The 113,202-nt window shown below is 63.3% G+C and carries 102 protein-coding genes and 1 riboswitch (1 of these 103 only partly in view); of the genes, 57 read left to right on the top strand and 45 right to left on the bottom strand.

Going from position 1 to position 113,202, the window contains the following annotated elements:
- The 3 genes from H145_RS0110870 to H145_RS20915 all read right to left on the bottom strand — a co-directional run.
- Positions 1 to 249: transposase (locus H145_RS0110870; RefSeq protein ID WP_019948175.1), on the bottom strand; the 249-nt coding region annotated here is incomplete at its 3' end.
- Between the two features lie 78 nt (positions 250 to 327).
- Positions 328 to 1,134 (bottom strand): PPK2 family polyphosphate kinase, encoded by an 807-nt coding sequence (locus H145_RS0110875; protein ID WP_205619313.1) that lies wholly within the window; start codon positions 1,132 to 1,134, stop codon positions 328 to 330.
- Between the two features lie 113 nt (positions 1,135 to 1,247).
- Positions 1,248 to 1,895, bottom strand: a complete 648-nt coding sequence (locus H145_RS20915; protein ID WP_019948177.1) for a hypothetical protein — start codon at positions 1,893 to 1,895, stop codon at positions 1,248 to 1,250.
- 232 nt (positions 1,896 to 2,127) lie between these two features.
- Here H145_RS20915 and H145_RS0110885 point away from each other — a divergent pair, with 232 nt between their 5' ends.
- The gene (locus tag H145_RS0110885) at positions 2,128 to 2,508 is read left to right on the top strand and encodes an Hsp20/alpha crystallin family protein (protein ID WP_019948178.1); all 381 of its coding nucleotides are present in this window, start codon (positions 2,128 to 2,130) and stop codon (positions 2,506 to 2,508) included.
- Between the two features lie 127 nt (positions 2,509 to 2,635).
- Here H145_RS0110885 and H145_RS0110890 read toward each other — a convergent pair whose 3' ends face one another.
- The gene (locus H145_RS0110890; RefSeq protein WP_019948179.1) at positions 2,636 to 2,959 is read right to left on the bottom strand and encodes a hypothetical protein; all 324 of its coding nucleotides are present in this window, start codon (positions 2,957 to 2,959) and stop codon (positions 2,636 to 2,638) included.
- Positions 2,960 to 3,165: 206 nt separating this feature from the next.
- Positions 3,166 to 3,435: a VF530 family protein gene (locus H145_RS0110895; RefSeq protein ID WP_019948180.1), complete on the bottom strand. Its 270-nt coding sequence runs from the start codon at positions 3,433 to 3,435 to the stop codon at positions 3,166 to 3,168.
- A 132-nt stretch (positions 3,436 to 3,567) separates the two neighbouring features.
- On the opposite strand from H145_RS0110895, the gene H145_RS20920 reads away from it, so the two are divergent.
- From H145_RS20920 to H145_RS0110910, 3 genes are read left to right on the top strand one after another with little or no spacing between them, the layout of a single operon-like run.
- The gene (locus H145_RS20920) at positions 3,568 to 4,416 is read left to right on the top strand and encodes a glycoside hydrolase family 25 protein (protein WP_019948181.1); all 849 of its coding nucleotides are present in this window, start codon (positions 3,568 to 3,570) and stop codon (positions 4,414 to 4,416) included.
- Positions 4,417 to 4,458: 42 nt separating this feature from the next.
- Entirely contained in the window at positions 4,459 to 4,833 is a 375-nt protein-coding gene (locus H145_RS0110905; RefSeq protein WP_019948182.1) for a septal ring lytic transglycosylase RlpA family protein, read from the top strand.
- Positions 4,834 to 4,860: 27 nt separating this feature from the next.
- Positions 4,861 to 5,058 (top strand): hypothetical protein, encoded by a 198-nt coding sequence (locus tag H145_RS0110910; protein ID WP_019948183.1) that lies wholly within the window; start codon positions 4,861 to 4,863, stop codon positions 5,056 to 5,058.
- Positions 5,059 to 5,228: 170 nt separating this feature from the next.
- Here the strand turns inward: H145_RS0110910 and H145_RS0110915 are convergent, their stop codons facing one another.
- Positions 5,229 to 5,630 (bottom strand): DUF6799 domain-containing protein, encoded by a 402-nt coding sequence (locus tag H145_RS0110915; RefSeq protein WP_019948184.1) that lies wholly within the window; start codon positions 5,628 to 5,630, stop codon positions 5,229 to 5,231.
- Between the two features lie 156 nt (positions 5,631 to 5,786).
- Here H145_RS0110915 and H145_RS0110920 point away from each other — a divergent pair, with 156 nt between their 5' ends.
- The 10 genes from H145_RS0110920 (at position 5,787) to H145_RS0110965 (ending at position 13,738) form a co-directional block, all read left to right on the top strand.
- Entirely contained in the window at positions 5,787 to 6,716 is a 930-nt protein-coding gene (locus H145_RS0110920; RefSeq protein ID WP_019948185.1) for a DnaJ C-terminal domain-containing protein, read from the top strand.
- Between the two features lie 116 nt (positions 6,717 to 6,832).
- On the top strand, positions 6,833 to 7,162 hold the full coding sequence (locus H145_RS20925) for a chaperone modulator CbpM (RefSeq protein WP_019948186.1): 330 nt from the start codon (positions 6,833 to 6,835) through the stop codon (positions 7,160 to 7,162).
- Positions 7,163 to 7,349: 187 nt separating this feature from the next.
- The gene (locus H145_RS24955) at positions 7,350 to 8,936 is read left to right on the top strand and encodes an OmpA family protein (protein ID WP_019948187.1); all 1,587 of its coding nucleotides are present in this window, start codon (positions 7,350 to 7,352) and stop codon (positions 8,934 to 8,936) included.
- A 99-nt stretch (positions 8,937 to 9,035) separates the two neighbouring features.
- A complete protein-coding gene (locus tag H145_RS0110935) occupies positions 9,036 to 9,422 on the top strand; it encodes a hypothetical protein (RefSeq protein WP_019948188.1) in 387 nt (128 codons plus the stop codon).
- 101 nt (positions 9,423 to 9,523) lie between these two features.
- Positions 9,524 to 9,907 (top strand): hypothetical protein, encoded by a 384-nt coding sequence (locus H145_RS0110940; protein WP_019948189.1) that lies wholly within the window; start codon positions 9,524 to 9,526, stop codon positions 9,905 to 9,907.
- Positions 9,908 to 10,003: 96 nt separating this feature from the next.
- Positions 10,004 to 10,312, top strand: coding sequence for a hypothetical protein (locus H145_RS0110945; RefSeq protein WP_019948190.1), 309 nt, complete (start codon positions 10,004 to 10,006; stop codon positions 10,310 to 10,312).
- Positions 10,313 to 10,396: 84 nt separating this feature from the next.
- Positions 10,397 to 10,816: a hypothetical protein gene (locus H145_RS0110950; RefSeq protein ID WP_019948191.1), complete on the top strand. Its 420-nt coding sequence runs from the start codon at positions 10,397 to 10,399 to the stop codon at positions 10,814 to 10,816.
- A 223-nt stretch (positions 10,817 to 11,039) separates the two neighbouring features.
- Positions 11,040 to 11,375, top strand: coding sequence for a hypothetical protein (locus H145_RS0110955; protein WP_019948192.1), 336 nt, complete (start codon positions 11,040 to 11,042; stop codon positions 11,373 to 11,375).
- 258 nt (positions 11,376 to 11,633) lie between these two features.
- Positions 11,634 to 13,166 carry a bifunctional GNAT family N-acetyltransferase/carbon-nitrogen hydrolase family protein gene (locus tag H145_RS0110960; RefSeq protein WP_019948193.1) on the top strand — a complete coding sequence of 511 codons (1,533 nt, stop codon included), beginning with the start codon at positions 11,634 to 11,636 and terminating at the stop codon, positions 13,164 to 13,166.
- 233 nt (positions 13,167 to 13,399) lie between these two features.
- Positions 13,400 to 13,738, top strand: a complete 339-nt coding sequence (locus H145_RS0110965; RefSeq protein ID WP_019948194.1) for a hypothetical protein — start codon at positions 13,400 to 13,402, stop codon at positions 13,736 to 13,738.
- Positions 13,739 to 13,859: 121 nt separating this feature from the next.
- On the opposite strand, the gene H145_RS0110970 is transcribed toward H145_RS0110965, so the two are convergent.
- Complete coding sequence (locus H145_RS0110970) at positions 13,860 to 14,114, bottom strand: hypothetical protein (protein WP_019948195.1); 255 nt, start codon at positions 14,112 to 14,114, stop codon at positions 13,860 to 13,862.
- Positions 14,115 to 14,280: 166 nt separating this feature from the next.
- Here H145_RS0110970 and H145_RS0110975 point away from each other — a divergent pair, with 166 nt between their 5' ends.
- From H145_RS0110975 to H145_RS0110985, 3 genes are all read left to right on the top strand, one after another.
- Entirely contained in the window at positions 14,281 to 14,688 is a 408-nt protein-coding gene (locus H145_RS0110975; protein WP_019948196.1) for a hypothetical protein, read from the top strand.
- A gap of 104 nt (positions 14,689 to 14,792) precedes the next feature.
- A complete protein-coding gene (gene moeB / locus H145_RS0110980; protein ID WP_019948197.1) occupies positions 14,793 to 15,881 on the top strand; it encodes a HesA/MoeB/ThiF family protein in 1,089 nt (362 codons plus the stop codon).
- Between the two features lie 335 nt (positions 15,882 to 16,216).
- The gene (locus H145_RS0110985) at positions 16,217 to 17,401 is read left to right on the top strand and encodes a putative sulfate/molybdate transporter (protein WP_019948198.1); all 1,185 of its coding nucleotides are present in this window, start codon (positions 16,217 to 16,219) and stop codon (positions 17,399 to 17,401) included.
- A 141-nt stretch (positions 17,402 to 17,542) separates the two neighbouring features.
- Here the strand turns inward: H145_RS0110985 and H145_RS0110990 are convergent, their stop codons facing one another.
- Together H145_RS0110990 and moaA are read right to left on the bottom strand one after the other, a co-directional pair.
- Positions 17,543 to 18,367: a DUF2490 domain-containing protein gene (locus H145_RS0110990; protein ID WP_019948199.1), complete on the bottom strand. Its 825-nt coding sequence runs from the start codon at positions 18,365 to 18,367 to the stop codon at positions 17,543 to 17,545.
- A gap of 129 nt (positions 18,368 to 18,496) precedes the next feature.
- Complete coding sequence (gene moaA, locus H145_RS0110995) at positions 18,497 to 19,492, bottom strand: GTP 3',8-cyclase MoaA (RefSeq protein WP_019948200.1); 996 nt, start codon at positions 19,490 to 19,492, stop codon at positions 18,497 to 18,499.
- A 168-nt stretch (positions 19,493 to 19,660) separates the two neighbouring features.
- On the opposite strand from moaA, the gene moaD reads away from it, so the two are divergent.
- Both moaD and H145_RS0111005 read left to right on the top strand, forming a co-directional pair.
- Positions 19,661 to 19,903, top strand: a complete 243-nt coding sequence (gene moaD / locus H145_RS0111000; protein ID WP_019948201.1) for a molybdopterin converting factor subunit 1 — start codon at positions 19,661 to 19,663, stop codon at positions 19,901 to 19,903.
- A gap of 149 nt (positions 19,904 to 20,052) precedes the next feature.
- Complete coding sequence (locus H145_RS0111005; RefSeq protein WP_019948202.1) at positions 20,053 to 20,472, top strand: molybdenum cofactor biosynthesis protein MoaE; 420 nt, start codon at positions 20,053 to 20,055, stop codon at positions 20,470 to 20,472.
- An 88-nt stretch (positions 20,473 to 20,560) separates the two neighbouring features.
- Here H145_RS0111005 and H145_RS23725 read toward each other — a convergent pair whose 3' ends face one another.
- Both H145_RS23725 and moaC read right to left on the bottom strand, forming a co-directional pair.
- A complete protein-coding gene (locus tag H145_RS23725) occupies positions 20,561 to 21,799 on the bottom strand; it encodes an NTP transferase domain-containing protein (protein WP_019948203.1) in 1,239 nt (412 codons plus the stop codon).
- Positions 21,789 to 22,277: a cyclic pyranopterin monophosphate synthase MoaC gene (gene moaC / locus H145_RS0111015; protein ID WP_019948204.1), complete on the bottom strand. Its 489-nt coding sequence runs from the start codon at positions 22,275 to 22,277 to the stop codon at positions 21,789 to 21,791. Before moaC ends, H145_RS23725 begins: the two co-directional genes overlap by 11 nt.
- 215 nt (positions 22,278 to 22,492) lie before the next feature.
- Between moaC and H145_RS0111020 the strand changes: the two genes are divergently transcribed.
- Positions 22,493 to 23,719, top strand: coding sequence for a molybdopterin molybdotransferase MoeA (locus tag H145_RS0111020; RefSeq protein WP_019948205.1), 1,227 nt, complete (start codon positions 22,493 to 22,495; stop codon positions 23,717 to 23,719).
- A 140-nt stretch (positions 23,720 to 23,859) separates the two neighbouring features.
- Here the strand turns inward: H145_RS0111020 and H145_RS0111025 are convergent, their stop codons facing one another.
- From H145_RS0111025 to metH, 9 genes are all read right to left on the bottom strand, one after another.
- Entirely contained in the window at positions 23,860 to 24,318 is a 459-nt protein-coding gene (locus H145_RS0111025) for a putative signal transducing protein (protein ID WP_019948206.1), read from the bottom strand.
- Between the two features lie 90 nt (positions 24,319 to 24,408).
- A complete protein-coding gene (locus tag H145_RS24495) occupies positions 24,409 to 24,552 on the bottom strand; it encodes an MFS transporter small subunit (protein ID WP_169513182.1) in 144 nt (47 codons plus the stop codon).
- Between the two features lie 191 nt (positions 24,553 to 24,743).
- Positions 24,744 to 26,153: an L-lactate MFS transporter gene (locus tag H145_RS0111035; RefSeq protein ID WP_019948207.1), complete on the bottom strand. Its 1,410-nt coding sequence runs from the start codon at positions 26,151 to 26,153 to the stop codon at positions 24,744 to 24,746.
- 182 nt (positions 26,154 to 26,335) lie between these two features.
- The gene (locus tag H145_RS20935; protein ID WP_169513183.1) at positions 26,336 to 27,877 is read right to left on the bottom strand and encodes an N-acetylmuramoyl-L-alanine amidase; all 1,542 of its coding nucleotides are present in this window, start codon (positions 27,875 to 27,877) and stop codon (positions 26,336 to 26,338) included.
- Between the two features lie 44 nt (positions 27,878 to 27,921).
- Positions 27,922 to 28,449: a hypothetical protein gene (locus H145_RS22785; protein ID WP_019948209.1), complete on the bottom strand. Its 528-nt coding sequence runs from the start codon at positions 28,447 to 28,449 to the stop codon at positions 27,922 to 27,924.
- 54 nt (positions 28,450 to 28,503) lie between these two features.
- Positions 28,504 to 29,082, bottom strand: coding sequence for an energy transducer TonB (locus H145_RS22790; protein ID WP_019948210.1), 579 nt, complete (start codon positions 29,080 to 29,082; stop codon positions 28,504 to 28,506).
- A gap of 228 nt (positions 29,083 to 29,310) precedes the next feature.
- A complete protein-coding gene (locus H145_RS20950; RefSeq protein ID WP_019948211.1) occupies positions 29,311 to 29,772 on the bottom strand; it encodes a tetratricopeptide repeat protein in 462 nt (153 codons plus the stop codon).
- 196 nt (positions 29,773 to 29,968) lie between these two features.
- On the bottom strand, positions 29,969 to 30,925 hold the full coding sequence (metF, locus tag H145_RS0111060) for a methylenetetrahydrofolate reductase [NAD(P)H] (RefSeq protein ID WP_019948212.1): 957 nt from the start codon (positions 30,923 to 30,925) through the stop codon (positions 29,969 to 29,971).
- Positions 30,926 to 31,034: 109 nt separating this feature from the next.
- Complete coding sequence (metH, locus tag H145_RS0111065) at positions 31,035 to 35,318, bottom strand: methionine synthase (protein ID WP_019948213.1); 4,284 nt, start codon at positions 35,316 to 35,318, stop codon at positions 31,035 to 31,037.
- 67 nt (positions 35,319 to 35,385) lie between these two features.
- Positions 35,386 to 35,497, bottom strand: a riboswitch (SAM riboswitch).
- Positions 35,498 to 35,659: 162 nt separating this feature from the next.
- Here metH and H145_RS22795 point away from each other — a divergent pair.
- From H145_RS22795 to H145_RS20965, 7 genes are all read left to right on the top strand, one after another.
- On the top strand, positions 35,660 to 37,411 hold the full coding sequence (locus tag H145_RS22795; protein ID WP_083937765.1) for a PA14 domain-containing protein: 1,752 nt from the start codon (positions 35,660 to 35,662) through the stop codon (positions 37,409 to 37,411).
- Positions 37,412 to 37,513: 102 nt separating this feature from the next.
- Positions 37,514 to 38,509, top strand: a complete 996-nt coding sequence (locus H145_RS0111075) for an SDR family oxidoreductase (RefSeq protein ID WP_019948215.1) — start codon at positions 37,514 to 37,516, stop codon at positions 38,507 to 38,509.
- Between the two features lie 257 nt (positions 38,510 to 38,766).
- Positions 38,767 to 39,360 carry a gluconate 2-dehydrogenase subunit 3 family protein gene (locus tag H145_RS0111080; RefSeq protein WP_019948216.1) on the top strand — a complete coding sequence of 198 codons (594 nt, stop codon included), beginning with the start codon at positions 38,767 to 38,769 and terminating at the stop codon, positions 39,358 to 39,360.
- A gap of 119 nt (positions 39,361 to 39,479) precedes the next feature.
- Positions 39,480 to 41,162, top strand: a complete 1,683-nt coding sequence (locus H145_RS0111085) for a GMC family oxidoreductase (protein WP_019948217.1) — start codon at positions 39,480 to 39,482, stop codon at positions 41,160 to 41,162.
- 1,395 nt (positions 41,163 to 42,557) lie between these two features.
- On the top strand, positions 42,558 to 44,015 hold the full coding sequence (locus H145_RS24500) for a T9SS type A sorting domain-containing protein (protein WP_169513184.1): 1,458 nt from the start codon (positions 42,558 to 42,560) through the stop codon (positions 44,013 to 44,015).
- A 103-nt stretch (positions 44,016 to 44,118) separates the two neighbouring features.
- The gene (locus H145_RS0111095) at positions 44,119 to 44,883 is read left to right on the top strand and encodes an alpha/beta fold hydrolase (RefSeq protein ID WP_019948219.1); all 765 of its coding nucleotides are present in this window, start codon (positions 44,119 to 44,121) and stop codon (positions 44,881 to 44,883) included.
- An 85-nt stretch (positions 44,884 to 44,968) separates the two neighbouring features.
- Positions 44,969 to 45,808 carry an aquaporin gene (locus H145_RS20965; protein ID WP_019948220.1) on the top strand — a complete coding sequence of 280 codons (840 nt, stop codon included), beginning with the start codon at positions 44,969 to 44,971 and terminating at the stop codon, positions 45,806 to 45,808.
- Between the two features lie 209 nt (positions 45,809 to 46,017).
- Here the strand turns inward: H145_RS20965 and H145_RS0111105 are convergent, their stop codons facing one another.
- The 4 genes from H145_RS0111105 to H145_RS0111120 all read right to left on the bottom strand — a co-directional run bounded on the left by H145_RS0111105 (position 46,018) and on the right by H145_RS0111120 (position 50,363).
- A complete protein-coding gene (locus H145_RS0111105; protein ID WP_019948221.1) occupies positions 46,018 to 48,366 on the bottom strand; it encodes a patatin-like phospholipase family protein in 2,349 nt (782 codons plus the stop codon).
- A gap of 298 nt (positions 48,367 to 48,664) precedes the next feature.
- The gene (locus H145_RS0111110) at positions 48,665 to 49,633 is read right to left on the bottom strand and encodes a zinc dependent phospholipase C family protein (protein WP_019948222.1); all 969 of its coding nucleotides are present in this window, start codon (positions 49,631 to 49,633) and stop codon (positions 48,665 to 48,667) included.
- A 156-nt stretch (positions 49,634 to 49,789) separates the two neighbouring features.
- Entirely contained in the window at positions 49,790 to 50,032 is a 243-nt protein-coding gene (locus H145_RS0111115; RefSeq protein ID WP_019948223.1) for a DUF6952 family protein, read from the bottom strand.
- A gap of 13 nt (positions 50,033 to 50,045) precedes the next feature.
- Positions 50,046 to 50,363: a thioredoxin family protein gene (locus H145_RS0111120; RefSeq protein ID WP_019948224.1), complete on the bottom strand. Its 318-nt coding sequence runs from the start codon at positions 50,361 to 50,363 to the stop codon at positions 50,046 to 50,048.
- A 223-nt stretch (positions 50,364 to 50,586) separates the two neighbouring features.
- Between H145_RS0111120 and H145_RS0111125 the strand changes: the two genes are divergently transcribed.
- The 3 genes from H145_RS0111125 (at position 50,587) to H145_RS0111135 (ending at position 53,305) form a co-directional block, all read left to right on the top strand.
- Positions 50,587 to 51,180, top strand: a complete 594-nt coding sequence (locus H145_RS0111125; RefSeq protein ID WP_019948225.1) for an arylesterase — start codon at positions 50,587 to 50,589, stop codon at positions 51,178 to 51,180.
- 74 nt (positions 51,181 to 51,254) lie between these two features.
- The gene (locus H145_RS20970; protein WP_019948226.1) at positions 51,255 to 51,944 is read left to right on the top strand and encodes a hypothetical protein; all 690 of its coding nucleotides are present in this window, start codon (positions 51,255 to 51,257) and stop codon (positions 51,942 to 51,944) included.
- Between the two features lie 185 nt (positions 51,945 to 52,129).
- A complete protein-coding gene (locus H145_RS0111135; protein WP_019948227.1) occupies positions 52,130 to 53,305 on the top strand; it encodes a glutathionylspermidine synthase family protein in 1,176 nt (391 codons plus the stop codon).
- Between the two features lie 221 nt (positions 53,306 to 53,526).
- Here H145_RS0111135 and glgP read toward each other — a convergent pair whose 3' ends face one another.
- Positions 53,527 to 55,182, bottom strand: coding sequence for an alpha-glucan family phosphorylase (gene glgP / locus H145_RS0111140; protein ID WP_019948228.1), 1,656 nt, complete (start codon positions 55,180 to 55,182; stop codon positions 53,527 to 53,529).
- A 412-nt stretch (positions 55,183 to 55,594) separates the two neighbouring features.
- Here glgP and H145_RS0111145 point away from each other — a divergent pair, with 412 nt between their 5' ends.
- The 4 genes from H145_RS0111145 (at position 55,595) to H145_RS0111160 (ending at position 61,411) form a co-directional block, all read left to right on the top strand.
- Complete coding sequence (locus H145_RS0111145) at positions 55,595 to 57,487, top strand: alpha-amylase family glycosyl hydrolase (protein WP_019948229.1); 1,893 nt, start codon at positions 55,595 to 55,597, stop codon at positions 57,485 to 57,487.
- A gap of 69 nt (positions 57,488 to 57,556) precedes the next feature.
- Complete coding sequence (locus H145_RS0111150) at positions 57,557 to 57,934, top strand: GxxExxY protein (protein WP_026351439.1); 378 nt, start codon at positions 57,557 to 57,559, stop codon at positions 57,932 to 57,934.
- Positions 57,935 to 57,992: 58 nt separating this feature from the next.
- A complete protein-coding gene (locus tag H145_RS20975) occupies positions 57,993 to 59,792 on the top strand; it encodes an alpha-amylase family glycosyl hydrolase (protein ID WP_019948231.1) in 1,800 nt (599 codons plus the stop codon).
- A gap of 200 nt (positions 59,793 to 59,992) precedes the next feature.
- Positions 59,993 to 61,411, top strand: a complete 1,419-nt coding sequence (locus H145_RS0111160; protein ID WP_019948232.1) for an MFS transporter — start codon at positions 59,993 to 59,995, stop codon at positions 61,409 to 61,411.
- A 246-nt stretch (positions 61,412 to 61,657) separates the two neighbouring features.
- On the opposite strand, the gene H145_RS0111165 is transcribed toward H145_RS0111160, so the two are convergent.
- Positions 61,658 to 62,050 carry a hypothetical protein gene (locus tag H145_RS0111165; protein ID WP_019948233.1) on the bottom strand — a complete coding sequence of 131 codons (393 nt, stop codon included), beginning with the start codon at positions 62,048 to 62,050 and terminating at the stop codon, positions 61,658 to 61,660.
- Between the two features lie 182 nt (positions 62,051 to 62,232).
- On the opposite strand from H145_RS0111165, the gene H145_RS0111170 reads away from it, so the two are divergent.
- Positions 62,233 to 65,256 carry a M16 family metallopeptidase gene (locus H145_RS0111170; RefSeq protein ID WP_019948234.1) on the top strand — a complete coding sequence of 1,008 codons (3,024 nt, stop codon included), beginning with the start codon at positions 62,233 to 62,235 and terminating at the stop codon, positions 65,254 to 65,256.
- 175 nt (positions 65,257 to 65,431) lie between these two features.
- Here H145_RS0111170 and rpoN read toward each other — a convergent pair whose 3' ends face one another.
- On the bottom strand, positions 65,432 to 67,024 hold the full coding sequence (rpoN, locus tag H145_RS0111175) for an RNA polymerase factor sigma-54 (RefSeq protein ID WP_026351440.1): 1,593 nt from the start codon (positions 67,022 to 67,024) through the stop codon (positions 65,432 to 65,434).
- Positions 67,025 to 67,271: 247 nt separating this feature from the next.
- On the opposite strand from rpoN, the gene asnS reads away from it, so the two are divergent.
- From asnS to H145_RS0111190, 3 genes are all read left to right on the top strand, one after another.
- Complete coding sequence (gene asnS / locus H145_RS0111180) at positions 67,272 to 68,678, top strand: asparagine--tRNA ligase (protein ID WP_019948236.1); 1,407 nt, start codon at positions 67,272 to 67,274, stop codon at positions 68,676 to 68,678.
- A gap of 78 nt (positions 68,679 to 68,756) precedes the next feature.
- Entirely contained in the window at positions 68,757 to 69,425 is a 669-nt protein-coding gene (locus H145_RS24160; protein WP_157541466.1) for a hypothetical protein, read from the top strand.
- A gap of 182 nt (positions 69,426 to 69,607) precedes the next feature.
- A complete protein-coding gene (locus tag H145_RS0111190; protein ID WP_019948238.1) occupies positions 69,608 to 71,365 on the top strand; it encodes an LIC_10190 family membrane protein in 1,758 nt (585 codons plus the stop codon).
- Here H145_RS0111190 and H145_RS0111195 read toward each other — a convergent pair.
- Positions 71,356 to 71,604, bottom strand: a complete 249-nt coding sequence (locus H145_RS0111195) for a hypothetical protein (RefSeq protein ID WP_019948239.1) — start codon at positions 71,602 to 71,604, stop codon at positions 71,356 to 71,358. The genes H145_RS0111190 and H145_RS0111195 overlap by 10 nt on opposite strands.
- Before the next feature lie 136 nt (positions 71,605 to 71,740).
- Here H145_RS0111195 and H145_RS0111200 point away from each other — a divergent pair, with 136 nt between their 5' ends.
- Both H145_RS0111200 and uvrA read left to right on the top strand, forming a co-directional pair.
- Complete coding sequence (locus H145_RS0111200) at positions 71,741 to 73,381, top strand: FAD-dependent oxidoreductase (protein ID WP_019948240.1); 1,641 nt, start codon at positions 71,741 to 71,743, stop codon at positions 73,379 to 73,381.
- 203 nt (positions 73,382 to 73,584) lie between these two features.
- Positions 73,585 to 76,749: an excinuclease ABC subunit UvrA gene (uvrA, locus tag H145_RS0111205; protein WP_019948241.1), complete on the top strand. Its 3,165-nt coding sequence runs from the start codon at positions 73,585 to 73,587 to the stop codon at positions 76,747 to 76,749.
- A gap of 569 nt (positions 76,750 to 77,318) precedes the next feature.
- Here uvrA and H145_RS20980 read toward each other — a convergent pair.
- The 3 genes from H145_RS20980 to H145_RS0111220 form a co-directional block, all read right to left on the bottom strand.
- Positions 77,319 to 77,921 carry a DUF4142 domain-containing protein gene (locus H145_RS20980; protein WP_019948242.1) on the bottom strand — a complete coding sequence of 201 codons (603 nt, stop codon included), beginning with the start codon at positions 77,919 to 77,921 and terminating at the stop codon, positions 77,319 to 77,321.
- Positions 77,922 to 77,986: 65 nt separating this feature from the next.
- Positions 77,987 to 78,220 carry a hypothetical protein gene (locus tag H145_RS0111215; protein ID WP_019948243.1) on the bottom strand — a complete coding sequence of 78 codons (234 nt, stop codon included), beginning with the start codon at positions 78,218 to 78,220 and terminating at the stop codon, positions 77,987 to 77,989.
- Between the two features lie 40 nt (positions 78,221 to 78,260).
- Positions 78,261 to 78,839 (bottom strand): DUF4142 domain-containing protein, encoded by a 579-nt coding sequence (locus tag H145_RS0111220; RefSeq protein WP_019948244.1) that lies wholly within the window; start codon positions 78,837 to 78,839, stop codon positions 78,261 to 78,263.
- A gap of 179 nt (positions 78,840 to 79,018) precedes the next feature.
- On the opposite strand from H145_RS0111220, the gene H145_RS0111225 reads away from it, so the two are divergent.
- Complete coding sequence (locus H145_RS0111225) at positions 79,019 to 79,879, top strand: hypothetical protein (protein ID WP_019948245.1); 861 nt, start codon at positions 79,019 to 79,021, stop codon at positions 79,877 to 79,879.
- Between the two features lie 686 nt (positions 79,880 to 80,565).
- On the opposite strand, the gene H145_RS0111230 is transcribed toward H145_RS0111225, so the two are convergent.
- From H145_RS0111230 to queA, 3 genes are all read right to left on the bottom strand, one after another.
- Positions 80,566 to 81,357 carry an enoyl-CoA hydratase-related protein gene (locus tag H145_RS0111230; protein WP_019948246.1) on the bottom strand — a complete coding sequence of 264 codons (792 nt, stop codon included), beginning with the start codon at positions 81,355 to 81,357 and terminating at the stop codon, positions 80,566 to 80,568.
- A 144-nt stretch (positions 81,358 to 81,501) separates the two neighbouring features.
- Positions 81,502 to 82,215 (bottom strand): 2-C-methyl-D-erythritol 4-phosphate cytidylyltransferase, encoded by a 714-nt coding sequence (locus H145_RS0111235; protein WP_157541474.1) that lies wholly within the window; start codon positions 82,213 to 82,215, stop codon positions 81,502 to 81,504.
- Positions 82,216 to 82,350: 135 nt separating this feature from the next.
- On the bottom strand, positions 82,351 to 83,400 hold the full coding sequence (queA, locus tag H145_RS0111240) for a tRNA preQ1(34) S-adenosylmethionine ribosyltransferase-isomerase QueA (RefSeq protein ID WP_019948248.1): 1,050 nt from the start codon (positions 83,398 to 83,400) through the stop codon (positions 82,351 to 82,353).
- A 227-nt stretch (positions 83,401 to 83,627) separates the two neighbouring features.
- Between queA and H145_RS0111245 the strand changes: the two genes are divergently transcribed.
- The 9 genes from H145_RS0111245 to H145_RS0111285 all read left to right on the top strand — a co-directional run bounded on the left by H145_RS0111245 (position 83,628) and on the right by H145_RS0111285 (position 91,210).
- The gene (locus H145_RS0111245) at positions 83,628 to 84,887 is read left to right on the top strand and encodes an ABC transporter permease (protein ID WP_019948249.1); all 1,260 of its coding nucleotides are present in this window, start codon (positions 83,628 to 83,630) and stop codon (positions 84,885 to 84,887) included.
- 341 nt (positions 84,888 to 85,228) lie between these two features.
- Positions 85,229 to 86,092 carry an LOG family protein gene (locus tag H145_RS0111250; RefSeq protein WP_019948250.1) on the top strand — a complete coding sequence of 288 codons (864 nt, stop codon included), beginning with the start codon at positions 85,229 to 85,231 and terminating at the stop codon, positions 86,090 to 86,092.
- A gap of 205 nt (positions 86,093 to 86,297) precedes the next feature.
- A complete protein-coding gene (locus H145_RS0111255) occupies positions 86,298 to 87,512 on the top strand; it encodes a lycopene cyclase family protein (protein ID WP_019948251.1) in 1,215 nt (404 codons plus the stop codon).
- A 339-nt stretch (positions 87,513 to 87,851) separates the two neighbouring features.
- The gene (locus H145_RS20985; RefSeq protein ID WP_019948252.1) at positions 87,852 to 88,247 is read left to right on the top strand and encodes a cytochrome c; all 396 of its coding nucleotides are present in this window, start codon (positions 87,852 to 87,854) and stop codon (positions 88,245 to 88,247) included.
- Between the two features lie 9 nt (positions 88,248 to 88,256).
- Complete coding sequence (locus H145_RS0111265) at positions 88,257 to 88,907, top strand: YceI family protein (RefSeq protein ID WP_240471694.1); 651 nt, start codon at positions 88,257 to 88,259, stop codon at positions 88,905 to 88,907.
- Between the two features lie 25 nt (positions 88,908 to 88,932).
- The gene (locus tag H145_RS0111270) at positions 88,933 to 89,841 is read left to right on the top strand and encodes a DUF5777 family beta-barrel protein (protein ID WP_019948254.1); all 909 of its coding nucleotides are present in this window, start codon (positions 88,933 to 88,935) and stop codon (positions 89,839 to 89,841) included.
- Positions 89,842 to 89,852: 11 nt separating this feature from the next.
- A complete protein-coding gene (locus tag H145_RS0111275; RefSeq protein ID WP_019948255.1) occupies positions 89,853 to 90,290 on the top strand; it encodes a hypothetical protein in 438 nt (145 codons plus the stop codon).
- Between the two features lie 71 nt (positions 90,291 to 90,361).
- Entirely contained in the window at positions 90,362 to 90,862 is a 501-nt protein-coding gene (locus H145_RS0111280) for a group I truncated hemoglobin (protein ID WP_019948256.1), read from the top strand.
- A gap of 57 nt (positions 90,863 to 90,919) precedes the next feature.
- On the top strand, positions 90,920 to 91,210 hold the full coding sequence (locus H145_RS0111285) for a hypothetical protein (RefSeq protein ID WP_019948257.1): 291 nt from the start codon (positions 90,920 to 90,922) through the stop codon (positions 91,208 to 91,210).
- A 78-nt stretch (positions 91,211 to 91,288) separates the two neighbouring features.
- Here the strand turns inward: H145_RS0111285 and H145_RS0111290 are convergent, their stop codons facing one another.
- From H145_RS0111290 to H145_RS0111300, 3 genes are all read right to left on the bottom strand, one after another.
- On the bottom strand, positions 91,289 to 92,038 hold the full coding sequence (locus H145_RS0111290) for an ABC transporter ATP-binding protein (protein ID WP_033426144.1): 750 nt from the start codon (positions 92,036 to 92,038) through the stop codon (positions 91,289 to 91,291).
- A gap of 85 nt (positions 92,039 to 92,123) precedes the next feature.
- Entirely contained in the window at positions 92,124 to 92,345 is a 222-nt protein-coding gene (locus H145_RS0111295) for a DUF2795 domain-containing protein (protein WP_019948259.1), read from the bottom strand.
- Positions 92,346 to 92,539: 194 nt separating this feature from the next.
- Complete coding sequence (locus H145_RS0111300; RefSeq protein WP_019948260.1) at positions 92,540 to 93,886, bottom strand: DUF349 domain-containing protein; 1,347 nt, start codon at positions 93,884 to 93,886, stop codon at positions 92,540 to 92,542.
- A gap of 213 nt (positions 93,887 to 94,099) precedes the next feature.
- Here H145_RS0111300 and ettA point away from each other — a divergent pair, with 213 nt between their 5' ends.
- The 4 genes from ettA (at position 94,100) to H145_RS0111315 (ending at position 98,973) form a co-directional block, all read left to right on the top strand.
- The gene (ettA, locus tag H145_RS0111305; protein ID WP_019948261.1) at positions 94,100 to 95,767 is read left to right on the top strand and encodes an energy-dependent translational throttle protein EttA; all 1,668 of its coding nucleotides are present in this window, start codon (positions 94,100 to 94,102) and stop codon (positions 95,765 to 95,767) included.
- Positions 95,768 to 95,911: 144 nt separating this feature from the next.
- Positions 95,912 to 96,796: an amidase gene (locus H145_RS24960; protein WP_019948262.1), complete on the top strand. Its 885-nt coding sequence runs from the start codon at positions 95,912 to 95,914 to the stop codon at positions 96,794 to 96,796.
- 45 nt (positions 96,797 to 96,841) lie between these two features.
- The gene (locus H145_RS24965; RefSeq protein WP_019948263.1) at positions 96,842 to 97,399 is read left to right on the top strand and encodes an amidase family protein; all 558 of its coding nucleotides are present in this window, start codon (positions 96,842 to 96,844) and stop codon (positions 97,397 to 97,399) included.
- A 581-nt stretch (positions 97,400 to 97,980) separates the two neighbouring features.
- Complete coding sequence (locus H145_RS0111315; RefSeq protein ID WP_019948264.1) at positions 97,981 to 98,973, top strand: cation diffusion facilitator family transporter; 993 nt, start codon at positions 97,981 to 97,983, stop codon at positions 98,971 to 98,973.
- Positions 98,974 to 99,081: 108 nt separating this feature from the next.
- On the opposite strand, the gene H145_RS24970 is transcribed toward H145_RS0111315, so the two are convergent.
- The 5 genes from H145_RS24970 to H145_RS20995 all read right to left on the bottom strand — a co-directional run bounded on the left by H145_RS24970 (position 99,082) and on the right by H145_RS20995 (position 106,394).
- Positions 99,082 to 103,104, bottom strand: coding sequence for an SNF2-related protein (locus H145_RS24970; RefSeq protein WP_019948265.1), 4,023 nt, complete (start codon positions 103,102 to 103,104; stop codon positions 99,082 to 99,084).
- 161 nt (positions 103,105 to 103,265) lie between these two features.
- On the bottom strand, positions 103,266 to 104,492 hold the full coding sequence (locus H145_RS0111325) for an FtsX-like permease family protein (RefSeq protein ID WP_019948266.1): 1,227 nt from the start codon (positions 104,490 to 104,492) through the stop codon (positions 103,266 to 103,268).
- A 99-nt stretch (positions 104,493 to 104,591) separates the two neighbouring features.
- Positions 104,592 to 104,927, bottom strand: a complete 336-nt coding sequence (locus tag H145_RS0111330) for a hypothetical protein (protein ID WP_019948267.1) — start codon at positions 104,925 to 104,927, stop codon at positions 104,592 to 104,594.
- A 55-nt stretch (positions 104,928 to 104,982) separates the two neighbouring features.
- Positions 104,983 to 105,792, bottom strand: coding sequence for a class I SAM-dependent methyltransferase (locus H145_RS0111335; protein ID WP_019948268.1), 810 nt, complete (start codon positions 105,790 to 105,792; stop codon positions 104,983 to 104,985).
- 137 nt (positions 105,793 to 105,929) lie between these two features.
- Positions 105,930 to 106,394 (bottom strand): ribosome-binding factor A, encoded by a 465-nt coding sequence (locus tag H145_RS20995; RefSeq protein ID WP_019948269.1) that lies wholly within the window; start codon positions 106,392 to 106,394, stop codon positions 105,930 to 105,932.
- A 246-nt stretch (positions 106,395 to 106,640) separates the two neighbouring features.
- Here H145_RS20995 and H145_RS0111345 point away from each other — a divergent pair, with 246 nt between their 5' ends.
- Positions 106,641 to 108,056: a hypothetical protein gene (locus H145_RS0111345; protein ID WP_019948270.1), complete on the top strand. Its 1,416-nt coding sequence runs from the start codon at positions 106,641 to 106,643 to the stop codon at positions 108,054 to 108,056.
- A 191-nt stretch (positions 108,057 to 108,247) separates the two neighbouring features.
- Here the strand turns inward: H145_RS0111345 and def are convergent, their stop codons facing one another.
- Both def and ruvX read right to left on the bottom strand, forming a co-directional pair.
- On the bottom strand, positions 108,248 to 108,853 hold the full coding sequence (def, locus tag H145_RS0111350) for a peptide deformylase (RefSeq protein ID WP_019948271.1): 606 nt from the start codon (positions 108,851 to 108,853) through the stop codon (positions 108,248 to 108,250).
- Positions 108,850 to 109,260 (bottom strand): Holliday junction resolvase RuvX, encoded by a 411-nt coding sequence (gene ruvX / locus H145_RS0111355; RefSeq protein WP_019948272.1) that lies wholly within the window; start codon positions 109,258 to 109,260, stop codon positions 108,850 to 108,852. The genes def and ruvX overlap by 4 nt, the downstream gene beginning before the upstream one ends.
- 402 nt (positions 109,261 to 109,662) lie before the next feature.
- Between ruvX and H145_RS0111360 the strand changes: the two genes are divergently transcribed.
- The gene (locus H145_RS0111360; RefSeq protein ID WP_019948273.1) at positions 109,663 to 111,345 is read left to right on the top strand and encodes a S41 family peptidase; all 1,683 of its coding nucleotides are present in this window, start codon (positions 109,663 to 109,665) and stop codon (positions 111,343 to 111,345) included.
- Positions 111,346 to 111,435: 90 nt separating this feature from the next.
- On the opposite strand, the gene H145_RS0111365 is transcribed toward H145_RS0111360, so the two are convergent.
- On the bottom strand, positions 111,436 to 112,410 hold the full coding sequence (locus H145_RS0111365; protein WP_019948274.1) for a transglutaminase-like domain-containing protein: 975 nt from the start codon (positions 112,408 to 112,410) through the stop codon (positions 111,436 to 111,438).
- A gap of 256 nt (positions 112,411 to 112,666) precedes the next feature.
- On the opposite strand from H145_RS0111365, the gene H145_RS0111370 reads away from it, so the two are divergent.
- A protein-coding gene (locus H145_RS0111370) for a homogentisate 1,2-dioxygenase (RefSeq protein WP_019948275.1) crosses the window boundary here: on the top strand, positions 112,667 to 113,202 show its 5' end (the start). Its footprint extends 670 nt past the window's final position; 536 of the gene's 1,206 nt are visible here — the first part of the coding sequence; it begins with the start codon at positions 112,667 to 112,669; the stop codon falls past the right edge of the window.

A 113,202-nucleotide genomic window follows, 5' to 3' on the forward strand; every position in this document is an offset into this window, starting at 1 on the left:
CCAAGCCGTTGCCTTTTCCCACACGCCCTTGTCGCGCCAGCGGGCAAAGCGCACGTACACCCGGTGCCAGTGGCCAAACTGCGCCGGCAGGTCCCGCCAGGGAGCTCCCGTGCGGCCCAGCCAAAGCACCGCTTCGACAAATCCGCGCGTGTCGGCAGCGGTGACCCCGCAACTCCCGGCTTGCCCCGGTAACAAAGGAGATAACTCGGCCCACATCTTGTCCGTCAATAGCGTGCGGTCTGCATTCATAGTCGATCAACAACTCCGTAATTGAGAACAGTTCCTAGCACGCGGGATTCTTCGCTCTGCTCAGAATGAGACTGCGTTCTACCGCTTCACCTTGCTCGTCGGGTACTGCATATCGAGGCCGACGAGAGTATCGCGCAGCGTTTGGGCGACGACGTGGGCCTTGTACCAGTTCTGGTCGGCGGGCACGATGTGCCAGGGGCAGCTGGCGGGGCTGCAGTGGCGGAAAACGTCTTCGTAAGCGGCCCGATAGGCGGGCCGTTGACTGGCTTTCTTCTCGTCGCCGGCCTCGTATTTCCACTGCTTGGCGGGGTCGGTGATGCGCTCCTGCAGCCGCTCGCGCTGCTCCTCCTCCGATACGTGCAGGTAGAACTTGAGCACCGTGGTGCCGGCCTGCTGGAGCAGCTTCTCGAAGTTGTTGATGGCCGTAAAGCGCCGCCGGGCTTCGGCATCGTCGATCAGCCCATTGACCCGCGTAATGAGCACGTCTTCGTACTGCGAGCGGTTGAACACCTGAATCATACCCCGGGCGGGTGTCTGCTGATGGATGCGCCACAGAAAATCGTGGGCCAGCTCGGTTTCGGTGGGCTCCTTGAACGAGTACACCCGCACGCCCTGGGGGTTGATGCCGCTGAACACGCGCCGGATCAGACCGTCTTTGCCGCTGGCGTCCATGCCCTGCAGAATGACGAGCACGCTGTGGCGGCCCTCGGCGTACAGGCGGTCCTGCAGCTCAACCAGCTCCTGCCGGAGCTTTTTGTTGGCGCGCTTACCCGCCGCTTTGCGAATACTGGAGGGCGCGCGGGTGGGCAGTTGGGTGAGGTCGATGTCGATGTCGGCCATGAGTTTAGTATGGTGGAAGTGGTGTAATGCGGATTCGTCTGTCATCCTGAGCGGAGCGAAGGACCTATACAGAAGCTATTCTCTTTTGATATTACTCTCTGTATAGGTCCTTCGCTCCGCTCAGGATGACAGACGAATCCACATTTCCCCAATTAATACTATTTCCCCACCGTGCCCAGGGCGGCCAGCGTGAGCGGGCCTTCCGACACGTAGCGGTGCTGGGCGCTCAGGCCCACGTCCTGCAAATCCTGGAGCAGGCCGGCCCCCACGGCCTCGGTGGTAAAGGCTTCGGTGGTGGTTGAAATGAGGGTAACGGGCCGCTCGGGCAGGCCCACGAGCGTGGCGCGCCGGTCGATGTTGGGCGGGAAAACGGGCGCGTAGAGCAGCAACCGGTCGTAGCGGGTGCGGCCGCCGGCCAGCCAGCGGCAGGCGGCCGCCGCGCCGTGGCCGTAGCCGAGCACCGTTACGGGCACGTCGGGCGGACACTGGGCCAGCACGGCTTCCGATAGCTCGTCGAGGTAAGTGGTCAGGTCGGCCAGGTCGGGCAGCAGCGAATCGGGGGCAAACCAGGCGGCAACCGTGGCGGGCGTTTCGGTGGGGCCGGCCGGCAGGGCGTAGCGCGAAAGGCCTTCGGGCAACACCAGCAGCCGTTCGGGCGTATCAAAATTAACGAGCTGAGCCGCAAAATCGGCCAGCGGCTGGCTTTCGCCGTGCAGGCAGAACCACACGTGCTGGATATCGGCGCCCGGCTCGCCGAGGCTGATGTAGCGGGCCGTGCGGGCCGTAGAAATGGTTTGAAGCTCCATAGCGCGAAGGGGCTGAAGGTATCTGTTTGCCCCGTGTACGCAACTGCCGGGCTTTCCGCTGCCTGCGGGCGGGCACCCCTCCCGGAGGTGCCACCCGACACTATGGCCGGAACCCCGTAAAACAGCCTCTTCAACCGGACTTTATGGCACCCGCAGCGCCGTAGGGCGTTGCTTCGGAGCTTGGTACAGCTTTTGAATTAGCATCAGTACATCAATCGAAAGGACCCAATCCATGAACCTTATCAGCAAAGAATTTATCCGCAACATCGCGCCCCAGCTCGACCTGCTCAACACCCTGGGTGGCGGCATCGCGCAGGCTCGCCTGCGGGTTGATAAGCGCGAGAAGGGCGTCATAATCCGCGTGGCCCTTCCCTCGGTCAAACCGCAGAACTTCCACGTAGTGCTCAACGAAAACACGCTGACGGTGTACGCCGAGTTCCGGCACACGCCCGACGATAAGCTGGCCGCGCCGCTGTTCAGCCGCACGCTCAGCCTCCCCGGCGGCCTCAACGCCAGCCGCATCGACGCCGTGTTCGAGGGCGAGGAGTTGCTCGTGCGCATTCCGTACGCCGCCAACGACGAGCCGCGCGAAATCGACATCAGACAGCGCTAAGCCGCGCACTTTTCCATATCGCCGGGACCGACCGGCCCATGTCTCACCTGGCCACTGCCTTCGCAGTGGCTTTTTTCATGGCCTTTGTTTTCGGTTTTCGTTGAAGAACTGAAGCCTGAGAACCGAATCAGGAGAACAGCGGAACCAGCAGCACGAAGCTCACCAGCAGCGAGAGATAGAACCAGCCCATGAGCTGGCCGCGCAGGCGGCGCGGCAGCCGGTTGCTGAGCACTAGCACGGCCACCACCACCAGCGCCAGGTGGCCCAGCAGAAACACCACCGTTTTCACCCAGTTGCTCACAATCGTGTTTTCGGGCTGCAGCTGGTCGGCCATGCCCAGGCCCGAGGTGGCGTAGCGCAGCAGGTAATAGGCAGCCATTTCAAAAACCACGAACAGCGCCGCCCCCGCCAAAAACGCCAGCGGCCCGGATTTCTGCCTGATTTCTGCCATGCGGTGAGATGGTGAGATGGTGATATAGTGAGTTGGTGAGTTGATGTTCGGGAGCGGCCTGTCATCCTGAGCCTGCGAAGGACCTTATCTCGTGAAGGCGAATCGTTTTGCAATGGTGTGAGTGGAATAAGGTCCTTCGCAGGCTCAGGATGACAGCGCCAACAGGGGTCCCGAACAGCAACTCACTACCTCACCAAATCACCACCTCACCGCAGCTCCGCGGTGCGGGTTTCGATATAGAGCTCCTCGACTTTGGCGCGGGCCCAGGGCGTGCGGCGCAGGAAGGTGAGGCTGGATTTGATGCTCGGGTTCACGGCAAAGCAGTTGATGCGGATGCGGCGGTCCAGTTCGGGCCAGCCATAGGCCGCTACCAAATACTCCAGAATCTGGGCCAGCGTGATGCCGTGCAGCTCCCGAATCAGGTGGCCCGATTCGTCGCGGGCATCGTGGGCGGAGGGGCGGGGTGGCTGGGGCATGGGCAGGAGCGGTTGGGAAGCCGAAGGTGCGAAAAAACCGCCGTTTCTGCCCGGTTTGCGGGGCCTTTTCGGGGCTGGGGGCACCAACCAGCCGGGGGCGGGCGTTATCTTTGCTCACCTGCCGCCGGTTCTATGCCCCTTTCGCCCTCCTCATCGGCCCGCCCCCGCCCGCCGGCCCGCGCACCCCGCCCGGCCCGGCCGCGCAAGCCCGGGCGGCGGTGGCTGGGCTGGGCGCTGGCCGGGGTGTTGCTGCTGGGTCTGGTGGTTTATGGGCGCTACTCGGCGCAGTTCAACCGCTACGCCCGCCGGGCCTACGCCTCGCTGCGGGCCAACTCGCTCACGGGCCACGAAAAAACCCCTTTTCGCTCGGGCTACGCGGTGCATGGCATCGATGTATCGGCCTACCAGGGCCGCATCGACTGGCCGCTGGTGGCGCAAAACCAGGTGCGGTTTGCTTTCATTAAGGCCACCGAGGGCGGCACGCTGCGCGACCCACGCTTTAGCCGCAACTGGCGCGAGGCGCGGGCGGCGGGCGTGTTCCGCGGGGCCTACCACTACTTCCACCCCAACTCCGACGTCACCCGGCAGGCCGACCTGTTTACGCGCACCGTGCCGCTGGGCCCCGGCGACCTGCCCCCGGTGCTCGACGTGGAGCACGCCAACTTCCACGATGTGGCCCAGATGCGGCGCAACGTGGCGCTGTGGCTGCGGCTGGTGGAGCGGCACTACGGCGTGCGGCCCATTTTGTACTCGAACTACGGGTTTTACAAGCGCCATCTGGCGGGCCACTTTGATAAGTACCCGCTGTGGCTGGCGCACTACGAGGTGGATCAGCCGCGGCTGCCCGCCAGCCGCTGGATTATCTGGCAGCACTCCGACGAGTCGTACGTGCCGGGCATCCGCGGGCCGGTCGATTTCAACGTGTTTCAGGGTAGCTTTGAGCGGCTGCGGGCCCTGCGGATTCCGCCCAAACGGCCATAATGCGCTGGTTGCCGTATGCCGGAGCCACTAACCTGAACTGCTATGCGCTACTTTTTCCGACTTGCGGGCTGTTGCGGGGCCGGGCTGCTGCTGGCCGGTTGCGCGGGCAGCGGGGCCTTCACCGAATCGGGCAAGGCCTCGTACTACGCCGATAAATTCAACGGCCGGCGCACGGCCAGCGGCACGGTGTACCGACCCGGCCAGCTCACGGCGGCCCACAACACGCTGCCCTTCGGCACGCGGGTGCGCGTGACCAACCCGCGCAACCACCGCTCGGTGAAAGTGGTGGTAACCGACCGGGGCCCGCACGCCAAGGGCCGCATCATCGACCTGTCGAAGAAAGCGGCCCGCAAGATTGATATCATCGACGTCGGCGTGGCCCCGGTAACGCTCAAAGTTATTCGCAAAGCCCGCTAGCCAGGCGCGGCGCTACTCTCTACTCCTATGCGCATCCGTAAAAAAATCCGCTGGACGGCCCCCGCCGAAGCCGACCGTTTCACCCAGCTCAGCTCCTTTATCCGGGCCGCCGAAGACGAGGGCTGGAGCGAAGACGAAGTGCAGTTCGTCATCAACGAAATCGTGGAGGCGCCCAACGACGCCGAAGTAGCCCTCATTTTCCAGGACTACAGCCAACGAATTTGAGCTATTGGCTGATAGCTGTTAGCTGATAGCTTTGTTTATAGAATAAGGCAGGGCAGGTTCGGGTTTATCACCTGAACCTGCCCTGCCTTTCTTTTGCTTTCGGCTGACTTTCTAAAGATACCGACAGCACAGAAGCTAACAGCCAGCAGCTAAAGGCTAGAAGCTGAAAACTACCGCTTCTTCTTAGCCTTGGCTTTCTGCACCTGCAGCTGCAGGAGGCTGTCCTGCTCGGCCTTCATGGCGCGGGTGGTCATGCGGCCCGTCAGCGACATGTAGTCGCCTTCCTGCAGCCGGACGGTGGTGCCGTCGGCCATCATGATGGTGCCATCGGGCTGCACCTTGGTGCCGTTTACCAGGGCCGATTCGGCGCTGAGCGCGCCGGTGTGGGCGTTGCGGGTTTCGAGCACCTTGCCGTCCTTCATCAGGAAGCCGTCCTTCATGGTTTCGCCCTTGGATACCACGCGGGCTTTGGGCTGGGCACCGCGCCGAACGGGCGGAGTTTTGGTCTGGGCCTGGGCGGCCACGGTGCCGCCCAACAGCAGGGCGGCCACAAGGGTAATGAGAAGTTTCATAAGCGCAATGAACTGCTGAAGTGAAAAAAGCACCGGCCAAGGCCGGCAATGCCCCGGTAACCCGTAACGGCCCGGGTTCGTTCTAAAGTATTGTCCGGCCGGCTACCCACCAAATTCGGGCCGGCTTTTCTTTCGTCCTTCCACCCTACCCTTCCCGTGGATTACAAAGACTACTACAAGACGCTGGGCGTCGAAAAAACGGCCACGCAGGACCAGATAAAAAAGGCCTACCGCAAGCTGGCCCGCCAGTACCACCCCGACGTGAACCCCGATAACGCCGAGGCCGAGCAGAAGTTCAAGGAAGCCAACGAGGCCCACGAAGTGCTCAGCGACCCGGAGAAACGCCAGAAATACGACCAGCTCGGCGCCGACTACCAGCGCTACCAGCAAACCGGCGGCCGCCCCGGCGGTGGCGGCGGGGGCGGCTTCGACTGGTCGCAGTACGCGCAGGGTGGTGGCGGCGGCTTCGGCGGCGCGGGCGGCGGCGACCCGTTTGGCGGGGCCGATTTCTCCGACTTCTTCAGCTCGATGTTTGGGGGCATGGGTGGCGGCGGCGGTGGCGGCAGCCGCCCGCGGGCCGGCCAGGATTATCAGGCCGAGCTGGAGCTGACGCTGGAAGACGCCTACCGCGGCGGCCCGCGCACGCTCACCGTCAATGGCAAAAACCTGCGCATCACTATTCAGCCGGGCGTTGAGGACGGGCAGGTTATCCGGCTGCGCGACCAGGGGGGGCCGGGGCGCAGCGGCGGGCCGGCGGGTTCGCTCTACATCACGCTCCGCATTCAGCCCGACCCGCGCTACGCCCGCACCGGCAACGACCTGACGATGGACGTGCCCGTGGACCTGTACACGGCCCTGCTGGGCGGCGAGCAGACGGTGGAAACGCTGTCGGGCGCCGTCAAAATCAACATCAAGCCCGAAACCAAGAACGGCACCCGCCTGCGCCTGCGCGGCAAGGGCTTTCCGGTGTACCGCCAGAAAGACCAGTTCGGCGACCTGTACCTGCGCCTGTCCGTGAGCCTGCCCCAGCACCTGACGGAGCAGGAAAAAGAACTGTTCCGGCAGCTGGCCGACCTGCGCAACTAGCTTCGCCTAAGCTATTGGCTGCCAGCATTTAGCTGATAGCTTTTTGATCGAGAAACCAACCAGAACGAGAGCTGACAGCCAACTGCCAGTAGCTAACAGCTTACAAATTGAAACCTATGGAAGCGGCTATTATAACGATTACTTTCCGCGAGTGCGGGGTGCGCTATGGGCTGAGCGAGGCCCAGATGCGCGAGTTTGTGCAATTAGGGCTGTTGCACCCCGCCCCCGACGTGCCCGACGCCCTGCGCGAGGAGCCCGAGCACGTGGCCCGGGTGGCTCGCCTGCACCAGGAGCTGGGCCTAAACTCCGACAGCCTCGATGTGGTGCTGAATATGCACCGGCAGCTGGAGCAGCTGCAACAGGAGGTGCGCCGGCAGCGCGCCCGGGTGCGGCAGCTGGAAAACTTCCTGGGCGGCCGCGGTCCGCTGCTCGACCTGAACTGGTAAGCGCCTGTCCTGCTGGCTTATCGGGCGGCTCGTAGGCGGCGGGCCGACCGCTGGCTGCCAGCCGGCTAATAATCTCCAATAAATACAAACCAGTCCGCCATACCGGCAACTTTTTCCGGTTTGCCTAGTATAGAAACCCATTCTGCGTCCTTCCAGAATGTTCTCCCGTCACTTTTCCCCTCTCTATATGCTTCCACGCATCCCCCTTTCCAAGGTGCTGGCGTTGGGTATAACGGCCTGCACGCTGGCCCCCCAACTTTCCCAGGCCCAGACATCTGAACGCAAGACCAACCTGAGCGTGTACTACAACTGGCTGCAGTACCACGGCGACCTGGGGTCGGAGTGGTTCAAGCACGACAAGGTGGAGTACGGCATTGGTCTGACCGTGAGCCGCTACATCGCGCCCGGCCTCGACATCGGCCTCGACCTGAGCTACGGCGACATGAAGTTCTCGGCCGACTACCCCAAGAACAAGCAGTACCAGTACCGCCGCTTCGATGCCAACGTGGTGAACGTGGGCATTCCGATCAAGCTGAAGCTCAACAACGGCTGGGCCATCAAGGAGGACGCGTTCATCGCACCTTATCTGGTGGTGCAGCCCGGCGTGTTCTTCGCCAGCCCCGACCTGTATGATATCAACGACAGGGTGGTAAAGAACTCGGACGTGTACGCGTTCGATATTGCTGCCGCGGCCGGTATCAAGTTCAACTTCTCGCCCGCCGTGGGTCTGTTCATCCAGACCGGCCAGCACTACCCGCTCACCGACCGGGTGGACGGTATTGCGCAGAAGGGCAACATCAACGACCGGTACCTGCAGCATAAGCTGGGCCTGAGCTTCAACCTTGGCAAGATGGCCGATGAGGATGGCGACGGTGTATCGGACAAGAAGGATAAGTGCCCCGGCACCCCGGCCGGCGTGGCCGTGGACCTGAACGGCTGCCCGCTTGACGGCGACAAGGACGGCGTTCCGGATTACCTCGACAAGTGCCCGACCGAAGCTGGCGTAGCCGCCCTCGAAGGCTGCCCCGACCGCGACGGTGACGGCGTGCGCGACAGCGAAGACAAGTGCCCCGACACGCCCGGCAAAGCGGCCCTGCAGGGTTGCCCCGATGCCGACAACGACGGTGTAATTGATAGCGAAGACAAGTGCCCCGACACGCCGAGCGGCGTGCAGGTAGACGCCACGGGTTGCCCGCTTGATGGCGATGGTGACGGTGTGCCGGATTACCTCGACCGTTGCCCAACCCGTCCGGGCCCGGCCTCGAACAAAGGCTGCCCCGAGATGAAGGTGGAGGAGAAGAAGCGTCTGGAGGAAGCCACCAAGTTCATCCAGTTCGAGTTCAACAAGGCGGCCCTGAAGCCTTCGTCGTACCCAACGCTCGATGCCCTGTCGAAAATCATGCAGGACTACCCCGACTACTCCCTGAGCATTTCGGCCCACGCCGACAGCAAGGGTGCCGACGACTACAACCTGCGCCTGTCGGATGAGCGCGCCGCTTCGGCCCGTGCCTACATGCTCAGCAAAGGCGTATCGGCCGACCGGATCGTGTCGAAAGGCTACGGCGAGTCGAAGCCGATTGCCAGCAACAGCACCGATGCCGGCCGTGCCCTCAACCGTCGCGTCGAGTTCGATGTGTACCTGCCCGGCGACCCGAACCCCGCCGTTGAGAAGTATGGCCCGGCCCCCGAAATGACCGAGGCCCCGGCCGTAGCCCCCAAGGCTGCCCCGGTAAAGAAAGCCCCGGTTCGGAAGCCGGCCCCGCGCCGCAAGTAATTCCGGTTCCGGTAGATTGAAAAGCAGCCCGCTCGTCTGAGCGGGCTGCTTTTTTTATGGCCTTTGGTGAAGAATCCAGGGGCTGGTAGAAAATAAGATATGGAAGCCCTGCGCCGGGATTTCGGCAGCAAGGCGGATGATGGTATTGCTTTGATTATCAGCGCCGGCAGCGAGCAGAAACCCGCCGTGCAGGACTTTCTGCGCAAGTACAGCATCTCGCTGGCCAGCGCGGCCACCGTCACGGCTGATCAAACCATCAACCGCGACTATTACCGCAAGCTGGTGGATGGCCAGGGGCTGACCGACGCCGAAATCGGGGGCCGGCTGCTGATGATTGACAAGGTGGAGGTGACGGCCGAACAGTTGCGGGCGCTGCCGGCCGGCGCGGTGTCGGCGCTGTCGATTAGCAACTCGCCCATCCCTAAATATGGCGAGCGTGGCCGAAAGGGTATGATTTTCGTAATGACCAAGGACCGCGCAAAATAAACCGTCGTTTCCGGAGTTTATCCAGCGCCGCGGAGCCTTGTGCAACCGCGGCGCTGGCGTTGGTATCGTTGCGGTATATCCCTCATTTTTAGCCTTTCGTTATGTCTTTTTCGTTGTTAGTTGGCGCGGTGCTCGTAACGGCCGCCCTGAGTGTGGCCAATGTGGCCCGGGGCCAGGGCCAGCCGGCCGATGCGGCCGAAGCCCGCGTGGCTGCCGCGCCCAGCCTGTATTTTCTGGATGGGCAGCCCACCACCAAAAAGGCCATTGATGAGCTCAACCGCCGCACCATTGCCTCGGTGAACGTAGTGAAGGGCACCGAGGCCGTCCGGATTTTTGGGGAGGAGGCCACCGAGGGCGTGATGATTGTGGTAACCAAGCGCAACGTAAGCTCGGCGGCCGTGGCCGAGTTCAACCGCCGCTACGATATCCGACCCGTAGAAACGCCGGCCGTCTCGACGCCGCCAACGCCGCCCGTGCAGCACTAGCCGGGCAGCGGGCAGCCCGCGGCAGGTTGCGCCCCGAATTACCGTTCAGCGGAAAAGTCTCGTATAGAGAGCTTTCACCTTTTGAACGCCTATCTTATGTTCCGCTATCTTACGTTGGCCGCGCTGCTCACCGCCGGGGCCACCACGGCCGCTACGGCCCAGTCCACTCAACCCACTCAACCCACTCAAACTACTCCCCAGGTGGAAACCCGCTTGGCGCCCGCTGACACCACCAACCGCGTAGAAGGCATTTATGTGGCGCCCGGCATGACCGGCGCCCCCAAGCAGCAGGTAATGACCGATTACGACAACAACCCGCTGAAAAAGGCCACGCCCGCCAAGCGCAAATCATCGACGCTTTCGGCCGATGAGCCGCGCAAAACCACGCCCGCGCGCCGGCCTTAAACGGGCCACCGGCCAACGCCGGGCCCGCTAGGCGCGTATGGCAGCGGACCACCCGGTGTGCCGGGCCCACCAGACCCTGCCCGCATGACGACTGCCTCTGCCTCGCTCGCCGACTTCCTCGACCTCACCCACCGGCCTGATCTGGGCATTATTGCCGCCCGCTGGCTGCGGCCCACCACTTCGGGCGAGCTGCGGGCGGGCTACCAGCTGCTGCTGCGCCACGCCGGCAGCTGCAGCGCCTGCCACTGCTGGCTGATTGACGCCCGCCGCCGCGTGCGGGTTGATGCGGGCGACGTGCACTGGCTGACCGAGCAGTTCTACCCCACGCTGCGCCAGCACCTGGGCCACCACGTCTTCCTGGCTTTCCTGGTGGCCCCCTACCAACTCGACGACGTGCACGACGACACGCTGCCGCCCCTGCCCCACACCCACGGCGACTACTGCTCGGTGCACCAGTTCACCGATGAAGGTGAAGCTGTGCGCTGGCTTTGCTCGCGCCGCTAGGTGGCTGAAGCCCATTTTTGTATTATGAGAGGAATAGCAGATGTTATTACCTGCTATAGAACAATTTTTCGCCGGTTTTTCTGACCGTGCAAAAGATTCGTGGAAAGATGAATTTTTATAGTGCCTGCGTTTCGTTTACCTTCATTGTGAGTTAGCTACACTCTGATCGAGTTAGCTTAATCACTTTCCGCAGGCCCTTTCTTCCATCCTTTCCTTCTTCTCTATGTTCAAAACCCTACTTTTCCTGCTGCTGGCTTTTGCCATGATGCTGCAACCCGGCGCGGCCCGCGCCACCACGGTTGTAAGGGCCACGGCAACTAACGGTGCGGCGCTGCTGGCCCCGGCCGCCGATGCCGCCGCGACCGAAGCCGGTTTTTTCCGGCGCACACCCCGCAAGGGCCGCCCCAACTACATGCGCTATAAGGGCGACGCCCGCAAGAAGATGAAGAAGCTCGGGCCGGTGCGCCGCTGGAAGCTCCGCCGCAAGGCCCAGGCCAAGCGCCGCGCTCATGGTCCGAGCGTGAAGGCCGGGGCCCCAACCCGGGTTATAAAAAAATAGCTGGTCCGGCCAGTCTGCAAAAGCCGCTTCCTGAACAGGGAGCGGCTTTTTTGGCTTTTAGCCGCCCGCCGTATCGGCCAACCAAACCCGGTGGAGCGCGTTTAGCCAGCAGCGGCCGCCCCGAAACCAGCGGTGGCCCGCACCTGCTACGCCCGGCTCCGGGGCCCGGTAACGCTCTGGTCTGATGGACGCTTTGGGTGTTGCAGCCCGTGTTGCAGCCCGGACGGGGCAGGCCTTATATTAACTCTTCTTGATTGCATGACTGAAGTAATTGAAATCCGCCATTTGCGGGCCGACGACTATGAATCCTTTAACGCGGCCATGCGGCGCGCCTACCCCGAAATGGGCAGCTACTGGCCCGCCGAGTCGCTGGCGCGGCTGCGGGAGCTGTTTCCGGAGGGTCAGCTGGTGGTGACGCTGAACGGGGCCGTGGTGGCGGCAGCGCTGGCCATTATTGTAGTGCGCGCCAAGTACTCCGACGAGCACACCTACCGTCAGATTACCGGCGACTACACCTTCAGCACCCACGACCCCAACGGCGACACGCTCTACGGCATCGAGGTGTTTGTGGACCCCGAATACCGCGGGCGGCGGCTGGCGCGGCGGCTGTATGAGGCCCGCAAGGAGCTGTGCGAGCGGCTCAATTTGCAGGCCATTGCGTTTGGGGCCCGCATTGCCGGCTACCGCGAGTACAAGGAAACCATGACGCCCCGCGAGTACGTGCAGCAGGTAAAGCAGCGCGCCATCGTCGACCCGGCCCTCAACTTTCAGCTGGCCAACGACTTTCACCCGGTGCGCGTGATCCGGGGTTACCTGCCCGGCGACGAGGCCTCGGGCAACTACGCGCTGCTGATGCAGTGGGACAACATGCTGTACCACGAGCGGCCGGCCAGCGCCGTGGCGCCTAAAACGCAGGTGCGCCTGGGCCTGGTGCAGTGGCAGATGCGCCTCTACGATGGCCTCGAAGACCTGTTTCAGCAGGTGGAGTACTTTGTGGATGCGCTGGCCGCGTACCGGGCCGACTTCGCGCTGTTTCCGGAGCTGTTTCATGGGCCGCTGATGGCTGAAACCAACGAGCTGGCCGAAATCGACGCCATTCGCAAGCTCAGCCAGTTCTCGCCCGAAATCCTGCGCCGCTTTACGCAGCTGGCCGTGAAGTACCACATCAACATCATTACCGGCTCGATGCCCGAGCTGGGCGACGACGGGCAGCTGCTGAACGTGGGCTACCTGTGCCGCCGCAACGGCACGACCGAGCGCTACGAGAAAATCCATGTAACGCCCAACGAGGCCAAATACTGGGCCCTGAAGGGTGGCAACCGCCTCCAGACTTTCGATACCGACAGCGGCCGGGTGGGCGTGCTCATCTGCTACGATTCGGAGTTTCCGGAGCTGGCCCGCCTGCTGGCCGACCAGGGCATGGACATCCTGTTCGTACCCTTCCTGACCGACACCCAGACGGCCTACTCGCGGGTGCGGCACTGCGCTCAGGCGCGGGCCATCGAAAACGAGTGCTACGTGGCCATTGCCGGCTCGGTGGGCAACCTGCCCCGCGTGAAAAACATGGACATTCAGTACGCCCAGTCGGCCGTGCTCACGCCCTGCGACTTCTCGTTTCCCAACACCGGCGTCAAGAGCGAGGCCACGCCCAACACCGAAATGATTCTGGTAACCGACGTCGACCTGTCGATTCTCGATAAGCTGCGCCAGCAGGGCAGCGTGCAGAACCTGCGCAACCGCCGCCACGACGTGTACTCGCTCAGTTCGGCCGAGCTCATGCCCAAACACTAGGCAAGGACTCGGCCGGAAAGCGTCTGTCATCCTGAGCGTAGCGAAGGACCTATACAGAAGGTAACATCTAAAATTAGTATTGCTGTACAGGTCCTTCGCTCCGCTCAGGATGACAGCACTTCCTTCAGTTCCAAGCTCCTCACATCAACCGCCAATGCCCAACGCCACCGGCCCGGCGGCCGTAACAACCAGCGTGGGCGCTGTGCCCATCCTCACCTTAGCTCCTTCTTGCCATGTTTCGTTTCCTGACTGCCGCCGCTGTTCTATTGCTGGCCGGCCTGAGTGCCCCGCTCGCCACCCGCGCCCAGAACCGCCCGCTTACCACGCCCACCCGCTACCAGCCCACCGAGCGCATCAGCCCGGTGCCGGGGGTGGTGCTGCCCACGGGAGCGGGCCAGGGCAGCGCCCAGCCGCTGCCGGTGCCGGCCGTTGAGCCCAACGCCAAGCTGCCCATGCCCCAGGTGCAGTTCGGCCAGGTAAGCGCCGATTCGGTGCAGATGCAGCCGGCGCCAACTGTCCCCGAAAAACCTATACGCAAGCGGAAGCGCAGTTCGCGCATCCCCCGCCCGTAAGCGCGCCCAGCGCCAGCCCGGCGTAGCTTAAAAAAGGCGGCGCCCCGTCAGCCCCAAACCAGTGGAAAACCACTGCCCGGGGTTGTGGGGGCGCCGCCTGATCGTTTGGGGTGGTGGCCGGTTACTTTACTTTCACGGTACCATCGTCGGCATCCTGCTTTACTTTGTTGCCATCGGCGTCCTTTATCTTGATGTCGCCATCGGCCTGCTTCTTGATTTTGCTGCCGTCGTCGGCTTTGATGGTGGTGCCGGCCGGCAGGTCGGCGGCCTGTTCCATGGGGGTTTCGGGGGCGGGCGTGCTGGCGGGCGTTTCGGTGGTTTGCGAGCAGGCGCCGAGCAGCAGGGCAGTACTCAGCAGAAGCGACAGTCGTTGCATAACTAAAGGGAACGGGGAGAGAAAAGCCGGCAGCCCCGCGCGGGCGGCCCGGCTCCTGCATACGGAGCGGGCGGGCGCCATGTTGGCTTCGGGCCGGCGGGCGGCGTGGCGCCCCCGATTTGCCGGGTCGCCGCTTTCCGTAACTTTGTTTCCTAGCTCACTTACAATGCCCTCCGCTACCCCCGCCGAACTGCTCCAGCTTGCCTACCGCGCCGACCTCGACCTGCTGGTGGGCCGTTGGACCCACGAGCCCGACACGTCGCTGCTGCCCGCTGCTTACCAGCACCTGACCCGCGAGGCCCTGGCCAGCAACTGCCGCTACTGGCTGCAGGACATCCGTCGCCGCGTGGTGAACGACCCGCCCACCACCCGCTGGCTGCTGGCCGACTATTTCCCCGACATGGCCCGCCGCCTTGGTGGCCTGCGCGTGGCCTACCTCACCAGCCCCGCCCTGCTGGCTCACGTCATGGCCGACCCCGGCTTCAAGCCCCTGGAATACTACGCCGACAAACCCTACCAGGTGCATTTCTTCGGCGACGAGGGCGCGGCGGTCAGTTGGTTGAAAGAGGTGTAGAGACGCGACCCTTCGCGTCTCGGCGTTGCTGACGTTGTTTAGGTGAGCTGTTCAACCCCAAGACGCGATGGGTCGCGTCTCTACATCGTTCAAAATCAACTGATATGCTCACCCCCGAAGAAACCCGCCGCTACCGCCGCCACCTGCAGCTACCCGAAATCGGCGAGGCGGGCCAGTTACTGCTGAAGGCGGCGCGGGTGCTGGTGGTGGGCGCGGGCGGATTGGGCTGCCCGGTACTGCAGTACCTGGCCGCCGCCGGCGTGGGCACGCTGGGCATCATCGATGCCGATGTGGTGGAGGAGAGCAACCTGCACCGCCAGATCCTGTTCGGGCCCACCGACGTGGGGCGCCCCAAGGCCGCAGTGGCCGCCGAGGTGCTGGCGCGGCTGAACCCGCTGGTGGCAACCGAGGTGCACGCGCTGCGGCTCGATGTGGGCAACGTGCGGGCGCTGGTAGACGCCTACGACGTGGTGGTGGACGGCACCGACAACTTCGCCACCCGCTACCTGCTCAACGACGCCTGCGTGCTGCTGGGTAAGCCGCTCGTGTCTGGGGCCATCTACAAGTTCGAGGGGCAGGTGAGCGTGTTCAACTACCGGGGCGGGCCCACCTACCGCTGCCTGTTTCCGGTGCCGCCGGGGGTGGAGGAGTCCCCCAACTGCTCGGCTACCGGCGTGCTGGGGGTGCTGCCCGGCGTGGTGGGCACGGCCCAGGCCACCGAAACGCTCAAGGTGCTGCTGAACCTGGGCGAGGTGCTGAGTGGCCGGCTCTGGCTGTTCGACGCCCTCACGTTTGCCACGCGCACCCTGCGCTTTGCCCGCCGCCCCGAGCAGGCGGTCCTGCACCTGGGCACCGCCGACCCCGCCGCCTACGCCGAGCTGTGCCAGCCGGCCCTGCCCACCATCACGGCCGCCGAGCTGCGCCACGCCCTGGCCGGCCCCACCGCCCCGCTACTGCTCGACGTGCGCGAACCCCACGAGTACGGCGCCGGCCACCTGCCCAATGCCGTGTCGCTGCCCCTGAGCCAGCTGGAGGCCCGCGCCGCCGAGGTGCCTGCCACCGGCCCCGTGGTGGTATACTGCCAGGCCGGCACCCGCAGCGCCCAGGCCGTGGCCCGCCTGCAAGCCGGCCTGGGGTTGATGAACCTGCAAAGCCTCGAAGGCGGGATACAGGGATACGGGGAGGAGTTTTGAATTGGGCGGCGGGCAACGGCGCGTAAGCCCCAGCGGGGCGACATATCGGTAGTAAAACCCGGGAAGAAAGGTTGTAAAGCCCCAGCGGGGCGACACAACTGCCTCAACGATGGGTGTCGCCCCGCTGGGGCTTTAGCTCCGGTATCTCGGTTTCCTTCTACCGATATGCCGCCCCGCTGGGGCTTTGCTACCTTTCTTGCCGGGTTTTACTACCGATATGTCGCCCCGTTGGGGCTCATGCCGGGCGCCCCTGCTCCACCGGCATCCGGCCTGCGGCGAGGCTGGGGCCGGGGGTGCCCGGTGCCGCTGTATCTTGCGGCCCTTACGCCGTCCTTATGCCCCTCACGCCCACCCAACCCGAGCCAACCGCCCCGCTCGCCGCCCGCCCGCCCATCCGCTTCGACCGCAACGAGCTGGCCGGGGCTTTCGGCGACCTGGGCACCGACCTGCCCCTGCTCATCGGCGTAATTGCCGCCTCGGGCCTCGACAGCGCCGGGGTGCTCATCATGTTCGGGCTGATGCAGCTGTTTTCGGGCCTCTGGTACGGCATGCCCATGCCGGTGCAGCCCCTCAAGGCCTTCGCGGCGCTGGTTATTGCCCAGAAAATCCCCGGCCGCATCATCTTCGGGGGCGGGCTGGCGGTGGGCGTGGGCATGCTGCTGCTCTCGGTTACGGGCCTCATTGATGGGCTGGCCCGCCTCGTGCCCAAACCCGTTATCCGCGGCATCCAGTTCGGGCTGGCCTTGCAGCTTTCCACTCTCGCCCTCAAGCAGTACGTGCCCGCCGACGGCCTGGGGGGCTACGCGCTGGCCGCCGCGGCCTTTTTAGTGACGGTGGTGCTGCTGGGCAACCGCCGCTGGCCCGCCGCGCTGGTGGTGGTCAGCCTGGGCGTGCTTTACGGGCTGGTTTTCAAGCTCGATTTCAGCGCGGCCCAGCAAGCCCTGGGACTACGCCTGCCCACCTGGCACGTGCCGCAGATGGCCGACATCCTCACCGGCGCCGTGCTGCTGGCCCTGCCCCAGATTCCGCTGTCGCTCGGCAACTCGGTGCTGGCCACCCGCCAGGTGGTGCAGGACTACTTCCCCGAGCGGCCCGTTACGGTGCGCAAAATTAGCTTCACCTACTCGCTCATGAACCTGGTGAACCCGTTTCTGGGCGGTTTCCCGGTCTGCCACGGCTCGGGCGGCATGGTGGGCCACTACACCTTCGGGGGCCGCACCGGCGGTTCGGTGGTGATTTACGGCGGGTTGTTTCTGGTGCTGGGTTTGTTCTTCAGCCAAGGCTTTCAGCAGCTCGTGCAGGTGTTCCCGCTGCCCATTCTGGGGGTGCTGCTGTTCTTTGAGGCCCTCAGCCTGGCCGCCCTGCTCCGCGACATCAGCGCCGAGCGCGCCCACCTGCTGCTGGCTTTGCTCACCGGCATCCTCTGCGCCGGCCTGCCCTACGGCTATCTCGTCGGCCTCACCATCGGCACCACCTTGTACTACGCCATGCAGCGCGGCTGGGTAGGGCTGGGGAAGTAGGTTTGTTGAGTGGCAACGTCCACCCCACCCCCCGGCCCCCTCCCCTCCGGGAGAGGGGGTGCGTTCTGAGAGAACAGTTCTTGCGTCAGGCTCCCCCTCTCCCGGAGGGGAGGGGGCCGGGGGGTGGGGTGAACACACGAACTAATCCAGCTGGTGCGGGATGTGCTGGCGCTCGGGGTCGGTGGCGGGGCGGCCGAGGCGGTAGCTGACCGAGAGGACGAGGTTGTTTTTGGCGGCGGTACTCTGGGGGGTGAAGGTGCCGTTGCGGTTGTTGGCGGCGGTGTAGTTGGCCTGGTTCACCCAGCCCGCCTGCAGCGTCCAGTGCTCGTCGAGCTGGTAGCCGGCGCCGGCGTACACCCGGTTGCGCTCGAAGAACGGCCCGCGCGGATTGAAGAACACCTCGTCGTAGGCGCTCAGATACAGCGTGCGGGGCCCGATGCTGGGCTGGTTGAGCGGCAGCACGGCGTTGAAACGGTAGCGCATGCGGGTGCGGTAGTCGCGCTGGCCGGGGGGCGTGATGTCGTCGCGGAAGTGGTACCAGCGCTGCTCGAAACGGTAGCGGTGCTCCAGCTTGAGGCGGGCGGTAAACTGCGTGAGGGTGAGCTGCTGCCACAGCCGCCCCTCGGTGTTGAGCGGGCCGGCCTTCAGGTCGCGGTAGTCGGAAGTGGCGTAGCGGCCGCCGCCCAGCAGCGCCGAGAAATTCTTGGCCACCTCGTAGCTCACGCCGGCCTTCAGCTCGGAATAAAAGAAGCGACGCAGCATAGCGTCGGAGCGGGTTTGTACCTCGGCGTAGCCACCCCAGCCGCGGGGCCCGGCGGGCAGCACCACGGTGCCCACCAGCCAGGAGCCCCAGCGCCGGTCGGGCACGGCGTTGGTCTGGGCCCTGGCGGCAGTGCCGGTCAGCAGCGCACCAGCCAGCAGGGTGCGGGTAGTGGCTTTGGCAGAAAGAAGGGAAAGCCGGTTCATGCCCCGAAGGTAGCGGGCGGCGGCTACTTGCGAGACTATGGGGCCGGCCGCCGGGCGGTGGTCCGCTGCGCTGCGGGCTCACACACCCACGCTTCCGGCAACCGCACGGCCCCGCCCAGCCAAACTGGCCTACCCCCCAATCGTGCTCATCGACTCGAAATTGAGCTGGTGCAGGGGGCGCTGGCTTTCGGCCTCGAAGCCGTTGGCGGCGCGGTGGCGGAAGGCGTGGCTGAGGGCGGCCGTCAGCTCGTCGTCGGGGGCACCGTTGCGCAGCAGGGCCCGCAGGTCGAGCACGCCCTGGTCGTAGAGGCAGGTTTTGAGGCCGCCCTCGGCCGTGAGGCGCAGGCGGTTGCAGGTGCCGCAGAAGGTGCGCGAGTAGGCCGCAATAATGCCCAGCCGGCCCTGGTGGCCGGCCACGGTGTAGTGGCTGGCCGTGTCGCCGGGGCGGGTGGGCACGGGCACCAGCTCGCCCAGATTCAGGGCTAGATGCTGCCGGATGCGGTGGTGGTTCCAGGGCAGCGTGGCGGGCGTGGCCTCGTGGCTGCCGCCATTAAAGGGCATCTCCTCGATAAAGCGCACCTCCACGGGCAGCTCGCGGGTCAGCTTGGCCAGCGGCAGCAGGTCTTCGATGTTCTGCCCGTCCATCACCACGGCGTTTATCTTCACCCGAATATCAGCCGCCAACAGCGCGTACAGCGTGTCGAGCACCCGCGGCAGCTCGTCGCGGCGGGTGATGGCGGCGAAGCGGGCCCGGTCGAGCGTGTCGAGGCTGAGGTTGACGGTGCGCACGCCCAGGCGGGCCAGCGCGGGTACGTGGGGAGCCGTGAGTACGCCGTTGGTGGTCAGGCTGATTTCTTCGATGCCGGGCAGCTGACTCAGGCGCTCCATGAACGGCACCAGGTCGCGCCGCACGAACGGCTCGCCGCCGGTCAGGCGCACTTTGCGCACGCCCAGGCCGGCCAGCAGGCCCGTCAGGCGCAGCATTTCCTCGTAGCTGAGCAGCTCCTGCTTGGGCAGGTACTTGATGCCTTCTTCGGGCATGCAGTAGAAGCAGCGCAGGTTGCAACGGTCCGTCACAGCCAGGCGCAGGTACTCCAGGGGCCGGCCGTGGTTGTCGTAGAGCACCGGCCGCGGGGCCGCCGCACCAGCCGCGGGCAGATTAGAAGAGGCAGATGGAGCGGCGGTAACGGCCATGAGGAAGCGAAAAAAGGCGCGGGTATCAGAACAAACGTAACACCGGCGCCGTGGTTTGGGTTTGCTCTACGTACTATTGCCCCATCAGCCCGAAACGTTATGCACTTAAATATAGCCCTGTTTGGCATAGCCCGCGAAATTGTGGGCCAGCCAACGCTCGAAATAGATGTTGCCGCCGGACAGTCGGCCCGCGGCCTGCTGGCCGAGCTGCACGCCCGCTACCCCGCCCTGGCGAGTCTGAGCAGCCTGGCCGTGGCCGTCAACAACGAGTACGCCGCCGATGATGCACCCCTGCACGAGCGCGACGAAATAGCCCTGATTCCGCCCGTCAGCGGCGGGTGAGCCTTCAGCTGTGAGTTTTCAGTAAGCAGCACGTCATTCAGAGCGAAGCGAAGAATCTCGCGTGCTGACATTGAGCAGCTAGCTCAGCGACTTCACGCGAGATTCTTCGCTTCGCTCTGAATGACGTGCTTTTCCCCAGTCGTCCTATTATGATTCACATTGACCTCACCGACCAGCCCATTGACGTAGCCGCTGCCTTGCGCAGCGTGGAAGCCGATGGGGCCGGGGCCATCAACACGTTTATCGGCACGGTGCGCAACCAGAGCACCGGCCGCGCCGTGGTGCGCCTGGAGTACGAGGCCTACGACAGCATGGCGCTGCACCAGCTGCGCAAAGTAGCCGAACAGGCCCAGGAGAAATGGCCCATGCTGCAGGCCGTCACCGTCATTCACCGCAAAGGCACCCTGCACATCGGCGACGTGGCCGTGGTGGTGGCCGTGTCGACGCCGCACCGCGCCGAAAGCTTCGCCGCCTGCCAGTACATCATCGACACGCTCAAGCAAGTCGTCACCATCTGGAAAAAGGAATTCTACCTCGACGGCGACGTATGGGTGGCGGCGCATCCGTAGGACTCTGCGAGTCAATTATGGATTTTGAATTGGCCGTTAAACGGTGCTCTTACGGGACATTCAACGGCCAATTCAAAATCCATAATTCTTAATTCAAAATTGATTTCATCACCTGCTCCGCCTCCTCCGGGGTGTTCACGTTGCGCAGCTCGGCGGGGGCGGGCGGGGTCAGCAGCTCGATGTCGGAGTTGATGAGCGTTTTGCGCGGGCAGCTGTAGCCCAGGGCCAGAAAGCGCAGCAGCTGGCCGTAGCTGGCGGGCTCCCAGATGGTGATGAGCGGTTCGGGCCACTCGTTCTCGGGGCTCTGAAAGGTGGTGGCGAGGCGCCCGGGCTGACGGTTTTCCACGAGGTAGCCCAGCGTGGTTTCGGACAGCAGCGGCAGGTCGCAGGCTACTACCAGCCAGGCGGCGTTGGGGTCGAGGCGAAAGGCGGAGAGCAGGCCGCCGAGCGGGCCCAGGTCGAGGAACGAGTCGGGCAGCGGGCGCAGGCCGGCGTAGTCGAGCTCCTGAACCTGGTCGGGGCGGCAGGAAACGTGCACGTCGTGGCAGAAAGGCGCCAGCAGCTCGGCGGCGTAGGCGCGCTGCTGCTGCTGGCCGTGATAGGCGAGCTGGCCTTTGTCGTGGCCCATGCGCTGGCTGCGGCCGCCGGCCAGCACCAGGCCCCGCAGCGGCGGCGCGGCGGCGTGCCACTCGCGTAGCACCAGTTCGGCCAGCGCGACCGTATCGGCCAGCGGCAGCACCGGCACGGCGTTTCCGGCGGCTTCGGCTTGGGCGAGGTGGGCGCGCAGGTAGGCGGGCACTTCGGTTACGCCTTCGGGCAGCAGCAGGGCGCGCACGTCGGTCAGGCGGTCGAGCTTTTTGTCCAGCGGCTTGGCCTGGTCGAGGATGACCAGCTGCTGGCGGGCGCGGAAGTGGTTGCCGTTCACCAGCGCCAGGCTCTGGTGGGCCAGCAGCTCGGGCTGGCTGAACTTATCAAGCGGCCGGCGCACATCGAGGCGGGCGAAACTGATGTTGTCGGTCAGCTCGGCACTGGCGCCGGCGGCCAGCATGCCGGTTTCGGGAGCGGTACCGTTGCGTGCGGCGTCGGCCGCGGCGTGGTCGGCATCCACGTAGGCCACCCGCAGCGTGGAGGCCAGCAGCGGCAGCAGCCGGGCCGCCAGCTCCTTGATACGGCCGCAGGGCGCGCCCAGAATGGCCAGCTCGTGGCGGCCGAACTCGCCGAAATCGGGCCGGGCCAGCGCGGCGTGCTTGCGGCGCGAGGCCGCGCCTGCGGGGGCGGCCGGGTTGATAGCGGGGCCGGTGGCCGGGGTTGTTGGGTTAGGCTTCATGCTGAAAGTCGCTTTTGCCGCCGGTTTTGCTGAGCAGGCGGGTTTGCTCAATAACGATGTCGTGCGAGAGGGCCTTGCACATGTCGTAGATGGTGAGGGCCGCTACCGAGGCGCCGGTCAGGGCCTCCATTTCGACGCCGGTTTTGCCCGTTACGGTGGCCGTGCACTCAATCAGCACGGCCGTGGGGCCGTCGGGCTCAATGGTTACCCGGCAGTTGTCGAGGCCCAGCGGGTGGCACAGCGGAATCAGCTCGGAAGTGCGCTTGGCCCCCATGATGCCGGCCAGAATGGCGGTCTGGAACACGGGGCCCTTGCGCGTCGGCAGGTCGCCTTCCTTCACCAGGGCCATAATTTCGAGGCCGAGCACCACCCGGCTGCGGGCCACGGCCACGCGGCGGGTGGGCGTTTTGGCTCCCACGTCAACCATAGCGGGCTGGCCGGAAGCATCGAGGTGGGTGAGTTTAGCGGAATCGGGCATAGCGAAGGCTGGCAGGTGGAAACGAATAAACCGATAAGTTCGGTACTTGGCGGTTATAATTGCCACCGCCCCCCTGTCATCCTGAGTATTCCGCGAATTGAGCGGCGACGAAGGACCTATACAGAAGGTAATCTAAGGTTAGCATTGCTGTAAAGGTCCTTCGCAAGCTCAGGATGACAGCCTCTTTACGCCGGTCCCTGTCATCCCATCCGCCCATGATTTCCGTTGCTGAAGCCACCCGCCTCGTTGCCGCCACCACGCGCCCGCTGGGCACCGAGCTGCTGAATTTGCCGCTGGCCGCCGGCCGCATCCTGCGCGAAGATTTGCGGGCCGACCGCGACTTTCCGCCCTTCAACCGGGTGGCGATGGATGGCGTGGCGCTGCGCTACGATGCCCTGGCCGCCGGGCAGCGCGAGTTCTTCGTTGAAGCCACCCAGTTTGCCGGCCAGCCCCCGGTCGCTACTCCCGACCCGGCAGCGGCCGTTGAAATCATGACCGGCGCGGTGCTGCCCGCAGGCCTCGACACGGTGATTCGCTACGAGGACCTCACCTTCCGAACCGATGCGGCTGGCCACCGCCACGCCACCGTACAGGCCCTGCCGCCCCGCGCCGGCCACAACGTGCACACCCGCGCCGCCGACCGCCGGCAGGGCGACCTGCTGCTGCCCGCCGGCACCCGCCTGGAGCCCGCCGAAATGGCCGTGGCCGCCACCATCGGGGCCGCCACGGTGGCAGTGGCTCGCCGGCCGCGGCTGGCCGTCGTCAGCACCGGCGACGAGCTGGTGCCCATCAGCGAGCAGCCCGCCGCCCACCAAATCCGGCGCTCCAACGGCCTGATGCTGCAGGCCGCCGCCTGGCAGGCCGGCGCCGAGGCCGACAGTTTCCACTTCGACGACGACCCGGCCGCGCTGCGCGGGGGCCTGCCCGCGCTGCTGGCCGGTTACGATGCCGTGGTGATGAGCGGCGGCGTGTCGATGGGCAAGGCCGATTTTCTGCCCGAAATATTGCAGGAACTGGGCGTGACGCAGCTTTTCCACGGCGTGGCCCAGCGGCCGGGCAAGCCGTTCTGGTTCGGGGCGCAGGCCGGCGGGGCAGTGGTGTTCGCGCTGCCCGGCAACCCGGTGTCCACGTTCGTGAATTTCTACCGCTACGTGCAGCCCTGGCTGCGGGCCGGGCAGCAGCCCGCCGGCGCGGCTGGGGCCGTCGGTGGCCCGGTGCCGGCCGTGCTCACCGCGCCCGTCGAGTTCAAACCCACTCTCACCCATTTTCTGCTCGTAAGCCTGGAATCCGGCCCCGACGGCCGCTTGCTGGCCACGCCCGAGCGGGCTGGCGGCTCCGGCGATATGGCCAGCCTGCTCACCTCCAGTGGCTTTCTGGAGCTGCTCCCGGAGCTCAGCCAATTCCCCGAAGGCAGCGTGCTACCCGCGTGGCGGTTTCGGTGAGGTGGCGCATTGCCGTTCATTGTCATCCTGAGCTTGCGAAGGACCCATACAGAGGCTATTATCTGATGTTAGCTTTTGTATAGGTCCTTCGCAAGCTCAGGATGACAGCGAACGGGAAACTCACACATTTCACCACTTCTCTACTGCACCACCTCGAAATCGTGGCCGCAGTGGAAGCAGTGGCACTGGGGGTTGTCGGGGGCCATCAGCCAGAAGCGGAGCTTGACGAACAGGTTGTCGGCGGGGCCGGGCTCGTGGCGGCACACTACGTCGTGGTGGTGGCAGCGGGGGCAGCGGGTGGCGGCTGCGTCGGGGGCATCCGGGGCCGTTTCAGCCGCGGGGGCGTCATCGTCGGGGGCCACGGCGTACATGCGGGTTTGCTGGGGGTGCAGGGCTTCGCGGGCCGCTTCTACGTCGGGGGCGCGCACATAGAGGCCTACCTTGCCGAAGGCCGGGCCATAAGGGCGGCTCTCGTTGCTCAGAAAACACGGAATCCCGGCCGCATCGAGCCGGGTGCGGGCCAGGTGAGCGGCAATGGAATCGGTGAACGAGTCGAGCAGCACAATGGCCGCCGCTTCGGAAGGAACATCTGCCGACATAAAGCAAGGCGCGAAACAGGGAACCCACTAAACAACCGCGGCACCCGTTTGGGTGCCGCGAAAGGTACGAATTAGGAGCCGGCGGCCGGCTTACTTGAACAGGTCGAGGGCCTTGATAAACGTCTGCGACACGCCCCACAGCAGCGGGATGCCCACAAAGGCCCAGGCCAGGAACACAGACCCACCCGAACTCGGGGTTTCGGGCGCGGCGGAAGAAACAGGAGGCTGATTCATATGGATGGGAAGTGAAGTGGCGAAAGGTGAGAAAAGAACGTGTCATGCTGAGCGCAGCCGAAGCATCTCGCATGCTGACTCTGCCAAAGTGGCCCTTACGTCAGGGTTAGCGTTGCACGCGAGATGCTTCGACTTCGCTTTGCTGCGCTCAGCATGACACGTTCTTTCAGTAACAACTGGCAACCGGCAACTTAATGCCCGCCGGGCTCGGCGTCAACGGGGCCTTTTTCGTTGTACTTCTCGTTTACGGCCGTCACAGCGAAGTTGGCCAGCAGGCCCACTACCAGCAGGCCGGCCATGGTGTAGAACACCGTTTGGTAAGCGGCGGCGCCGGTAAAGCCCTCGGCCTTGCGGCTCTCGTGCAGGAAGTTGACGATGAGCGGCCCCAGCACCCCGGCCGTGCTCCAGGCCGTGAGCAGGCGGCCGTGGATGGCGCCCACCTGGTACTTGCCGAACAAATCAGAGAGGTAGGCCGGAGCCGTGGAGAAGCTGCCGCCGTACATGCTGATGATTACGCAGGCCGCGGCCACGTACAGCGCCAGCTGCAGGTTGTGGCCCAGCGTGGGAATAAGGGCATACAGCACGATGCCCAGCAGGAAATAGATGGCGTAGGTGGTTTTGCGGCCCATTTTGTCCGAAGCCGACGACCAGAAGAAGCGGCCCAGCAGGTTGAACAAACTCAGCAAACCCACAAAGCCCGCCGCCGCTGCCGCCGTTACGCCCCGGCCCGCGCCCAGGTATTTGTCCGAAAACGTGTCCTGAATCAAGGGAGAAGCCGTTTCGAGCACCCCGATGCCGGCCGTTACGTTGGTGAGCAGCACAATCCAGAGCAGCCAGAACTGCGGCGTTTTCAGGGCGTTGTCGGCCGACACGTTGCCGCTGGTAATCAGGGCGCTGTGCTGAGGGTTGGGCACGTAGTTTTCCGGCGCCCAGTCGTCGGCCGGCACCCGAATAGTCCAGACGCCGAACTGCATGAACAGCAGGTACACCACGCCCAGCGTGAGGAAGGTAGCCGCCACGCCCAGCGAGCCGGTGCCGCTGGCCTTGAAGTGGTCCATGAGGGCCACCGACAGCGGCGAGGCAATCATGGCGCCGCCCCCAAAGCCCATAATGGCCATGCCCGTGGCCACGCCCCGGCGGTCGGGGAACCACTTAATCAGCGTACTCACCGGCGAAATGTAGCCGATGCCCAGCCCGATTCCGCCCACTACGCCGTAGCCGAAATACACAATCCAGAGGTTGTGCAGATGCACGCCCAGGGCCGCAATAAAAAAGCCGCCGCTAAAGCACAGCGCCGAGGCCATCATGGCCTTGCGCGGCCCCACGCGCTCCAGCCACTTGCCAAATATGGCCGCCGAGAGGCCCAGCAGTACAATGGCAATCGAAAAAATAACGCCCAGCTGCGCGGGCGTCCAGTCGGCGGGGGCGGGGGCCGCGGGGTCGCCGCTGATGAGGGCGCCCAGCGGCTTCTTGAACACGCTGAAGGCGTAGGCCTGCCCGATGGCCAGGTGAATTGCCAGGGCGGCGGGCGGAATCAGCCAGCGGTTGTAGCCCGGCCCGGCCACAGTGCGGCTGCGGTCCAGTAACGATGCTTCTGCCATAAAAGAGGTGGTTTGGGAGTGGGAAGAACGAACGGTACCCTGCCTCTACGCCGACGCCCCCGGCGGGGTGCTACCAGCGTAGAGGTCAATAAGGTAGACGTCTGCTACGGGGTTTAGACCACTCCGGGCCAACTATTTTTTGGAAAATTGCTATAGCCGGCCACCAGCGCAGGTCCTGCCGCCTACTGTTCAGCGGGCCGCCGGCCCAGCCAGCCGCGCACACCTCTTGCCCGCGCCGACTTCAAAAAGTCCTGGATGCCGTCGGCTATGCGCCGGGCCATCTGCTGCTGTTGGGCGGGGTCGGAGAGGATTTTTTCGTCCTCGGGATTGGAAATAAAGGCCGTTTCCACCAGCGCGTTGGGGTAGTCGGTGGGGCCGTTGAGGGCGAAGTTGAAGTTGCCCACCAGCCCCCAGCCCGGCAGCCCGGTTTGCTGCATGCGGCCGTAGAGCGCCGCGGCCAGCGGCCGGAACGCCACGTAGCGGTAAAAGGCGCTGGTGCCGCGGGCCGCCGCGCTGCCCGCCGAGTTCACGTGCACGCTCACCAGCAGCGCCGGCCGCTGCCGCTGCAACAGTGCCACCCGCTGGGCCATATCCAGGCTTTCGTCGGCGGTGCGCGTGAGCACCACTTGGGCGCCCCGCCGCTCCAGTTCCTGCTGCAGCTGGCGCACAATGGCCAGGGTGAGGTCTTTTTCGCGGGCCCCGCCGGCGCCCACCGCCCCCACGTTGCTGCCGCCGTGGCCAGCATCGAGGGCCACGCGCAGGCCGCGTAGCTGCAGCCGGGCCGGCGGCCGGGACACCCGCACAACCAGCGTGTTCTGCTCGTAGCCGAGGTGGTAGCCCCAGCTCTGGCGGTGGCGCAGCGGCAGCACCAGCCGGAAAATATCGGCCTGCGGCTGCTCGTAGTACACGGCGCCCAGGGCCTGCAGGCCGGTTCGCTGGGTTATCCAGTTGGTGTTGGAAGTAGCCCCGAACACGTCAATCACCAGCCGGGTGGGGTTTTCCAGGATTTGCGAGCGGTAGGGCAGGCGCTGGCTGAGCGGTACGCGCACGTAATCGTAGGCCGAGTCGCCCTGCACGCTCCACGAGCCGGTGAGCGAGGCGGGCACGAAGCCGCCGGGCGGCAGCAGGCGGGCCCGCTCCAGCGGCAGCCAGGCGTAGTGGCCCTCGGCCAGCCGCACCCGGTACTGGCCCGCCACCCGGCCCACCACGTGCAGCACCACCAGCGAATCGAGGTAGCCCAGCTTGGCCCCGCCCAGCCGGTCGTCGCCGAGGCCGTAGTTGAGGTGGGCCAGCGTGGTGCGCGTAACGGCCAGCAGCGGCTGGTCGGGGCTGAGCAGGCGCACGGGCGCGGGCGTGGGCAGCGAGTCGCGGCGGCCGTCGGGCAGGCGCAGGTGTAGCCACAGCGGCCGGCCGGCGGCCCCGCCCAGCGTGTCGGCGGGCTGCACAACGTACGTTGCCTGGTACACGCCCCGCTTCCCGCCGGCCTGCGCAGGCGGCAGTTCTATAAGAGGGCGGCCGTTAAGAAAAGTGGCCCGGCCACCCGGCGCGCCCGTCAGGCGCACCTGCAGCGCATCGCCGGGGCTCAGCCACAACTCGCCGGCCGGCACCGTTTCGGCTTTCTGAATTAGGCGCTGGGCCCGGGCAGGGGCAGCCGGCAACTGCAGGGCGCAAATCAGCAGGGCCGCCCACCGGAGGGCCGCCGAGAAAGGTATGGTCTGCCGCATCATCACGAAGAAAAGAGGGTTCCGTGCGCCGCCCTGACAGGTGGCTACTTGTTCTTCACGGCCTGGCCCAGGTCTTTCACGTCGCGGCCGGTTTCGAGGGCCGTAAACTCGGTTTGCAGGGCCCGGATGTGCAGCTCGTCGCGCCCCTTGATATCGAGGCGCACGGCCCGGAATTGGGCGTTGAGGCGGCGGCTGACGGCCGTGGCGTAGTCCCAGTCGCGCTGGCTCCACTGCTTGCGGCGGGCGCGCACCTGCTGCATAAAGTGCACAAAGGCCGGCTCGATGGTGGCGGGTGTGAGGCTGCTGATGGTGGCGTAGGGCCCCAGCAGCTCGCCGGTGAGGGCCAGCTCGGCGGCGGGGTCGAGGGGCTGGCGGTTGCGGACGCGCGAAACGGAATCGAAGCGGGCGGCGCGGCGGCCGGCCACGCGCAGCTTGTCGGCGGCGCGCTCGGCCAGCGTGTCGAGCTTCTGGGTTTCGCGCTCCACCACCTCCTGCCGCTCGCGCGGAGTCGAGTCGCAGGCAGCAAGCAGGCCGGCGCAGGCCAGCAGCGAAAGCAAAACGGGCGTTTTCATGCCCCAAGGTAAAACCTATCGGGCAGACTGCGGCCCGGCTCTAGACCGGCAGGCCTACCGGCCGGCCAGGCGGAAGGTGAAGGGCACGTCGATTTTCGACACCACGGCGCGGCTGCCCAGGCGGGCCGGAATCCACTGGTCGGGGATGCTGCGGGCCACGCGCAGGGCTTCCTCGTCGCAGCCGGCGCCAATGCCGAGCAGCACCTGCTGGCTGAGCGCGCGCCCAAGCGTGTCAACGGTAATTGTGACGATGACGCGGCCCTGCACGTTTTTGGCTTCGGCGGTGGCCGGGTAGTTCAGGCGGCCCGTGTAAGTGGCCAGCTCGGCATCGCCGCCCACAAAGAAAATGGGGTGGCTCAGCCGCTCGCGGCCCCACTCCCCGCTGGCGGCGCGCACCGGATACAGCACGTCATCAAAGGGCCGAAAAAACACCAGCCGGCCGGCCGAGTGGTCGTATTTCTGGGTGATGACCTGCGAGCCGTCGCGGGTGGTGGCGTAGTATTCCCACACGCCCGTTTTCTCGCCCTTTTCCATCAGGCCGCTGCCGGTGGCCGTTTTGCGCAGCTTCTGGGCCGGGGCCGAAATCGACAGCAACAGGCCACAGGCCAGGCTGAAAAGGAACGCGTGTTTCATAGCAGAAGCGCTGGGCAGAACGGGAAGCCGAAAGGCGGTGGAGCCAGGAAAGCCCACCATTTCTTTAGTGCAAATTTAGACACCTTCAGCCGCCAGCCCAAGCCACGACCTGAAATACAGCACGAATCCTACTCAATAGCCTCTCCATCCAAGACGGGCCGCCTTGAACCAGCTGCTTCGCTCTTGGCTGCGCAGCCTATTTTTCACCGAATAGCACAAAGAAACGAACTACTCCAACTCCTCGCGCAACGTGCGCAACTGCGCCTGCAAACCGGGCCAGGCGGGGCACAACTGCTCGATGCGCTGCAGCACCCGCAATGCGCCGCGGGCGTCGCCGAGGGCCCGTAGCATGAGTGCCTGCCCCGAGAGGGCGCCGAAGTGGCGCGGCTCGCGGCGCAGCGTTTCGCGCACATCACGCAGGGCGGCCTTGTATTCGCCGCGCACAAAGTAAGCCGTGGCCCGCTTGTTCCAGCCCTCGGCATAGTCGGGGGCCGTTTCGATCAGGAAGGTGAACTCCTGAATGGCCAAACCGTAGTCGCCGGCCGAAAGGGCGCGGATGCCGGTTTCGAGGCGCTTGTCGAGCAACGGGTGGCCGGCCGCCAGCCAGATCTGCCAGATGCCATCCTGCAACGTCTCAATTTCGGCCGGCGCCGTGGCCTCGCGCAGGCGGCTGAACAGGTCGTCGAGCATGCGGTGATTTGGTGAAATGGTGAGTTGACGGTCAGGCCGCCTTGTTGGCGGCAAGTATAAAGAACGTCATTCAGAGCGAAGCGAAGAATCTCGCGTGCATTCGTTGAGCTACTACTACAACATCAGCCCGCGAGATTCTTCGCTTCGCTCTGAATGACGTTCAACTCCCTATTTCACCACTCACCAGTTCACCTTCCTAAAACAGCGCCGCGGCCACCTGGCGGATGCTGTCGGACTTGCCCATGCTGTAGTAGTGCAGGCAGGGCACGCCGTGGGCCATCAGCTCGCGGCTCTGGTTGATGCACCATTCCAGCCCGATCTGGCGGGCGGCGGCATTGTCGGGGGCCAGGTGCACGGCGTCGGCCAGGGCTTCGGGCAGGCTCAGGTAGAAGGAGCGCGGCAGCATGGTGAGCTGACTTTTGGTGGTGAGCGGCTTGAGGCCGGGGATGATGGGCACCGTAATGCCGGCTTCGCGGCAGCGCCGCTCGAAGGCAAAAAACTGCTCGTTGTCGAAGAACATCTGGGTCACGATGTACTCGGCGCCGCGGTCGACTTTGTGCTTGAGGTAGCGCAAATCGGCGCCACTGTTGGGCGACTCGAAGTGCTTTTCGGGGTAGCCGGCCGTGCCGATGCAGAAGCTGGTGGCCGAGGTATCATCCTGCTCCTGGTCGAGGTAGGCGCCCTTGTTGAGGTCGGCTACCTGCCCTATCAGGTCGCAGGCGTAGGAGTGGCCATCGGCCTCGGGCACGAAGCGGCCTTCGCTCTTGATGGGGTCGCCGCGCAAAGCCAGCACGTTGTCGATGCCCAGAAAGTGCAGGTCGATGAGGGCGTTTTCGGTTTCCTCCTTCGTGAAGCCCCCGCAAATCAGGTGGGGCACGGTATCGACGTCGAAGCGGTTTTTGATGGCCGCGCAGATGCCCACCGTGCCGGGCCGGCGGCGCACGGTTTTCTTTTCGAGCAGGCCGTTGGGATGCTGGTGGTACACGTACTCCTCGCGGTGGTACGTCACATCAATAAACGGCGGCCTGAACTCCAGCAGCGGCTCGATATTGGTGAAAAGCGTCTGGATGTTCTCGCCCTTTTTGGGCGGCAGCACCTCGAAGGAAAACAGGGTTTTGCCTTCGGCGCGGGACAGGTGTTCGGTTACTTTCATTGGGCTTGTGTTGTCGTGCTGGCGTGGCGCCTCACCCCCCGGCCCCCTCTCCGAAAAAGGAGAGGGGGAGCCTGACGAAGGTATTTTCACTGTTCAGGCTTGGGCAGGGCTAGTTGAGGGCGGCTTTGATTTCGCTCACCACGGATTCCAGTTGCTCGATGACTTGCTCATTGGGAAAGCGCAGAACCCGATAGCCAAGTTCTTCCAGCAAAGCCGTTCGGCCGGTATCGTAGTCCTGCTGGTCGGGTTCGTAGTGTCCTTTGCCGTCAACTTCCACAATCAGCTTGGCAGCGATGCTCACAAAATCAACGATGTAGCGGTCAATGCTATGCTGGCGACGGAACTTCGCTCCGGCTTGCCCACCACGTAAAGCCTGCCACAATAGCCGTTCGGCTTCCGTCGGTTCCTGTCGCATAGCGCGGCTCCTACCCTTCAGATTCAGCTTGCCATACTGCCGCTTGTCCGCCGTCAACGCCGAATCCTGCAAAGCCGCCTGCCCTCTGGAACCAGACGCTTGGCTCCCCCTCTCCTTTTTCGGAGAGGGGGCCGGGGGGTGAGGCGCCACGTTGCCCGGTGCAACAGGCGCCGGCTCGTAATTTAAATTCGGCATCAGCCAGCGCTCCAGCTCCGGCAGCGGCATGCCTTTGCGGTTGGCCAGGTCAGCCACTTGGTCTTGCCCCACCCGGCCGAGGCCGAAGTAGCGGGAGTCGGGGTGGGCGTAGTAGAGGCCGCTGACCGAAGAGGCGGGGTACATGGCCAGGTTTTCGGTGAGCTTGATGCCGGTGGTGTTCTCGGCGTCGAGCAGGTTGAAAAGGGTGATTTTCTCGGTGTGGTCGGGGCAGCCGGGGTAGCCGGGGGCGGGGCGCACGCCCTGGTATTTCTCCTGGATTAAGTCGTCGTTGGAGAGGCGCTCGGCCGGCGCGTAGCCCCAGAACTCCTCGCGCACCCGCTGGTGCAGCCGCTCGGCAAAGGCCTCGGCCAGGCGGTCGGCCAGGGCTTTGAGCAGGATGCTGCTGTAGTCGTCGTGCTCGGCGGCGTACTGTTCCAGCAGCTTCTCGATGCCGAAGCCGGCCGTTACCGCAAAGCCGCCGATGTAGTCGGCCCGGCCGGTTTGCTTGGGGGCCAGGAAGTCGGAAAAGGCCAGGTTGGGCACGCCGGCGGCCTTTTCGCTCTGCTGGCGCAGGGTGAAGAACTCGGCCTGCACCTGCTGGCGCGCGTCGTCCTGGTACACCTCAATCGTGTCGTAATCCACGGTGTTGGCGGGCCAGAAGCCGATGACGGCGCGGGCCGTGAGCAGCTTCTCGTCGATGATGCGGCGCAGCATCCGCTGGGCGTCCTGGAAAAGCTGGGTGGCGGCCTCGCCTACGGTGGGGTCGTCGAGCAGGCGCGGGTAGCGGCCCTTCAGCTCCCAGGTCTGGAAGAAGGGCGTCCAGTCGATGTATTCAGCCAGCTCGGCGAGGTCGTAGTCTTCCAGCACCTTGGTGCCCAAAAAGCTGGGCTTGGTGATGGGCGTGGTTTGCCAATCGGCTTTAAAGCCGTTTTCGCGGGCGGCTTCAATCGGGAGGTAGGTCTTTTCGCGCTGGCGGCCGGCGTAGTCGTGGCGGAGCTGGCGGTACTCGTCGTGGATGGCGCGGGCGTAGGTTTCGTGGGCCGAGCCGAGCAGGCTGGCGGCCACACCCACCGAGCGCGAGGCGTCGTTGACGTGCACGATGGGCCCGGAGTACTGGGGGGCGATTTTCACGGCCGCGTGCAGCCGCGAGGTGGTGGCGCCACCGATGAGCAGGGGCGTTTTCAGGCCGCGCTTTTCCATGGCCTGGGCCACGTACACCATCTCGTCGAGGCTGGGCGTAATCAGCCCGCTCAGACCAATCATATCGGCGCCCTGCCGCTGGGCTTCGTCTAAGATTCGTTCCAGCGGCACCATCACGCCCAAATCCACGATGTCGAAGTTGTTGCAGGCCAGCACCACACCCACGATGTTCTTGCCGATGTCGTGCACGTCGCCCTTCACGGTGGCGAGCAGGATTTTGCCGGCCGTCTGCCGGTCGCCCTGCTGCTTGTCGGCCAGCAGGTAGGGCTCCAGGTAGGCCACGGCCTTTTTCATCACCCGCGCCGATTTCACGACCTGGGGCAGGAACATCTTGCCGGCCCCAAACAGGTCGCCGACCACGCCCATGCCGGCCATCAGCGGCCCCTCAATCACCTCCAGCGGCCGGGCCAGTTCCTGCCGGGCGGCCTCCGTGTCCTCATCGATAAAGTCGGTAATACCCTTGATAAGGGCGTGGGCCAGCCGTTCCTGCACCGGCAAGTCGCGCCATTCGAGGCTGTTAGTTGTCAGTTGTTGGCTGTTAGCTTTCTGGCCCTTCACGGTTTCGGCGAATTCCAGCAGCCGCTCGGTGGCGTCGGGGCGACGGTTGAGCAGCACGTCTTCCACCAGATCCAGCAGTTCCTTGGGCACCTCGTCGTACACGGCCAGTTGGTTGGGGTTGACGATGCCCATATCCAGGCCGGCGCGGATGGCGTGGTAGAGGAAGGCGGCGTGCATGGCCTCGCGCACCACGTCGTTGCCCCTAAACGAGAAGCTGATGTTGCTGACGCCCCCGCTGGTGAGCGCACCCGGTAGGTGGGTTTTTATCCAGCGTACGGCCTCAATGAACTCCACGCCGTAGTTGCGGTGCTCCTCCAGGCCGGTGCCCACGATGAGGATGTTGGGGTCGAAAATGATGTCCTCAGCCGGAAAACCTATGCGCATGAGCAGGTCGTAGCTGCGCTGGCAGATGGCAATGCGCCGCTCCAGTGTGTCGGCCTGGCCATCCTCATCAAAGGCCATCACCACCATGGCGGCCCCGTACTGGCGCACGGTGCGGGCGCGTTGCAAGAATACCTCCTCGCCTTCTTTCAGGGATATTGAGTTGACGATGCTCTTACCCTGCACGCACTTGAGGCCGGCTTCCAGCACGCTCCACTTCGAAGAATCCAGCATCACCGGCACCCGCGAAATATCGGGCTCCGAGGCAATCAGGTTCAGAAACGAGGTCATGGCCAGCTCCGAATCGAGCATGCCCTCGTCCATGTTGATGTCGAGCACCTGAGCGCCACCTTCCACCTGCTCGCGGGCCACGGCCAGCGCCGCGTCGTAGTCGCCGGTGCGGATGAGGCGGGCGAAGGCGCGGCTGCCCGTCACGTTGCACCGCTCGCCCACGTTCACGAACAGGCTGTTTTTATCAATGTTGAACGGTTCGAGGCCGGCGAGGCGGGTGACCCCACCCCCCGGCCCCCTCCCCTCCGGGAGAGGGGGAGCCGAACGTGAACCCGTTGAACGCCCCCCCTCTCCCGGAGGGGAGGGGGCCGGGGGGTGGGGTGCACGGCGCGGCCCGTACCGCTCCGCCAGCTCGCTCAGCGCCGCGATGTGCTCGGGCGTGGTGCCGCAACAGCCGCCCACGATGGTTACCAGACCTTCCTTGAGGTAGTTTTCCACCACGTCGGCAAATTCGCGGGCCGACTCGTCGTAGCCGCCGAAAGCGTTGGGCAGGCCGGCGTTGGGGTAGGCCGAGATGTGGACGTCGGCCAGGCGGGCCAGCTCCTGCACGTAGGTCTGGAGCTGGTCGGCGCCGAGGGCGCAGTTGAGGCCCACGCTTAGCAGCGGCAGGTGGCGAATGGAGTTCCAGAAGGCCTCCACGGTCTGGCCGCTCAGGGTGCGGCCCGAGGCGTCGGTTATCGTGCCCGAAATCATAACGGGCACCACCCGGCCTCCCTCGTCAAAGAACTGCTGCACCGCGTACAGGGCGGCCTTGGCGTTGAGCGTATCGAAGATGGTTTCAATCAGCAACGCATCCACGCCCCCATCCACGAGGCCGCGCACCTGCTCGTGGTAGGCGGCGGCCAACTCGTCAAACGTCACGGCCCGGAAGCCGGGGCGGTTCACGTCGGGCGAGAGGGAGGCGGTGCGGTTGGTGGGCCCCACGGCCCCGGCCACGAAACGGGGCTTGTCGGGCGTGCGGGCCGAGTACTCGTCGGCGGCTTCGCGGGCCAGCCGCGCCGACTCGTAGTTGAGCTCGTACACTACGTGCTCCAGCCCGTAGTCGGCCTGGGCGATGGTGGTGCCCGAGAAGGTGTTGGTTTCCACCATGTCGGCCCCGGCGGCGAAGTACTCGGCGTGGATGCCTCGGATGATATCGGGGCGGGTGAGGCTGAGCAGGTCGTTGTTGCCGCGCAGGGGTTTGGGGTGGTCGGCGAAACGGGCTCCGCGGAAATCCTCCTCGGTCAGCGGGTGGCGCTGAATCATGGTGCCCATGGCCCCATCGAGCACGAGCACGCGCTGGCGCAGAATATCGTGGAGGGGCGAAGTAGCGGCGGAAACGGCGGCGGCGGGGACGGCAGCAATGGTCGGCATGGGCTCGGCTGGAAAAAGCGGCGGTACAAAGCCTATCCAGAAAGAGCCGGGCACGAGGCCGGTTCCGCACTTATCTTCTTCCAGACCGCCAGGCGGCTTGAAAAGGGAATTAGCACCTTGTTTGTGGCAGGTTGCTAAGACGTCATCGGGCCCAATCCCTCGGTCTTTCTGGATAAGTAACGGGGCGAAGATAGCGCCGAATGCCGGAAACGCCAAGGTAGGCGCGTGGCCTTTTGAGGCAAGTGGGTGTTCGCCGGGCCGGCGGGCTGCCGGGTCTGAGGATTTATGAACATTTTGCCGGGGCCTTTCGGTCTTTCTTTATCACTTGCTACCCGCCACCCATGCGCCTTGCTATCCGCCTTCTCCATTGGCTGCGGCCGGTCGCTTTGCTGCTGACCCTGCCAGCTGCGGCGCAGCAGCAGGCCGCCACACCCGGCACCGGGCTGCGGGGCCAGTATTTCGCCGGTCCGCGCTTCGAGCAGTTGGTTCTCACCCGCCAGGATGCGCAAATCGATTTCAACTGGACTAAAGATGAGCGAGGCAATTACTTTGTAGCTCCGGGGCCGGGCGTGCCGGGCGAGGGTTTCTCGGTGCGCTGGACGGGTTGGCTCTACGCGCCCATTACTGGTTTCTACCTGCTGCAAACTACCGCCGACGATGGCATGCGGGTATGGGTGGGCGGCCGGTCGGTCATCAATTCTTGGCGCGACCAAGCGGCCACCGCCGCTACCGGCCGGGTGCGGCTCGAAGCCGGCCGCTACTATCCGTTGCGCGTCGAATACTACCAGAAAGAGCGTGACTCGCGGGCCCGGCTGGCCTGGGTGCCGGCTGATGCTGCCACCGGCTCGCAGCCCATCCCGACCCGCTACCTGTACGCGGTGCTGCCGCCCACGGCCCGGCCCCTGCCACCCGCCCCGGTAGCAGCTAGGCCGGCCCGCGCCTCCCCTACCGGCGGCACCATTCGCGTAGTCAGGGGCGCGGCAACGGGGCCCGATATGGCGGTGCCACTGGCCCAAGGCACAGCCGTAAGCGGCCCAGTACCTGCCGGTTCGGGGCTGCGCGCCAGCTACTACGCCGGCCAGCCGGACGGCGCGGTGATACACCACCGCATCGAGCCGACAGTAAACGCCACTTGGCGCGGCGGTCCGCCCGCGCCGGGCGTACCGCCGCAGGGCTTTTCGGTGCGCTACACGGGCTATGTGCGGGCCCCGGAGACAGGCATTTATATTCTGCACGCCGAATGGGATGATGCCCACGATGTCAACCTAGCCAGCGCCGATATTCTGCGCATGACCAAGTACGAGCCTGAATACTTCGGCGTGGAAAAAGGCACCCCGATTCCGGTAGACGTAACGCAACGCTACGAGGCGGGCAAGTTTTACGCCGTGGATCTGGCGTATAAGGATGTGCGGGGCCGGGTGTCGCGGGCCGTTTTTTCGTGGCTTCGGCCCGATGAGCTAGGGCAGCCGGCCACCTATAACCGGGCCCGGGCGGCAGCCAAAAGCCGGAAGCCCGGGGTGGTGCCTCAGCAGTACCTATACCCCGAACTGCCCCCGCCGCCACCAATCGTAGCCGCCGCGCCGAAACCCACCCCACCGCCCCAGCCGGTTCCGAAACCCACGCCAAAGACAGCGGTGGTGGCCCGACGCTCGGGTCCGCGGCCCGCTACAACTCCCGTTTCCCGGCCCACGCCGCCAGATGCCGACCGCGGCGCCCGCCCGGTGCTGACCGAACTGGCCACGTTGCGCCGGGGTGCGGCCCTCACGCTGCCCAATCTGTACTTCAGCCAGAGCACCGCCGAGTTGCTGCCCGCCTCGCGGCCCGTGCTCGACGAGCTGGCCCAAACCCTGCGCCGGCAGCCCGCGCTGCGCCTGCAGGTGGTCGGCCACACCGATAACGTGGGCGACGCGGCCCGCAACCGGCTTTTGTCGCAGCAGCGGGCGCGGGTGGTGCGCCGCTACCTGGTGCAGCAGGGCATCGACTCGCTGCGCCTGACGGCCGTGGGCTACGGCGGGGCCTACCCGGTGGCCGATAATCGCAACCCCGAGCTGCGGCCCCGCAACCGCCGGGTGGAAGTGGTGGTGGTGCGGTAGCAACGGCAGCGGCAGTTGAGGGGTCAATTTGGGGTTTACCAAACGTGTCGGCCGGTTTCGCGTAAGATTCAGCACCACGCTGTTCCTTTCCACTCTACTTCTATGGCTACCAAAAAGACCTCCGCCCCCGCCCAGACATCTGCTTCCGCCGCCCAGCCCGCCAGCGACTCGGCCGCTACACCCGCCGCTAAAAAAGCCGCCCAGGCGGCCGATAAAGCGCCCAAGCCCGTGGACCACCCCACGGCCAAGGACATGAAAAAGCATGCCCAGAAGCTGCCCTATCCGGCCAAGCAGGCTGATATGGAGCTGCAGCCGGGCATGGCCTTCAGCACCTACCGGCCCGCCGGCAAGCTCCAGGATAAAGTGGCGCTGGTAACCGGCGCCGACTCGGGTATCGGGCGGGCCGTGGCCGTGGCCTTTGCCATGGAAGGCGCCCACGTGGCGGTGCTCTACAACGAAAACACCCAGGACGCCGAGGAAACCAAGCGTCTCGTGGAAGCCCAGAACCGCCAGTGCATCCTGCTGAAGCACGATGTGCGCCAGCCCGAGCAGTGCAAAGAGGCGGTGCGCCGCACCCGCGCCGAGCTGGGCGGCCTCAATATTCTGGTCAACAACGCCGCCTTCCAGATGGCGCAGCAGAAGTTCGAGGACATCCCGGAGGAGCAGATTCGCCGCTCCTTCGATACCAATATTCTGGGCTACATCTGGATGGCGCAGGCCGCCGTGCCGCACCTGCAAAAGCACGACTGCATCATCAACACCGGCAGCATTGTGGGCCTCACGGGTATTCCGATTCTGATTGACTACGCCAGCACCAAGGGCGCCATCCACGCCTTCACCAAGAGCCTGGCCCTGAGCCTGGGCGAGCGGGGCATTCGGGTGAATTGCGTGGTGCCGGGGCCGGTCTGGACGCCCAACATTCCGGGCACCATGCCCAAGGATGAAATCGAGAAGTTCGGCCACGAAGTCGCTCTGGCCCGTCCCGGCCAGCCCGAAGAACTGGCGCCCGCCTACGTGCTGCTGGCCTCGCAGGACGGCTCGTTCATGACCGGCTCGCTGGTGCAGGTAACCGGCGGCAAGCTCAGCACCGACGCGTAAGGTGAGGTGGTGAAATGGTGAGTTGGTGAGTTGATGTTTCGGGGGCCGGTCGGCGCAAACAGGGAGCCGGCACGAAAAGCCAGTAGACCAGGGCTGCCAAATGGCCGCCGCCGACCACTCGAAACACAACTGTACCTCTTGCCTGTTACGCTTCTGACTCCTGCTGGCTTCTCGGCCGCTTGCTTCATTCGCGCCACTCGCGCGACCAGGCCGCCAAAAGGTCCAACCCACCATCTCACCTCGAACCCCCTCACCTCATGCCCCATTACCCCGAAGGCACCGTCCGGGCCCTGCTGGAAACCGACCTCGTGACGCCCGCTACCCGGGCGGCGCTGGAGGAACGGCTGGAAGCGCCGCTTGCCTATGAGCCGCAGTTTTTCGATGCCGATACTTATCGGCTGCTGCAGGCCGTAGCCGCCCGTATTTTCCCGCAGCCCGAACGCCAAACGCCGATTTCGCTGGCTTCCGGGGTAGATGCGCGGCTGCTACGGGGCGACGCCGACGGCTGGCGCTACGACTCCATGCCACCCGACCGCGAGGCCTACCGACTCGGTTTGGGTGGCATCAACCAGGCGGCCCAGGCCCGGTTTCAGCAGGCGTTTACAGAACTGGATGAGGCCCGGCAGGACAGCATTATCGCGCTGCTGGCCGCCGCCGAAGCACCCGGCGAAAATTGGAGCCAGCTGCCCCAGGACCGCTTCTTTGAGGAAATGCTGGCCGAGCTGACCGAAATTTACTACGCCCACCCGCTGGCCCAGGAGGAAATCGGCTACGTAGGCATGGCCGATGTCCCCGGCTGGCAGCGCATCGGCCTGAATGAGCTGGAGCCCCGCGAACCGGAAGAACGGTGAAATGGTGAGGTGGTGAAATGGTGAGCTTGTTGTTCTGACTGCTCCTGTTACACCATCCGGGCTGGCTGCGCCACTCCAACATCAACTCACCATTTCACCACCTCACCATCTCACCGCTCATGCCCGACGAAGAAACGCTGGAAGAAGGCACCCTGACGCCTATTCAACCCGAAATACAGGACCCGCTGCTGCGCGAAATCCTCGAAGAAAACAGCCTGCAGGCCGACCCCAGCCGCGACCCGCTGGAACAGCCCGCCCCCCTGCCCGACCCCGATGAAATAGTAGACTGCCTCGTGATTGGCACCGGCGCGGGCGGTGCGCCCCTGCTGGCCCGGCTGGCGCAGGCCGGCCTGCGCGTGGTGGCCCTGGAGGCCGGCGCCCGCCACGACCCCAAAACCGAGTTTGCCACCGATGAGAAAGCCCAGAACTTCCTCTTCTGGAACGACGAGCGACTGTCGGCCGGCCAGAACCCGGTGGCGTTTGGCAAAAACAACTCGGGCATCGGCTACGGCGGCTCGACGCTGCACTACACCGCCTACACGCCCCGCGCCCACCGCGGCGACCTGACGCTGCACACCGAGTTCGGCCAGGGCGTCGACTGGCCTTTCGGCATTGAGGAGCTGGAGCCTTACTACGAGGAACTCGAGCACTTCCTGGGCATTTCGGGCCCTACGCCCTACCCCTGGGACCCCGGCCGCCGCAAGGGCTACCCGCTGGCCCCGCTGCCGCTTAATGGCGCCGCCCAACTCATGGAGCGGGCCTGCGCGCAGCTCGGCATCCGGACCTCGCCGGCGGCCAATGCGGCCCTCTCGGCGCGCTATTACCAGGAGGGCGTGGGCTGGCGCGAAGCCTGCACCAACCGCGGCTTCTGCCAGGCCGGCTGCAGCACCGGCGCCAAAGCCAGCATGGACGTTACGTTTCTGCCCCTGGCCGAGCAGTACGGCGCCGAAATCCGGACCGGGGCCTACGTAACCGAGATTGAGCGCGACGCCACGGGCCAGGTAACGGGCGTGGTGTACGAGCAGGGCGGGCGCACGGTGCGGCAGCGCTGTCGCAACCTGTTTCTGTGCGCCGGCGCCATCGAAACGCCCCGTCTGCTGCTGCTCAACGAGTTGGCGATGGGCAGCGGTCAGGTAGGTAAGCACTTCATGGCCCATGTGGGTATGCAGGTGTGGGGCACCTTCCCCGAGGACACCCGGCCCTACAAAGGCATTCCGGGCGGTTTGATTTCCGAGGACACCCACCGGCCCAAGGATGCCGATTTTGCCGGTGGCTACCTGCTGCAAAGCATTGGGGTAATGCCCGTTACCTTTGCCACCCAGATGGTGCGGCAGCGCAAGCTCTGGGGCCAGCAACTGCGCGACTACATGCGCAACTACAACCACATTGCCGGCATTAACGTGTTGGGCGACTGCCTGCCCCACACCGATAACTTTGTGGAGCTCAGCGACGAAAAGGACGCCCGCGGCGTGCCCAAGCCCCGCGTGCATTTCACGGCCCAGGAAAACGAGCAGCGCATGAACCGCCACGCCGAGCGCACGATGCGCCAGATCTGGGAAACCGCCGGCGCGCAGGACATCTGGGCTTTCGAGCGCTACGCCCACATCATCGGCACGGCCCGCATGGGCACCTCGGCCAATGAGGCGGTAGTGAATCCTGATGGCCGCGCCTTTGACGTGCCCAACCTCTACATCTGCGACAACTCGGTGTTCCCAAGCGCTCTGAGCGTCAATCCAGCCCTTACCATCATGGCCCTCAGCCTGCGCACCGCCGACAGATTCCTGGAAAATGCGAGGAAGTAAGCGCGTGCCAGCAGTTTGAACACTGCATCTACTGAGCCCCAATAGGTTGTAAGCTAGCTTAAGTGAACTACTGGGTAGCGGCCATCTACCATCAGGCCACGCCAGTCATTATGCAGAAACTCAACATCTAGAACCAGAAGGCCCCGAAGCTCAGCTTCGGGGCCTTCTGGTTTAGCGGAGGCCAGATATCAACTGGTTATAGTCAGTTCTCTACTTCAGCCAGAACAAATAGGCCGGAATCGGCACTGGACTTTTCCCACTATAGGAAAACAGCATTATTTCAGACGATACCAGCATTGAAAACCCGCTTGTATATCATCCACCCAGCTTTACAAAGTCATATTTATATTCCAAATGCTTCTATAAAACGAGTGTGCATTTTGTGTTTTTACAGGAATACTCCATTTTAATTATTTTTTTATACAAAAAACCCAGCCATATACTTGTCTTTCCGTATAGGGGACCAAATGCGTCAGGCTGATCCATGACGCATGTCCCTAATCTGGAAACTCTTTTGCCCCCTTTATCATGAAATCATCCCTATTCACTTTTGTCGGCCAAGCGCCGAGACACGCTTGGCAACGCTTATTGCCCCTGCTTGCCCTGTTTGTGGCTATGAGCACGAGCTTTACGGCCCGCGCTCAGCAGAACAGTAGCATTACTGGCTCGTCTATTTTTATAGATCGAGGTATAAATAGCCCTCAGGAAGGTAATGAAACCTATAATGGTCGTAATAATCCTAGCCCCGACTTTGATGGGGAGTATCTGGGTTCATTTAATGTCTCGGATTTCAATACAACCCTTTTACTGAATGGGGGCACTTTATCCACAACGCAAGCAGGGCCTGATGATATCCGGAGTGGCATCCTCTTTTATGAGGTGACTGATGAGAATGGTGACCCAACTAACGGACCCCAGATAATACGATTGGGCGCCCCGACCAACACTACTGGTGACAAGACGTTCTTAGCCGATATGGCGAACGAGAACCTGCTGGCTGGGAATGGTAGTGGGGGATTATTACCTCCTGGAGAATATTCTATAGCGGTATCTTTTAGAGCTAACGGTTTTAATACCACAACCAAAAAGACCTTCAGCAAACTTGACCCCGAGGGGGGGGGGAGCTACCAAGCTAGCTTCACTGTAATCGGCATTCGCCCCACCGAGCCACCAACATCTACTACCTGGACTGGTGGGGAGGATGACAACTGGTTTGACGCGCGCAACTGGACTAATGGTGTGCCCAATCCTGGCAAAGATGCTACGATTCCCGATTTCGGTTCAGGCTCGACGGTACAATACCCCAACATCTACAGTAATGCGGTTAAGCCGGCCAGCACGCGTGAAACCGTTATTCAGAATTCAGACGGTACGACCTCAGTCGTGGTAACCCCAGTGCCCGGTTACGACAACAGCAGTTCCGGTCCTGCCCAGACGCGCAACTTTACGATGCTGGGTAGCAGTCCTACCCAGCGCTCCATCAGCAGCCTGGTAGTAGGCCGTCTGGAGGTTTTTGGTGATTTCAACAACCAGCAGGACAGCTTCAAGCAGAGCGCCAATACCACTATTGCCTTCACCGGCGCCAACCAGACCATCAGTGGCTCAGTATCGGGCCTGGTGAATGTAGAAATTGACGGTAGCGGCATTAAGAGCCTGACCACCAACTTCACGGTTAAGGCGGGAGGTACGCTACGGTTCATCAAGGGTATTCTGGAAACCAATATTGCCTCCATCAACACGTCTTTTGTGCAGCTGGCGCCTTCCACCAACGTCAACAATACCGGTATTCCGGCAGGCCGTATTGAGGGTGAAAGCGAAACGTCCTTCCTGCGCGGCTACGTGAAAATCAGCGAAGTTGCCCGCGTTGGCCAGCCAGAGCCATTTGGTAACATCGGCCTTACCCTGACCTTTATTGGCAACGCGCCCGGCGTGGTAACGGTATTGCGCAACACGGCGACCAACTACGCCTCCGTTAATAATGGGGCTAACAGCCGACCTACTATCCGGCGCATTTTCGATGTGCTTCCCGGCAACGCCCAGAGTGAAACCGGCGGCCTGAACGCGACAATGCAATTTCGCTACCTCGACAACGAGCTAACCAACCTTATTCCGGGCAATCAGACCCTTGATGAAAACAAGCTAGCCCTGTTCGTTTCTACTTCCAACGGCGATATGTTTGGTCAGTTGGGTCGTGATGCCCTTAATAAAAGTGCCAACATCCTGACGAAAACCAATGTCACCACGTTCGGTATCTTCTCGCTCAGCGAGCTTACGGCACCGTTGCCCGTTACGCTCACGGCGTTTAATGCCAAGCGCATGGGCAACAACGCCGAAATTACCTGGGAAACGGTAGCCGAACTGAATAGCCGGGGCTACGAAGTGCAGGTTTCCAACGACGGCCGCAACTACCGGACGCTGGCCTCGGTGGCCAGCGCTAACCCCAACAGCAACCAACTGCAGCGCTACAGCTACACGGACACTGAAGCTGGTAAATCCGGCGTGCGCTACTACCGTTTGCGCCAGATCGACCTCGACGGCACCGACCACTACTTTGCCCCCAAAGCGGTGACGTTTGATGGTGGTGCGGCGCTGAGCAAGGCCGAAGTTCGGGCATTCCCGAACCCCTTTGGGCAGGTACTGACCCTGACGGCCAACACCAGCGCCGCCGGTCCGGCCCAGCTTACGGTAACCGACATGACGGGCCGCGTAGTAGGCCAGCACACGCTGCAGCTGGACGCCGGCGTAAACGACCTGAGCCTGCCGAATGCGGGCAGCCTGAAAAGTGGTATTTACCTGGTGCGGCTGCTGATGCCTTCGGGCGAAGCCAAAGTGCTGCGGGTAAGCAAGCAGTAACGGCCCAGCTAAGGCTGATTAACAGACATAAAGGGCGGCTCCGGAAGGGGCCGCCCTTTGCGTTTACCCACCCGGAAGTCAGCGTCGCCTCAGCCATTGACGCATGGCTTTCGTACAGCCGCTTACTATGCCCGACTCGCTCACATTTATCGGCCTGCACTACTGGGCCGGCGCCGGCCACGAGTTCGACCAGGTGGCCCGCCTGCTTTCCCCCGACTACCGCCTGCTGGCGCCCGATCTGGGAGGCTTTGGCGGCGCCCCGGCCCCGCCACACGGCTTTTCGGTAGCCGCCTACGCCGATGCGGTGGCCGGCTTCATCGAGGCCGAAAACCCTGGCCGCTACGTGCTGGTGGGCCACAGCATGGGCGGCAAGATTGCGCTGGAGCTGGCCGCCCGCCAACCCGCCGGGCTGGCAGGCGTGGTACTGCTGAGCCCCTCGCCCCCCGGCCCCGAACCCATGACCGACGAGGACCGGCAGGCCAGCCTGCAGGCCTGGGGAAAACCGGCGGAGGCCGAGAAAACCGTTCGCAAAATCACGGCCCGGCCCCTGCTGGCCGCTGCCACCCGGCAGATTGTAGCCGATAACCTGGCCAGTTCGCGGGCGGCCTGGGAAGCCTGGCTGCTACGCGGCAGCCGCGAGGATATCAGCGCCCGCATGGTACTCGTTGAGGTGCCCTGCGCACTGATTGCCGGCGACCAGGACGCCGTGCTTTCGCCTTCGGTACACGGCCTCGAAACGCTGCCGCTGCTGCCGCCCGATACGCCCTTGGAACTGATTGCCGGCGCCGGGCACCTGCTGCCCTACGAGGCGCCCGAGGAGGTAGCCGCGCTGTTGCGCCAATTTGCTCAGGAGCAAACCAAACGGTAAGCAGGAGGTTGTTTGAGCTGCCGGCCGGGCTTTAGGCGCCTTATGCCTGCCGTGCCCTGCCTCCACGCTACTCCCGCTTCTGCCTGTGCGCCACCCCGGTTTCCTAGCCCACCTGATTGTATCGGCCAAACGGCACTGGAATAATTACCTGACGGAAGCAGCAGGCATCTTTCTGTTCCTGTTTATGGCGGGCTTTATTACGACGGCCGTCAATCATCCCGACTGGTGGCTGGCCCGGCAGCTGGCGGGGCACGAGGTGCTGGGTCGCGCTGTTATCGGGCTGGTAGTGGGCCTGACGGTGGTGGTTATCGTGTACAGTCCGTGGGGCAAACGCTCGGGAGCCCACGTGAATCCGGCTGTCACGCTAGCCTTCTGGCAGTTGGGCAAGATCCGGCTCGCTGATGCCTGCTGGTACCTGCTGGCCCAGGTAGCCGGCGCGCTGCTGGCCGGGCAGGCACTGCTCGGGCTGCTGGGCCGCTACTTCGCGCATCCCAAAGTCGATTATGCACTGACGAAACCGGGCCCCGAAGGCATGGCAGTGGCCTTTGGGGCCGAGTTTCTGATTACGTTTATTATGGTGGCCGTGCTGTTTCTGGCCCTGCACACCCAGAGGCTCCAGAACCTGGCCGGCTGGCTGCTGGGGGCACTGCTGGCGCTGTACGTCGTCGTCGAAACGCCCTATTCTGGCATGAGCCTCAACCCGGCCCGCAGCCTGGGCTCGGCCGTGGCCGCCCACGATTACGGAGCATTGTGGGTGTATTGGGTGGCGCCCCCGCTGGCGGCCTGGCTGGCGGCGGTGCTATTCCAGCTGCTGTTCCGCGACTCGCCGCTCTCGGGCTCCAGTATTGCCGGCCCCGCCTCTAATTCCGGCGACCACACGGCCACCAATACCAGCGAGGAGCCCCCACAACACCCGGTAGAGTGAGGTGAGATGGTGATTCGGTGAAGTGGTGATTTGGTGAGATGGTGATTTGATGTTTTGGGGGCCTGTCATTCTGAGCAAAGCGAAGGACCTTATCCTGCTTGAACGACCGTCCCAACGACTCGTCTTGCCAGATAAGGTCCTTCGCTTTGCTCAGAATGACAGGCCCCCAAAACATCAACTCACCATTTCACCACCTCACCACTTCACCACTAGTCCAGGGCGCGGTTGCGGAAGAGCAGGAAGCCAATGTGGCCGAACACGGCAAACTGGTGCTGCGACTCGTCGTAGTGGATGAATTGCAACGACAGCGGGCCCACCGGCGACTGGTACACGAAACCGGTCATCAGCGTGAGATAGGGCCGGCTGATGCCGTTGACGCGCTCGGGCAGCAGCGGGTTATCCGCCTGCCGCTCCCAGGGCCGGATAAGCGTGTGGGCGTACACCTCGGAGCGCCACTCCAGCTTGGTCAGCACCTCCTTGATGTAGCGCAGGCCCACCGCCGCGAAGGCCGTGCCCCGGTAGTGGTCCAGAAACAGCGTGCGCGAGTCGGCTAGGGGCAGGAAGGCGGCCGAGGTAGTGAGCGAGGAGCGGTAGGTGGCAAACGGGCCCTGGGTGGTGGCCTGCACTTCGGTCAGGTAGCCCCAGGCGTGCACTTTGCGGCCCACCGAGTCCACCTTATTAAAGGTGAAATACTGCTCGTTGAACAAACTCAGCTTCAGCCACTGCTGGGTTTTGCGGCGCCCGTCCAGGGCCTGGCCGTACTCGGTTACGGCCGTGCTGCCGGGCGTGTAGCGCTCCTGGCCCCGCACCGCGCGTACGCCAAACTTCACGCGCCGGCCCGACACTGCGTACTGCCGCCGGTCGAGGGAGTTGCGCTCGAAATCCAGCGCCGCCGTGGCGCCCTGCAGGCGGTTCTGGTCGAGGGTGGCGTTGCTGCTGATTTCGTCGGTGTTGGCAAACTGGTCGCGGTTGGTAAACACGCCCCCGCTCAGCACGTAGCGGCTGCGGTAGTTGGGGCTGAAGCCCACCTGCAGCACCGTTTTCACGTCGCGCTGCTGAATCTGGGAGTTCTGGGCCCGCGACTTCAGCAGCGGGCTGGTGTCCTGGTAGTTGAAGTTGTTGAACGTGAATACCGGCTCGAAATACAGTGGCACGTTGCCCGGAATGCTCACCCGAAACGACGCCCGCGCCCCGTTATAAAAGCGCCCGATGGTGGCGTTGGCCTCCACGCTGTAGAGGTAGCGGTTGAGGTAGCGGTAGCCCACGCCCAGGTACAGGTTGCTCATCGAGCGGGTCGAGAGCACGCCACCCAGGTCGGCCGTGAGGTTGGAGTTCTGGCGCGCATCCACGCCCAGCACATAGCCCTGCTGCTTGGTATCGTAGCGGATACGCGGGTATACGTTGTTGAAAAAGTCGTTGCTCACCAGCCGGTAGTAGCCTTCCTCCACGTCGCCGGGCGTGTAGTAGTTCGAGCCGGAGCGCTGGAAAAAGCGGCGCACAAACTCCTGCTGCTCCTGGGGCAGGCCCTGCACGGTTATCTGCTTGAACTCGGTGCCGGGGGCCCGCTGCTGAAACGCCAGCCGCCGGGCCTGGAGCGCCAGCGTATCCTGGCGGCGCGGAATCTTGGTTTTCAGCTCGTCCATCTTGCGGTCGGCGGCCTGCACGCCCAGCTCAATCAGGCGCTTCACCTGGCCGAAATCGGCCGCCGTAATATCGGCCAGATCGGGCTGGATGAAGATGCCGTTGCGCCCCACCGACGACGTATCGGCCACGTTGGAGCCCAGAAACAGCAGCGTCGAGGTCAGCAGCTGGTCGTCGCGCTCCTTGGGGTACTTCTTGAAAGCCACGTCGCCCACGTTCACCCCAATCATAATATCAGGCTGAAACTCCTTGCGCATCACGTCGGTCGGGAAGTTATCCACCACGGCCCCGTCAAACAGGTAGCGGCCATCGGCCTGGCGGATGGGCCGGAAGGCCAGCGGGAAGGCCATGGAATTGCGCACGGCGTCGGAGAGCGAGCCGCTGCGCTGAATGACCTTTTCGCGGGTGAACACCTCGGTGGCCACGGCCCGGTAGGGCACCAGCAGGTTGTCGAAGTTGTAGTCGGCAATGGCGCCGGCCGGGGCCAGCATGGTGGCCAGCACGTAGTTAAGCGTCACGTCATTCACCAGCCGCGGCGTTACGTTGATGCGGAAGGCCGAGTCGATGGCCAGGCGCAGGTGCAGCGGGGCGGGCGTGGGGTCGGCATCGTAGTAGTTGAACACCTTGCCCTCCAGCGGCGCCCCCGACACCCAGGTCTGGAACTCGGGCCGCAGCACAATGCGCTCAATTTCGTCGGGCGAGTAGCCGGCGGCGTACATGGCCCCCACAATGGCGCCCATGCTGGTGCCCACGATGTAGTCAATCGGAATCTGGTTGCGCTCCAGCTGCCGCAGCACGCCCACGTGGGCCAGGCCCTTGGCGCCGCCGCCGCTCAGCACCAGGCCCACTTTCTGGGCCCGCACGGCACCCGGAAGCAATAGTGCCAGCAGGGCCAGCACGCAGTAAATTTTCCGCATATTTTTCGGTAGAAGTCCCCAGGAAGTCCGCTTCCTACGCAGCCCGCAGCAAGGAGTTATCCGGCCGGGCGCAGCATTGGCAGCCAACGGCTTCCGGTAGCTATTGGGGCTGCAAAGAACGGACATAGACGGTGAAATGGTGAGATAGTGAAATGGTGAGTTGACCGTCTGTCATCCTGAGCGCAGCGAAGGACCTATACGGAGGCTAATATCAAGTAATGCCTTCTATATAGGTCCTTCGCTGCGCTCAGGATGACAGACGGTCAACTCACCATTTCACTATCTCACCATCTCACCTTTAGTCCTCGTGGCCGGCGGCGGCGCGAACGGGCGCGGCTTCGAGCTGCTTGGCTTCGAGGGCTAGGCGCTGCTGCTCTTTTTCGGAGGGCGTGCGGGGCAGCTTGTCGAGGTCGGGCTGGCCGGCATCCACCCAGGCCGTGTACCAGAACGCGCCCGCCAGGCGCACGGCCAGCTTCATCTGGCGCTCTACCTGCCCGCTCAGGCGCTGGTGGTAGGCGCGGGCAAAATCGCGCGAGTACGTGCGCACCGTTACGTTGCCGCGCTGCTCGAAGCCGTACTTGCGGTCCTCCGAAAACTCAGCGCTCAGCTCCCGCTCAAACCGCAGCACCGAGTCGAGGGCGGCGTGCGAGCGGGCCACGGTGGCCCAGGCTACGTCAGTGGGCCGCTCCAGGTAGGGCGCGGGCCCGGTAAAGAAGTCGTAGCCGGTGCTCAGCAGCTCGGGCAGCCGGCTTTCCCAAAACCCATGAATGCCGCGTTGGCCCGTAAGCTGGCCATTGTAGTTGCGGGTGGTGTGCAGCGGCACGCAGGCATCGGCAATATAGTGGCCCAAGTCGGCCGACAGGTGCAGAATCCGGTCGGTGTCGCGGGCCTGGAACGCGGCCGTCAGCTGGCCCTTCATGCGCGTTATCTGCCAGGGCACAATGCCGTGGCGCTGGAGCGAATCCTCGCCGATCAGCGCTACCGCATCCGTGTACGAGCGGGGCAGCCGGTAGGCGGCCGAGTCGCCGTAGGCATCAAGGTCGAGGAAGTGGCGGGGCGCCTCGCCGGGCACCAGCGTGCGCCGCGAGTCGGGCCGGGTGGCGTTGGTGGTCAGGTAGTCGATGTTGGCCTTGTAGAAGCCCACCATTTCGGGCGGCAACGTGTACACGGCCAGCCGGTTGATGAGCCGGTGCGCGAAAAACCCCCAGGCCCGGGCCGGGGCCGGCACCAGCCAGAGCAGGAGCACAAAGGGAGCAAGGCGACGCATGAAGGAAGGTAAGCGTTTTTTGGGGCAAAAGAAACCCGCCTGTCATCCTGAGCGCAGCGAAGGACCTATACAGAAGCTATATCCATTGATTGGCTTCTGTATAGGTCCTTCGCTCTGCTCAGGATGACAGGCGGGTTTCTATTTGGCTTAAAACGCCTAGCTGATGCTCACGCGCACCTTTTTGGTGTACTCGCGCAGGGCCGTTTTGAAGTCGGATTTGTGGTCCTGCATGTGGTTGAGGATGAAGATAGCGGCAAACACGTGCGTCAGCTGCTCGCCTTCGTCCTCGCCTTCTACCTCGAAGGCGGGCGTCTGCTCCTCCAGTATCGCCTCTTCGGCGGCCATCAGGCTTTCCAGGGTCTGGGTTTCCACCAGGTGGCGGATAACGGGCATTTTCATGGCAACGGGCAGCTTAGTTGAGGCGGGAAATAAGCGAGGCGACGGCCTCTTCCTTGCTGGCGGCTACCGTGTCCACCAGCTCGCCGTTGCGGAACACGGCAAAGAACGGCAGGTTGGTTACGTTGGCCAGCTTGCGGGCCTCGGGGCTGTTCTCGGCATTCACGTCCAGAAATTTCACGTCCTCGTTGCCTTCGGCCTGGGCCAGGCGCTTGAACTTGGGCGAAAACAGGCGGCAGTTGCCGCACCAATCGGCGTAATACTTCACCACTACTTTCTCATTTTCCTGAAGCAGTTGCTGAAAATCGGCGTCGGTGGCTTTGATAACGGACATTACGAAGGGGTTTGGTGACAGTTAGCGGGTTTTCAGATAAGAATCATTCTTATCTGCCGGCAAAGGTAACGGTAAAAAGCCCCCGAAAGGTTCTCAAACTTGAATTTTGTGGTTGGCTGATTGCAGGCTGCGGCTTGGCTTCAGGTACTGCGGCCTCCCACCCAACCGGAACTCTGGCCCGCCGGCCGCGTTTAGCTTCTGCCTATCTGGCCTCATTACTTCTATGCCCCAGAACATCCTCTTTTTCGGCGACTCGCTTACGGCCGGTTACCAGCTGCCGGCCAGTGCTTCCTTTCCTTCGCGCATTCAGGAGAAAATCGACGCCCTTGGCCTGCCCTACAAGGCCCACAACTACGGCGTAAGCGGCGAAACCAGCGCCGGCGGCCGCCAGCGCCTGCCCACGGTACTGCCCCGCTTCCCCCAGCTCGACGTATTCGTGCTCGAACTCGGGGCCAACGACGGCCTGCGCGGCATTCCGGTGCGCGAAACCACCCAGAACCTGCAGTTCATCCTCGACGCGGTGCAGCACGCCCACCCCCAGGCCCGCCGCGTGCTGGTGGGCCTGGAGTTTCCGTTCGACCTGGGCCCGCTGGCCACGCTGGCCGGCGGCCGGCTCGGCCACTATGCCCAGGAGTTCAACGCCCTGTTCCGCCAGCTGGCCGACAAGAACGAGGTCGATTTTGTGCCCTTCCTGCTGCAGGGCGTCATCGGTCAGCGCCACCTCAACCTGCCCGACGGCGTGCACCCCAACGCCGAGGGCCAGAAACTGCTGGCCGATAACGTGTGGCAGGTGCTGGGGAAAGTGCTGGGGGCTTAGGCGTTAGGGCTTAGGGCTTCCGAGCCATATTCCTGCTATTTTTGCTTCCTGTCTATCCTCACAGTCTTTCCTGTATGAACCGTCCGTTTTATCGCCTTGGCGACTGGCGCCGCAACCTGTTCCTGCTCACGGCCGCGGCCAGCCTGGGCCTGGGCGTGCTGCCGGCCTGCTCCTCCAACGACAGCCGCCCCGAAGCCGCCGAAGCCTCCTGGGACAATGCCGCCACGGACTCCTACAGCCAGGGCGTCATCACCGAAATGACCGAGACGCAGCCGGGCGAGTGGAAAATTACGGCCGAGCGGCCGGCCGGCAAGGAAGAAGTAGCGGCCATTCTGCGGCACGCCGATGGCAAAGTTGACACCCTGCAGGGCCAGGCCCTGCAGCAGCAGATGCAGAACTACACCCGCCAGAACCCCGAAAACCGGGTGGCCGGCCGCGGCATGATGGACGTGCTTATGTGGAGTGGCATCGGCTACATGGCCGGCCGCTGGATGACGCCCAACGCCGGCGCCTACGCCTCGCCGGGTGTCATGCAGGGCAATAACGGCTGGCGCCAAACCATTACCCGGGAGCGCGAAAATGAGGGGCGGGGCTTTTATGGGCGGGGGTTTACGGGCGGCCGTAGCGGCGGCAACGCGGGCATCAGCGCCAGTTCCAGCGTGCAGCGCAACTCCCCGCGCGGCACGTTCCGCAGCTCGGCCCCCAGCAACAGCAGCCGCAGCACCTTCGGCAGTCGGGGCGGCTCGCGGGGCTTCGGCGGCTAACCGGCCAGCTTCTCTCCTGCTGACCGACTTTCACAGAACGGCTGTAGCGCGAAGCTTCCGCTTCGCGTGTCGTTGCTGACTGCCGCGCCATGTGCAACTGTTCAGCGATACGCGAAGCGGAAGCTTCGCGCTACAGCCGTTTCGCCAAAGCAATACACCCAAATTCAACCTTTCAGCCACTGCGTATGATTCGTTTGCTGCCGCTATCAGGCAATGTGGAGCCGGCCATCCGGGAGCTGGGCTGGGACTGGGCGGTGGAGGAAGCCTGCGCCGCCTACCTGGCGCCCGAGGCCCTGGCGGTATCGGAAGCCGAGGCCGAAACGCTGCTGCAGGCCGCCGATACGCTCTATGAGATGCTGGTGGAGTCCATCCCCGACCCGATTCCCGACGACTTTCTGCGCCAGCTGGGCATCCCGGCGAACCTGTGGGAAGCCGTGCGCCACAGCTGGAACGACGACCGGCACTGGCACCTCTACGGCCGCTTCGATTTGGCCGAAACGCCCGACGGCCCCAAGCTGGTCGAGTTCAACGCCGATACCGCCACCAGTATTCCCGAAACGGCCGTGGTGCAGTGGGCCTGCCTGATGGCCGCCGGCCGCCCCGCTCACGAGCGGCAGGCCAACGGCCTGTTCGAGGGCCTGGAAGCCCAGTTGCGCCACTGGCGCGAACTCAACCCCGACCTGGACCCGCACCTGCTGTTGGTACACCTGCCCGATAGCGCCGAGGACGAAACCAACTGCGCCGTGCTGGCCGAAGCGGCCCGTGCCGCCGGGTTCGGCACGGCCCACGTTTGCAGCGTGGACGCCATGCGCGTGTCGGTGCAGGGCGAAGAGCGCGGCGTTTGGGCCGAAGTGGAGCCGGATAAATGGCAGCGCTTCGATTTCCTGTTCAAGCTGGTGCCCTGGGAGCTGCTGGCCGACGAGGAGCCCGCCCTCACCGCCGACCTGACCCACCTGCTGCTCACCCGCGACGTCATCATCGCCAACCCCGCCTACACGCTGCTGTTCCAGAGCAAAGCCATCCTGGCCCACCTCTGGGACACGTTTCCGCACCACCCGCTGCTGGTAGAGGCCAGCCTGCGCAACCTGCCGGGCCACCACGTCCGCAAGCCCCTGTTCGGGCGCGAAGGCCAGAACCTGACCGAAATGGACGGCATCCGCACCCGCCAGCAGGAGCCCGGCGACTTCGGGCATCAGCCCCAGCTGCGCCAGCGCTGGCTAGCCTTTCCAACCGACACCCAGGGCCGCCGCTATCAGGCGGGCGTATTCTGGGCTGGCGAGGCCTGCGCCCTCAGCTACCGCCGCGACCCCGGCATCATCACCAACCTCTCCGAGTTCGTGCCGCACATCCTGACGGCGTAGGAGGCGACTCGCAGGTTTCTGTATGGGCTGTAGAGACGCGACCCATCGCGTCTCGGCGTTGAACGACCCACTGCAGCCTTAACAACATCAGCAACGAGGAGACGCGATGGGTCGCGTCTCTACAGCCCACTCTAAGCCACCAACCGGGTCCCGCAATGCTATGCGTGTAGCAGTGCGGGACCCTGTTTGGAAACCCTATCTAAGACCTAAAACCTAAGCTCCTAAGACCTCAAATTATACATCCGCTCATAATACTCCTTCGCCATGCGGCCCGACTCGAACTCGGGCTCTACGTCGCGCATGGCGGCTTTGCGCATGGCCAGGAACTTGGCGGGCTGGTCGTAGTAGAGCGGGATGATGGTGTTTTCGAGGGCGTCGAGGATGCCGGTGGCTTCGAAGTCGTCTTTCTCGTTTTCGGAGGCGTGCAGGTCGGCCAGGGGCAGCAGGAAGCTGTTTTCGCCATCGCGGGCGAATTCGGGAATCCAGCCGTCGGGGATGCTCAGGCTGATGCAGCCGTTCATGGCGGCCGTCATGCCGCTGGTGCCCGAGGCTTCGCGCGGGAAGCGCGGGGTATTCAGCCAGATATCGGAGCCCTTCTTCATGGCCGCCGACAGCCCCAGCTCGTAGCCCGTGAGCACGGCGCAGGTATCGAAGTTCCGGGTCTTTTCGATGAGGCTGTTGAAGACGGCAATGGCCCCGAAATCCTTGGGGTAAGGCTTGCCGGCCCAGATAACCTGGAGGGGCCGGCCGGTGTCGGTTACCAGCTTTTTAAACCGCTCGAAGTGGCGCAGAATTAAGTCGGCGCGCTTGTAGCCGGCGAAGCGGCGGGCCCACACCAGCGTGAGGGCATCGGGGTCGAGCAGCTTGCCGGTCTGGTCGGCCACGATATCGAACAGGCGCTTTTTCAGCTCCCGCTTGCGGGCCTGCAGGGCCGCGTCGTTGTTGGCTTCCAGGGCTTCGTGCAGCTTCTCGTCGCGCCAGTAGGTGCCATTCTGCGAGTTGGTAATGGCGATGATGGGGCTGATGCCGGCGTTGGTGCCCCACATGTCGTTGGCCACTTTGCCGTGCACTTTCGAAACGCCGTTGCTGATGCGGGCGAAGCGCAGGGCCGTGAGCGTGTAGTTCACCCGGTCGTTTTGCACGATGCCCAAATCGCGCACCTCACCCAGCGTCAGCTTGCCGAAAAACGACATCTTATAGAGCAGCTCCAGCGGGTGCTCCTCGTTGCCGGCCAGCTCGGGCGTGTGGGTCGTGAACACCAGGTGGTCGCGCACTTTCTGCTGGTCGCGGCCGAACTTCTCGTAGAGGTAGAACGCCAGCGGCAGGCCGTGGCCCTCGTTGAGGTGGTAGACTTCGGTTTTGCGGCCCAGCACGTCGAGCAGCTTGCCGCCGCCCACGCCCAGCAGGATGCTCTGGGCCACGCGGGCGGCCGTGTCGCCGTCGTAGAGGTGGTGGGAGATGGTGCGCGAGATGAAGTCGTTTTCCGGAATATCGGTGGTCAGGAAAAACATCGGGGCCGTGCCGAACGTCTCGGGGGCCAGGTACAGGGCGCGCACCTGCACCTGGGCATCGTGGATGGTGATGGGGAAGGTCAGGCCGGTGTCCTGCAGGAAGCTGTAGTGTTTGCGGTGGAACTCGGCCCGCATCGTTTGGTCCTCGTTGCGAGTCTGGTCGTAGTAGCCGTAGCTCCACAGAATGCTGATGCCGATGACGTTCTGCTTGAGCTCGTAGACCGAGCGCATATGCGAGCCGGCCAGAAAGCCCAGGCCGCCCGAGTAGGTTTTCAGGGCCTGATCGAGGGCGAATTCCATGGAGAAATACGCGGCCGGCGTGGCAAACTCGGGCGCGGGAGTGTAGTACGAAAGGTCGAAAGCCATAGGGGCAGCAGTTGCGGGGTGATGGAAAAAACCACGGGTCGGGCGGCGGCAGCGCCGGCCCAACGAACACCCAAAAAAACGAGAAAAGAACTGCCCGGCGCGCCGTCCTCCCGCCCAATCCGCCGAAATGCCAACAGGCCACCACTAAAAGCCAAGCAGGCACCAGCGCCCCGCGGCCAGGCCATGCCCAACGGCATCAGCAAGTTGGCTCCAGGATAGCGGCGAGAAACCAGGTTGCCGCGGCAGCTGGTCTCATGCCTCATTAACTGGCTGATCGGCACGCAGTAGCCAGTTGGGGCAAGGCAGCATGTACATTCGTCAACACATCATCATTTTGGGGCCCCGAAACAGTAGCGCGGCGGGTGAGTGAGGGCGTACTTTGTCTATTACGTTCCGCCTTCCCACCTTGCGTATGTTCGCTTCCCGATTCCTGGCCCTGCTGGCCGGCGCGCTGCTGGCCACGGCCGCCCCCACCCTGGCTGCCCCGGCCTCCGCTATTTCCGCCGCCCCCGCCGCAACGGCCGCCGCCAAAGCCGCGCCCATCCAGCGCATCGACCCCACGTTTTGGTGGGTGGGCATGAAAAACCCCAGGCTGCAGCTGCTGGTGCACGGCCCCGGCATCCGCGCGGCCACGGCCTCCCTCCGCCCCTACCCCGGCGTGCGCCTCGACAGCGTGCAGCAGCTCGTCAGCCCCAACTACCTGGTGTTGCACCTCACCATCGCCCCCGAAGCCCGCGCCGGCCGGCTCCAGTTCGATTTCAAAGGCCCCAAAAAGTTCAGCTACGCCTACGAGCTGAAACAGCGCACCACGCCCACCGACCCCAGCCAGGTGCAGGGCCTCACGCAGCAGGATTTCATCTACTTCCTGCTGCCCGACCGCTTTGCCAACGGCGACCCGAAAAACGACTACATCAAAGGCATGCGCGCCCCCAAAGTGGCCCGCGACTCGATGTACAGCCGCCACGGCGGCGACCTGGCCGGCGTTGAGCAGCACTTCGATTACTTTAAAACCCTGGGCGTGACGGCGCTGTGGCTGACGCCGGTAGTCGAAAACGACATGCCCAAAGCCAGCTACCACGGCTACGCCCTCACCGATTATTACAACCTCGACCGCCGCTACGGCACTACCGAGCAGTACCGGCAGTTTGTGCAGCGGGCCCACCAAAACGGCCTGAAAGTGGTGCACGACGTGGTGCTCAACCACATGGGCTCGAAGAACTACCTGTTCCTCGACCAGCCCGCCCCCGACTGGTTCAACCAGTGGCCGGGCTTCACGCGCAGCAACTACAACGCCTCCGCCCTCAACGACCCCTACGGCTCGCAGCTCGACCGCAAGCTCTACAATCAAGGCTGGTTCGACACCACCATGCCCGACGTGAACCAAGCCAACCCGCTGGTTTCTACCTACCTGATTCAGAACTTTTTGTGGTGGGTGGAATACACTGGCCTCGACGCCTACCGCATCGACACCTATCCGTATTCTGACCCCAAGTTTCTGATGGACTGGGGCCAGGCCATGCAGGAGGAGTTTCCGCGGCTGGCCTTGTTCGGCGAGGCCTGGGTGGGCAGCACGGCCCAGCAGGCCTTTTTCGCCCGCAACATCTTCCAGCCCGTCGATGGGTTCAAGGCCAACCTTCCGTCGGTGCTCGATTTCCAGTCGAGCTTCGCGCTGCACGATGCCCTGAAGTCGGGCAACATGCTCAAGCTCTACGAAGCCTTGCAGGGCGACTGGCTGTACGAGGACGCCTCACGCAACGTCACGTTCCTCGACAACCACGACGTAAGCCGCTTCTACTCGGTAATTGGCGAGGACTTCGCCCGCTACAAAATGGGCCTGGCCTGGCTCTTGACCACCCGCGGCATCCCGCAGCTCTACTACGGCACCGAGGTGCTGATGAAGAACTTCAGCAACCCCGACGGCCTGGTGCGCGCCGACTTCCCCGGCGGCTTCGCGGGCGACGCGCTCAACTACTTTAAAGCCCGTCCCGGCCAGCCGGGCGAGGCGTTTGAGTACGTGCGCAAGCTGGCCAACTACCGCAAGTCGCACGCGTTTCTGCACAGCGGTAAGCTGATGCAGTTTATCCCGCAGGACGGCGTGTACGTGTACTTCCGCTACGCCCCCGAGGGCACGGTGATGGTGGTGCTCAATGGAACTGACAAGCCCCGCACCCTCGACGGCGCCCGGTTCGTGGAGCGCACGGGCGGGTTTACCTCGGGCGTGGAAGTAACGACGGGGGCAGTGGTGCCGGATTTGAAGTCGTTTACCGTGCCGGGGCTGTCGGCGTGGGTGGTGGAATTGCGGTAGATTCGTTTTCGGTTGTTCTGGTGTTTTTAGCCCGCAGAGGGCGCAGTGTTTTCGCAGATGACGCAGTGTATGGACGAAAACAAGATATCCTTTGAGGTGCGGCGGGCTTCGTTTGCTATTCACACTGCACTGGGCCCGGGGCTGCTGGAGTCGGTGTACGAAACCGTGCTGACGCATGAGTTGCGCAAAATCGGGCTGCACGTACAAAATCAAGTAGCCCTGCCAGTTGTGTATGATGGGTTGCGGTTGGAAAACGGGTTTCGCCTGGACTTGTTGGTAGAAGGGAAAGTAGTAATCGAGTTAAAGTCGGTAGAGGTGCTTTTAGAAGTTCATCATAAGCAGTTGCTTACCTACCTGAAACTGTCCGGCCACAAACTCGGCCTGCTCATCAACTTCAACGTCCCGCTTATCAAGGAGGGAATATTCCGCAAAGTGAACGGCCTGTAAGAACACTGCGCCTTCTGCGAAAACACTGCGCCCTCTGCGGGCTAAAAACACCAGAACGATGAAACGCCTCCTCCTCCTGCTCGCCCTCGCCGCCTGCTCGCCCCAAAAACCCGCCATGCTCCCGCCCGACGATAACACCACCGAAGAAGCCCCCCAGGACCACAAGCTCGTCATCTACCAGCTGATGACGCGCCTGTTCGGCAACCAGACCGCCACCAACCAGCCCTACGGCACCGCCCAGCAGAACGGCGTCGGCAAGTTCAACGACATCAACGACCAGGCCCTGCAGGCCATCAAGCGCATGGGCGTCAGCCACGTGTGGTACACCGGCGTGCTCGACCACGCCACCATGACCGACTACGCCCAGCACGGCATTCCGGCCGACGATGCCGACGTGGTGAAAGGCCGCGCCGGCTCGCCCTACGCCATCAAGGACTACTACGATGTGGCCCCCGACCTGGCCGTAGACGTGCCCAACCGCCTGCGCGAGTTCGAGGCCCTGGTGCAGCGCACCCACAACAACGGCCTCAAAGTCATCATCGACTTCATTCCCAACCACGTAGCCCGCTCCTACAAGTCGGATGCCCGGCCGGCCGGCGTGGTCGACCTGGGCGAGCAGGACGATAATACCCAGGCTTTCAAGCCGAGCAACAACTTTTACTACCTGCCCGGCCAGCCCTTTGTAGTGCCCGCCGACTACAACCCGCTGGGCGGCCTGCCGGCCCCGCACAAGGATGGCAAGTACCAGGAAAACCCCGCCAAGGCCACCGGCAACGACGTTTTCTCGGCCGCACCCAGCGTCAACGACTGGTTTGAAACCATCAAGCTCAACTACGGCGTCGACTACCAGCACAACCGCCAGCCCCACTTCGACCCGATTCCGGATACGTGGCTGAAAATGCGCGACATCCTGGTGTACTGGGCCCGCAAGGACGTGGACGGGTTCCGCTGCGACATGGCCGAGATGGTGCCCGTCGAGTTCTGGGCCTGGGTGATTCCGGAGCTGAAAAAGGTGAAGCCCGGCCTGCTGTTCATCGGCGAGGCCTACGACGCCAAAACCTACCAGATGTACATCGAGCGCGGCGGCTTCGATTACCTCTATGACAAAGTGGGCCTCTACGACGGCCTGCGCCGCCTCACCCGCGACGAGGGCACGACCCGCGACATCACGCGGGTCTGGCGCGAGGAAAGCCGGGGCTTCGGGGGCCACATGCTGCGCTTTCTGGAAAACCACGACGAGCAGCGCATTGCCAGCCCCGACTTCGCCGGCAACCCCCGCGCCGCCCTGCCGGCCATGACGGTTTCGGCCACGCTGGGCACGGGCCCGGTCATGCTGTACTTCGGGCAGGACGTGGGCGAGCCGGGCCGCGGCGCCGAGGGCTTCTCGGGCGAGGACGGCCGCACCACCATTTTCGATTACTGGGGCGTGCCCGAGCACCAGAAATGGCTGAACGGCGGCAAGTTCGACGGCGGCCGGCTCAGCCCCGAGCAGAAGCAACTGCACGAGTTCTACGTGCGCCTGCTCACGCTCTCGGGCCAGCGCGAAGCCATCCGCCGGGGCCGCTTCTACGAGCTGCAAAGCACGCTGGCGGCCCAGAACCCCAACTACAACGCCGAGCGTGTGTACGCCTACCTGCGCTACACCGACCGTGAAACGCTGCTGGTCGTCGTCAACTTCAGCCCCAGCCAAACTTATACGCTCGACCTGAACCTGCCCGCGCCAGTGCGCGAGCGGCTGGGCCGGCCTGCTGACAAGGCGCTTAGCTACACCGATTTGTTGGCGCCGGCCGGCAGTGCGCAAAACGGCCAGGCCGTTACGCTGGCTCCGCAGAGCAGCCATATCTTTGAAATCAAGTAGTTAGTGCTTAAGTGTTAGGGCTTAGCGAGAACGTCATTCAGAGCGAAGCGAAGAATCTCGCGTGTTATTGTTGCGCGATTATCGTTCAACGGCAGCCGCGCGAGATTCTTCGCTTCGCTCTCAATGACAAACCCTTCTAAGCGCTAACATCTACGTTCTAAAGTCTAAGCCCTAATACCTACCCCCCAAACTCCCACCACATGGCTTCCCCCACCGCCACAGTTTCGGCCGATACCCGCGACAAGCCCCGCCTGAGTTTCTGGCAAATCTGGAACATGAGCTTCGGCTTTCTGGGTATCCAGTTCGGTTTCGCGCTGCAGAACAGCAACATGAGCCGGATTTTTGAAACCATGGGGGCCAAAACCGACGAAATTGCCTACCTGTGGCTGGCCGCGCCCATCACCGGCCTGCTGGTGCAGCCCATCATCGGCTACATCTCCGACCGCACCTGGAGCCCGCGCTGGGGGCGGCGGCGGCCGTTTTTCTTTATTGGCGCGCTGCTGGCCTCCATTTCGCTGGTCGTGATGCCCAACGTGTCGGCGTTGTGGATGGCGGCGGGCATGCTGTGGGTGCTCGATTCGAGCATCAACATCAGCATGGAGCCGTTCCGGGCGCTGGTAGGCGACGTGCTGCCCTCCGAGCAGCGCACCACCGGCTTCGCGGCCCAGACGTTTTTTATCGGCGTGGGCGCCATCGTGGGCTCGTCGCTGCCCTGGATATTTGCCAACTGGTTCGGGGTAGAAAATACGCCCCAGCCGGGCCAGATTTCGCTTTCGCTCAAGTACGCCTTCTACGTGGGCGGGCTGGTGTTCTTCCTGGCCGTGCTCTGGACCATCCTGCGCACCCGCGAGTATCCGCCCGAAAACCTGGCCGAGTTCGAGGCCGAAAAGCGGCGCACCGCCGGCCTGGTCAACGGTTTTAAGGAGTCGTTTCAGGGCATTTTCCACATGCCGCGCACTATGCGCCAGCTGGCCGTGGTGCAGTTCTTTTCGTGGTTTGCGCTGTTTTCGATGTGGATTTACACCACCCAGGCCGTCACGAGCCATATTTTCCATACCACCGACACCACCTCGGCGCTCTACAATAAGGGCGGCGACTGGGTGGGCGTGTGCTTCTCGATGTACAACGGCCTGTCGGCGGTGGTGGCGCTGCTGTTGCCCTGGGTGGCGGGGCGCACCAGCCGCCGCTTCACGCACATGCTGTGCCTGGTGCTGGGCGGGCTGGGGCTGATTTCCATCTACTTCGTGCAGGATTACCACTACCTGCTGGTGTCGATGGTGGGCGTGGGCATTGCCTGGGCCAGCATCCTGAGCGTGCCCTACGCCATGCTGGCCGGAGCGCTGCCGGCCAACAAAATGGGCTACTACATGGGCGTATTCAACTTTTTCATCGTGATTCCGCAGGGCGTGGCCGGCCTGGTACTGGGCCCGCTCACCAAGCACGTCTTCAACGAGCAGCCCATCTACACGCTCATACTAGGCGGCGCCTCCATGATTCTAGCCGGCCTGCTCACCCTGCGCGTCAACGACGCCGACGACGTGCGCCTAACCACCGCCGAGCCCACAGCCCTGGAAGGCGCCGCCTACGACACCCCGGTAGAACTCGACCCGCGGCTTTGAGGTGAGATGGTGATTTGGTGATTTGGTGATTTGGTGAGATGGTGAGTTGCCGTTTCGGGGGCCTGATTAACCTGTCATCCTGAGCATAGCGAAGGACCTTGTTCCGCAAAAACGAATCGTTGTTACGGTCGTTCCAGCGTGGTAAGGTCCTTCGCTGTGCTCAGGATGACAGGTTAATCAGGCCCCCGAAACGGCAACTCACCATTTCACCACCTCACCACTTCACCAACTCACCACCTCACCAAATCACCGCCCAAGCCATTCGTAGGCCGGGGTTTCTTCCACGAATACCCGGATTTCGAGGGCGCCGGGCTTGGTGTTCAGCTCCTGGAGGCGGGTGGTGAGCAGGTCGGCGTGGTAGGGGCTGGTGAAGTAGGCAATGCGGCAGGCCACGCCGGGCAGCGCCGCGTGCAGCTCCCGACGAAAATCGTCCAGAATCCAGTGCAGGTCGGCGGGGGTGGCCAGGCCGCGGCTGCGCAGGTCGATGAGCCAGCGGCCGGCCTGCCGGGGCTGGGCCACGCGCAACGCCTCCTGGTAGCCGGCGCGGTGCTCGGCCGAAGTGGCCGGCCGCGTCCCGCGCATAATCAGCAGCTGCAGGTCGGGGCGGTAGGAAACGAGAACGTAATCGGCAACGGGCATTGGCAGCAAAAGCAGACGGGCAACGCGGCAAAGGTACGGGCAGTGGGTTGGCGAATGCGGGAGGCGGTGAATAAGGGAGGCAGTCAATGAGCGAACCGGGCTGTGCAACTTCGGGGGTGCGGATTTGTCCTTGGCTGCGTATCTTCCGGCCGCAATCCATTCCACTTCATTCCCACCGATTTATGACGCGCAACCACTTGTTGCTATTGGGCCTCGGCGCCACGCTGTCGATTCAGCCCGCGCTGGCCCAGAAAAAAACCACTACCACCAAGGCCAAAACCACGGCTGCCCCGATGGTAGGCGGCGCCCGGCTGGTGGAGAAAGTCACCCAGAAGCCCGGCGAGCTGGTGATTCCCTACGAGAAGTACGTGCTGCCCAACGGCCTGACCGTGGTGGTAACCGAAGACCACTCCGACCCGCTGGTGCACGTGGACGTGACCTACCACGTAGGCTCGGCCCGCGAGCAGATCGGCAAGTCGGGTTTTGCTCACTTCTTCGAGCACATGATGTTCCAGGGCTCCGACAACGTGGGCGATGAGCAGCACTTCAAGCTCGTAACCGCCGCCGGCGGCACCCTGAACGGCTCGACCAACCGCGACCGGACCAACTACTACGAAACCGTGCCGAGCAACCAGCTCGAAACCGCGCTCTGGCTCGAAGCCGACCGCATGGGCTTTTTGCTCGATGCCGTAACGCAGCAAAAGTTTGAGGTGCAGCGCTCGACGGTGAAAAACGAGCGGGGCCAGAACTACGATAACCGCCCCTACGGCCTGGCCTCCGAGAACGTCTCGAAGACGCTCTACCCCTACGGCCACCCCTACAGCTGGCTCACCATCGGCTACCTCGAAGACCTCGACCGCTCCGATGTGAACGATTTGAAGAACTTCTTCATGCGCTGGTACGGCCCCAACAACGCTACCCTGACCGTGGGCGGCGACGTGAAGGCGGCCGATGTGGTGCGCCTAGCCAGCAAGTATTTCGGCTCTATTCCGAAGGGCCCGGCCGTGGCCGCCCAGAAGCTGCCCGCCCCGGTGCTGACCCAGGACCGCTACGTAAGCTACCAGGACAACATCCGCTTCCCGATGCTGCAGGTGGTGTTCCCGACCGTTCCCAGCGGCCACCCCGACGAGTACGCGCTCGACGCGCTGGCCGAAATTATTGGTCAGGGCAAGAACTCGCTGCTCTACAAGAACCTCATCAAAACCCAGCGCGCCGTGCAGGCCCAGGCCTATAACTCCAGTTCGGAGCTGGCCGGCGAATTCACGATGGTAGCCCTGCCCTTCCCCGGCAAAGGCCTCGACAGCCTCGAAATGCAGGTCCGCAGCTCGCTGGCCGAGTTTGAGCGCACCGGCGCCACCGCCGAGCAGGTAGCCCGCTTCAAGTCGAGCACCGAGGCGCAGGTGGTGAACGGGCTGGCCAGCGTGGCCGGCAAGGTGAGCCAGCTGGCCGCCAACCAGACCTACTTCGGCAACCCCAACCGCCTGCCCCTGGAGCTTAAGCAGCTGCGCGCCGTGACGCCGGCCGATGTGAACCGGGTATACAACCAGTACATCAAGGGCAAGCACGCCGTGGTGTTGAGCGTGGTGCCCAAGGGCGGCACTATTCCGCCGGTGAAGCCCGACAACTACACGGCTTCCAAGGAAGGCTACAAGGCACCCAACTACGGCTACGAAGGCCTCACCTACACCAAGCCCACCGACAACTTCGACCGCACCAAGCAGCCCAAGGCCGGCACCGCGCCCGCCGTGCAGGTGCCCGTGGTGTGGCAGAGCAAGCTCGATAACGGCCTGCGCCTGATGGGCAACCGCAACACCGAGATTCCGACCGCCACCATGCTGCTCACCATCCGGGGCGGCCGGCGCCTGGAGCAGCTCAACCGCAACCAGGCCGGCATTGCCTCGCTCACGGCGGCCATGATGAACGAGGGCACCGAGAAATACACCGCCGAGCAGTTCAGCTCGGAGCTCGACAAGCTCGGCAGCGCCATTCGGGTAGGTGCCGGCGACGACAACACGACCGTGTACGTGCAGACGCTGACCAAGAACCTGCCCGCCACCATGGCCCTGCTCGAGCAGCGCCTGCTGCACCCGCGCTTCGATGCGGCCGATTTCGCCCGCCTCAAGAAGCAGGCCCTGGAAAACATTGCCAACCAGGTAACCCAGCCGGTGCTCATCGCCAACAAAACCTTCGACCGGCTGGTGTACAACCCGGCCGACATCATGAGCGTGCCATCGAGCGGCACGGCCGCCACGGTGAGCAGCATCACGCTCGACGACGTGAAGAAGTTCTACCAGGACTACTACGCGCCCAACGTGAGCTACCTCGTGGCCACCGGCGACGTGGACCAGGCGACGCTGACCAAGCAACTGGGCTTCCTCAACAACTGGCAGCAGAAGCAGATCAGCCTGCCGGCCGGCGAAACGGCCGCCCAGCCCGACAAGACGCGCATTTACTTTGTGAACAAGGACGGCGCCGCGCAGTCGGAAATCCGGGTGGGCTACCTCTCGCCCCTCACCTACGACGCCACCGGCGACTACTACCGCGCCTACCTGAGCAACTACCTGCTCGGCGGCGCCTTCAACTCGCGCATCAACCTGAACCTGCGCGAAGACAAAGGCTACACCTACGGCGCCCGTTCGGGCTTCCAGGGCAGCCGCTACGCCGGTCCGTACACGGCCTCGGCCGGCGTGCGCGCCGATGCTACGGCCGCTTCGGTGAAGGAGTTTATGTCGGAAATCAAGAACTACCGCAACGGTATTACCGACGAGGAGCTGCAGTTCCTGCAGGCTTCGGTGGGCCAGAGCGACGCGCTGCGCTACGAAACCGGCCAGCAGAAAGCCGCTTTCCTGAGCCGCTTGGTGGAGTATGACCTGCCCCTCGACTACGTGAAGCAGCAGAGCGACATCCTCAAAAACCTGAAGAAGGAGGATGTGCAGGGTATTGCCCAGAAGTATCTGCCCGCCGACAACATGTACATCGTGGTAGTAGGCGACCGGACCAAGGCCTTCCCCGGCCTGACGGAGCTGGGCTACGAAGTGGTGGAACTCGACAACGACGGCAACCGCGTGTCGGCCGCTGCCACCTCCACGGCCACGCCCGACAGCGTAATGCCCACCCCCGACACCGAGAAGGTGAAAGTGGTGAACAAGAGCGCCAAAGGCAAAAAGGAGAAGAAGAAGTCCAAGCGCGACAAGGACAAAGACTAGTCCGTCGTCAGTCGCTAAGTAAAACGGCCCGGCTCGCACAGTGCGAGCCGGGCCGTTTGGCGTTTACCTCACCCCCCGGCCCCCTCTCCTCGGGGAGAGGGGGAGCCAGACGCAAAAACTGTTCTACCAGAACGCCCCCCCTCTCCCCGAGGAGAGGGGGCCGGGGGGTGAGCTCCTACAACTCCTTGCGCAGGCGGGCCACCGGGATGTTGAGCTGCTCGCGGTACTTGGCCACTGTGCGGCGGGCGATGTTGTAGCCGCGGGCGTTAAGCATTTTCTCCAGCTTGTCGTCGGAAAGCGGCTTTTTCTTCTGCTCGCCTTCTATGATTTCCTTGAGGATATACTTCACCTCGCGCGAGCTGGCGTCCTCGCCCGAGTCGGTGGCAATGCCTTCGGAGAAGAAGTATTTGAGCGGGTAGATGCCGAACTCCGTCTGCACCGCTTTCGAATTGGCCACCCGGCTCACCGTGCTGATGTCCATGCTGATTTCCTGGGCAATATCCTTCAGAATCATGGGGCGCAGCTTGCTTTCGTCGCCCTCTTCGAAGAACTCGCGCTGGTAGCGCACAATGGCGTCCATGGTGCGCAACAGCGTGTTCTGGCGCTGCCGGATGGCATCGATAAACCACTTGGCCGAGTCGAGCTTCTGCTTAACGAAGGTCACGGCCTCCTTCATTTTCTTGTCCTTTTTCGAAGCCTTGTCGTAGGCCCGGAACATCTCGGTGTAGGCCGGCGACACGCGCAGCTCGGGGGCGTTGCGGGTGTTGAGCGTGAGGTTGAACTGGCCGTTGTCGTGGCTGAGCAGGAAGTCGGGGATGATGTACTGGATTTTGCCGCCGCCCACCGGCCCGCTGCCGCCGGGCTTGGGGTTCAGCTTGAGAATGAGGCCGATGGCTTCCTTTATCTCTTCATCTTCGAGGTCGAGCTTCTGCTGAATGCGCTGGTAGTGCTTCTTGGTGAACTCCTCGTAGGTGTCCTGCAGGATGCGCTCGGCGTTTTCCACGGTTTCCTCCTGCGGACGGCGCTCCAGCTGCAATAGCAGGCACTCCTGCAGGTCGCGGGCCCCAATGCCGGCCGGGTCGAAGGTCTGCACCACGTGTAGTACGCCCTCGATTTCGGGCACGCTCACTTCCAGGTTCTGCGAGAAAGCCAGGTCGTTGGCAATGGCCGACAGGTCGCGCCGGATGTAGCCGTCGCCATCAATGGAGCCGATGAGCTGGCGGCCGATGGTTTGCTGGCGCTCATCGAGGCCCGAAAAGCCGAGCTGGCTGAGCAGGTTGTCCATGAGCGAGCCGCTGGTGTCGGCCAGCGGCATTTCGCGGCCGTCCTCGTCCTCGCCGGGGCCGTCGCCCTGCATTTTGTAGCCCGCAATTTCGTCGTCGTTGAGGTAGTCGCTCAGGTCGAGGTCGTCCGACTCCGAATTCGATTCGGGCGCCTCGGGCGCTTCTTCCTTCACGGGCAGTTCCACTTCGGGCTGCTCGTCGCGCTGGTCAGCGTCGTAGTCTTCGTCGAGCGTGTTGTCGGGGTTGTCGAGGGCGGCATCGGGGTCGTCGTAGTCGTCGTCCGCCTCATCGTCGTCGCCGCCGTCGAGGTCGTCGAACTCATCCTCGGGCTCGTCCTCGCCTTCTTCCAGCGCCGGGTTCACTTCCAGCTCCTCCTTGATGCGCGCCTCCAGCTCGGCCGTCGGAATCTGGAGCAGCTTGATAAATTGAATCTGTTGGGGGCTCAGCTTCTGCGAAAGAAGCTGCTTCATGTCCAGTCGTTGCATACGCTCGAAAACGGTACGCCCCGCCGGGTTTTCGGCATGGGGGTAGGTAAGCCAAATGTAGCCCTTCTGTACTTGAATCGGGAAGGAAAAGTTGGCCGGCAGCCCGAACCATTGCCCGACTGTAGCGCGAAGCTCCCGCTTCGCGCGTCGTTGAACGATGACCAGCGGCGCGGCTGTCAGCAACGATACGCGAAGCGGGAGCTTCGCGCTACATTTCTACCTTTACAGCCAACTTACGACTCCAACCATGTCTGACCTCCGAAAAACCAGCGTGCAGGACCTGCTGCGTAGCCAAGACCTCGACCGCGAGGTGCTGGTGAAAGGCTGGGTGCGCACCCGCCGCGGCAACAAATACGTGCAGTTCATCGCCCTCAACGACGGCTCGGGCTTCAACTCGATTCAGATAGTAGCCAACGCCGAGCAATTTCCGGAGGACAAGCTGCGGGCCGACGGCGTGGAGAACGGCGCCGCCATTGCCGTGCGCGGCAAGCTGGTGGCTTCGCAGGGTAAGGGCCAGGCCGTGGAAATTCAGGCCGACGAAATAACGGTGTATGGCTCGGCTGACACCAACGAATACCCGCTCCAGAAAAAGGGCCACTCGCTCGAATTCCTGCGCGGCATCGCGCATTTGCGCCCCCGCACCAACACGTTCGGGGCTATTCTGCGCATCCGGCACGCCATGGCCTTCGCGGTGCACCAGTACTTCAATGACCACGGCTTCTACTACGTGCACACGCCCATCGTTACGGGCTCCGATGCCGAGGGCGCGGGCCAGATGTTCCGCGTAACCACCCTGCCCGACCAAAACCCGCCCCTGACCGAAGACAAATCGGGCGTGGATTACGCGCAGGATTTTTTCGGCAAGCAAACCAACCTCACCGTATCGGGGCAGTTGGAGGCCGAGGTGGCCGCCATGGCCTTGGGCAAGGTGTACACCTTCGGCCCCACCTTCCGGGCCGAGAACTCCAACACCGCCCGCCACCTGGCCGAGTTCTGGATGATTGAGCCCGAAGTGGCCTTCAACGACCTGCAGGACAACATGGACCTGGCCGAGGACTTCCTCAAGAGCCTCGTGCGCTACGCCCTGGCGCACTGCCAAGACGACCTCAAGTTCCTCAACGAGCAGTACGACAAGGAACTGCTGACCCGCCTGCAGTTCGTGGTCGACAACGACTTCCAGCGCCTGACCTACACCGAGGCCGTGGAAATCTTGAAGAAGGCCAAGCAGAAGTTTGAGTTCCCTGTGGATTGGGGCACTGACCTGCAGAGCGAGCATGAGCGTTACCTCGTGGAAAAGCACTTCAAGAAGCCGGTTATCCTGACCGATTACCCCAAGGATATCAAGGCGTTCTACATGAAGCTCAACGACGACGGCCAGACCGTGCGCGCCATGGACGTGCTGTTCCCCGGCATCGGCGAAATCATCGGCGGCTCGCAGCGGGAGGAAAACCTGGGTAAGCTGAAGGACCGCATGGCCGCCATGCAGGTGCCCGAGCACGAGCTGTGGTGGTACCTGGAGTTGCGCCAGTACGGCACCGCGCCGCACGCCGGCTTCGGCCTGGGCTTCGAGCGCCTCATCCTCTTCATCACCGGCATGGCCAACATCCGCGACGTCATCCCCTTCCCCCGCTTCCCCGGCAGCGCGGAGTTTTAAACACTTACATTCTTGTTTGACAACAACGCCCGGCTACATTAGCTGGGCGTTGTTATCGACGCATTAGCCTTATCCGCTATGCCTCCCCGCCAGCAAATATTGAAGTGGTTGAGAAAAGCCATTGCAGGTGCGCTGGGTTGGAGCTGGGCGGGCAGTGTGAGCTTGCTTTTACTTAGCGCTTTCTCTTGGTTTGAGTTTACCAGACTCAAGTATGGACTATGGCTCGGAGTAACAGCCGTCTTACTTACGCTTACAGGTCTTGGTCCGCACTACTTCATTATTGATGTGCCGCTACTATTCAGCCGGCAAACATTTCATAAGTTCAGGTTGCGGTTTGAAAAAGCTGTAGGGCTGCTATTAAAGGCTGCGGCCGCATACTTTCTGATTTCTTTTTTATTGCTCTTCATTATTGGTTGGACCGCCTTCCTTCCGCTGCTTGCACCTATGTATGCTTACGATTGGTGGAAGCACCAAGACAGAGAGAACTCGCATCAAGTTATTTTTGAAGGTAAATGGGGCAACATACAGCTAAGGCCTGCACGACCTGAGTATGGATATCCGTCGCCTAGGCCCAACACGTTTATTGTTCGGCCACTGTCACCATTTATCAATATAGTTACCAAGTTGCCGCCTAACCAGCCTGATAATACTTGGAGGCGAATTAGACCCTACACACCATTAATTGAGCAATGGCAGGATACACTGCTATCTGAAAGCAGAGCCTATAAGTATGTGATTCCAAGATGACTATGGAGAAACCGCGGAGATTAAGTCGGTTTTGGCACTCTACTTAACAGTGATTCCGCAACTCCTTATCGTCCACGGCCAGCAGGTTATCCAAGCGTAGCTCGAAGCCGTCGGCGAGGCGGAGGCCTTCCCGCATCATCAACATAAAAAGCTACTAACTGTCAGCTAACCGCCCAAACCATATGCTCCTAGTGCTTCTGTTGTGGCTGTGGGTGGCGGGCGTGAGCTATGGACTGGGACGGATGCTGCTGGGTCGGCGACTGGCCGGTTCGCTGCCGCCCGAGTTGCTGCTGGCTGCCGGGCTGGCGGGCCTGAGTTGGGTGCTGGCGCTGCTGTCGTTTGGGGTGAGCATTGGGCCGGCCGTGCAGTGGAGCCTGAGTGCCACGGCGGCGGGCTATGGCCTGTGGTGCTGGCTGAAGGCCCCAACGGCGGCCCGGCAGATGTGGTGGGCGGGGGTGAAGTCCTCTTGGCGACGGTCAGGCTGGCTGAGCGTAGCGGCCGTAGTGCTGGTATTCGGGGCGCTGCTGCTGCTGCACGCCGCGCAGATGCCCATTCTATCGGACACCGGCCTGTACCACGCCCAAACGGTGCAGTGGCTGCAGACCTACCCGGTGGTGCCGGGCCTAGGCAACCTGCACGGCCGGCTGGCCTTCAACTCGCACCTGCACTTGCTGACGGCCTTTTTCAGCGCCCGCGCCGACAGCCCATGGGCCTCGATGGGGCAGCAGGCAGTGGGCAGTTTCTGGTTCGTGCTATTAATAAACTATGCCGCTCGGCAGCTGGCCCGCCCCCAATCGTCGGTGGTACTGGTTGTGTACGGCTGCGTGAGCCTGATTTACAGCTTCATTGTCTTTCGCCCCTGGATTTCGTCGCCCATGCCCGACAGCAGCGTGACTATCCTGACGCTACTGCTGCTGGGCTGGCTGCTGGAAAAACTACTGGCCCCCGGGGGCCCGGCTCCGCTCACCCGGGCCGAAGCGGGGCTGCTGCTGGCGCTGCTGACCACGGCCATCACTTACAAAGCTTCGGCCGGCTACCTGGCGCTGCCCCTGGGTTTCGCGCTTTGGCGGCTGCGGCCGGCCGGTTTGTCGGCGCCACGCCTGCTGGGACTGGCTGGGCTCGTGGGTGCCGGAGTGCTCCTGCCCTGGCTGGGGCGCAACATGGTGCTATCGGGCTACCCGGCCTACCCGATGGCCCCCTGGGCCGCTTTACCCTTCGACTGGACTGTACCCACCGCCCAAGCCGCGGCCGATCTGCTGGAAATCCGCCACTTTGCCCGCTGGCCCGAAGCCGATTGGGCCAGCGGGGGCCTGCAGCCAGCGGCGGTCTGGATACCCTTCTGGTGGCAGCAGCAAGCCCCGCACGACCGTTTTCTGGCCCTGGCCGTAGTCGGGCTAGCGGTTGGACTGGTGTTGGCGCAGCTGGTACACCGGGGGCGAAAGCTGCGAGATGCACAAGTATTCTTTTGGCTACTGCTGGGGTGTTGCGGAGGGTGGTTTGCAGCCGCACCGGCCTTCCGGTTTGGCTACGGCTACCTGATTGGGGCAGCAGCCATGGGGGCCGGGCTGCTGGCGGGTCAGCTGCCCGGCCGTGTCTGGCTACGGCGGGCAGTGCTGGGTGGGGCGCTAGTGTACGGGCTGAACGGCCTGCGCCACGAAATCACCCCATCTAACCTAGCCAACTGGCTGCGGCCGGCCCCGTACGCGGCGCTGCCTGTCACCACCACTCAGCTTGAAGGCCGGCCCGTTCGGCTGGGTATCCGTGGCACCGGCTTCCGCTGCAACAATGCCCCGCTGCCCTGCGCCGCCGGTTCCCTACCGCCCGATTTACACTGGCGCGGCCCCCATATCAGCCAGGGTTTTCGGCGCGGATTGGAGCATAAGAAGCCGCCGATAAACGATACAGCCTCTGCCACGGCAAACCAGCTGACTCAGCAGTAATTCCGCAGTTCCTTGTCATCCACGGCCAGCAGGTTATCCAGCCGCAGTTCGAAGCCGTCGGCCAGGCGCAGGTATTCCACTTTATCCTGGATATACAGGTCCTGGATGATGCCGTGGTAGGTGCTGGGCGGCGTGTCGGGTTCGGTACGATAGGTGAGCGTGCAGGGCTGGCCGGTGGTGGCGCGGGCCTCCAGCTCGTCGTAGAATGAGCAGTTGATGGGTTGGTAAGGGACGGGCATGAGGCGGGCGGATTGGTGAGTTGTGTTTGTACGCGCTGGCAGGGTTACAGGATGAAGTGTGCCGGGCCGCCGACCGGTTTTATAACCCGGCTCCGCTTCGGCGCGTTGGCATAAACACCCACCTGCTCCCGCCGCCATGCCTCCCGAAATCGACCTTGCCCCTGCCGACGCCCTCCGGAACGACGGCGAAATGCGCGCCTACCCTGCCACGCCCGATACCGAAGTGCTGCTGGTGCGCCGCCAGGGCCAGTACCAGGCGCTGGCCGCCCGCTGCCCGCACTACGGCGCCCCGCTCGAAAAGGGCCGCATCATCAACGACCAGCTCGTTTGCCCCTGGCACCACGCCTGCTTTCGGGTGGATGACGGCCACCTGTGCCAGCCCCCGGCCCTCGACGACCTGCCCACCTACCCCGTTCGCGTAGCCGACGGCCGAATCTGGGTGACGCTGCCCGCCCACCCCGCCGCGGCCGCCGACAGCCCCGACGCCACGCCCACGGCCCTGGTAGGCGGCACCCCGCCCGCCCCCGACCGCACTGCAACGGACGAACGCACCTTCGTGATTGTGGGCGCCGGAGCCGCCGGCCAGTTCGCGGCCCAGACGCTGCGCGCCGAAGGTTTTGGCGGCCGCATCGTGCTGGTCGGCGCCGACCCGGCCGCGCCCTACGACCGCACCAAGCTCAGCAAGGCCTTCTTGGCTGGTAAAGCTGATAAAAAGGCGCTACCACTGCGTCAGGCCAAGTTTTATGAGCAGCACCGCATTGAACTGCTGACGGATACCCGCGCCACCGGTCTGGATTTGCAGCAGCGCCAGCTGCAACTCGCCGGCCGCACCCCACTGACTTACGACAAGCTGCTGCTGGCCCCCGGCAGCCGGCCCAACACCCTGCCCCAGCTGCCCGGCCACGACCTTGGCGGCGTGCTACTCCTGCGCACCGTTCAGGATGCCGCAGCCATTCGGGAGGCGGCCGCCGATGCCGAGCACGTAGTTATTATCGGCAGCAGCTTTATCGGCATGGAAGCTGCCGCCAGCCTGGCCGCTGAAAACGAGGCGCAGGGAAAAAAGCGGCAGATTACCGTAGTAGCGCGGGATAAGGAGCCATTTGCAAAGGTGCTGGGGCCGGAAATCGGGGCGATGTTTCGCCACTTGCACACCAGCCATGGAGTGCAATTTGAGGCGGAAGCCGAAGTACAGGCGCTGGAAGGCGAAAATGGCCGCATAACGGCCGTGCGCTTAGCCTCGGGCCGGCGCCTACCCGCCGATGTAGTGGTGCTGGGCGTAGGTGTGCAACCGGCCACCGAATTTCTGGCCGAAGCTTTTAAGCTGGAAAAGGACGGCGGCCTGCGTGTGGATGCACATCTGCAGGCGGCCGAGCACGTGTACGCGGCCGGCGACGTGGCCCTGTTTCCGCAGGCCGCTGGCCCGGGCCGGCACCGCATCGAGCACTGGCGGCTGGCCCAGCAGCACGGCGCCTGCGCCGCCCGCAATATGCTGGGGCAAAAAGAGGCCTTTAGTGAGGTCCCCTTCTTCTGGACCCAGCAATTTGGCAAAAGCCTGCGCTACGCCGGCCACGCCACCGACTACGACGAAATCATCTTCCAGGGCCAAATAGACAAGCAGGATTTCCTGGCTCTCTACGTGCAGCAAAACCGCCTGGTAGCCGCCGCCGGCATGGGCCGCGACGATGATATGCTGGTGATTATGGAGCTGCTGCGCCGCAACCGGATGCCCACGCCGGCTGCTGCCCGGGGGGAAATCGAGTGGGCAGAACTGCTGTAGGCTAAGGGCAGGCTCCGCTTCTGCCGCCGAACAACCGGGAAGTTTAGCCTACCGGGCACAAACGGGGCGGTTCGGCTGTTATGCTCCATCCGACCGGGGCCCCAGCTGGGCTGCCGCCGAAACTGCCTGACTGAAAAGCTATTCGCATTAGCCATCGGGCCGCGTTTCGCTTACCTTTGCCGACTTATCCGCTCCGCTGCCGCATGGCCAAAAAATCGACTGCCGCTTCCGCTTCTTCTGCTACGAAAACTACCCCGGCTGCCAAGGCTAAACGGGCTGCCAAACCGGCTTCCCCAGCTGAAACCACCACCCAAACGCCCCCTGCCAAACCGGCCAAAACAGCCCGGACGGGTAAAACCACCAAGGCCAGCAAGCCCAGCGCCGGTACTGTTTCGGTAGCCGCGGCCGTGGCGGAGGGCAACGGGCACCACAGCACGGCCGCCGTGCAGGCGGTGCCGCGGGCTGAGGTGGTGAGCGAAACCATAGCTGAAAACCGCGCCCCCATCGGCGGGCAGCTGCTCGGGCCGGCCGATTTGGAAGCGCCCTACATTGAGGTGTACGGCGCCCGCGAGCACAACCTGAAGAACGTGTCGGTGCAGATTCCGCGGGGGCGGCTGGTGGTGTTTACCGGCATTTCGGGCTCGGGCAAGTCATCGTTGGCTTTCGATACGATTTACGCCGAGGGCCAGCGCCGCTACATGGAGACGTTTTCGGCCTACGCCCGCTCGTTTATGGGCGGGCTGGAGCGGCCCGATGTGGACAAAATCGAGGGCCTGTCGCCGGTTATCAGCATCGAGCAGAAAACCACCTCGCGCAACCCGCGCTCCACGGTGGGCACCATCACCGAGATTTACGACTTCCTGCGCCTGCTCTACGCTCGCACGGCCGAGGCCTTCAGCTACGCTACGGGCCAGAAGATGATCCGGCAGAGCGACGACCAGATTATCAACTACATCCTCAAAGAGTACGACGGTCGCAAGCTGGTAGTGCTGGCCCCCGTGGTGAAGGGCCGCAAGGGCCACTACCGCGAGCTGTTTCAGCAGGTGGCCAAGCTGGGCTTTACCAAGGTGCGGGTGGATGGCGAGCTGCTCGACCTGACGCCCAAAATGCAGGTCGACCGCTACAAAATCCACGACATCGAAATCGTGATTGATCGGCTGGTGGTGAAGGAGGACGACCGGTTCCGGCTTTCGGGCTCGGTGCAGAACGCCCTCACCCAGGGCAAGGGCACCATGCTCGTGCTCGACCCCGACACCAAAAAGAAGGACAACACCCAGTTCTTTTCGCGCTTCCTGATGGACCCGGCCACCGGCATTGCCTACGACGACCCGGCCCCCAACACGTTCAGCTTCAACTCGCCCTATGGCGCCTGCCCCACCTGCAACGGCCTGGGCCAGGTGCAGGAAATAACCGAGGAAACGGTCATGCCCGACCTCAAGCTGACCATCAGCCGCGGTGGCATCGCGCCGCTGGGCGACTACCGCGACATCTGGATTTTCCAGCAGCTGGGCCAGATTCTCAAGCGCAACAAGGCCAGCCTGAGCACTCCCCTGCACAAGCTGGCTCCCGAACTGCTCCAGCACCTGCTCTACGGCATATCCGAAGACGAAGCCGAGGACCCCAAGCTGCCCGGCTACGCCGAGCCATTTGAGGGCATCATCCCTTTTCTGCGCCGCCAGATGGACTCCGAGTCGGACAACATTCGGGAGTGGATTCAGCAGTACACCCAGGCCCAGGAGTGCCCCGAGTGCCACGGTTACCGCCTCAAAAAGGAGAGCCTGCATTTCAAAATCGACGGCAAGCACATCGGCGAGCTGTCGGTAATGGACCTCAACGAGCTGGCCGATTGGTTCGTGGGCCTGGAAGACCGCCTCTCGGAGCGCCAGAACCTGATTGCCCGCGAGCTGCTCAAGGAAATCCGCAAGCGCATCGGCTTCCTGCTCGAAGTGGGGCTGGATTACCTAAACCTGCACCGCTCGGTGCGCACGCTGAGCGGCGGCGAAAGCCAGCGCATCCGGCTCGCCACGCAAATCGGCACGCAACTAGTAGGCGTACTTTACATCATGGACGAGCCCAGCATCGGCCTGCACCAGCGCGACAACGAGCGGCTCATCAAGGCCCTGCAACACCTGCGCGATTTGGGCAACTCGGTGATAGTGGTGGAGCACGACAAGGACATGATTATGCACGCCGACCACGTGCTCGACATCGGCCCCGGCGCGGGCATCCACGGCGGCCACATCGTGGCTTCGGGCACGCCCACCGAAATCTTCGGCTCCGGCTCGCTCACCTCGCAATACCTGAGCGGCCAGAAGCACATCGAGTTGCGCAAGAAGAAGCGCAAGGGCGAAGGCAACGAGCTGGTGCTACGTGGGGCCAAGGGCCACAACCTCAAGAACGTGACGGCCAAAATCCCGCTGGGAAAGCTGGTGGCCGTGACGGGCGTGTCGGGCTCGGGCAAGTCCAGCCTCATTCACGACACGCTCTATCCCATTCTCAACCAGCACTTTTTCAAGGCCAAGCGCGAGCCGCTGGCTTATGGCAGCATCGAGGGGCTGGAGTTTATTGATAAGGTAATTGAGGTGGACCAGTCGCCGATTGGGCGCACGCCGCGCTCGAACCCGGCCACCTACACCGGCGTGTTCACCGAGATTCGCCAGCTGTTTGCCAACCTGCCCGAATCGAAAATCCGGGGCTACGGGCCCGGCCGGTTCTCGTTCAATGTGAAGGGCGGGCGCTGCGAAACCTGCGAGGGCGCCGGCATTCGCACCATCGAGATGAACTTCCTGCCCGACGTGCATGTGCCCTGCGAAACCTGCAAGGGCCGCCGCTACAACCGCGAAACGCTGGAGGTGCGCTTCAAGGGCAAGTCCATCACCGACGTGCTCGACATGACGGTGGAAAAGGCCGTGGAGTTCTTCGAGTTCCAGCCCCGCATCCTGCGCAAAATCCAGACCCTGCACGAAGTGGGCCTGGGCTACCTCACGCTGGGCCAGCAAGCCACCACACTGTCGGGCGGCGAGGCCCAGCGCGTGAAGCTAGCCACCGAGCTGAGCAAGAAGGACACCGGCAAAACGTTCTACATCCTCGACGAGCCCACCACCGGCCTGCACTTCGAAGACATCAACCACCTCGCCGACGTGCTGCACAAGCTCGCCGACAAGGGCAACACCGTCCTCATCATCGAGCACAACCTCGACCTGATTAAGGTAGCCGACTACCTCATCGACATCGGCCCCGAGGGCGGCGCGGCCGGCGGCACCATTGTGGCCCAGGGCACGCCCGAAGCCGTAGCCAAGGCCGGCAAGGGCCACACCGCCCGTTTCCTGGCCGAGGAGTTGCGCACGAGTCAGTACGCTTCGGCATAGCGGAGTTTCTGTTTCCTGGTTAGCTGAGGGCCGGTTACCGCAAGGTGGCCGGCTCTCCTGTTTCCCGGCTTGATCGACTGATAGCAATGGTGACAATTTTCGCTATTAGTTAGCAGGTTGGCAATAAACTGAACCCATTACTGCGTTATATACATGAGCGAGCACTCACTTTTAAATAAATTCTTATCGGCGAATATTTGAAAAGCCGATGATATTTGTCTAGTTTGAGCGCTTCCTTTCGATTCCACGCAATTTCCTGCCCTATGAAAGTTCTGGTTTTTCCTGCGCTGCTTGCTATTGCTATCATCACGGGCCCACCGAAGCCCGCCACCAGCGCCGCCAAAGCTGCACAGGTAGCTGCCGTAACGAATCCGTCTTCCTCGCCGGAAACCCCCGGCTCCGCAGCGGCCCCGCTGCCGAAAGCACCGCTCACTCAGTCGGCCTCGGCCAGATAAGCCAGCTTGAAGCCGCCCCTACCGGCAGCCCGTATCAACTGAAAAACCACACAAAAAAACCGCCGTGCAACTACGCACGGCGGTTTTTTTTTAATAGAATACAGCCGGTTAGGACTACATGTTGCCCATCGCGCCGGGCAGCTTCTTAGCCATTTCCAGGTGCTCCTGAATGGTAGGCAGCACTTTGGTAGCAAAGGCCTTCACGTCAGCATCGGTGCCGTTCTGGATTTCGCTCTGGAAAGCGTCCACCGTTTTCTGGTGGTCGGTTACCATCTGCTGTGCGTATTTCTGGGCAAACTGGTCGCCGCTGAGCTTTTCCATCTCGGCCTTGAGGGCCATGTGCTCGGCGTCCATTTCGGTGGATAGCATCACGTTCTTGCTCTTGGCAATCGGCTCCAGCTCGTTACCGGCCTTGGTGTGGTCGGTTACCATCATGCTGGCGAAATCCTTGGTGGCGCCGCTCACGCCTTTGTCCATGGCCAGCTTGCTGAGGCCCATTTCGTTGTGGCCGCCGGTGGCTACCATCTTCATAAAGTCGGCGTCCGACATCATGGGAGCCGCAGCATTATCGGCGTTCATCATGGTATCGTTGGCCATGCCATCGTTCATGGCCGTGGTATCGGTGGTCGTAGTCGTGGTAGTGTCGGTGGTGGGGTTGCAGGCCGTAGCGGCCAGAAGCACGCCGGCGCCAAGCACGGCCGAAAAAGAGAGTTTCATGGGTGGGTTGGGTTAGGTTGGAAATAAATTAGAGGCAAAAAGTAAGTATCGGGAAGGCAACTGGCCTAGCGGTTCATGCTGGAATCGGCAGCCATTGCCGAGTCGGCGTCGGCCGTTACGGTGGGGCCGGCGTTGTTGTCAATCACCACGGCGTCGGCTTTCACGCCGCCGTCGTTGGCGGCGTTATCCAGGTCGCTCACGGCTTCGCCGGCAGTGCCGTCGGTGCGGGTTTCGGTGTTGCAGCTGCTCAGGGCGAGCGTGGCCGCCAGGGCCAGGCAGGAAAATAAGGGCAATTTCATTGGTCTGGAATCTAGGAGAACGAATAAAGTAAGGGATTGGTCAGGGTTTCAGCTGGCTGCTCAGGCCGTCGGCGGCGCGCTTCAGGTCTTCCAGCGTGGTGAGCTGGGTGGTTCCGAGGGTGCGCAGGTCGGGGTCGTAGGCGTCGTCGCGCAGGCTTTCGTTGGTGTCGATGTCCTGCTTGAGCACATCGTTGAGCACGGTGGCAAAGCGCTGGTCGAAGGCCGCGCCGTTGAGGGCCGTCATCTCGCCCACCTGCTTGGCCTGGCTTTCGCCCAGGCCCGAAGGCAGCACCAGGTTTTTCTGCCGGGCCAGGTTTTTCAGCCCATCAAGCAGGGTGCCCGTCTGGTTGATAACGTTCTGGGCCACATACTTGGCATCGGCCGAAGTGGCTTTGCGCTGGGCAATCTGACTGATTTCCAGCAGCTCCATCTGGTGGCTGGCCGCTTCCACTATCAGGCCCGCATCTTGCACCTGGCGTTTGGTGATGTTCTGCTCGTTGATGCGCTTTTCGTTCTGAAATTTAGCATCGAATACGGGGTCGTTGTTGCTGGCTGAGCCCGAGCAGGCTGCCAGAGCAGGCAACAGGAGCAGGGCGTAGGCAGCGCGGGGAAGCAGCATCAGGTCAGCGGGTTGGCAAAGCGAAAGTATCTGCAACTATACGCGCTCCGCCGAATCGGGTTCGGCCGCGCTTAAGTAAAAAAAGTTCCCGGGGGCTTAAACTTTTCTGCCGGAGCGCATCTAACCCCCGAAAATCGGTTTCACAGTCCATCATTCACTTTTTGCTCACGTTCCCTCCCATGAAGCGTCCCACCTTCTACCTGTTGAGCATGGCCGCGCTGGCCGGCTCGACGCTGCTGCTGCCCGCCTGCGACAAAACCAACGACCCGCAGACGCCCGCCACCGCTACCGAACTATCGGCCCAGGACCAGAGCCTGGCCGAGGACGAAACCGCCGCCCTGGCCGACCTCACCGATGCCGCCGCCCCCGCCGATGCGGCCACCCCCAACAGCCCCGCCTTCGAATCCGACGATCTGGCCCGCCTCGCCGGCCGCTGCCTCACGCGCACCTACGACGCCGCCACGCGCACGCTCACTCTCGATTTCGGCACCACCAACTGCGTAGGCCCCAACGGCGTGGCCCGGCGCGGTAAAATCGTGACGGTTTTCAATGGCCCGCTGCGCGAGGCAGGTGCCACCCGCACCATCACGCTGGTTGATTATTACCGCAACGACCATCAGCACACCGGCACGCGCACCATCACCGGCCTCGGGGGCGGCTCCTGGAATCTGGTGGTGCAGAACGCCAGCATCAGCACGCCCGCCGGCACGCACTCCTGGACCGCCAGCCGCACCTACACCCGCACCGCCGGCCGGGGCACGCGCACCCTCACCGACGACGAGTACACGGTAACGGGCCAGACCAGCGGCACCAACCGCAAAGGCGTGAGCTACACGGCCACCATCGCCCAGCCGCTGCTCAAGAAATTCCAGCCCGGCTGCGCCCGCACGTTCGTGGCCGGCACGGTGAGCATCGAAACCGATAAGGACAAGCAGGCCCTGCTCAACTACGACCCCAGCGGCACCCAGGCCTGCGACAACCTGGCCTCCATCACCGTGAATGGCGTCACCCGCACCATCCGCGTCGGGGGCGGCATGTGAGCTTCTCAGTTTCCACCAAAAAAATGGGCTTCACTACCACCCTTGGGTTAGTGAGGTTCATTTTTTTAGGCACAACCTAATAAAAACGACTAATCAGCCACGTTTTTTATAAATAATATATTTAAATCAGCGCTTAAATGCGAAAATAATAATACATTGACTTATCATCTCACTCTTTCACATCCATTCTACTATGAAGAAAAACAGCTTCACTCACATCTTATCAGGCTTGGGCATGCTGGCACTAGCCAGTTGCTCGATTACACCTGAAGCAGCGGCCCCAATCACCGCTAAGCAATCGGCTAACAGTGTAGCACCTGAGTGCCCTGGCGGGGACTGCTCTGGCGGTGGTGGTGGAGGCGGCTCTACCTCACCCTGCGTAGCTCCGACCAGCAGCATTTCGGCTCGTATTAAAAGAGAAGCATTTCAATACGCTTATCAGATGAATTGGACGCCCGAAAATGTAATAATTGGTACACAGGGATGTAACGGCGTATATCCATTTAGCTTGGAGTTTATACGTAATAGAGATGGTAAGGCTCTCTGGGTTGGCGGCCGCTATAGTGGCGGTGTCATCGACATGGATTACATTCAGCCTTAGCAATCTGCCAATTCCTAAAAAAGCCCCGTAATACAAGTGTATTACGGGGCTTTCTTTAGGGGCGGGCCGCCGGAAGAAGGCCCTTTTACTTCCCCTTGAATTCGGGTTTGCGTTTCTCCAAAAAGGCCTGCACGCCCTCGCGGTAGTCGTCCGATTCGCCGGCAATCTGCTGGCAGTGGGCTTCGTAGTCGAGCATTTCGTCGAGCGTGGCGGTGGCGGCTTTGTTGAGCATCTGCTTGATGAGGCCGATGCTTTTGGTGGGCGCGGCGGCGTAGCGGGCGGCCAGGCCGTAGGCAGCCTCATCGAGCTGCTCGGGGGCCACTACCTGGTTCACGAGGCCCAGGCGCAGCGCCTCTTCAGCCGGCACCTTCGAGCCCAGCGTGCACAACTCGAACGCCTTGAGCGTGCCCACCAGGCGCGGCAGAAACCACGACGAACCCGAATCGGGCACCAGCCCGATGTTGATGAACACCTCAATCAGCGAGGCTTCCGACGAGGCCACAATGGCGTCGCAGGCCAGCACCAGCGAGCAACCGGCTCCGGCCGCCACGCCGTTGAGGCGGCACACAATGGGCTTGGGCAGCGCCCGCATGGCCCGGATGATGGGGTTGTAGCGCTTGTGCAGCGAGTCGTAGAAGGAGCGCGGCTGGCCCTCGGCGGCTTCGGCCTCGCGGCCCGCTTTCAAATCCTGACCCGAGCAAAAGGCCCGGCCGGCGCCCGTGAGCACCACGGCCCGCACGTTGGCGTCGCGGGCTACCTGCTTGAGGGCGTCCTGCAGCTCGTAGCTCTGGGCATCGTCGAAGGCATTGAAAACGTCGGGGCGGTTGAGCGTAATGGTGGCCACGCCATCGGGGCGCACTTCGTAGAGTAAGGACATTAGTGCAGTAGTAAGTTGGTAAGCAAAGAAACGTCATTCAGAGCGAAGCGAAGAATCTCGCGGGCTGATGTTGTGCCAGTATCCTACTGTCAGCCCGCGAGATTCTTCGCTGCGCTCTGAATGACGTTCTTTTTATCAGCTCACTTAACCCATCCGCAACAGCGCCTCGGCTACGTACAAATCCTCGGCCGTCGTGATTTTGAGGTTGCGGTAGTCGCCTTCTACTAAATGAATGGGGTGCAGGTCTTCCACCACGCTGGCGTCGTCGGTGAAGGTGTTGAGCTCGGGTAGCTGGTAGGCGCGGCGCAGCAGGGCCAGATCGAAGCACTGCGGGGTTTGCACGAGGCGCAGGCGGGCGCGATTGAGGGCGTAGCTGCCCTGCTGACTCAGGTTGCGCACCGAATCTTTGGGCACCACGGCCGCCACGGCCGCGCCGTGGTTGTAGGCCGCCGCGTACGTCGCCTCGATTACGGCGCGGGGCGTAAGGGGCCGCACGCCGTCGTGCACCGCTACCACGCCGTTTTCGCGCCCGGCCAGGTGCGCCAGCCCGGCCCGCACCGAGGCCCAGCGGCTGGCCCCGCCCACCACCAGCGCGTGCGGAATCTGCACCTCGTACTGCCGGCACAGCGCCTGCCAGGTGTCGAGCTGCCCGGCCGGCAACACCACCACCAGCTCGGTCACGCCCAGGACCGGCTCGGCAAAGCGGCGCAGCGTGTGCAGCAGCACCGGCTCGCCGGCCAGCTCCAGAAACTGCTTGGGCCGGTCGGCGCCCATGCGCGTGCCGCTACCGCCCGCCACGATGATGGCGTACCGCAGGAATTTCGAGGTTGGGGGATTTAAGGACGGAGGCTGGTTCATCATGTCAGGCAGTAGCGCAAGTAACAACGCCGCTCAAAGAAAACGCCGACAGCCGCTTTAGAAGAGGCTATCGGCGCAACTTGAAACAGCGGAAGGAAACCAGGGCTTGATTTTCAGGGCCCGATTTTCTTTCACCTAGATAATCAGCATGGCGTCGCCGTAGCTGAAGAAGCGGTATTTCTCCTTGATGGCCAGCTTGTAGGCCTCAATCAGCAGCTCGTGGCCGGCGAAGGCCGAGGCCATCATCATCAGCGTGCTTTCCGGGGTGTGGAAGTTGGTAAGCAGCGCGTTGGCGATTTTGAAATCGTAGGGCGGGAAGATGAACCGGTCGGTCCAGCCTTCGTTGGCTTTCAGGCGGGTGTGGGCCGAAACCGACGACTCCATGGCCCGCATGGCCGTGGTGCCGATAGCGCACACGCGCTTCTTGGCATCCAGCGCCTTGTTCACGACAACGGCCGTGGAGCCGGGCACCACGAAGTTTTCCGAGTCCATTTTGTGCTTGGTCAAATCCTCCACATCCACGGTGCGGAAGGTGCCCAGGCCGATGTGCAGCGTCACGGGCGCCACCTCAATACCCTTGATTTCCAGGCGCTTCATCACTTCCTTGGTGAAGTGCAGGCCGGCCGAAGGAGCGGCCACGGCGCCGATGTTGTCGGCGTAAATCGTCTGGTAACGCTCCTTGTCGGCCGCCTCGGTTTCGCGGGTGATGAACTCCTTTGGAATTGGGGTTTCGCCGAGGCTGTAGAGGGCCTTGTAGAAATCTTCGGGCGGGCCGTCGTAGAGGAACTTGATGGTGCGGCCGCGCGAGGTGGTGTTGTCGATGACCTCGGCCACCATGTCCGACTCGCCGAAGTAGAGCTTGTTGCCCACCCGGATTTTGCGGGCCGGATCCACCAGCACGTCCCAGAGGTGAATTTCGGTGTTCAGCTCGCGGAGCAGAAACACTTCGATCTGGGCGCCGGTTTTTTCCTTGTTGCCGTACATGCGGGCCGGAAACACCTTCGTGTCGTTGACCACAAACACGTCGCCTTCGTCGAAATACTCCAGAATGTCTTTAAACGAGCGGTGCTCGATCTTGCCACTATCCTTGTGCAGCACCATCAGGCGCGACTCGTCGCGGTTTTTGGCCGGGTGCTGGGCCACCAGATTCTCGGGCAAATCGAATTTGAACTCAGAAAGCTTCATGGGCCAGACAGGGCAATAGTTGGGGAAACTAGTAAAAAAATCGAGCCGCAAAAGTACGGATAATTGGCGGAATAATAGGTAATTTTCGCCCGGAACCTCTTAATTGCCCAACCTGTGCCCAGTAGGCAACAGGCCGGCCGCTAAGAAGAACCCCGCCCCGGAAAATGTTTGCGCCCGGCCGGTACTGGTTGCGGGCCACTCCGGCCGTTTCTCAACTCCTTCGCCTTATGAAAGCCATTCGCCTGACGCTTGAGAGTTTCCGCTTTGCCTGGGAGGCCCTCAAGGGGAATCTGCTGCGCACCATTTTGTCGCTGCTGGGCGTTACGGTGGGCATTTTCGCCATTATTGCCGTGTTTACGGTGGTCGATTCGCTCGAAAAGAACATCCGTAGCTCCATGAGCTTCGTGGGCGACAAGGTGATTTACGTGGATAAGTGGCCCTGGGTGTTCGAGCCGAATTTTGCCTGGTGGAAGTACTTCAACCGGCCCGTGCCCAGCGTGCGCGAATACCGGCTGCTGCAGAAGCAGTTGGGGCCCAACAACGCCGGCGTGGCCATTTTCGCCAACAAATCGGGCAACACCTTCAAGGCCGGTTCCAACAGCGTGAACGACGCCTTTATGCAGGGCGTGAGCTACGAATATCGCAACATTTCGGACGTGCCCGTGGCCGAGGGCCGCTACTTTACGCAGCAGGAAGTGGAGGGCGCCCGCAACGTGGCCATCATCGGGGCCGATATTGCCCGCGACCTATTCCCGGGTCGTTCGGCGCTGGGGCAGGAGTTTAAAACCCGCGGCCAGCGCTTCACGGTAATCGGCGTGATGGAGAAGGCCGGCAAAAGCCTGCTCGAAATCAAGAGCAACGACACCAACACGTTTATCCCGTTCGGCGCCTTCTCCAAGATGTTCGCCATCAACCCCGGCACCGGCAGCGGCGTGTCGGCCACCATCGGCATCAAGGGCCTCGACACCGACCCCGGCCTGCTCGATTTGGAGTATGAGGTGAAGGGCCTGATGCGTAATATCCGCGGCCTCAAACCCCGCGAAGACGACAACTTCGTGCTCAACCGCCCCGAAATGCTGGCCAGCGCCATTTCGGGCCTGTTCTCGATTCTGGGCGTGGCCGGCGGCGTTATCGGCTCGTTTGCCATGCTGGTGGGCGGCTTCGGCATTGCCAACATCATGTTCGTGTCGGTGAAGGAGCGCACCAACATCATCGGCATTCAGAAGTCGCTGGGGGCCAAAAACTACTTCATTCTCTTCCAGTTTCTGTTCGAGGCCGTGTTTCTGTGCCTGCTGGGCGGGGCGGCGGGCCTGCTGCTGGTGTGGTTTATCACGCTCATTCCGCAGGACTCGCTGCCACTGTTCATGAGCGGCGGCCGCATTGCGCTGGGCCTCACCGTGTCGGTGCTCATCGGCGTGGTGGCCGGCATCATCCCGGCCGTGCTGGCCGCCAACCTCGACCCCGTAATTGCTATTCGGGCCAAGTAGGTTTTGGGTGAGGATGTTAGGAGGCGAGCCGTCTGCCATTCTGAGCGGAGCGAAGAATCTCGCGTGCCAAAGTAATCCTGTCGTCAGGAGTTACCACTGCAGGCGAGATTCTTCGCTCCGCTCAGAATGACAGACGGCTCACCCCATCACCTCCTCACCCATCATCCACAAATTGCTATCTTGCGAACCGCTATGTGAGGTCGCCCCCCGGTTTGTGGGGGCGGCCTTCCTTTTTGCTTACCTTATTTACCGCTTCCTTTTTCCGGCGCAGCCTGCTCCGGTCCGGGCATACTTCCGGGCCCGGACCGGGCGGGCCCGCGCCTCATTTTTTTAAAATTCCCATGTCGAAACTCAAGAAAGAAAGCCGCACCAAAGTGGCCGAGCAGACGCTCAATGCCGGCAGCGGCCAGACCATCGTTCAGCCCAACGTCAACGACAACAAAGTAAAGACCATCAGCGACATCCGCGAGCAAACCCACGGCGAGCGGACGGTGCAGGTGGAAGACGAGCAGCGCATCCGCAAAGCCTTTGTGGACAAGGACTGGAACGAGATTAAGATTGCCGACTCGTGGCAGATTTTCAAGGTGATGGCCGAGTTCGTGGAGGGCTTCGAGAAGATGTCGAAAATCGGCCCCTGCGTGTCTATTTTCGGCTCGGCCCGCACCAAGGCCGACAACCCCTACTACAAGATGGCCGAGGAAATTGCGGCCAAGCTCGTGCGCCACGGCTACGGCGTAATTACGGGCGGCGGCCCCGGCATCATGGAGGCCGGCAACAAGGGCGCCCACTCCGAAGGCGGTAAGTCGGTGGGCCTCAACATCGAGCTGCCCTTCGAGCAGTTCAACAACATCTACATCGACCCCGACAAAATCATCAACTTCGACTACTTTTTCGTGCGCAAGGTGATGTTCGTGAAGTACGCGCAGGGCTTCATCGGCATGCCGGGCGGCTTCGGTACGCTTGATGAGCTGTTCGAGGCCATTACGCTTATCCAGACCAAGAAAATCGGCCGCTTCCCCATCGTGCTGGTGGGTACCAAGTACTGGCAGGGCATGTTCGACTGGATTCAGCAGGTGATGCTGGAAGACGAGCACAACATCTCGCCCGAGGACATGGACCTGGTACAGCTGGTGGACACGGCCGAGGACGCGGTGAAAATCATCGACGAGTTCTACGGTAAGTACCTGCTGTCGCCGAACTTCTAAATCACTGATTTTCGCTGATTAACGGTGATTACGCTGATTTTTTGACTGGTTGGTGCCGGTGATGTGCGGCTTTGCATTTGAGGCGAGCCGCTGGAACGACCGAACATTCTGGCTTTTCAGGGCTGCATAGAGCCGCTGCTTCGGCAGCGGCTTTTTTGTGCGTAGTTTGGCCGGCCTTTCCCCGCGTTGTGTTGTTATCTGGTTTATGCCGAATTCTGCTCCCGTTTCCTCTGCCGAAGCCCCCGAACTGGTGCGCGACTACGACTACCTGATTGTGGGCGGCGGCGCGGCGGGGCTGAGCCTGGCCTACCACCTCAGCCAGGAGCCCCGGCTGGCCGATAAGCGGGTGCTCATCATCGAGCCGGAGGCCAAAGACCAGAACGACCGCACCTGGTCGTTCTGGGCCGATGCGCCCACCCTTTTCGACGGTATTGTAGCCCACGAGTGGGCGAAACTGGCCTTTCGCAGCCCCACCTTCGAGCGGATACTGACCCCGGAGCGCTACCGCTACAAGATGATCCGGGGGCTGGATTTCTACCAGTTTGTGCAGCAGATGCTGACCGGTAATCCGCAGTTCACCTGGCTGACGGCGACGGTGCAGGAGTTGACCAGCACGGCCACCGGGGCGCGGGCCAGCACGCCCGAGGGCGAGTACTCGGCCCGCTACGCCTTCGACAGCCGCCCGCCCCGGCTAACCGAAATGCGCCGCCCCCACCACCGCTACCTGCTCCAGCACTTTGTAGGCTGGGAGGTGGAAACCGAGCACGACGCCTTCGACCCCACCACAGCCGAACTCATGGATTTTCGGGGCGAACAGGGGCAGGAAGTACGCTTTATGTACGTGCTGCCCTTCGGCCCGCGTCGGGCCCTTGTCGAGTACACGCTGTTTTCGGAAACGCCGCTGGCCAAGGCCGAATATGAGGTGGAGCTGCGCCGCTACCTGGCCGCGCTGCCCGGGGCCGGCAACTACCACATTACGGCCGAAGAAGTGGGCGCCATTCCGATGACCGACCACCCACTGCCCCTGCGGCAGGGCGCGCACGTGCTCAACCTGGGCACCCGGGCCGGCCGGGCCAAGCCCAGCAGCGGCTACGCCTTCAAGCGGATTCTGGCCCACTCGGCCCGCCTGACCGCGGCGCTGGCCGCCACTGGCCACCCGCCCCGCCACAGCACCGGCGACCAGTGGCAGTTCCGGCTGTTCGATACGCTGCTGCTCGACATTATGCAGCGCCGGGGCGAACAGATACGCGACATTTTCAGCCAGCTCTTCCAACGCAACCCCACCGACCGGGTATTCGATTTTCTGGATGAGCGCACCAGCTGGAAGGAGAATTTCCAGATTATGAACTCGGTTACCCCCTGGCCTTTTCTGCGCTCCGTCTGGCACGTGCTGCGGCGCCGGCCGGGGCAGCGGCAGTAGGGTCCGGCAGCCGTTTCAGGCGGTTACCGGTTGGCCACAGTGCCACTGGGCCGGGCTGAAATGCCTTGTTTAAGCTTAACAGTAACAGGTGTTTACCACGGCCCTATCCGGCCGGGGCCGATTGGGGTATTTTTTTAGGCGGCCGTTTTGCTGCACTCATCGCCCAAAATCCTGCTTCAAACGAATAATACTATTTATATCCAACCCCATCATCCATATTTGATACCTGAATTCTCATGCAGGCTTCGCTTTTCACCTGAATAGCTACCTGCTGGCTGGACATTACTACGCGCGCCGGATGAGAAGGGCAGTTGCCGGCGCGATACACCCTACATGCGAATGAAAACAACTTTTACTTCTACCCTGCTGGGAATTGGAGCGGCCTTCGCGGTGCTGCTGACGGCGGCGGCCAGCGGCTGCACGTACTCGAGCGGCGAAGAGCCTAACCCCTGCCCTACCACGGCCACCGAGGCCGTGAGCTACGCCAAGGATATTTCGCCCATTTTCGATGCCAACTGCCGCAGCTGCCACGGCGCCGGCGTGTACCAGACGATGGGCGGCGGCAACGACTACAGCAACTACCAGGGCATCAAGCGGCAGTCGGCTACCCTGCTGCTGGGCTCGGTGCAGCACGCGCCCGGCTTCGACCCCATGCCCAAGGGCGGCGACAAAATTGCCGTCTGCGACATTGCCAAAATCAAGGCCTGGATTGAGGCCGGCCAGCCCGATAACTAAGCGCGGGCAGTGACGTCTCCCCGCTCTTTCCTGCATTATGCCGCCGCCGTCTGCGGGCAGGTGCTGCGCGGGCCCCAGGGCCTGCTCGGTGCGCTGCTGCTGGTGCTGCTGGCCGCGGCGGCCCCCCACAGCCACGCGCAGGGGCGCTTCATGACCAAGGAGGGCCGGGTTACGTTCTTCTCGACCAGCATCATCGAGGACATTGAGGCCGTGAATAACGCCACGGCCGCCCTCGTCGATTTAACCACCAACCAGTTCGCCTTCTCGGTGCCCATCAAGCAGTTCACGTTCAAGCGCACCCTCATGCAGGAACACTTCAACGAGAACTACATGGAATCGGACAAATTTCCGCGGGCCACCTTCACCGGCCGGTTTGTGGATGCCAACCTGGCGGGCATATCGGCGCCGGGCAACCACACGGTGCGGGCCGAGGGCGACCTGACGCTGCACGGCGTCACGCACCGCATTAGTGTGCCGGCCACGCTCGAAATCAAGAACGGGCAGCTGCAGGCCTTCGCCAACTTCAACGTGGCGCCGGCCGATTACAACATTGAGATTCCGTTGCTCGTGCGCGAGAACATTGCCAAGGTCGTCCGCATCCGGGTGGTGCTGATTGCCGATCCGGTGGCGGGCTCCGGGGCAACCCGGGCCGCCAATTAAGAATTCATTTCGCAACCGCTTCTATATGAAAGCAATTTTATCCGTTTCGGGGCTCGGTCTGGGCCTGCTACTGGCTCCGGCCGCCTTCGCCCAAACCGGCGGCGACCTGCTGGGTCAGCTCGACTCGCAAACCACCAACCCCGAAAAGCGCGAGGTGGTAGCGGCCACGTTCAAGGCCACCCACATCATCAACTCGCAGTCGGTGGAAACGCCGGGCGAAGGCACGCTGGCCTTCCTGATTCAGCACCGCTTCGGCACGCTCAACAGCGGCGCCTATAACTTCTTCGGCCTCGACCAGGCCGTGCTGCGCCTGGGCTTCGAGTACGGCCTGACCGACCGGCTGACCATCGGCATCGGCCGCAGCTCGCAGGAGAAAACCTACGACGGCTCGGTGAAGTACCGCGCCATCCGCCAGACCACCGGCGCCGGAGCCATGCCCGTGTCGGTGACGCTGTTTGCATCATCGGCCATCAACACGCTCAAGTTCAACGAGCTGCCCGGCGAAAAGCAGCGCACCACGGCTTCGCGCATGACCTACGCCTACCAGGCCCTGATTGCGCGCAAGTTCAGCCCCAACCTGTCGGTGCAGCTCATGCCCACGCTCATCCACCGCAACTACGTGGCCACGCCGGGCGAGCAGAACGACGTGTACGCGCTGGGCGGCGGTTTGCGCCAGAAAATCACGAAGCGCACGGCCCTCACGGCCGACTACTACTACCTGTTTCCGGGCAACACGGCCGACAACTTCCGCAATGCGCTGGGGTTGGGGGTTGATCTGGAAACGGGCGGCCACATTTTCCAGCTGCACGTGACCAATTCGCTGGGCATGACGGAGAAATTCTTCGTGCCCGAAACCACCGGCAAGTTCTTCTCCGGCGACCTGTACTTCGGCTTCACGGTGGCCCGCAATTTCACGCTCAAACCGCAGATTTAAGCTTTTTCAGGATGACGACGCAACGTTTCCGCCGGGCGAAAGCCGGGCTGGCCGGGGGCTTAGTGCTGCTACTGCTGCTGGTTGTGTGGGGCAGCTGGCAGGAGCCCAGCCTGCACGAGTTCACGCCCGTTACCGAGTTTATAACGCTGGAGGCGCCGGGCCTGCAGCCGGGCCCGGCCGCCGAGCAGCTGCAGGCCCGGGCAATGGCGCTGCCGGGCGTAACGGCCTGCGCCCTGCGCCCCGAAAAGCAGCTGCTGACGCTGGCCTACCAACCGGCCGAACTCAGCGCCGAGCAGCTACAGCAGCTGCTGGCCTTGCGCCCGTTGCCCCAGCCCGCGCTGAGCGCCGCCGCCGAGGCCCGCCAGTGCCCCGTGCCGCCCGGCTACGTGCACGCCCTGGAGCGGGTGCGCTTCGCCTTCAACCTGCGCCGGCTGTTTGTGCGCCTGTAGCGCGGCGGGCGGGCAGTTTTCCCTATGCTTACTCTTTACTACTTACCCTTTCTCCTACCCGTTTCTTTCGTATGAAAAGAACCCTACTCGCGGCCAGCCTGCTGGCCAGCACCCTGCTGCTGGGTGCCTGCGGCAGCAAAGACGAAGCTGCTGCTCCAACCCTTTATGACCGACTGGGCAAAACCGAGGGCATTACCAACATCGTGGACGGCTTGGTGGCCAACATAGGGGCCGAAACGGCCGTGCCCAATTCGGCCATGCTCCGCTCGCACAAGCCCATGCTCGATGCCGTAAATGGCGTGAACGGTGCCGCCCCGACTGACCCCACCCGCCTGCAGCGGCTGCGCAACAACGTTATCGATCAGCTGGGCGAGGCCACCGGCGGCCCGGTTACCTACAAGGGCCTGAGCATGCTGACGGCGCACCGCGGTATGGCGGTTACGGCCACCGAGTTCAGCATATGGCGCCAGCAGCTGGAGGCCTCGCTCAACTCCAACAAGGTATCGGCCAACGACAAAGCCGAGCTGTACGTCATCATCGACAAGATGCATGACGACGTGGTGGGCCACTAACGGCGCCCACGCCGCGCCGGCCTTTTCGGAGCCAATTCCACGCTAACCCGCCTGCCCATGCTGCCTTCTGCCGACCCTACGCCCGCCCCCGCCGAAACCGGCACGGGCCCCATTGCCGAGCTGACGCAGGTGCTGGAGCAGTTGCGGCAGCAGGAGCTGCACCGCTTCAGCAAGCGGCTGCCGCCCGAGCAGGCCAACTCGCTCGACGAGCTGACGACGGCGTTGGTGCAGCGCGTGGTGCAGGGCCTGGCCCAGAAGCTCGGCACGGCTCGCCAGCAGGGCAACAGCACGCCGCTGCTGCAGGTGCTCACCACCCTCTTCGACCTGCAGGCGCAGCCCACCGAGTAGCCCACCGGCGCGAAAACGGCCCGACAACAGGTTTTTTATCCTCTTGAGAAAAGCCAGCTTCCGTTGCGGGGGCTGGCTTTATTCGTGCAGCCCTGCCGGCAGGCTCGCCTCGCTTTCCAGGTAGGCCCGCTCGGCCGCCACCAATTCCGCCGAAAGTGGCTGCAGCTGCGGGGCGGGGCGCGAGAGGTTGAGCAGGTAGCCGGGCAGCTCCGTCAGGTTGTCGAGGTCGTGGGTGATGCAGAGCACGGTTTTACCCTGCTGCGCCACCCACTCGTGCAGCAGCCCGAACACGCGGCGGCGGTAGTACACATCGAGCTGCTGGGTGGGCTCGTCGAGCAGGCACAGGGCCGCGTCCTGCAGCGCCAGTTGGGCCAGCCACACCAACTGCTGCTCGCCGCCCGACAGCAGCGTGAAGTCGCGGCCGGCGAGGTGGGCAGCACCCACGCGGGCCAGCGCCGCATCGGCCAGGGCGTAGTCGGCGGCCGAGTAGCCTGCCAGAAAGCGGTGGTGGCGGAAGCGGCCCATCACCACCAGCTCGCGCACGGGCAGCGAAAACTCGACGTTGGCCCGCTGGGGCAGGTGGGCCAGCAGCCCGGCCGCGGCCGGCCGGCGCACGGCGCGCAGGTTCTGCCCGTTCACGGCAATGGTACCTTCGTAGGGAATCTGGCCGGTGAGGGCGCGCAGCAGCGTGGTTTTGCCGCAGCCGTTGTGCCCGATTACGGCTACGAAGGCCGGCTGGGGCACCGTAAAACACAAATTGCGGAGCAGGACTCGTCGTCCGTACCCCGCAATCAGGTTTTCTATGGATAGTATTGAGTACTGAGACATGAGTAGTGAGACGCGGATGGCAGTGAGCCATCATCCTGAACAGTTCTAACTACTCAATACCAACTACCCAATACTAACTACTCCCTTAGTACTCGTCCTCGTTGAACATGAAGTCCTCTTTGGTCGGGTAGTCGGGCCACACTTCCTCAATGTTTTCGTAGGGCTGGCCGTCATCTTCGAGGGCCTGCAGGTTTTCTACCACCTCCATCGGGGCACCCGAGCGGATGGAGTAATCAATGAGCTCATCCTTGGTGGCGGGCCAGGGGGCATCTTCCAGATACGAAGCAAGTTCGAGAGTCCAGTACATAAGCGTGTGTGCTACTAAAGGGCAACTAAAAAAGTGGTCAAAAACGCGGAGCGCCCTCCGCAAAAACCCGGCCGATACGGTGGGCCTGCCAGAACGGTATCAGGACCGCGGCGCAAAGGTACGTCGGCGCAATTGCTGACGACAACGTAAATGCGCCGCGAAGGTTAAGGCCCGCCGCTTCGCCGGTGCGCCGGCTAGCGCCCGGCCGCCGCTTGGTACATGGTAATCAGGTCGTTCTTGGTTCTGATTTTTCGGTCGAAGGCCCTGATTTTCCCCTGCAGCAGGTTGCGGAATGTGTCGTTGGCGGGGCTAGGGCTGAGCTTGTCGAGGTTGTCGCGCAGCACCTGCCGCTCCTGCTCATCGAGGCGGACAAACTCGCGCAGGGCCTGCACCCGCAGCGTGGCCTCGGCGGCCGGCGCCGGGCTGGGCGCAGTGGGGTCGGCGGCCTGGCGCTTGCGCATGTAGTAGTCGAGGGCGCTCATTTCAAACACCTTATCGCAGGCCATGATAAACTGCTCCCACACCTGGTCCGACTCCTCGCCGCGCACCGGGCCCACCTGTTTCCAGGCCGCCTGCAGCTCTTTGGCGCGGGTTACAGCCTCGGGCATGGGCCGCTTCAGCAGCTCCTGGGCCTCGGCTACCAGGGCGCGCTTGCGGCGCAGGTTTTCCTCGCCGCTGCTGTTGTTGCCGCCCGCCGCGCCGCCACTGCCGGGCTGCTGGCGCTGGCTTTCGATGTGGGTTTTGAGGCGCTCGAAAAAGTGGTTGTGCGCCGCCCGGAAGCTCGTCCAGAGTTCGGTGGCCTGCTTGCGGGGCAGGTTGCCATCAAGCTCCTTCCAGGCCTGCTGCAGCAGTTTCAGCTTGCGGCTGGTTTCTTCGAACTCCGTGGAGTTTTTCAGGGCTTCCGAGCGCCGGATCAGGTCTTTGTACTGCTCCTGCGTGCGGTTGGTCATGGCCTTCTTCACGGCCATGTATTCCTTTTTGCGGGCGTAGAAAGCGTCGGCGGCGGTCTGGAAGCGCTTTTCCAGCTCGTCGGTCAGCTCCTTTTCCACCGGCCCGGTCTTGATCCAGGCCTGGCGCAGGTCCTTGAGCTGGTTGCTGCCTTCCTGCCAGTCGAGCGTGTTGTGCAGGGCCTCGGCCTGCTCGATGAGGCTGTGCTTGGTAGCCAGGTTTTTGGCCCGGTTCTGCCGCACGGTGGCCTGAATAGTTTCCTCGGCCGCGCTGAGCTGCGCGTGCAGCGCGGCAAAGTCGCCCAGCGCATCGTAGCTGCCGGCCTGCTCCTTCAGGTGCTGGGCCTTCATCAGAAACGAGCCCTTGTTGTCGGACTCCTGCATGTTGCGCAGCAGCTCCTCCACTTTGGCCTGGTAGCGGCCGAAACGCTGGGCAAAGTAGCGCAACGAGGCCTCGGCCGACTCCTTGACCCGGCCCACCGGCCGGGCCGGATAATCGAGCACGGGGCGCAGCCAGACCTGGTCGCCCTCCGTGTAGCCGTACTGCTGGGCCTGGGCCAGCAGCTGGTCGGGGGTGGATGCCGGTAATTCCATAATCGGATAGAAAACAACTAAGTGGGAAAGGAGAACTGGGAGCAGAACGAGGTACAAGTTTACGGCTTGTTGGCCAGATTCGCTGCCGGGGCCGGGGGCCGCTGGCCGGGGCGGAATGTTGGGGCGGGCTGCCTACCTTTGAGAAGCCGACAACACCGGCCAGCCGGCTTTCTGCCCGCGTCAGGCCATTTTTTTCCGCTTTATTTTCTTTCCATGAGCGACCAGCCCACCATTATCTTTTCGATGGCCGGGGTCACCAAGGTGTACCCGCCCCAGAAACAGGTTCTCAAAAATATCTACCTCTCGTTCTTCTACGGCGCCAAAATCGGCGTGCTCGGCCTCAACGGCTCGGGTAAGTCGAGCCTGCTGAAAATTATTGCCGGCGTCGACAAGCAGTTTCAGGGCGAAGTGGTGTTCTCGCCGGGCTACTCGGTGGGCTACCTGGAGCAGGAACCCCAGCTCGACCCCACCAAAACGGTGCTCGAAGTAGTGCAGGAAGGCGTGGCCGAAACCGTGGCGCTGCTGCAGGAATTCGAGGAAATCAACGAAGCCTTCGGCGGCGAAGACCCCGACTTCGACAAGCTGCTGGAGCGCCAGGGCACCGTGCAGGAGCGCCTCGACCAGCTCGACGCCTGGAACCTGGACAGCAAGCTGGAGCGGGCCATGGATGCGCTGCGCACCCCCGACGCCGACGCCATTATCGGCAACCTCTCGGGCGGCGAGAAGCGCCGGGTGGCGCTGTGCCGCCTGCTGCTGCAGGAGCCCGACGTGCTGCTGCTCGACGAACCCACCAACCACCTCGACGCCGAAAGCGTGCTGTGGCTGGAGCAGCATTTGCAGCAGTACAAAGGCACCGTCATTGCCGTCACGCACGACCGCTACTTCCTCGACAACGTGGCCGGCTGGATTCTGGAGCTGGACCGCGGCGAAGGCATTCCGTGGAAGGGCAACTACAGCTCGTGGCTGGAGCAGAAGGCCAACCGCCTGGCCAAGGAGGAGAAAACCGAGAGCAAGCGCCAGAAAACCCTGCAACGCGAGCTGGAATGGGTGCGCATGGCCCCCAAGGCCCGCCAAGCCAAGAGCAAGGCCCGCCTCGCCGGCTACGACAAAATGGTGAGCGAAGACTCCAAGGAAAAGGAGCAGAAGCTCGAACTCTTCATCCCCGACGGCCCCCGCCTGGGCGCCCAGGTGATTGAGGTGGACGGCCTGCGCAAGGCTTTTGGCGACAAGCTGCTGTTTGATAACCTGAGCTTCTCGCTGCCCCAGGGCGGCATCGTGGGCGTTATCGGGCCGAACGGCGCCGGTAAAACCACGCTGTTCCGCCTCATCACCGACCAGGTGCAGCCCGATGCCGGTACGTTCGTAGTCGGCCCCACGGTGCAAACCGCCTACGTGGATCAGCAGCACGACACGCTGGAGCCCAACAAGACGGTGTTCGAAACCATTTCGGGTGGTACCGAAACCATGTTGCTGGCCGGCCGGCCGGTGAATTCGCGGGCCTTTGTGAGCAACTTCAACTTCCGGGGCGGCGACCAGGAAAAGAAAGTCGGGAGCCTCTCGGGCGGCGAGCGGAACCGGGTGCACCTGGCCACCACGCTCAAGCAGGGTGCCAACCTGCTGCTGCTTGACGAACCAACCAACGACCTCGACGTGAATGCCATCCGGGCCCTGGAAGATGCGCTGGAGAACTTCGCCGGCTGCGCCGTCATCATCAGCCACGACCGATGGTTTCTGGACCGCTTGGCCACCCACATCCTGGCCTTCGAGGGCGACTCGGAAGTGGTCTGGTTCGAGGGCAACTTCTCCGACTACGAGGAAGCCAAGAAGAAGCGCCTCGGCGACGTGGAGCCCAAGCGCGTGCGCTACCGCAGCCTGGGGTAGCGGTTCGTAACCTCATGTCATCCTGAGCAGCGCGAAGGACCTATATAGAAGCTATCCATTGATATTAGCTCCTGTATAGGTCCTTCGCGCTGCTCAGGATGACAGTGGAGACCTAATATCAACCGCCAAAGCCCCCACCCGCCCATGACCTTTGCCGAATACGACCAGCTCGACGGCCTCGCCCAGGCCGACCTCGTACGCCAGGGCCAGCTGACGGCCGCCGACCTGTGCGCCGCCGCCGTGGCCCGCGCCGAAGCCGTGAACCCGCAAATTAATGCCGTGGTGCGGCCGCTGTATGAGGCGGCGGAGGCGCGGGCCGCGGCGGGGCTGCCGGCCGGGCCGTTCGGGGGCGTGCCGTTTCTGCTCAAGGATTTCGGGGCCCAGTACGCGGGTGTGCCGCACAGCTCCGGCAGCCGGGCGCTGCGGGGCTTCGTGCCCGCGCAGGATGCCGAGCTGGTGCGGCGCTGGCAGCAGGCAGGCCTCAACGTGCTGGGCAAAACCAACACGCCCGAGTTTGCGCTCATGGGCGTAACGGAACCAGCCTTGTTTGGCCCCACGCGCAACCCCTGGAACCTCGACCACACGCCCGGCGGCTCCAGCGGCGGGGCGGCGGCGGCCGTGGCAGCCGGCATAGCTCCCGTGGCCGGCGCCGGCGACGGGGGCGGCTCCATCCGGATTCCGGCGGCCTGCTGCGGGCTGTTCGGTCTCAAGCCCAGCCGGGGCCGCAACCCCACCGGCCCCGAGCAAGGCGAGAAGTGGCAGGGCGCGGCCGTGGAGCACGTGCTCAGCCGCTCGGTGCGCGACAGCGCGGCCCTGCTCGATGCCACCGCCGGCCCCGACCCGGGCGCGCCCTACTTTTTGCCCCCACCCGCCCGGCCCTACCTGGAGGAAGTGCGCCGCGAGCCCGGCCGGCTGCGCATCGGCTTCAGCTTGGGCCACCCGCTGGGCAAGCCCCTGCACCCCGAGTGCGCTACGGCCGTGCGCGAGGCCGCCGCGCTGCTCGAACGCCTGGGCCACGAGGTAGAATAAGTACCGCTGCCCTTCGACGGACAGGCCGTGGCGCGGGCGTTTCTGATGCTGTACTTCGGCGAAACCGGGGCCAGCCTGGCCGCGTTGGCGCAGCACCTGGGCCGCCCCGCCCGGCCCGCCGACGTGGAGCCCACCACTTGGCTGCTCGGCCTGCTGGGCCGCACCTACTCGGCCGCCGACTTCGCCGCCGCCCGCCACTCCTGGAACGACTGCGCCCGTAGCCTCGGCCGCTTCCACCAGACCTACGATTTGCTGCTCACGCCCACGCTGGCCGTGCCGCCGGTGCGCATCGGCGAGCTGCAGCCCAAGCCTACCGAGCAGCTGCTGCTGAAGCTGGTGAACACCTTCGGGCTGGGTGGGCTGATGCGCCGCTCGGGGCTGGTGGAACAGCTGGCCGAGCAAAGCCTGGAAAAGACGCCCTACACCCAGTTCGTCAACCTCACGGGCCAGCCCGCCATGTCGGTGCCGCTGCACTGGACCGCCGACGGCCTGCCCTGCGGCGTGCAGTTCGTGGCTCCGCTGGGGGCTGAAGACGTGCTGTTCCGGCTGGCCGGGCAGTTGGAACAGGCCCGGCCGTGGTTTGGGCGGCGGCCGGGGTTGTGAGTTGTTAGTGGCGGCTTATCAGCTATTATCCCTCACTGTGAGTAGCAAAACGAGCCAACTGCCGATTAATGCCTAATCTACTTCGGCACAAACCAGTGCAGGTAGCCACAGTTGTCGCACTCGTAACATACGGCCGTGGTGTCAAGCCATTCGGTGCCGAACAGGCTGGATGAGGCTTTGTTGAGTTGCGCTTTACGTCGCCAAAAACGGTCGTGCTGACAAATAACGCAGCGTAATACGTGGCCCTTTATTTCAACCCCGACGGGTTCTGGTGCATCAAATAACCCCATGTTGGCAGTGCTTTAACAGAACAGAGTAATCCAATTGCCCGCCTGCGTTGGTCGGGAGTGGTTGTAGAGACGCGACCCCTCGCGTCTCGGCGTTGAACAGTCGGCGCCGGAACAGTTACGAGCAACAACGTCAGCAACGCCGAGACGCGAAAGTTTGCGTCTCTACATTGTGCGCCGTCAACGCAAACCGTCCCCGCCGGCACGGGCATTGGGTCCCAAAGTAGCAGCCGCGGCCGGATATTCGTATGGGTTTGGAGCGCATTTGCTGCTTTCGCTGCCGAACCCTGCCGTATGCCTGCTTCCGAAACGCCCGTATCTGCTGCCGCTACCGAGCCAGACGCCGCGCCCGAATCGTCGTCTAAAACGGCTATTGTGGCCGCGTTGGGGGCCAACCTGGCCATTTCCGTGGTCAAGTTTGTGGCGGCGGGCTTCTCGGGTAGCTCGGCCATGGTGGCCGAGGGCATCCACTCGCTGGTTGATACGCTGAACGAGGTGCTGCTGCTGCTGGGCATCCGGCGCAGCCAGCGGCCGGCCAACGCCGCCCGGCCCTTCGGCTACGGCAAGGAGCTCTACTTCTGGGCCTTCGTGGTGTCCATCCTGATTTTCGGCATCGGCGGGGGCTTTTCCATCTACGAGGGCATCGAGCACCTGCGCCACCCGCCGGCCCTCAGCGACCCGACCTGGAACTATGTGGTGCTCATTCTGGCCCTGGTGCTCGATGGCGGCTCGTTCCTGCTGGCCCGGCGCACCTTCAACGCGCAGCGCGGCCGGCAGCCGTTCTGGCGGGCCTTCCGCGCCAGCAAGGACCCCGGCACCTTTGTGGTGCTGTTCGAGGATGCGGCCGACGTTATCGGACTGGTGCTGGCCTTTCTGGGCGTGTTTCTGAGCCACTACTTCCAGAACCCCTACTTCGACGGGGCCGCCTCGCTGCTCATCGGCCTGCTGCTGCTGGTGGTGGCGGGCCTGCTGCTGCGCCAGAACCACAGTTTGTTGCTGGGCGCCCCCGCCGCGCCCGTTGTACTGGCGCAGCTGCAGGAGCTGGCCCGCACCGACCCGGCCGTGCAGGCCGTGGCTTCGCCCCTCTCCACTTATCTCAGCCCCCACGAAATGCTGCTCGTCGTGCGCGTCACGTTCGAGCCCACCCTCTCCGGCCCCGAACTCACCCTGGCCGCCGCCCGCCTGCGCACCGCCCTCCGGCAAGCCCACCCCGACGTGCAGCACGTGTTCGTGGAGCCGGTGAGTGAGTTAAAAGATTGTGACGCAGGAAGCCTCCTGTCATCCTGAGCGCAGCGAAGGACCTATACAGAAGCTAACATCTGATAGTACCTTCTGTATAGTTCCTTCGCTGCGCTCAGGATGACAGCACCAAACCACTAAATCACCAAATCACCACTACGCCAGCAGCTCCTCGATGTCCTCCTTCGTCAGGTTTTTGATGACGGCTTCGTCGGTGGAAATCAGGTCGGTTACGAGCTGGATTTTTTTGCGCTGCAGGGCCAGGATTTTCTCCTCGACGGTGCCGCGGGTGATGAACTTGTAGGTGAACACCGTGCGCTGCTGGCCGATGCGGTGGGCGCGGTCTACTGCCTGGGCCTCCACGGCGGGGTTCCACCAGGGGTCGAGCAGGAACACGTAGTCGGCGGCCGTCAGGTTGAGGCCCACGCCGCCGGCTTTCAGGCTGATGAGAAACACGCGCAGCGCGGGCGTTTCCTGGAAGCGGTTTACCTCGGCGTGCCGGTCGCGGGTGTTGCCATCGAGGTAGGCGTAGGCAATCTGCCGCTCATCGAGGGCGGTGCGCACCAGGGCCAGGTGCTTCACGAACTGGCTAAACACGAGCACCTTGTGCCCCTCGGCCACCACGCTTTTTATCATCCGGATCACCTCGCGCAGCTTGCCCGATTCGTGGGCGTAGTTTTCGTCGGCCAGGCGGGGGTGGTTGGCAATCAGGCGCAGCTTGGTGAGGCCCTGCAGCAGCACGAACTGGGTGTTGGCCGAGCCGGTTTCCTCCAGGCTCTGCAGAATCAGGTTGCGGTAGTGGCTCTTGGTTTCCTCATAGAACTGCTGCTGCTCGTCGGTCATGGCGCAGTAGTCGAGGTTTTCAATCTTTTCGGGCAGCTCGGTGGCCACCTGGGCCTTGTGGCGGCGCAGGATGAAGGGCTTGATGAGCGCGTGCAGCCGGCGGCGCTTGTCCTCGTCCTGGTGCTTTTCGATGGGCTTGAGGAATTCCTTGCGGAAAAACGCCTGCGTGCCCAGCAGCCCGGGGTTGATAAACGACATCTGCGACCACAAATCCATGGTGCTGTTCTCGACGGGCGTGCCGGTCAGAATCAGGCGGTGGCGGGCCGGCAGCTGGCGCACGGCCTGCGAGGTGGTCGAGCCCGGGTTTTTGATGGCCTGCGACTCGTCGAGAATCACGTAGTCGAACTGGTAGGTTTTGAGCAGCTCGATGTCGAGGCGCACGATGCCGTAGCTGGTCAGCACCACGTCGTAATCGGCAAACTGGTCCACGTTTTTCTCGCGGTAGGTGCCCGTGTAGATGAGCAGGCGCAGGCCGGGCGCGAACTTAAACGCCTCGGTCATCCAGTTGTACACCAGCGAAGTAGGCATCACCAGCAGCGACGCCGCGCCGTGGGCCGCCGCCATTTCCTTGCGCCGCAGCAGCAGCGCCAGCGTCTGCACGGTGTTGTGGGTGAGCACGAAATCGTCGGTCACGTACAGCCGGTCGGGCGCATCTACGGCAATGCACTGGGCCGCCATCGTGCCAACCAACTCTACGGACTTTATGCCGCGGTAGGGCCGATACTTGGTTTTGGGCCGGTACAGCGCCACTTTTCGCCTCAGTCGGAACGGCACCACCGTGGGCGGCAAACTCAGCGTGAGCGTGTAGGCCAGCTGCCCGGTGCGCGTTTCGCCGCCGTAGGTGTAGGTGGGCACCTTGCTGCTGCGGCGCACCGTGCCGCCCAACGACTGCACCAGGAAAGTAACGCCCGCAATCAACTCGGCCGAAATTGAGGTAAACTGACACACGTCGCCGCTGGCCGACACGTAGCCGTCGGTATCCAGCAGGCCCTGCAGCACGGCCAGGCGGGTGGCCACGTCGTTCACCAGGTAGACCTCCGGGATAAACTTATCCGCCGAGCCGCGCCCTTTCAGGCCCAGCTGTCCGATGGTCTGCATCAGCTCGTTGGTCCAGCCCGCCGCGGCTTTCACCAGCGTGTAGTCGTAAGTGCCCGCGCGGTGGTGCATGGCGAGGGTGGGCGGCAGCGTGTCGGCCACGTAGTTCACAATGTCCGCGTCGGCTGTGGAAATGCTGATGCTATTCTGGCGGAAGCAGCCGTCGCCGAGTAGCAGGCCCAGCAGGTAGGGGTCGAGCGGCACGGGCTGGGGCGCAAAGTTCACCGGGGCCACCAGGGGCACAAACCATTTGGTGTTGCCGTGCCGGTCGTGCAGGTCGTGCTGCAGCGCCGCCAGCTCCTTTACCTGGTAGGGCTGCTGGCGGTACTTCTGCACCGGACTTTGCACGGACCACAGGTGCTCGGCGCAGCATTCGGCGGTGGCTCCGTCGGTAAACGTCACGCGGTAAATCGGCTTTTCACCCTGCGGAAACACGCCCGTAATGCGCGAGTGGCCGCCCTGCGAGTTGATGAGCACGTCGCCCACGCGGGCCTCGCCCATGGTTTTCCAGCCGGTGGGCGTCAGCAGACGGGCGTGCAGCGGCTGGGCTTTGCCCAGGCCCATATCGTCGGCCAGGCAGCCGCCAAACTGGTAGTTCTGCACGAAGTGGAGCCAGTCGTAGCCGGCTTTCTGGTAGGGGCGCAGCTCGCCGCGGAAGGTGGCGGGCACGGGCTGCTCGGCCACCATCTCGAACTCGCGCAGCTGCTCCAGCTTCCGGCTCATGAGCACGGTAGCGAGGTTGCCGCTCTGCAAATCGGCCACCAGCGACACGTGGTGCTTGCGCAGACTCAGGCCTTCGTTGTGCTCCTCAGCGAAGGCAAACAGCTCCAGGTACTGCGCAAACCACTCCTCCGGAATGATGGCAATCTGGCCGTTGGGCAGCCGGAACTCGGGGCGCTTGTTGAGAATGTAGGGCCGCAGCTTGATGAAGGGAATCTCAAACTCGCCGAAGCGCACCACGCCGTGCACATCAAACCAGTCGTTGGTTTCGGTGATGCCCACCTCCACCGAAACGGCCCCGATAAAGTAGTCCTTGCCCGACGAGCGGCCCTGTTTCACCGTGAAGCCGCGCTGGGTCAGCTCGTCGGCGTGGTCGTGCAGCCAGCGGAAGGCGGTGGCCTTGTCGAGCAGGGCGCGGCCGTTTTCCACCTCCAGGGCCCGGCTCAGCAGCTCGCGCACCACCTCGGCCTCCTGCTCGGCGTTGCGGATGAGGCGGTAGAACACGTAGTTATCGGCCTGCTTTTCCAGCTTCACGCACACCTTTTTGTCGTGGTCGGAGGGCACCGTGTGCGGGCCGTAGCGGAAGCTCAGGTCGAAGTGGATGTGGTTGGCGGGCGCCGCCGCCGGCGCGGCGGCCACGGCTGTAGCGGCGGCCGGCCGGCGGCCCGGGCGCGGGGCGGGCGCAACGGCCGTAGCCGCCGCGCCGGCCGCCGCTACCGGGGCATCGGAAAACGTGAGCTGGGGCCGGGCCACGTAGCGCTCCGAGCGGATATCGAAGCCGCGGGCGTGCACATCGAACGACTCGACCAGCGGGGCCACGAACTTGCGGAAGTAGCTGTCCTCGACCTGCCGCGGAATAACGATGAACTTCTTGCTTAGGAAGGGCTTGAGCTTCTTACCGTCGACCTCGTTGCGGAAATTGTGCAGCACGTCGCCCACCAGCAACCAGGCGGGCTGCTCGCACACAATTACCGCGTCTTTGTACTGGAAATCGAGCTTTTGTCCCTGGTACTGAATGGTGGGAAAGTAGTGCGTATTCTCCTCGTTGCGCCGGAAGTGGAACAGCACCGAGGCCGGCTCGGGGGCCAGGGAAATTTCGCGCCAGGTCGGCTCGCCGTCGCGGCCCATAATGAACACGCACTTGCCCGCCAGCCGGCTCAGAATCCGGCCCATGCGCGCCTGCACGTACTGGCAAATGGCGTCCTGCAGCGCCTTATCGCCCTTCTCAGGGTCGTATGCCTTCAGGAAGAAATCGGCCGGCGTGGTCTTCTTTTTAGGCCCGAACTCCTTGATAACCGCGTCCTGGCTTATCTGGTCGGTGAGGGCAACCAGCTCGAAGTCGGTGGCATCGAGGCCGGTGCCAAACTCGGCGGCGTTGCGGGCCGATACCGTTTGGTGCAGCAGCGTCAGCTGCCCCCGCTCGTTGCGCTGCACCACGTACGACTCGAACAGATAGCCCAGATATTCATGCTCCAGCAGCGAATAAACAATCTGAAACGGCTCAGTAGTTGAGACCTTCATGGTTAGACTTAGTAGGGGCAATGAAACCTAAACAGCCCGCTAAATAGGGTAATTTTAGCCAATAACGAAGGTCGACAGTAAAATAAAACCGGGCCGCCGTCGTTGCGGCGGCCCGGTTGGGCCAAAGCGGCAGGCCCGATGGCCGCCCCCGGGCAGCTACGCTACAGGTTGTCGCGCACGTCGAGGCGCGAGGCGTTGAGGGCCGGCCGGATGGAGACGGTGATGGTGATGATGATGATGGCAATGCCGGTGAGCACGATATCGGAGAGCTGCATTTTCACCGGGTAGGCGTCCACGACGCTCGTGGCCATGCCCATGCTCACAATATGGAACGTCTGCTGAATCCAGCAGATGCCCACCCCAATCACGAGGCCGGCAATGGCGCCCACCTGGGCCACAATGGCGCCCTCAAACAGGAAGATGTTGCGGATGGTGCGCTGGTCGGCGCCCATGGCCATGAGCACGGCCATATCCTTCTTCTTGTCAATCACCAGCATCGAGAGCGAGAAGAAGATGTTGATGCTGGCAATGAGCAGAATGAAGGCGAAGGTGATGAAAACGAACATCTTCTCGACCTTAATAGCCTTGAGCAACGACACGTGCTGCTCGTCGGAGTTGAGCACCTTAAAGGTGGGCCCGAGCCGTTCGCGCAGCGTTTTCTGCACCTGCTCAATGTCCTGGCCGTCTTTCACCTTCACTTCCAGGGCGGTGCGGCGGGTGCCGTAGCTGAGCAGGTCGCGGGCAAACTCCAGGGGCACGTAAATGTAGCTGTCGTCGATGCGCTGCTCAATGAGGAAAACGCCGCCGGCCAGAATATTTTTCTGGGTGAAATAGGCATCGGGGTCCATAGAAACCCGGAATTTGCCGGCCTTGGGGTAGAGCAGGCGCATGGGCGCGAAGCGGTTGTCGAGGGCGATGCTGAGCTCGTGCTGCACGCCGGCGCCCAGCAGCGCGTAGTCGCGGCCCTCGCGCTGCAAATCGGAGCTGCCGTCGACAATGGCCGAGTCGATGTTGCTCTGGTAGTGATAGTTGGCCGACACGCCCTTCATCTTCACCACCATCTGCCGGTCGCGGTACTGCAGCAGGGCGTTGTCCTCAATCACCTCGGTTACCAGCCGCACGCCGGGCGTGCGCTGCACGCGCACCAGCAGCGGGGCCGCCAGCTCAAACGATTTGCCCTGCACGGAAGTCACCACCAGATCGGGGTCGGATTTGCCGTAGAGGCTGCGCACCAGATCTTCGAGGCCGTTGAAGACAGAGAGCACGATAATGAGGGCCGTGGTGCCCACCGCCACCCCCACCATCGAGATGTTGGAAATGATGCTGATGATGTTGCGCTTTTTCTTGGAGGAAAAATAGCGCCGGGCAATGAGCAGCGGGACGTTCACGGGCGGGACGCGGCGGAGAAAACACGGGGGAAAGGGTTACGGGCGGCAACGGCCTTTCGCTTCTCTTGAGGCAAAGTTGAAAAAGTAAAACTACCGCCCCTAGCTGGCGCGGCGCATAAAATCTTCGAGGCGGCGCAGGCGCTCCTCATGGTCTTGGAACACAGTAGTCCGTACATCGCGCAAATCGGAACGGATGGCTCCCAGATGGTCGAGCACAGCGTTGGCGAAGTTGTTGAAGCCCGCTTCGCCTCGGTCAAGGCGGTCGAGAATACGCTCCTGGGTTTGCTGCATCTGCTCCTGGGTTTCCAGCATTTTCCCTTGTACAGCCAGAATATTATCCAGCGCGCGGCCTTGCTTGTCAAGCAGCACGCTGTGCTGTTGCAGTTGGATGAGCATTTCGGCAATTACCTCCGAGTAATCATTTTTGTCGGCCATAGCAGCGCAGTTGAGCGGGTTCTGCAGCCAAGATACGCCGCCGGGGCGGAAAGGTCTATTTCCAGGCCTTCACAATCAGGCCGGTGCCCGACTCGTGCCGGGTGCTGGCGTCGAGCCAGTTCAGCAGCAGGCAGAAGGGGAACGTGACGAGGTAGTAGAAGGGCAGCAGCAGGGAAAACCACTTCGAGGCGCCCAGCATCTGGATGGGGTACTTCATGCTCAGGCGCCACGAAATCTGGCCCGGCTCGCCGTAGCTGTAGCGGGCCTCGATGCGCTCAAACCCGGCCGCGCGCAGCTTCTGCTGGATTTCGTGGATGTTGTAGCCGTCGCGCACGTGTTCCTCAATAAAGCTGGTTTCGCCGTCGGAGTGCACGTCGGAGCCGCCCTGGTCGCTGGGGGTCGAGATGAGCAGCATGCCGCCATCCTTGAGCGAGGCGTGGATGTTTTTGAACACCTCCACATCTTCCAGAATGTGCTCCATCACATCCACCGAAAGCGCCAGGTCGAAGGTGTTGGGCTGCTGGTAAAGCACGAGGTCCTGCACGGCAAACTGGGCGTTTACGCGGCCAATCTGGCGGAAGAAGCGGTTGGAATCGGCCACCTGCTCCTCTTTTACGTCGACGGCCAGAATTTCCCACTTCGGGCTCTGGCCCGACAACCAGTAGGTGTACTGCCCGAAGCCCGAGCCGGCATCGAGGATGGCCAGCGGCTCCTGGCTACGGCCTTTGCCCCACTCGCGCAGTTCGCGGTGCACGTGCCAGGTGCGCAGCAGCAGCAGATCGAGCAGGTGGTAAAAAACCTGCCGCAGCCAGGGCGTGCGGTTGAACACGTCGCCGAGCGACTTTTTAATCGGGTCGTAATGCAAGAGGGGAACTAGTGAGATGGTGAAATGGGGAGTTGACGTTGGGCTAGCCAACTGGCGAAAGGAGGGGGCTGAACAGCTCGTTGGCCGATGAAAACTGGTTGAACGGCAACTCACCATTTCACCATTTCACCACCTCACTACTCCGCCGGGCCGCCAAACAGGCGCGGGCGCGGTCCGCCGGGGCGGGTGGCCGCGTCGGTGTCTTCGTTGGGGGTGGGCTCGGCGGGGGCGGGCGGAATCTCCAGGTCGCCGAACACGCGGTCCATCTGGGCAGCGTAGGCGGCCGAGTCGTCGAGGAAAAACACCAGCTCGGGCACGATGCGCAGCTGGCGGCGGATGCGCTTGGCCAGCGCCTGCCGGATGGCCTTGCCGTTGTCTTTCACCAGCACCAGCTGCTGCTCGCCCTGGCTGGCCTTGTCGGCCGCGCTGCCGATGTTGAGCACGCTCAGGTACACGCGGGCCACGCCCAGGTCGGGCGACACGCGCACCAGGCTGATGCCGGGCGGCAGGCCCGGAAACAGGTGCGGCAGCTCGCGCTGAAATACGGCCGCCAGCTCCTGCTGCAGCAGGCTGGCTACTTTTTGTTGTCGTTTGCTTTCCATAAGAATAGGCAAAGATACGAATTGAGGCCTTGAGGATTGGCGGCCCAGGCGGCTAAAAGGTTGAGGCGGGCGGCGGGCAAAGATATTGTCATCTTGAGCTTGCGAAGGACCTTATCACGCATAAACGGCCGCAACAACAACTCCTTCTTGCATGATAAGGCCCGTTGCTGCGCTCAGGATGACAGTATCTTTGCCCGTCATCCTGCCCCAGTCCCACAGTTCTCCGGACCTTCACCTTTCTGCCCTTTGCTGCAATTTTTCAAAAGCTCCCTGCCTACCCGCCTGCTGCTGCTGCTGCTGCTCGTGCTGGCGCTGCGGCTGCCGCTGCTCTGGTGGGGCCTGCCGCTGATGCCCACCGAACTGCGCGAAATGCTGCTGGGCGAGCGGCTGAACGAGGGCGCCCGCCTCTACCGCGACCTGTACGACAGCACTGCGCCGCTGGCCGCCGCCCTGGGCGGCTTGCTGGAGCTGGTGGGCGGCCGGCCGCTGTGGCTGTACCGGCTGCTGGCGCTGGCGCTATTGCTGTTTCAGGCCCTGCGCTTCAACTTCGTGCTCAACCGCGCCGATGCGCTGCCCGAGCGCGGCTACCTGGTGGCGCTGACCTACCTGCTGCTGGGCTCCGTCAGCACCGACCTCGACATTTTCTCGCCGCTGCTGCTGGGCCACACGTTTCTGCTGGCCGGATTCAGCGCCCTGCTGCCCACCTCGCGCGAGGGCTACGACAACCGCCGCCTGTTCCGGGCCGGTTTCCTGCTGGGTGTGGCGGCGCTGTGCTACCTGCCGCTGGCGCTGTTTCTGCTGCTGGGGCTGTTTGCCGTTATCATCTTTGCGGCCAACTCGTTTCGCAGCTTTCTGCTGCTGGTGTGCGGGTTTCTGTTTCCCTATGCGGTGGTGGGCTCGTTTTTCCTCTACACCGATTCGCTGGCGGGCTTCGTGCATTTTCACCTGCAGCCCACGCTCAGCGGCCTGGTAGCCGGCACCGATGGCCTGCCGCTGCCCGTGCAGCTGCGGCTGCTGGCGTTGCCGGGGCTGGTGCTGGTGCTGGGGTTGCTGCGCAGTTTGGTAAAGCCGCCGGGCCTCGTTTTTCAGGTGAAATTTCAGCAGCTGATGCTGGTGTGGGTGCTGGTGGCGGCCGCCGTGGCCGTGGCCGGCCGGGGCGTAGCGCCCGGCACGGCGGTGCTGCTGCTGCCCCCGGCGGCCTATTTCAGCCTCTATCTGTGGCAGAAACCCGCCCGCGCCTGGGTGCCCGAAGTGGGGCTGCTGCTGCTGATGGGCGCCGTGCTGCTGGTGCGCTACCGGGGCGTGTTCTTCCTCGATACGGCCCTGCAGCTGCCCCTGGAGTCCCGCTACGCCGTGCAGCCCGACCCGCGTACCCGGTTTCTGCAGGGCCAGCGGCTGCTCGTGCTCGGCCCCGGCCTGCGCCCCTACGCCCACAACCGCCTCGCCTCGCCCTACCTCGACTGGCGCCTGGCCCAGGTCGATTTCGGCCACCTCGACGAGTACGCCGCCGTGTTCCGGCTCGCTCGCCAGCTCGGCTCCAACCCGCCGCAGTACCTCATCGACCAGCGCAACCTGCTGCCCGAGCTGCGCTACAAGCTCCCGCAGGTGTTCGGCCGCTACCAGCCCACCAGCACCAAAGGCGTGTACCGGCTGGGGAAGTGAGAGGTGAGAACTTAGAAGTGAGAAGTGAGAAGTGAGAAGTGAGAAAAGGAACGTCATTCAGAGCGCAGCGAAGAATCTCGCGTGCTACCGTTGAACAATGACCGTTCAGCGTGTTCAGGCGAGATTCTTCGCTGCGCTCTGAATGACGTTCCTTTTCTCACTTCTCACTTCTAAGTTCTTACTTCTAAGCGCTACCGCCGGCCGCCGGCGGGGGCGGCGAAGCGCATGCGGTAGTCGGCATCTACATCGCCCTTGCTGATGCGGGCCAGCTTGCCCTTGAGCAGCTGCTTGCGCAGGCCCGAAGTGTAATCGGTGAACAGCACGCCTTCCAGGTGGTCGTACTCGTGCTGAATGACGCGGGCGGTGAGGCCCGAGAAGGTTTCCTCGTGTACCTGGCGCTGCTCGTCCTCGTAGCGCAGCCGGATAACCGGGCAGCGCGTCACCCGCTCGCGGATGCCGGGAATGCTCAGGCAGCCTTCCTCAAACGCCCACGGCTCGCCGGTTTCGCTCAGCATTTCGGGGTTGATGAAGGCGCGCTTGACGGGCGCCGCCGTGGGCTCGTCCACAATCGGGTTGCCGTCTTCGTCCTCGTCGAGCATGGGCGTCGAGTCGATGACGAACAGGCGGATGCTTTTGCCTACCTGCGGGGCGGCCAGGCCCACGCCGTGGGCGTGGTACATGGTTTCGTACATGTTGGCAACCAGCAACTCCAGCTCGGCGGCCGGAAAGTCGGCGGGCAGGCGTTTGGCGAGGGTTTTCAGAACCGGGTCGCCGAAGGCAACAATGGGGAAAATCATCGGGATTCGAGGTAAGATTGAAGGATAAGGGTGGCCGCCACCCTATCGACGGTGGCTTTGTCGCGGCGGTCCTTTTTGCCGAGGCCGCCGGCCAGCATGGCCGCGTGGGCCATGCGGGAGGTAAACCGCTCGTCGATTTCGTGCACCGGCACCTGCGGAAATTCCTTGCGCAGCCGGCGCACCAGGCCCACCACGGCGCTGGTGGCATCGGTGGCCTCGTTGCCGAGCGTGCGCGGCATGCCCACCACCAACGCCTCCAGCGGCTCGCGCTGGTGGTAGGCTTTCAGGTAGGCCAGCAGCTCCTGGCTATGGATGGTGGCCAGGGGGGTGGCAATGAGTTGGAGCGGGTCGGTGACGGCCAGTCCCACGCGCTTATGCCCGTAATCAATGGCCAGAACGCGCCCCATTGCATCGAAAAAAGAGTGTAGCGCGGCCCCACCACCCGGTGGGCGCCGCCCCGCAAAGGTACGACAGCCCGCCCGAACGGCCCGGCCCTAAGTGCCTGCAGGCCACAGGCACCAAACGGCCGCCGGGCGAGCAAACCCGGCGGTTCAGCGAAAAGTTTGATCGTTCTATAATTATATAAAAACCTTTGTACCGCCTAGTCGCTACCGTAGCTTCTGGTTAGGATAAAATACGTAAAAACGCTGGTTTATTGGCTTTGAATTATAAAAAATTGGATACTTATTGGAAAATGGAGATACCGCTATGTAAGGCGCCGTTTTCTTTGAAAAGTTTCAATAAGTTTGGAGAGTTGTTATCCGCCTACTAGTCGCTTATTGATTGAACACCTACTCGCTTAGCGCTTTATGACCTTTCAGCCCCAGCAGCCACCCCGGCCCGATTCGGAGCGCGGAGCCCGCAACTGGCGGTGGCAGGTGCGCCAGCCCTGGCTGCTGGGTTTGGTGCTGGCCTGCGGCGTGCTGATTGGTGCCAACCCTTTCCGGCCCTCGAGCCAGAACCCCGACCTGACGGCCCGCGGCTACCTCAAATTCAAGGAAATCCTCAGCTACATCGACCGCGACTACGTGGATTCGGTAAACGCCGAGGAGCTGTCGGATTACGCCATTACCCGCATGCTGGAGCGCCTCGACCCGCATTCGGTATTCATTCCGGCCAAGCAGCAGCAGCAGGCCTCCTCGTTTCTGCAAAGCGACTACGACGGCATCGGCGTCGAATTCAATCTGTTCCGCGACACCGTAACGGTGGTGGCGCCGCTCAGCGAAGGCCCCGCCGAACAGGCCGGCCTGCAGCCCGGCGACCGGATTCTGACCGTTGACGGGCTGGCCGTGTCGGGCGTACACTTCACGATGCAGGACTTGTTTGGTAAGCTGCGCGGCCCCCGTGGCAGCCGGGTGCAACTGCAGCTGCTGCGCCGGGGCCTGCCGCGCCCCATCAGCGTGGCCGTAACGCGCAACCGCATCCCCAATTCGTCGGTCGATGTGGCCTACATGGTGGACAACCAGACGGGCTACCTGAAAATCAGCCGCTTCGCCAGCGGCACCTACGACGAGTTCAAGGCTGCCCTGGGCGATTTGCGCCGCCAGGGCCTTTCGCGGCTCGTGCTGGATTTGCGCGGCAACCCCGGCGGCTACCTCGATAGGGCCACCAAAATTGCCGACGAGTTTATCGGCGGCACCCGCAAAATCGTGTACACCGAGGGCAAGGGCGACCAGTACGACACTCAGACCTACTCGCGGGTGGCCGGCGAGTTTGAGGATGGCACGCTGGTAGTGCTCGTGGATGAAGGCAGCGCCTCGGCCTCCGAAGTGCTGGCCGGCGCCCTGCAGGACCACGACCGGGCCCTGCTGGTGGGCCGCCGCACCTTCGGCAAGGGCCTGGTGCAGCAGCCCATCACGCTCAACGACGGCTCGGAGCTGCGCCTGACCATTGCCCGCTACTACACGCCCTCGGGCCGTAGCATTCAGAAATCGTACGGCCACGGTCTGGCCGAATACGAGCAGGAGCTGCAGAAGCGCGCCCGCAATGGCGAGTATTTCCACGCCGACAGCATCCACTTCGCCGACTCGTTGCGCTACCGCACGGCCCGCGGCCGGGTGGTGTACGGCGGCGGCGGCATCATGCCCGACCTGTTTGTGGCCCGCGACACCTCGGCGCAGTCGGGCTACTACCTGAAGCTGCAGAGCCTGAACCTGGTGCGCGAGTTCGCCCTGAGCTACTACCAGGACCACAAAACCGAGTTGGAGGCGCTGCGCTTCGAGCAGTTCGGCGAGCAGTTCCGCATCAGTGATGTGCAGTTGCAGCTACTGGCCACCCGCGCCATGCAGCACGGCCTACCCGCCGACGCGGCCGGTCTGCGCCGCTGCGCCCCGCTACTGCGCAGCCAGCTGAAGGCCCACATTGCCCGCAGCGCCTACGGCAAAACGGCCTATTTCCGCGTCCTCAACCACGACGACGCCGAAATGCAGCAGGCCCTGAGCGCCCTGCGCGAGCCCGGCAACACGGCCTTATTAGGTCTGGCGGGGCAGTAGCGCGAACTTTGTAGTTCGCGGCCCTGCGTCGCTCCATTCTATTGCAACGGCGCAGGGCCCCGAACTACAAAGTTCGCGCTACTGTTCGCGCTACTGCTCGTCCTGGAAGCGGAAACTGTGACCGACGCCGGGCAGGGGCTGGCCATCGGCTTCGGCGTAGGGGTAGATGAAATAATTGAGGGCCTGGCCTTGCTGGCGGGGGGCCAGGGCCAGGTCGCGGCCCTGGCTGAATTCGAGGCGGTTTTCGTCGTGGGCGCCGAAGAAGTAGTTGCGGCGGGCGGGGTTTTTGGCGGCCTCGGAGGCATCAATCGGCACCCAGCCGGTTTCGGGCGTGAAGAACTCGGCCCAGCAGTGGTAGCCCTTCACTTCGGCCGTGCCCCGTTCGGGCGGCAGCGGAAAGCCGATGCTGAAACGGGCCGGAATGCCCAGCGCCCGGCAGTAGCCGATGAACACGGCGTGGAAATCGGTGCAGTTGCCCCGGCGCGCGTCGCAGGCATAGTAGATGTCGCCGCGGCCCCAGCCCTGGCCGGTTTTGTCGTAGGCCACGGTGCTTACCACGTGCTCGTAGATGGCGCGGGCCTTTTCGAGGTCGGTGCGGGCACCGGCTTTGGTTACGACTTCCGTGGCCCAGAGGCGGATTTGGGGGTCGAGTGGCACAAGGTTGTCGGGGGCCAGCCAGCGGCGCAGGTTGGGGCCGGCCGGCTCGGGGGTGGGGCGCTGACCGGTGCTTAGCGGCAGGCTCAGGTGCTCGCGGCGGGTGGCCTCCAGGCTCATTTTCACCTCGAAGCCCTTGAGTTCCGCGCCCGTGGCCCGCAGGTGCAGGATGCGGTTGCCATATTCGCCGGTCTGGATAGTGTAGGGCACCGGGGCCGATACGCGCAGCTGCCGCACCTGCTGCGACTTATCGTCGTGGGGTACGGGCAGCCACAGCTCCACGGTACGGGTGCCGGCCGGGGCGGCGGGCACGGCCGCCGTGTACTCGAACCGGAAAGTGCGGCTGCGTGGCTCCGGGGCCGAGTTGGGGGCAGCAAGCAGGGCAAGCAGAGGCAGCAGAAACGAAAGCATAGCGGGTAGTAAAGCGCCGGCAAAGGTATTTGGTTCTCAGTGGTGAGCTGCCAGTTGCCAGAACGTCATTCAGAGCGCAGCGAAGAATCTCGCTTGAAATGACTGAACGGTTATTGTCGCAACCTCAGCACGCGAGATTCTTCGCTGCGCTCTGAATGACGTTCTGGCAACTGGTGACTCACAATTCACCCCTGGCCACTGAGAAACTTTGTACCTTCACGAACCCGGTATTTCCCACCCGAAAAACTCGTTCGCTATGCCTTTTTATCAGCGTTTAGGCCAGATTCCGCGCAAGCGGCACACCCAGTTCCGGCAGCCCGACGGCTCGCTCTACCACGAGCAGCTGGTGGGCACGCTGGGCTTTCATGGGGTGTCGTCGCTGCTGTATCACCGCCACGCGCCCACCGAAATTCAGCGGGTGGGCGAGGCCCGGCCGTTTGCGCCCAAGCTGCTCAAAGACCGGCCTTTATCTCCGGCTCACCTGCGCACACTGGCCCAGGTGAGCACCGGCGGCGACTACTTGGAAGCCCGCCAGACAATGCTCGGCAACTCCGACGTGACCATGAGCATCTGCAACCCCACGCAGCGGCGCATGGACTACTACTACAAAAACGCGCTGGCCGACGAGGTGATTTTCGTGCACGAAGGCCGCGGTGAGCTGTGGAGCCAGCTGGGCAAGCTGGCCTTCGAGCCGGGCGACTACCTCGTGATTCCGCGCACCATTATCCACCAGATGCACTTCGAGGAAGGGCCGGTGCGCCTGCTCATCATTGAGTCGTTCAGCCCCGTAGA

The sequence above is a fragment of the Hymenobacter aerophilus DSM 13606 genome, from assembly GCF_000382225.1.
GTDB classification, from domain to species: domain Bacteria; phylum Bacteroidota; class Bacteroidia; order Cytophagales; family Hymenobacteraceae; genus Hymenobacter; species Hymenobacter aerophilus.

Coding starts and splice junctions, on each gene's coding strand:
- H145_RS0110985 (WP_019948198.1), top strand. CDS start 16,217: ATGCCCCTCACGCCCACCCAACCCGAGCCAACCGCCCCGCTCGCCGCC.
- H145_RS0110970 (WP_019948195.1), bottom strand. CDS start 14,114: ATGCAACGACTGTCGCTTCTGCTGAGTACTGCCCTGCTGCTCGGCGCC.
- H145_RS0110945 (WP_019948190.1), top strand. CDS start 10,004: ATGTTCCGCTATCTTACGTTGGCCGCGCTGCTCACCGCCGGGGCCACC.
- H145_RS0111315 (WP_019948264.1), top strand. CDS start 97,981: ATGCCTGCTTCCGAAACGCCCGTATCTGCTGCCGCTACCGAGCCAGAC.
- H145_RS0110960 (WP_019948193.1), top strand. CDS start 11,634: ATGACTGAAGTAATTGAAATCCGCCATTTGCGGGCCGACGACTATGAA.
- metF (WP_019948212.1), bottom strand. CDS start 30,925: ATGAAAGTAACCGAACACCTGTCCCGCGCCGAAGGCAAAACCCTGTTT.
- H145_RS0111195 (WP_019948239.1), bottom strand. CDS start 71,604: ATGCCCGTCCCTTACCAACCCATCAACTGCTCATTCTACGACGAGCTG.
- H145_RS0111095 (WP_019948219.1), top strand. CDS start 44,119: ATGGCTTTCGTACAGCCGCTTACTATGCCCGACTCGCTCACATTTATC.
- H145_RS24160 (WP_157541466.1), top strand. CDS start 68,757: ATGCCTCCCCGCCAGCAAATATTGAAGTGGTTGAGAAAAGCCATTGCA.
- H145_RS0111225 (WP_019948245.1), top strand. CDS start 79,019: ATGAAGCGTCCCACCTTCTACCTGTTGAGCATGGCCGCGCTGGCCGGC.
- H145_RS23725 (WP_019948203.1), bottom strand. CDS start 21,799: ATGAAGCCTAACCCAACAACCCCGGCCACCGGCCCCGCTATCAACCCG.
- H145_RS24495 (WP_169513182.1), bottom strand. CDS start 24,552: ATGAATCAGCCTCCTGTTTCTTCCGCCGCGCCCGAAACCCCGAGTTCG.
- H145_RS0111160 (WP_019948232.1), top strand. CDS start 59,993: ATGGCTTCCCCCACCGCCACAGTTTCGGCCGATACCCGCGACAAGCCC.
- H145_RS0111035 (WP_019948207.1), bottom strand. CDS start 26,153: ATGGCAGAAGCATCGTTACTGGACCGCAGCCGCACTGTGGCCGGGCCG.
- H145_RS0110940 (WP_019948189.1), top strand. CDS start 9,524: ATGTCTTTTTCGTTGTTAGTTGGCGCGGTGCTCGTAACGGCCGCCCTG.
- H145_RS0111275 (WP_019948255.1), top strand. CDS start 89,853: ATGACGACGCAACGTTTCCGCCGGGCGAAAGCCGGGCTGGCCGGGGGC.
- H145_RS0111220 (WP_019948244.1), bottom strand. CDS start 78,839: ATGCTGCTTCCCCGCGCTGCCTACGCCCTGCTCCTGTTGCCTGCTCTG.
- H145_RS0111330 (WP_019948267.1), bottom strand. CDS start 104,927: ATGGCCGACAAAAATGATTACTCGGAGGTAATTGCCGAAATGCTCATC.
- H145_RS0110950 (WP_019948191.1), top strand. CDS start 10,397: ATGACGACTGCCTCTGCCTCGCTCGCCGACTTCCTCGACCTCACCCAC.
- H145_RS0111135 (WP_019948227.1), top strand. CDS start 52,130: ATGATTCGTTTGCTGCCGCTATCAGGCAATGTGGAGCCGGCCATCCGG.
- H145_RS0111295 (WP_019948259.1), bottom strand. CDS start 92,345: ATGTACTGGACTCTCGAACTTGCTTCGTATCTGGAAGATGCCCCCTGG.
- moaD (WP_019948201.1), top strand. CDS start 19,661: ATGCACTTAAATATAGCCCTGTTTGGCATAGCCCGCGAAATTGTGGGC.
- H145_RS0111360 (WP_019948273.1), top strand. CDS start 109,663: ATGACCTTTCAGCCCCAGCAGCCACCCCGGCCCGATTCGGAGCGCGGA.
- H145_RS0111120 (WP_019948224.1), bottom strand. CDS start 50,363: ATGTCCGTTATCAAAGCCACCGACGCCGATTTTCAGCAACTGCTTCAG.
- H145_RS20915 (WP_019948177.1), bottom strand. CDS start 1,895: ATGGAGCTTCAAACCATTTCTACGGCCCGCACGGCCCGCTACATCAGC.
- H145_RS24955 (WP_019948187.1), top strand. CDS start 7,350: ATGCTTCCACGCATCCCCCTTTCCAAGGTGCTGGCGTTGGGTATAACG.
- H145_RS0111270 (WP_019948254.1), top strand. CDS start 88,933: ATGAAAGCAATTTTATCCGTTTCGGGGCTCGGTCTGGGCCTGCTACTG.
- H145_RS0111215 (WP_019948243.1), bottom strand. CDS start 78,220: ATGAAATTGCCCTTATTTTCCTGCCTGGCCCTGGCGGCCACGCTCGCC.
- H145_RS0111025 (WP_019948206.1), bottom strand. CDS start 24,318: ATGTCGGCAGATGTTCCTTCCGAAGCGGCGGCCATTGTGCTGCTCGAC.
- H145_RS22785 (WP_019948209.1), bottom strand. CDS start 28,449: ATGAAAACGCCCGTTTTGCTTTCGCTGCTGGCCTGCGCCGGCCTGCTT.
- H145_RS0110890 (WP_019948179.1), bottom strand. CDS start 2,959: ATGGCAGAAATCAGGCAGAAATCCGGGCCGCTGGCGTTTTTGGCGGGG.
- H145_RS0111110 (WP_019948222.1), bottom strand. CDS start 49,633: ATGCGTCGCCTTGCTCCCTTTGTGCTCCTGCTCTGGCTGGTGCCGGCC.
- H145_RS0110895 (WP_019948180.1), bottom strand. CDS start 3,435: ATGCCCCAGCCACCCCGCCCCTCCGCCCACGATGCCCGCGACGAATCG.
- H145_RS0111285 (WP_019948257.1), top strand. CDS start 90,920: ATGCTGCCTTCTGCCGACCCTACGCCCGCCCCCGCCGAAACCGGCACG.
- H145_RS0111200 (WP_019948240.1), top strand. CDS start 71,741: ATGCCTCCCGAAATCGACCTTGCCCCTGCCGACGCCCTCCGGAACGAC.
- H145_RS0110965 (WP_019948194.1), top strand. CDS start 13,400: ATGTTTCGTTTCCTGACTGCCGCCGCTGTTCTATTGCTGGCCGGCCTG.
- H145_RS20995 (WP_019948269.1), bottom strand. CDS start 106,394: ATGGAAAGCAAACGACAACAAAAAGTAGCCAGCCTGCTGCAGCAGGAG.
- H145_RS20925 (WP_019948186.1), top strand. CDS start 6,833: ATGGAAGCGGCTATTATAACGATTACTTTCCGCGAGTGCGGGGTGCGC.
- H145_RS20985 (WP_019948252.1), top strand. CDS start 87,852: ATGAAAACAACTTTTACTTCTACCCTGCTGGGAATTGGAGCGGCCTTC.
- H145_RS0111115 (WP_019948223.1), bottom strand. CDS start 50,032: ATGAAAATGCCCGTTATCCGCCACCTGGTGGAAACCCAGACCCTGGAA.
- uvrA (WP_019948241.1), top strand. CDS start 73,585: ATGGCCAAAAAATCGACTGCCGCTTCCGCTTCTTCTGCTACGAAAACT.
- def (WP_019948271.1), bottom strand. CDS start 108,853: ATGATTTTCCCCATTGTTGCCTTCGGCGACCCGGTTCTGAAAACCCTC.
- H145_RS0111235 (WP_157541474.1), bottom strand. CDS start 82,215: ATGAACCAGCCTCCGTCCTTAAATCCCCCAACCTCGAAATTCCTGCGG.
- H145_RS0110915 (WP_019948184.1), bottom strand. CDS start 5,630: ATGAAACTTCTCATTACCCTTGTGGCCGCCCTGCTGTTGGGCGGCACC.
- H145_RS0111230 (WP_019948246.1), bottom strand. CDS start 81,357: ATGTCCTTACTCTACGAAGTGCGCCCCGATGGCGTGGCCACCATTACG.
- H145_RS0111250 (WP_019948250.1), top strand. CDS start 85,229: ATGTCGAAACTCAAGAAAGAAAGCCGCACCAAAGTGGCCGAGCAGACG.
- H145_RS0110905 (WP_019948182.1), top strand. CDS start 4,459: ATGCGCTACTTTTTCCGACTTGCGGGCTGTTGCGGGGCCGGGCTGCTG.
- H145_RS0110875 (WP_205619313.1), bottom strand. CDS start 1,134: ATGACAGACGAATCCGCATTACACCACTTCCACCATACTAAACTCATG.
- H145_RS0111105 (WP_019948221.1), bottom strand. CDS start 48,366: ATGCGGAAAATTTACTGCGTGCTGGCCCTGCTGGCACTATTGCTTCCG.
- ruvX (WP_019948272.1), bottom strand. CDS start 109,260: ATGGGGCGCGTTCTGGCCATTGATTACGGGCATAAGCGCGTGGGACTG.
- H145_RS0111280 (WP_019948256.1), top strand. CDS start 90,362: ATGAAAAGAACCCTACTCGCGGCCAGCCTGCTGGCCAGCACCCTGCTG.
- H145_RS20935 (WP_169513183.1), bottom strand. CDS start 27,877: ATGCGGCAGACCATACCTTTCTCGGCGGCCCTCCGGTGGGCGGCCCTG.
- H145_RS0111080 (WP_019948216.1), top strand. CDS start 38,767: ATGCCCCATTACCCCGAAGGCACCGTCCGGGCCCTGCTGGAAACCGAC.
- H145_RS0111145 (WP_019948229.1), top strand. CDS start 55,595: ATGTTCGCTTCCCGATTCCTGGCCCTGCTGGCCGGCGCGCTGCTGGCC.
- H145_RS0111245 (WP_019948249.1), top strand. CDS start 83,628: ATGAAAGCCATTCGCCTGACGCTTGAGAGTTTCCGCTTTGCCTGGGAG.
- H145_RS0111005 (WP_019948202.1), top strand. CDS start 20,053: ATGATTCACATTGACCTCACCGACCAGCCCATTGACGTAGCCGCTGCC.
- queA (WP_019948248.1), bottom strand. CDS start 83,400: ATGAAGCTTTCTGAGTTCAAATTCGATTTGCCCGAGAATCTGGTGGCC.
- H145_RS0110990 (WP_019948199.1), bottom strand. CDS start 18,367: ATGAACCGGCTTTCCCTTCTTTCTGCCAAAGCCACTACCCGCACCCTG.
- H145_RS0111170 (WP_019948234.1), top strand. CDS start 62,233: ATGACGCGCAACCACTTGTTGCTATTGGGCCTCGGCGCCACGCTGTCG.
- H145_RS0111255 (WP_019948251.1), top strand. CDS start 86,298: ATGCCGAATTCTGCTCCCGTTTCCTCTGCCGAAGCCCCCGAACTGGTG.
- H145_RS0111190 (WP_019948238.1), top strand. CDS start 69,608: ATGCTCCTAGTGCTTCTGTTGTGGCTGTGGGTGGCGGGCGTGAGCTAT.
- H145_RS0111165 (WP_019948233.1), bottom strand. CDS start 62,050: ATGCCCGTTGCCGATTACGTTCTCGTTTCCTACCGCCCCGACCTGCAG.
- H145_RS0111365 (WP_019948274.1), bottom strand. CDS start 112,410: ATGCTTTCGTTTCTGCTGCCTCTGCTTGCCCTGCTTGCTGCCCCCAAC.
- rpoN (WP_026351440.1), bottom strand. CDS start 67,024: ATGCAACGACTGGACATGAAGCAGCTTCTTTCGCAGAAGCTGAGCCCC.
- H145_RS20920 (WP_019948181.1), top strand. CDS start 3,568: ATGCCCCTTTCGCCCTCCTCATCGGCCCGCCCCCGCCCGCCGGCCCGC.
- H145_RS0110935 (WP_019948188.1), top strand. CDS start 9,036: ATGGAAGCCCTGCGCCGGGATTTCGGCAGCAAGGCGGATGATGGTATT.
- H145_RS20970 (WP_019948226.1), top strand. CDS start 51,255: ATGAACCGTCCGTTTTATCGCCTTGGCGACTGGCGCCGCAACCTGTTC.
- H145_RS0111300 (WP_019948260.1), bottom strand. CDS start 93,886: ATGGAATTACCGGCATCCACCCCCGACCAGCTGCTGGCCCAGGCCCAG.
- H145_RS22795 (WP_083937765.1), top strand. CDS start 35,660: ATGCGCCTTGCTATCCGCCTTCTCCATTGGCTGCGGCCGGTCGCTTTG.
- ettA (WP_019948261.1), top strand. CDS start 94,100: ATGAGCGACCAGCCCACCATTATCTTTTCGATGGCCGGGGTCACCAAG.
- H145_RS0111085 (WP_019948217.1), top strand. CDS start 39,480: ATGCCCGACGAAGAAACGCTGGAAGAAGGCACCCTGACGCCTATTCAA.
- H145_RS0111125 (WP_019948225.1), top strand. CDS start 50,587: ATGCCCCAGAACATCCTCTTTTTCGGCGACTCGCTTACGGCCGGTTAC.
- H145_RS24970 (WP_019948265.1), bottom strand. CDS start 103,104: ATGAAGGTCTCAACTACTGAGCCGTTTCAGATTGTTTATTCGCTGCTG.
- H145_RS0110910 (WP_019948183.1), top strand. CDS start 4,861: ATGCGCATCCGTAAAAAAATCCGCTGGACGGCCCCCGCCGAAGCCGAC.
- H145_RS0111290 (WP_033426144.1), bottom strand. CDS start 92,038: ATGTCTCAGTACTCAATACTATCCATAGAAAACCTGATTGCGGGGTAC.
- H145_RS0111020 (WP_019948205.1), top strand. CDS start 22,493: ATGATTTCCGTTGCTGAAGCCACCCGCCTCGTTGCCGCCACCACGCGC.
- H145_RS24965 (WP_019948263.1), top strand. CDS start 96,842: ATGCTGTACTTCGGCGAAACCGGGGCCAGCCTGGCCGCGTTGGCGCAG.
- moaC (WP_019948204.1), bottom strand. CDS start 22,277: ATGCCCGATTCCGCTAAACTCACCCACCTCGATGCTTCCGGCCAGCCC.
- asnS (WP_019948236.1), top strand. CDS start 67,272: ATGTCTGACCTCCGAAAAACCAGCGTGCAGGACCTGCTGCGTAGCCAA.
- glgP (WP_019948228.1), bottom strand. CDS start 55,182: ATGGCTTTCGACCTTTCGTACTACACTCCCGCGCCCGAGTTTGCCACG.
- H145_RS0110975 (WP_019948196.1), top strand. CDS start 14,281: ATGCCCTCCGCTACCCCCGCCGAACTGCTCCAGCTTGCCTACCGCGCC.
- H145_RS22790 (WP_019948210.1), bottom strand. CDS start 29,082: ATGAAACACGCGTTCCTTTTCAGCCTGGCCTGTGGCCTGTTGCTGTCG.
- moeB (WP_019948197.1), top strand. CDS start 14,793: ATGCTCACCCCCGAAGAAACCCGCCGCTACCGCCGCCACCTGCAGCTA.
- H145_RS20950 (WP_019948211.1), bottom strand. CDS start 29,772: ATGCTCGACGACCTGTTCAGCCGCCTGCGCGAGGCCACGGCGCCGGCC.
- H145_RS0110885 (WP_019948178.1), top strand. CDS start 2,128: ATGAACCTTATCAGCAAAGAATTTATCCGCAACATCGCGCCCCAGCTC.
- H145_RS0111075 (WP_019948215.1), top strand. CDS start 37,514: ATGGCTACCAAAAAGACCTCCGCCCCCGCCCAGACATCTGCTTCCGCC.
- H145_RS0111150 (WP_026351439.1), top strand. CDS start 57,557: ATGGACGAAAACAAGATATCCTTTGAGGTGCGGCGGGCTTCGTTTGCT.
- H145_RS0110955 (WP_019948192.1), top strand. CDS start 11,040: ATGTTCAAAACCCTACTTTTCCTGCTGCTGGCTTTTGCCATGATGCTG.
- H145_RS24960 (WP_019948262.1), top strand. CDS start 95,912: ATGACCTTTGCCGAATACGACCAGCTCGACGGCCTCGCCCAGGCCGAC.
- H145_RS20980 (WP_019948242.1), bottom strand. CDS start 77,921: ATGAAACTCTCTTTTTCGGCCGTGCTTGGCGCCGGCGTGCTTCTGGCC.
- metH (WP_019948213.1), bottom strand. CDS start 35,318: ATGCCGACCATTGCTGCCGTCCCCGCCGCCGCCGTTTCCGCCGCTACT.
- H145_RS20975 (WP_019948231.1), top strand. CDS start 57,993: ATGAAACGCCTCCTCCTCCTGCTCGCCCTCGCCGCCTGCTCGCCCCAA.